General features: G+C 62.4%; 90 protein-coding genes, 1 tRNA gene and 4 pseudogenes (1 of these 95 running past the window's edge). 47 read left to right on the top strand and 48 right to left on the bottom strand.

The window, feature by feature from the left end; genetic code table 11:
* Window positions 1-13: 13 nt before the first annotated feature.
* Together rpsU and IB267_RS31325 are read right to left on the bottom strand one after the other, a co-directional pair.
* Window positions 14-250 (bottom strand): 30S ribosomal protein S21, encoded by a 237-nt coding sequence (gene rpsU / locus IB267_RS31330; RefSeq protein WP_192451281.1) that lies wholly within the window; start codon window positions 248-250, stop codon window positions 14-16.
* 428 nt (window positions 251-678) lie between these two features.
* Window positions 679-885: pseudogene (locus IB267_RS31325) on the bottom strand (cold-shock protein).
* Between the two features lie 1,766 nt (window positions 886-2,651).
* Here IB267_RS31325 and IB267_RS31320 point away from each other — a divergent pair.
* Together IB267_RS31320 and IB267_RS31315 are read left to right on the top strand one after the other, a co-directional pair.
* Entirely contained in the window at window positions 2,652-3,611 is a 960-nt protein-coding gene (locus IB267_RS31320; RefSeq protein WP_192451280.1) for a helix-turn-helix domain-containing protein, read from the top strand.
* 183 nt (window positions 3,612-3,794) lie between these two features.
* Window positions 3,795-9,863: a putative Ig domain-containing protein gene (locus IB267_RS31315; RefSeq protein WP_192451279.1), complete on the top strand. Its 6,069-nt coding sequence runs from the start codon at window positions 3,795-3,797 to the stop codon at window positions 9,861-9,863.
* On the opposite strand, the gene IB267_RS34040 is transcribed toward IB267_RS31315, so the two are convergent.
* From IB267_RS34040 to IB267_RS31275, 9 genes are all read right to left on the bottom strand, one after another.
* Window positions 9,795-10,208: a transposase gene (locus tag IB267_RS34040; protein ID WP_371742670.1), complete on the bottom strand. Its 414-nt coding sequence runs from the start codon at window positions 10,206-10,208 to the stop codon at window positions 9,795-9,797. The two genes, IB267_RS31315 and IB267_RS34040, sit on opposite strands and share 69 nt — an antisense overlap.
* A complete protein-coding gene (locus tag IB267_RS33580; RefSeq protein WP_246810903.1) occupies window positions 10,187-10,381 on the bottom strand; it encodes a hypothetical protein in 195 nt (64 codons plus the stop codon). Before IB267_RS33580 ends, IB267_RS34040 begins: the two co-directional genes overlap by 22 nt.
* 46 nt (window positions 10,382-10,427) lie before the next feature.
* On the bottom strand, window positions 10,428-12,092 hold the full coding sequence (locus IB267_RS31305) for an arylsulfatase (protein WP_192451278.1): 1,665 nt from the start codon (window positions 12,090-12,092) through the stop codon (window positions 10,428-10,430).
* Window positions 12,093-12,158: 66 nt separating this feature from the next.
* Entirely contained in the window at window positions 12,159-12,947 is a 789-nt protein-coding gene (locus IB267_RS31300; RefSeq protein WP_192451277.1) for a hypothetical protein, read from the bottom strand.
* Between the two features lie 368 nt (window positions 12,948-13,315).
* Window positions 13,316-13,699, bottom strand: coding sequence for a hypothetical protein (locus tag IB267_RS31295; protein ID WP_192451276.1), 384 nt, complete (start codon window positions 13,697-13,699; stop codon window positions 13,316-13,318).
* A gap of 86 nt (window positions 13,700-13,785) precedes the next feature.
* On the bottom strand, window positions 13,786-15,297 hold the full coding sequence (locus tag IB267_RS31290) for a phosphatase PAP2 family protein (protein WP_210336058.1): 1,512 nt from the start codon (window positions 15,295-15,297) through the stop codon (window positions 13,786-13,788).
* A gap of 218 nt (window positions 15,298-15,515) precedes the next feature.
* Window positions 15,516-15,899 (bottom strand): hypothetical protein, encoded by a 384-nt coding sequence (locus IB267_RS31285; protein ID WP_192451275.1) that lies wholly within the window; start codon window positions 15,897-15,899, stop codon window positions 15,516-15,518.
* Window positions 15,900-16,467: 568 nt separating this feature from the next.
* Window positions 16,468-18,075: an arylsulfatase gene (locus tag IB267_RS31280; RefSeq protein ID WP_192451274.1), complete on the bottom strand. Its 1,608-nt coding sequence runs from the start codon at window positions 18,073-18,075 to the stop codon at window positions 16,468-16,470.
* Window positions 18,076-18,420: 345 nt separating this feature from the next.
* The gene (locus tag IB267_RS31275) at window positions 18,421-18,735 is read right to left on the bottom strand and encodes a c-type cytochrome (protein ID WP_192451273.1); all 315 of its coding nucleotides are present in this window, start codon (window positions 18,733-18,735) and stop codon (window positions 18,421-18,423) included.
* A gap of 419 nt (window positions 18,736-19,154) precedes the next feature.
* On the opposite strand from IB267_RS31275, the gene IB267_RS31270 reads away from it, so the two are divergent.
* Complete coding sequence (locus IB267_RS31270; RefSeq protein WP_192451272.1) at window positions 19,155-19,331, top strand: hypothetical protein; 177 nt, start codon at window positions 19,155-19,157, stop codon at window positions 19,329-19,331.
* A 117-nt stretch (window positions 19,332-19,448) separates the two neighbouring features.
* Here the strand turns inward: IB267_RS31270 and IB267_RS31265 are convergent.
* Window positions 19,449-19,770, bottom strand: a pseudogene (locus IB267_RS31265) (integrase core domain-containing protein); the annotation flags it as partial.
* A 450-nt stretch (window positions 19,771-20,220) separates the two neighbouring features.
* Here IB267_RS31265 and IB267_RS31260 point away from each other — a divergent pair.
* A complete protein-coding gene (locus IB267_RS31260; protein ID WP_192451271.1) occupies window positions 20,221-20,664 on the top strand; it encodes a hypothetical protein in 444 nt (147 codons plus the stop codon).
* A gap of 50 nt (window positions 20,665-20,714) precedes the next feature.
* Here the strand turns inward: IB267_RS31260 and IB267_RS31255 are convergent.
* Window positions 20,715-21,092: pseudogene (locus tag IB267_RS31255) on the bottom strand (winged helix-turn-helix domain-containing protein); the annotation flags it as partial.
* A gap of 101 nt (window positions 21,093-21,193) precedes the next feature.
* Between IB267_RS31255 and IB267_RS31250 the strand changes: the two are divergent.
* The 8 genes and pseudogenes from IB267_RS31250 (at window position 21,194) to IB267_RS31215 (ending at window position 30,905) form a co-directional block, all read left to right on the top strand.
* Window positions 21,194-21,937 carry a Crp/Fnr family transcriptional regulator gene (locus tag IB267_RS31250; RefSeq protein ID WP_192451270.1) on the top strand — a complete coding sequence of 248 codons (744 nt, stop codon included), beginning with the start codon at window positions 21,194-21,196 and terminating at the stop codon, window positions 21,935-21,937.
* Window positions 21,938-21,951: 14 nt separating this feature from the next.
* Entirely contained in the window at window positions 21,952-23,841 is a 1,890-nt protein-coding gene (locus tag IB267_RS31245; RefSeq protein ID WP_192451269.1) for a PAS domain-containing sensor histidine kinase, read from the top strand.
* 1,034 nt (window positions 23,842-24,875) lie between these two features.
* Window positions 24,876-25,133: a hypothetical protein gene (locus IB267_RS31240; RefSeq protein WP_192451268.1), complete on the top strand. Its 258-nt coding sequence runs from the start codon at window positions 24,876-24,878 to the stop codon at window positions 25,131-25,133.
* Between the two features lie 131 nt (window positions 25,134-25,264).
* Window positions 25,265-25,735 (top strand): annotated as a pseudogene (locus IB267_RS31235) (tyrosine-type recombinase/integrase); the annotation flags it as partial.
* A gap of 595 nt (window positions 25,736-26,330) precedes the next feature.
* Window positions 26,331-26,564, top strand: a complete 234-nt coding sequence (locus IB267_RS31230) for a hypothetical protein (RefSeq protein ID WP_192451267.1) — start codon at window positions 26,331-26,333, stop codon at window positions 26,562-26,564.
* Between the two features lie 733 nt (window positions 26,565-27,297).
* Window positions 27,298-28,770, top strand: coding sequence for a DUF2252 domain-containing protein (locus IB267_RS31225; RefSeq protein ID WP_192451266.1), 1,473 nt, complete (start codon window positions 27,298-27,300; stop codon window positions 28,768-28,770).
* 64 nt (window positions 28,771-28,834) lie between these two features.
* Entirely contained in the window at window positions 28,835-30,553 is a 1,719-nt protein-coding gene (locus tag IB267_RS31220) for a SulP family inorganic anion transporter (protein ID WP_192451265.1), read from the top strand.
* 28 nt (window positions 30,554-30,581) lie between these two features.
* Entirely contained in the window at window positions 30,582-30,905 is a 324-nt protein-coding gene (locus IB267_RS31215) for a DUF3302 domain-containing protein (protein WP_192451264.1), read from the top strand.
* Between the two features lie 109 nt (window positions 30,906-31,014).
* Here the strand turns inward: IB267_RS31215 and IB267_RS31210 are convergent, their stop codons facing one another.
* A complete protein-coding gene (locus IB267_RS31210) occupies window positions 31,015-31,815 on the bottom strand; it encodes a hypothetical protein (RefSeq protein WP_192451263.1) in 801 nt (266 codons plus the stop codon).
* A gap of 212 nt (window positions 31,816-32,027) precedes the next feature.
* Here IB267_RS31210 and IB267_RS31205 point away from each other — a divergent pair, with 212 nt between their 5' ends.
* The gene (locus tag IB267_RS31205; protein ID WP_192451262.1) at window positions 32,028-40,409 is read left to right on the top strand and encodes an autotransporter-associated beta strand repeat-containing protein; all 8,382 of its coding nucleotides are present in this window, start codon (window positions 32,028-32,030) and stop codon (window positions 40,407-40,409) included.
* A gap of 1 nt (window position 40,410) precedes the next feature.
* Window positions 40,411-40,965 (top strand): invasion associated locus B family protein, encoded by a 555-nt coding sequence (locus tag IB267_RS31200; RefSeq protein ID WP_192451261.1) that lies wholly within the window; start codon window positions 40,411-40,413, stop codon window positions 40,963-40,965.
* A gap of 735 nt (window positions 40,966-41,700) precedes the next feature.
* Here the strand turns inward: IB267_RS31200 and IB267_RS31195 are convergent.
* Together IB267_RS31195 and IB267_RS31190 are read right to left on the bottom strand one after the other, a co-directional pair.
* A complete protein-coding gene (locus tag IB267_RS31195; RefSeq protein ID WP_192451260.1) occupies window positions 41,701-43,053 on the bottom strand; it encodes a GAF domain-containing protein in 1,353 nt (450 codons plus the stop codon).
* Window positions 43,050-43,490 carry a pyridoxamine 5'-phosphate oxidase family protein gene (locus tag IB267_RS31190; protein ID WP_246764795.1) on the bottom strand — a complete coding sequence of 147 codons (441 nt, stop codon included), beginning with the start codon at window positions 43,488-43,490 and terminating at the stop codon, window positions 43,050-43,052. Before IB267_RS31190 ends, IB267_RS31195 begins: the two co-directional genes overlap by 4 nt.
* 330 nt (window positions 43,491-43,820) lie before the next feature.
* Here IB267_RS31190 and IB267_RS31185 point away from each other — a divergent pair, with 330 nt between their 5' ends.
* The 8 genes from IB267_RS31185 (at window position 43,821) to IB267_RS31150 (ending at window position 49,109) form a co-directional block, all read left to right on the top strand.
* On the top strand, window positions 43,821-44,282 hold the full coding sequence (locus IB267_RS31185) for a cupin domain-containing protein (RefSeq protein ID WP_192451258.1): 462 nt from the start codon (window positions 43,821-43,823) through the stop codon (window positions 44,280-44,282).
* An 88-nt stretch (window positions 44,283-44,370) separates the two neighbouring features.
* Window positions 44,371-45,186 carry an arylamine N-acetyltransferase gene (locus IB267_RS31180; RefSeq protein WP_246810902.1) on the top strand — a complete coding sequence of 272 codons (816 nt, stop codon included), beginning with the start codon at window positions 44,371-44,373 and terminating at the stop codon, window positions 45,184-45,186.
* A 38-nt stretch (window positions 45,187-45,224) separates the two neighbouring features.
* A complete protein-coding gene (locus tag IB267_RS31175; RefSeq protein ID WP_192451256.1) occupies window positions 45,225-45,842 on the top strand; it encodes a YceI family protein in 618 nt (205 codons plus the stop codon).
* 269 nt (window positions 45,843-46,111) lie between these two features.
* Entirely contained in the window at window positions 46,112-47,059 is a 948-nt protein-coding gene (locus IB267_RS31170; protein WP_192451255.1) for a LysR family transcriptional regulator, read from the top strand.
* Window positions 47,060-47,224: 165 nt separating this feature from the next.
* Window positions 47,225-47,980: an SDR family NAD(P)-dependent oxidoreductase gene (locus tag IB267_RS31165; protein WP_192451254.1), complete on the top strand. Its 756-nt coding sequence runs from the start codon at window positions 47,225-47,227 to the stop codon at window positions 47,978-47,980.
* A gap of 56 nt (window positions 47,981-48,036) precedes the next feature.
* Window positions 48,037-48,357, top strand: a complete 321-nt coding sequence (locus tag IB267_RS31160) for a hypothetical protein (protein ID WP_246810901.1) — start codon at window positions 48,037-48,039, stop codon at window positions 48,355-48,357.
* Between the two features lie 163 nt (window positions 48,358-48,520).
* On the top strand, window positions 48,521-48,946 hold the full coding sequence (locus tag IB267_RS33575) for a site-specific integrase (RefSeq protein WP_246810900.1): 426 nt from the start codon (window positions 48,521-48,523) through the stop codon (window positions 48,944-48,946).
* Window positions 48,947-49,013: 67 nt separating this feature from the next.
* Window positions 49,014-49,109: transfer RNA gene (locus tag IB267_RS31150), tRNA-Sec, on the top strand.
* Window positions 49,110-49,286: 177 nt separating this feature from the next.
* On the opposite strand, the gene IB267_RS31145 is transcribed toward IB267_RS31150, so the two are convergent.
* The 3 genes from IB267_RS31145 to IB267_RS31135 all read right to left on the bottom strand — a co-directional run bounded on the left by IB267_RS31145 (window position 49,287) and on the right by IB267_RS31135 (window position 53,118).
* Window positions 49,287-49,796, bottom strand: coding sequence for a gluconokinase (locus IB267_RS31145; protein WP_192451253.1), 510 nt, complete (start codon window positions 49,794-49,796; stop codon window positions 49,287-49,289).
* Window positions 49,793-51,169 carry a GntP family permease gene (locus tag IB267_RS31140; protein ID WP_192451252.1) on the bottom strand — a complete coding sequence of 459 codons (1,377 nt, stop codon included), beginning with the start codon at window positions 51,167-51,169 and terminating at the stop codon, window positions 49,793-49,795. The genes IB267_RS31145 and IB267_RS31140 overlap by 4 nt, the downstream gene beginning before the upstream one ends.
* Window positions 51,170-51,774: 605 nt before the next feature.
* Window positions 51,775-53,118 carry a PLP-dependent aminotransferase family protein gene (locus IB267_RS31135; protein WP_192451251.1) on the bottom strand — a complete coding sequence of 448 codons (1,344 nt, stop codon included), beginning with the start codon at window positions 53,116-53,118 and terminating at the stop codon, window positions 51,775-51,777.
* Window positions 53,119-53,245: 127 nt separating this feature from the next.
* On the opposite strand from IB267_RS31135, the gene IB267_RS31130 reads away from it, so the two are divergent.
* Window positions 53,246-54,004 carry a sulfite exporter TauE/SafE family protein gene (locus tag IB267_RS31130; RefSeq protein ID WP_192451250.1) on the top strand — a complete coding sequence of 253 codons (759 nt, stop codon included), beginning with the start codon at window positions 53,246-53,248 and terminating at the stop codon, window positions 54,002-54,004.
* 32 nt (window positions 54,005-54,036) lie between these two features.
* On the opposite strand, the gene IB267_RS31125 is transcribed toward IB267_RS31130, so the two are convergent.
* The gene (locus tag IB267_RS31125) at window positions 54,037-54,519 is read right to left on the bottom strand and encodes an isoprenylcysteine carboxylmethyltransferase family protein (protein ID WP_192451249.1); all 483 of its coding nucleotides are present in this window, start codon (window positions 54,517-54,519) and stop codon (window positions 54,037-54,039) included.
* 173 nt (window positions 54,520-54,692) lie between these two features.
* Here IB267_RS31125 and IB267_RS31120 point away from each other — a divergent pair, with 173 nt between their 5' ends.
* The gene (locus IB267_RS31120) at window positions 54,693-55,118 is read left to right on the top strand and encodes an OsmC family protein (protein ID WP_060604512.1); all 426 of its coding nucleotides are present in this window, start codon (window positions 54,693-54,695) and stop codon (window positions 55,116-55,118) included.
* A gap of 45 nt (window positions 55,119-55,163) precedes the next feature.
* On the opposite strand, the gene IB267_RS31115 is transcribed toward IB267_RS31120, so the two are convergent.
* From IB267_RS31115 to IB267_RS31085, 7 genes are all read right to left on the bottom strand, one after another.
* Complete coding sequence (locus IB267_RS31115) at window positions 55,164-55,544, bottom strand: VOC family protein (RefSeq protein ID WP_192451248.1); 381 nt, start codon at window positions 55,542-55,544, stop codon at window positions 55,164-55,166.
* A 98-nt stretch (window positions 55,545-55,642) separates the two neighbouring features.
* On the bottom strand, window positions 55,643-56,614 hold the full coding sequence (locus IB267_RS31110; protein ID WP_043623464.1) for an aldo/keto reductase: 972 nt from the start codon (window positions 56,612-56,614) through the stop codon (window positions 55,643-55,645).
* A 106-nt stretch (window positions 56,615-56,720) separates the two neighbouring features.
* The gene (locus tag IB267_RS31105) at window positions 56,721-57,131 is read right to left on the bottom strand and encodes a hypothetical protein (protein WP_192451247.1); all 411 of its coding nucleotides are present in this window, start codon (window positions 57,129-57,131) and stop codon (window positions 56,721-56,723) included.
* A 524-nt stretch (window positions 57,132-57,655) separates the two neighbouring features.
* Window positions 57,656-58,996: an HlyD family type I secretion periplasmic adaptor subunit gene (locus IB267_RS31100; protein ID WP_192451246.1), complete on the bottom strand. Its 1,341-nt coding sequence runs from the start codon at window positions 58,994-58,996 to the stop codon at window positions 57,656-57,658.
* Between the two features lie 6 nt (window positions 58,997-59,002).
* The gene (locus IB267_RS31095; RefSeq protein WP_192451245.1) at window positions 59,003-61,471 is read right to left on the bottom strand and encodes a type I secretion system permease/ATPase; all 2,469 of its coding nucleotides are present in this window, start codon (window positions 61,469-61,471) and stop codon (window positions 59,003-59,005) included.
* 21 nt (window positions 61,472-61,492) lie between these two features.
* Window positions 61,493-63,529, bottom strand: coding sequence for a type I secretion protein (locus IB267_RS31090; RefSeq protein ID WP_246810899.1), 2,037 nt, complete (start codon window positions 63,527-63,529; stop codon window positions 61,493-61,495).
* Between the two features lie 132 nt (window positions 63,530-63,661).
* The gene (locus tag IB267_RS31085; protein WP_192451244.1) at window positions 63,662-65,404 is read right to left on the bottom strand and encodes a hypothetical protein; all 1,743 of its coding nucleotides are present in this window, start codon (window positions 65,402-65,404) and stop codon (window positions 63,662-63,664) included.
* Between the two features lie 531 nt (window positions 65,405-65,935).
* On the opposite strand from IB267_RS31085, the gene IB267_RS31080 reads away from it, so the two are divergent.
* The 4 genes from IB267_RS31080 to IB267_RS31065 all read left to right on the top strand — a co-directional run bounded on the left by IB267_RS31080 (window position 65,936) and on the right by IB267_RS31065 (window position 72,060).
* On the top strand, window positions 65,936-66,418 hold the full coding sequence (locus IB267_RS31080) for a hypothetical protein (protein WP_052202028.1): 483 nt from the start codon (window positions 65,936-65,938) through the stop codon (window positions 66,416-66,418).
* A 158-nt stretch (window positions 66,419-66,576) separates the two neighbouring features.
* A complete protein-coding gene (locus tag IB267_RS31075; protein WP_192451243.1) occupies window positions 66,577-67,521 on the top strand; it encodes a DUF817 domain-containing protein in 945 nt (314 codons plus the stop codon).
* Between the two features lie 97 nt (window positions 67,522-67,618).
* Window positions 67,619-70,672: an AsmA family protein gene (locus IB267_RS31070; RefSeq protein WP_192451242.1), complete on the top strand. Its 3,054-nt coding sequence runs from the start codon at window positions 67,619-67,621 to the stop codon at window positions 70,670-70,672.
* 122 nt (window positions 70,673-70,794) lie between these two features.
* Complete coding sequence (locus IB267_RS31065; protein WP_192451241.1) at window positions 70,795-72,060, top strand: alkyl sulfatase dimerization domain-containing protein; 1,266 nt, start codon at window positions 70,795-70,797, stop codon at window positions 72,058-72,060.
* Window positions 72,061-72,159: 99 nt separating this feature from the next.
* On the opposite strand, the gene IB267_RS31060 is transcribed toward IB267_RS31065, so the two are convergent.
* On the bottom strand, window positions 72,160-72,729 hold the full coding sequence (locus tag IB267_RS31060) for a methylated-DNA--[protein]-cysteine S-methyltransferase (protein WP_192451240.1): 570 nt from the start codon (window positions 72,727-72,729) through the stop codon (window positions 72,160-72,162).
* A 187-nt stretch (window positions 72,730-72,916) separates the two neighbouring features.
* Between IB267_RS31060 and IB267_RS31055 the strand changes: the two genes are divergently transcribed.
* Window positions 72,917-74,191, top strand: coding sequence for a GGDEF domain-containing protein (locus IB267_RS31055; RefSeq protein WP_192451239.1), 1,275 nt, complete (start codon window positions 72,917-72,919; stop codon window positions 74,189-74,191).
* Window positions 74,192-74,250: 59 nt separating this feature from the next.
* Here IB267_RS31055 and IB267_RS31050 read toward each other — a convergent pair whose 3' ends face one another.
* On the bottom strand, window positions 74,251-74,895 hold the full coding sequence (locus IB267_RS31050; RefSeq protein WP_192451238.1) for a LysE family translocator: 645 nt from the start codon (window positions 74,893-74,895) through the stop codon (window positions 74,251-74,253).
* Between the two features lie 85 nt (window positions 74,896-74,980).
* Complete coding sequence (locus IB267_RS31045) at window positions 74,981-75,883, bottom strand: M23 family metallopeptidase (RefSeq protein ID WP_192451237.1); 903 nt, start codon at window positions 75,881-75,883, stop codon at window positions 74,981-74,983.
* A 114-nt stretch (window positions 75,884-75,997) separates the two neighbouring features.
* Between IB267_RS31045 and IB267_RS31040 the strand changes: the two genes are divergently transcribed.
* Window positions 75,998-76,486: an Rrf2 family transcriptional regulator gene (locus IB267_RS31040; RefSeq protein WP_192451236.1), complete on the top strand. Its 489-nt coding sequence runs from the start codon at window positions 75,998-76,000 to the stop codon at window positions 76,484-76,486.
* Here IB267_RS31040 and IB267_RS31035 read toward each other — a convergent pair.
* The 4 genes from IB267_RS31035 to IB267_RS31020 form a co-directional block, all read right to left on the bottom strand.
* Window positions 76,469-77,473: a mechanosensitive ion channel family protein gene (locus IB267_RS31035; protein WP_192451235.1), complete on the bottom strand. Its 1,005-nt coding sequence runs from the start codon at window positions 77,471-77,473 to the stop codon at window positions 76,469-76,471. The two genes, IB267_RS31040 and IB267_RS31035, sit on opposite strands and share 18 nt — an antisense overlap.
* A 68-nt stretch (window positions 77,474-77,541) precedes the next feature.
* The gene (locus IB267_RS31030) at window positions 77,542-77,949 is read right to left on the bottom strand and encodes a cupin domain-containing protein (RefSeq protein ID WP_192451234.1); all 408 of its coding nucleotides are present in this window, start codon (window positions 77,947-77,949) and stop codon (window positions 77,542-77,544) included.
* Window positions 77,950-78,002: 53 nt separating this feature from the next.
* On the bottom strand, window positions 78,003-78,755 hold the full coding sequence (locus tag IB267_RS31025) for an SDR family oxidoreductase (protein ID WP_192451233.1): 753 nt from the start codon (window positions 78,753-78,755) through the stop codon (window positions 78,003-78,005).
* A gap of 59 nt (window positions 78,756-78,814) precedes the next feature.
* Entirely contained in the window at window positions 78,815-79,294 is a 480-nt protein-coding gene (locus tag IB267_RS31020) for a carboxymuconolactone decarboxylase family protein (RefSeq protein ID WP_034787548.1), read from the bottom strand.
* Window positions 79,295-79,424: 130 nt separating this feature from the next.
* Here IB267_RS31020 and IB267_RS31015 point away from each other — a divergent pair, with 130 nt between their 5' ends.
* Window positions 79,425-80,330: a LysR family transcriptional regulator gene (locus tag IB267_RS31015; RefSeq protein WP_192451232.1), complete on the top strand. Its 906-nt coding sequence runs from the start codon at window positions 79,425-79,427 to the stop codon at window positions 80,328-80,330.
* Between the two features lie 12 nt (window positions 80,331-80,342).
* Here the strand turns inward: IB267_RS31015 and IB267_RS31010 are convergent, their stop codons facing one another.
* Complete coding sequence (locus tag IB267_RS31010; protein WP_192451231.1) at window positions 80,343-80,828, bottom strand: Lrp/AsnC family transcriptional regulator; 486 nt, start codon at window positions 80,826-80,828, stop codon at window positions 80,343-80,345.
* 141 nt (window positions 80,829-80,969) lie between these two features.
* Here IB267_RS31010 and IB267_RS31005 point away from each other — a divergent pair, with 141 nt between their 5' ends.
* A complete protein-coding gene (locus IB267_RS31005) occupies window positions 80,970-81,386 on the top strand; it encodes a DUF2000 domain-containing protein (RefSeq protein ID WP_192451230.1) in 417 nt (138 codons plus the stop codon).
* Window positions 81,387-81,696: 310 nt separating this feature from the next.
* Window positions 81,697-82,875, top strand: coding sequence for an MFS transporter (locus IB267_RS31000; protein ID WP_192451229.1), 1,179 nt, complete (start codon window positions 81,697-81,699; stop codon window positions 82,873-82,875).
* Between the two features lie 78 nt (window positions 82,876-82,953).
* Here the strand turns inward: IB267_RS31000 and ycaC are convergent, their stop codons facing one another.
* Window positions 82,954-83,580, bottom strand: a complete 627-nt coding sequence (ycaC, locus tag IB267_RS30995; RefSeq protein ID WP_034787558.1) for an isochorismate family cysteine hydrolase YcaC — start codon at window positions 83,578-83,580, stop codon at window positions 82,954-82,956.
* Between the two features lie 144 nt (window positions 83,581-83,724).
* Between ycaC and IB267_RS30990 the strand changes: the two genes are divergently transcribed.
* Both IB267_RS30990 and IB267_RS30985 read left to right on the top strand, forming a co-directional pair.
* Complete coding sequence (locus IB267_RS30990; RefSeq protein WP_192451228.1) at window positions 83,725-84,672, top strand: LysR substrate-binding domain-containing protein; 948 nt, start codon at window positions 83,725-83,727, stop codon at window positions 84,670-84,672.
* Between the two features lie 234 nt (window positions 84,673-84,906).
* On the top strand, window positions 84,907-85,200 hold the full coding sequence (locus IB267_RS30985) for a hypothetical protein (protein WP_192451227.1): 294 nt from the start codon (window positions 84,907-84,909) through the stop codon (window positions 85,198-85,200).
* Window positions 85,201-85,236: 36 nt separating this feature from the next.
* On the opposite strand, the gene IB267_RS30980 is transcribed toward IB267_RS30985, so the two are convergent.
* Entirely contained in the window at window positions 85,237-85,935 is a 699-nt protein-coding gene (locus IB267_RS30980; RefSeq protein ID WP_043615363.1) for an aspartate/glutamate racemase family protein, read from the bottom strand.
* A 221-nt stretch (window positions 85,936-86,156) separates the two neighbouring features.
* Between IB267_RS30980 and IB267_RS30975 the strand changes: the two genes are divergently transcribed.
* From IB267_RS30975 to IB267_RS30955, 5 genes are all read left to right on the top strand, one after another.
* Complete coding sequence (locus IB267_RS30975; protein WP_192451226.1) at window positions 86,157-87,686, top strand: ABC transporter substrate-binding protein; 1,530 nt, start codon at window positions 86,157-86,159, stop codon at window positions 87,684-87,686.
* Window positions 87,687-87,806: 120 nt separating this feature from the next.
* Window positions 87,807-88,748 (top strand): ABC transporter permease, encoded by a 942-nt coding sequence (locus IB267_RS30970; RefSeq protein ID WP_192451225.1) that lies wholly within the window; start codon window positions 87,807-87,809, stop codon window positions 88,746-88,748.
* Entirely contained in the window at window positions 88,748-89,617 is an 870-nt protein-coding gene (locus tag IB267_RS30965; protein WP_192451224.1) for an ABC transporter permease, read from the top strand. The genes IB267_RS30970 and IB267_RS30965 overlap by 1 nt, the downstream gene beginning before the upstream one ends.
* Before the next feature lie 3 nt (window positions 89,618-89,620).
* Window positions 89,621-90,832 carry an amidohydrolase/deacetylase family metallohydrolase gene (locus IB267_RS30960; protein WP_192451223.1) on the top strand — a complete coding sequence of 404 codons (1,212 nt, stop codon included), beginning with the start codon at window positions 89,621-89,623 and terminating at the stop codon, window positions 90,830-90,832.
* A 22-nt stretch (window positions 90,833-90,854) separates the two neighbouring features.
* The gene (locus IB267_RS30955) at window positions 90,855-91,370 is read left to right on the top strand and encodes a RidA family protein (protein WP_052201747.1); all 516 of its coding nucleotides are present in this window, start codon (window positions 90,855-90,857) and stop codon (window positions 91,368-91,370) included.
* Window positions 91,371-91,385: 15 nt separating this feature from the next.
* Here the strand turns inward: IB267_RS30955 and IB267_RS30950 are convergent, their stop codons facing one another.
* The gene (locus tag IB267_RS30950; protein WP_192451317.1) at window positions 91,386-92,192 is read right to left on the bottom strand and encodes an IclR family transcriptional regulator; all 807 of its coding nucleotides are present in this window, start codon (window positions 92,190-92,192) and stop codon (window positions 91,386-91,388) included.
* Between the two features lie 217 nt (window positions 92,193-92,409).
* Here IB267_RS30950 and IB267_RS30945 point away from each other — a divergent pair, with 217 nt between their 5' ends.
* The 6 genes from IB267_RS30945 (at window position 92,410) to IB267_RS34035 (ending at window position 101,631) form a co-directional block, all read left to right on the top strand.
* Window positions 92,410-93,609: an aminotransferase class V-fold PLP-dependent enzyme gene (locus IB267_RS30945; protein ID WP_192451222.1), complete on the top strand. Its 1,200-nt coding sequence runs from the start codon at window positions 92,410-92,412 to the stop codon at window positions 93,607-93,609.
* Between the two features lie 47 nt (window positions 93,610-93,656).
* Entirely contained in the window at window positions 93,657-95,492 is a 1,836-nt protein-coding gene (locus IB267_RS30940; RefSeq protein ID WP_192451221.1) for an ABC transporter ATP-binding protein, read from the top strand.
* Between the two features lie 347 nt (window positions 95,493-95,839).
* On the top strand, window positions 95,840-97,549 hold the full coding sequence (locus IB267_RS30935) for an ABC transporter ATP-binding protein (protein ID WP_192451220.1): 1,710 nt from the start codon (window positions 95,840-95,842) through the stop codon (window positions 97,547-97,549).
* Between the two features lie 143 nt (window positions 97,550-97,692).
* On the top strand, window positions 97,693-98,388 hold the full coding sequence (locus IB267_RS30930) for a hypothetical protein (RefSeq protein ID WP_192451219.1): 696 nt from the start codon (window positions 97,693-97,695) through the stop codon (window positions 98,386-98,388).
* Window positions 98,389-98,505: 117 nt separating this feature from the next.
* On the top strand, window positions 98,506-99,690 hold the full coding sequence (locus IB267_RS30925) for a glycoside hydrolase family 5 protein (RefSeq protein ID WP_192451218.1): 1,185 nt from the start codon (window positions 98,506-98,508) through the stop codon (window positions 99,688-99,690).
* A gap of 117 nt (window positions 99,691-99,807) precedes the next feature.
* Window positions 99,808-101,631, top strand: coding sequence for an adenylate/guanylate cyclase domain-containing protein (locus IB267_RS34035; protein ID WP_192451217.1), 1,824 nt, complete (start codon window positions 99,808-99,810; stop codon window positions 101,629-101,631).
* Between the two features lie 44 nt (window positions 101,632-101,675).
* Here the strand turns inward: IB267_RS34035 and IB267_RS30915 are convergent, their stop codons facing one another.
* The 10 genes from IB267_RS30915 to IB267_RS30870 all read right to left on the bottom strand — a co-directional run bounded on the left by IB267_RS30915 (window position 101,676) and on the right by IB267_RS30870 (window position 114,318).
* Complete coding sequence (locus IB267_RS30915) at window positions 101,676-102,521, bottom strand: sugar phosphate isomerase/epimerase (RefSeq protein ID WP_192451216.1); 846 nt, start codon at window positions 102,519-102,521, stop codon at window positions 101,676-101,678.
* Window positions 102,518-103,831: a DUF6005 family protein gene (locus IB267_RS30910; RefSeq protein ID WP_192451215.1), complete on the bottom strand. Its 1,314-nt coding sequence runs from the start codon at window positions 103,829-103,831 to the stop codon at window positions 102,518-102,520. The genes IB267_RS30915 and IB267_RS30910 overlap by 4 nt, the downstream gene beginning before the upstream one ends.
* The gene (locus tag IB267_RS30905; RefSeq protein ID WP_192451214.1) at window positions 103,828-105,108 is read right to left on the bottom strand and encodes an AMP-binding protein; all 1,281 of its coding nucleotides are present in this window, start codon (window positions 105,106-105,108) and stop codon (window positions 103,828-103,830) included. Before IB267_RS30905 ends, IB267_RS30910 begins: the two co-directional genes overlap by 4 nt.
* Complete coding sequence (locus tag IB267_RS30900; protein WP_192451213.1) at window positions 105,105-106,841, bottom strand: IucA/IucC family siderophore biosynthesis protein; 1,737 nt, start codon at window positions 106,839-106,841, stop codon at window positions 105,105-105,107. The genes IB267_RS30905 and IB267_RS30900 overlap by 4 nt, the downstream gene beginning before the upstream one ends.
* Window positions 106,825-108,609 carry an IucA/IucC family siderophore biosynthesis protein gene (locus tag IB267_RS30895; protein WP_192451212.1) on the bottom strand — a complete coding sequence of 595 codons (1,785 nt, stop codon included), beginning with the start codon at window positions 108,607-108,609 and terminating at the stop codon, window positions 106,825-106,827. Before IB267_RS30895 ends, IB267_RS30900 begins: the two co-directional genes overlap by 17 nt.
* A gap of 102 nt (window positions 108,610-108,711) precedes the next feature.
* Window positions 108,712-109,002 (bottom strand): DUF2218 domain-containing protein, encoded by a 291-nt coding sequence (locus IB267_RS30890; RefSeq protein WP_043615319.1) that lies wholly within the window; start codon window positions 109,000-109,002, stop codon window positions 108,712-108,714.
* Window positions 109,003-109,115: 113 nt separating this feature from the next.
* Window positions 109,116-111,425, bottom strand: a complete 2,310-nt coding sequence (locus IB267_RS30885; RefSeq protein WP_192451211.1) for a TonB-dependent receptor — start codon at window positions 111,423-111,425, stop codon at window positions 109,116-109,118.
* 117 nt (window positions 111,426-111,542) lie between these two features.
* Window positions 111,543-112,541: a FecR family protein gene (locus tag IB267_RS30880; RefSeq protein WP_192451210.1), complete on the bottom strand. Its 999-nt coding sequence runs from the start codon at window positions 112,539-112,541 to the stop codon at window positions 111,543-111,545.
* Between the two features lie 165 nt (window positions 112,542-112,706).
* Window positions 112,707-113,231 carry a sigma-70 family RNA polymerase sigma factor gene (locus tag IB267_RS30875; RefSeq protein WP_192451209.1) on the bottom strand — a complete coding sequence of 175 codons (525 nt, stop codon included), beginning with the start codon at window positions 113,229-113,231 and terminating at the stop codon, window positions 112,707-112,709.
* Window positions 113,232-113,373: 142 nt separating this feature from the next.
* Window positions 113,374-114,318, bottom strand: coding sequence for a LysR family transcriptional regulator (locus IB267_RS30870; RefSeq protein ID WP_192451208.1), 945 nt, complete (start codon window positions 114,316-114,318; stop codon window positions 113,374-113,376).
* A 96-nt stretch (window positions 114,319-114,414) separates the two neighbouring features.
* Here IB267_RS30870 and IB267_RS30865 point away from each other — a divergent pair, with 96 nt between their 5' ends.
* Window positions 114,415-115,343: the 5' portion of an aldehyde dehydrogenase family protein gene (locus tag IB267_RS30865; protein WP_192451207.1), read on the top strand. It continues 487 nt past the right edge of the window; only the first 929 of its 1,416 coding nucleotides appear in the window; its start codon is at window positions 114,415-114,417; the stop codon falls past the right edge of the window.

Here is a 115,343-nt window from a genome sequence, read left to right as displayed (position 1 = left end):
GCTGCCCGAAGGCTCAGCGCGTTCTCGCCGCTTTGTACGGTCCAGGCAGCAGGCCCTCACGCTGGAGCTTCTTGCGCTGCAGCTTCCGTTGCCGCCGCACCGCTTCTGCCTTTTCGCGCACACGCTTTTCCGAGGGCTTCTCATAGGAGCTGCGCGCCTTGAATTCGCGGAACAGACCTTCTTTCTGCATCTTCTTCTTCAGAACGCGCAAAGCCTGATCGATATTGTTGTCTCTGACGAGCACTTGCAAAAGATGTTCTCCTGTTTTGGTCGCCCGTGACTATCTGCCAGGCTTTGTGCTCAATGGCTTGAGCCATGGCCGGCTGGCGGCCGCCCCAGGGGCGTCCTCAGCCGAAGTTTCGGCGTGTTCGATGTCTGTGGCCAGTAGGCAGCGCTCGAACGTCTCGCCCTCCACCCGTACGCGATAGCGGGCCTCGTCACTATCGGTCGGCAACAGGCCGACAACCCGGCCAAAGCGGCTGACCAAGGCCTGTTGTGTGGCGCTCGCCCTCAGCACAACCTTGTTGCCAATTCCCAACCCGGCGCGGCTCATGGCGATCCCCCGAAAAAATGAAAGTCCCAAGACACAAAAAGGTCGGGTTACTTCCCCGACCTGTTCCCATCATTCAAATGCTTCCCTGTCAGTACATCCGTGGTCAGAGAAAGGCGAATGACAAACTATTCCGGCCTGAGATTGTCGTCCGAGCTCTTGCCCGATTTGCGGTCGCTAACCACGTCGAATGTTGCCTTCTGACCGTCGGCCGGCGAGCCCAGCGCATTCAACCGCCGAGATAGGCACGAACACATCGATACCCCGTCACCTTGTTGAATGAAGCCGAGGCCCTTGGTGCTGTTGAACCACTTTACCGCGCCTGAAGCGAGGATAATTTCCTTTCAATCGTCGATTCTTCCAGAAATATTTCTTTTTGAATTTGAGAGGATATCTGGTTGCGCAGAAGCGCAGATTCAAAATTCGCGATCAATTTTCTATGAAAAAACATATAAACGATACTTTTTAAAACTCAATTGAAATATTGAAATATTCACCTTATGCCGATGAAAACATCACGATAGCCTGACGTTCCGGTTCATTCGTCGATTTATTTTTCTTTTTATTGTACGCACGGAATGAGTCTAACAGGGTCGACCGGTTTTCCTATGCTCGAGCATCGGCGTCGATGGGGTATGCGCTGATCTCGCTCCCGAGCGCGCTTGCAACCAAGAAGCGGACACACCACGGTCGCCAAGCGCCTCGGCGACCGGTCCCGACGTCCTCTTCATCAACTGGACATCCAATAGAGCAGCATCGGGGTCGGTCGCTCTCAAGGCATAGCACGGCAGTCGCGGCATTGGCGCTTGACGCAAACACTCCCAGGCTACGCGACTTGACCCGCTTGGAAGGAGAGCTGGACTGAAGTCGCCATTCGCCCTGAAAGTTAGTCAGCGACATCTACTTCGCAACGCCAATTGAATTTCGTCGATGACAATTGGACCTGACGTTCCCGATATTCAACGCATGGACAAGCGAAACGCACCGCGTGGTCCCGCGGCCAGGACGCAAGGATTGCCCGATGGCAAAGACCAAGGGTGGCAAATTGAACAATGTCCATCGGCCGGTGGAAATTAGAGGTTGGCGGGCATTCAGAATGGCAGGGCCGTGAGCTAAAGCCCTTGCCTGTTCCTTGTTCGCCTCGACTTAGAAGAGACCCCTAAACGTCATGTAGGCAACAAATCCGATTGCCAGAGCAGGCGAAGCCTGTATTGCGAAATGGATTAGGGCTACGCGTTGTCGAGCTAAGTGAGCCATCGCCGCCTCCTACTTCTTGACGAACGAGGGGTACGTAACCCCTGCACGAAAGTTGCGGATGACGCGTGATGATCTCTTGTGGTCAGGGGACGTCTGGGAACCCTCTAAGGTGAGGAGTCCAGAGCTGGCCAGGAACTCCTTGATCTTCCGGAGATCGGCGGACAACGAGTATGGGGGTAAGGCGGAAGACATAGGTCCTCCTTTCTTTGGGGCCAGGCATCGCCTGAGCGGCGGCGCCCTTTAAATGGCCACCGAAGGATCGACACTGCGCTCTTTTACCTCGCTCCGCAATGCGGAAACTCGAATCTGAAAAATGGACTTGTTTTAAACGCAGTTCTCCCTTAGATCACATGCATCGGTTTCGCTGATGAGCGCTGGAAATCTTCTGCCGCTCGCGAACGCCGCCATCACCTGATGCCTTTGACCACGGATGTACTGGCACTGGTGAAAAGGTGATGATGAGGAAGGTCGGTGCGGTTTCGCCCCGGCCTTTTTTGTTTCTACAGCAGTGGCCCAGCGGACTGCCCGGCATGGATCCGCTCGGGGAAAGACTACGCGCCGCGAGTTGGCGGAGGTAGTGCGTCGGCCGCGTCTGGGATTCTCGGAGTTCGATTCGCGACTCCCGCTGATGGTTGCTTTGTCCGCAGTTTTCAATAACTTGCGCTTCCATTAGAAATCAATCGAAGCTTGCAGGTTCTCTGCAGGCGAGCCCACCCAATGAATGAAGTCTATGAACGCGTCATTTGAAGCAGCTGCACCTTCGGAAGTCGCAGATGCCGAGCACTTCGGATTGCCACGCTCTCGGTTCGACACGACAAGCATGCGGCAGCAGGATGCGCATCTGATGTGGCGAGAGTCGATTGGCGTGCTGTTCGACACACGTCTCCGCGGCCCGTCCGACGAACCGTTCTTTGCCAGCGTCGATGCGGCCCTGATTGGAGGTGTCGGGGTCGCGCGCACGCGATCAAGCGGTCAGGACTTCGATCGGTCCCGCTACAAGATCGCCCGCGACGGCATGGACGGGTATCTCGTGCAGTTTTATCTCAATGGTCAAAGCGGCAGCCGCGGCGGCTCCGACAGCATTGCCCGCCCCGGTGACCTCTACGTGATCGATATGGCGCAGCCGCTCGCCACATCGACAATCGATCATGAGCATCTCAGCCTCGTCATTCCGCGCCAGATGCTGGCCCCGCGTCTCAAGCGCCCGGACGACAATCATGAACTAGTCCTACCGGCGAACATGCCGCTCGTTTCGCTGTTGAGGGACACGCTCGGCAGCCTGCACAAACAGCTGGATCATATCTCCGTCGGCGACGCGGAGGCGGTACTGTCTCCGTTGCTTGATCTTGCCGGCGCAGCGATCAATAGCCAGACGAGCGAGGGCAACGCAGCAAGCGTCGGCCATGCGCTGTCGATCGAGGTCCGGCGCTACATAACCGACCACCTGCTCGAACCCGATCTGACAGTGGAGCGTGTCATGGCCGCATTCGGCCTTTCGCGCCGAACGGTCTACCGTCTTCTGGAACTGGTTGGGGGATTCTCGGTTTTCCTGGCGCAACAGCGCCTGCGGCGCGCCTTCACAAATCTGCGAGCGCCGGAATACAGGCACGTTGCAATCGCAGATCTCGCCTCAGCGCATGGCTTTACCAACGCGGCAAATTTCAGCCGCGCGTTTCGTCGGGAATTCGGCATGTCGCCGCGGGAGCTGCGGCATCTTTCGGCGCATCATCCCGCCCTGCTCAAATCCGCGCCTGGCCTGTCGGCGACCGACTGGTCGCAATGGATCGGCCTGATCGGGCGATAAGAGCTTCAGCGGCAAACGGTCGGTGCGTCGTCGAGGCCGCCCATTTGGCCGCAAATGCAGGGTCGTTGGCACGGAGTGCGCATTTCCACGCCTGACAGCCTGCATCAATTGAAGACGGCACTTTCTCCGAGCTAACACGAAGCGCGCCTGCCATGGCGCGGTTCTTGTTGCGAGAAATCCGTCATGACACGCTATCGATCGGCCACGGCCGCACGCTCCCGCAGCACAGCCGTTCGCAGTGCAAGCGGCGGCAGCACTTCGGCGATGCTGTGTGACGACATCGTCGAACGAATGTGCGTCGCCACGCCGGTGGAGGCGTTGCCGAAGGCTGAAAGGTTGCGCCGGTTCTGGCGCAATCAGATCCGGCTGCTCACGGTCCTGGTCTTCCTTCTTTCCAGCCTCGTGACCGTGGCGGGAGAAGCGTTCGCTGCGTCGAAAGGGTGTGAGGATATCGTTGCCGACCTGGACGGGAAGGACGTCGGAGCCTTCTCGAAGACCTACCCCAAGGGTGACTTTCTAACGACGGACAGGCTTCACATAGACCTGATCCGCAATCCATTCTACTGGGAAACCGCGTACTTCTATGCGATCTCTGGAACTGGCGTCGAATACTTCGCGACCGGTTATGAAGCCGGTGTTGTAACTGGCAACGAATCCGCATCGATTTCCGGGCAAAACCTCGTTGACGGTGGAATCTATGTCGAATTCATAAACCAAAGCTCGACAACCGTTCCCTGGCGAATGGACGTCGTCTGCGTCACGAAGAGCAACCCGCTGGACGCCGCACTTTCCGGTCTCGCCCTGTCGAGCGGCAACCTCGAGCCGGCCTTCGACACCAATACCCTGACCTATACGGCCACGGTGGCCAACGGCGTCTCCACCCTCGGCGTGACACCGTCAACGCCCGGAACCACCGCCACGGTGAAGATCAACGGGTTCAGCGCCGTATCGGGCACATCGACCGCCGTGCCACTCAATGTTGGCGACAACACACTCACCATTGCCGTGACGACCGAGGACCGCACGGTCACGCGGACCTATCGGGTGGTCGTCACGCGCAGCGCACCTCCCACGATCACCGGTCTCACCCCTTCCACCGGAAGTACGGCCGGTGGACAGTCCGTGACCATCACCGGCACCAACTTCATCGGTGTGAGTGCTGTTACCTTCGGCGGCACGCCTGCCACCACGTTCACCGTCGACAGCACCACCCAGATTACCGCCACCGTGCCGCCACGAACTGCCGGACCGGCCGATGTGACCGTGACGACCGTCGACAACACCTCCGTGACGCGCGCGAACGGTTATACCTACGGCTCCACGCCGGTCGTCACCGCCGTCAAGCCAGTCAACACGCCCGCACGAACCTACGCGATCGGCGCCTCGCTGATGTTCGACGTGGATTTCGATCAGAGGATCGCCATCAGCAACGGGGTCCCGCACCTCAAGGCTGTCCTTGGCGCCGTCGAGCGAAGGATGAACTTGATCGGATACGGCTGGAGCACAATGAGGTTCGCCTACACGGTTGTCGAAAACGATCTCGACGAAGACGGAATCGCGATCGGGTCGATGTCGCTCGAAGGCGCCACAATCAAGGATTACTACCACGTAGCGGACGCAGACGTAACACTGCGCAACATTGCTGACATGTCAGGCATCAGGATCGATGGCGTCCGGCCCACCGTCGCGTCAATCAAACCCGCTGGGACCGGCACGATCTTCGACGTTGAATTTTCCGAACCGGTCATGGCGGTGGACATCGGCAAGTTCACCCTGGTGAAAACAGGAACGGCGCAAGGCACGATCGACAGTGTGTCGGGATCGGGATCGGCCTATCAGGTGCATGTGGCGAATGTTTCTGGAGACGGCACCTTGGCTCTCAGCTTGTCCGCGGGCACGGGCATAAAGGATATCGCTGGCAACGAGATGGCCAGTGCGTTCACCGGCGGAACGCCCATGATCGTCACGCCGCCCTCAATCGACGCCAGTCTCTCGGGCATCGGCATGTCCAACGGCACGCTCACGCCGGCCTTCGACGCCGCCACCACCAGCTACAGTCTCTCGGTAGCCAATAGCGTTACCAGCATCGCCGTCACGCCGGCCAGCACACATCCCGGCGCCACCGTCTCGGTCAACGGAGCCGTCGTCTCGGCGCCGGGCAGCGTTCCCGTCAGCCTCCAGGTCGGCGACAACGCCATAAGGATCGTGGTTACGGCGCAGGACGCCGTCACGAAGAAGACCTATGACATCGTCGTCAATCGCGCGGGCGCAGTTCCGGATGCACCGACTGATGTCAGCGCTGTGTCGGGTGACGGCGAGGCGACGGTCAGCTTCACCGCCCCTGTGAATGCGGGCACCACGCCGATCAGCAGCTACACCGTGACGTCTGATCCAGGTGGTGCCGTGGCAACCGGCGGATCGAGTCCCATCACCGTGAAGGGCCTTGCCAACGGAACGGCCTACACCTTCACAGTGACGGCCGCCAACAGCATCGGCCCCGGTCCGGCCTCCGATCCGTCCGGTTCGGTCACACCAAAGCCTGCTCCGGTCGCCAACGCTGTGAGTGCGACGGTTGCCGCAAACTCCACGGCCAATCTGATGACGCTCAGCCTCAGTGGCGGCGCGGCGGACACGCTGGCCATTGGCACCCAGCCGACGCACGGTGCGGCTTCGGTTTCGGGACTGGCTATCACCTACACCCCGACAGCTGGCTACTCCGGTTCCGACAGCTTCACCTATACCGCCACCAACACCAGCGGTACGTCGAATGCCGCGACCGTGACGATCACCGTTTCCGCGCCGACCCTCAGTTTCTCGCCGCCGGCTGGCGCGCTACCGGGTGGAACGGCCGCGACCGCATATGGCGGCGTCACCGTTACGGCCGCAGCCGGCACCGCGCCCTATACCTACGCCGTCAACGGCACGCTGCCGGACGGGCTGACGCTCGATCCAGCGTCCGGTCTTATCTCGGGAACGCCGACGACCGCCGGTGCCTACACCTTCACGGTCACGGCCACCGACGCCAACAACGCAACGGGGATGGCGGCCTACTCGATCACGATCGCGGTCGAAGCGCCGACCGCCGGCGATGTGAGCGCAACCGTCGCGGCAAACTCCACGGCGAACGCCGTCACACCAGATCTCGGAGGCGGAGTTGCCGATACGCTGGCCATCGGCACGCAGGCAACGCACGGCACGGCTTCGGTTTCGGGACTTGCGATCAGCTATACACCGACACCAGGCTATTCCGGCTCCGACAGCTTCACCTACACCGCCACCAACACCAGCGGTACGTCGAATGCGGCGACCGTGACCATCACCGTTTCTGCGCCGACCCTCACCTTCTCGCCGCCGGCTGGCGCGCTACCGGGTGGAACGGCCGCGACCGCTTATGGCGGCGTCACCGTTACGGCCGCAGCCGGCACCGCGCCCTATACCTACGCCGTCAACGGCACGCTGCCGGACGGGCTGACGCTCGATCCAGCGTCCGGTCTTATCTCGGGAACGCCGACGACCGCCGGTGCCTACACCTTCACGGTCACGGCCACCGACGCCAACAACGCTACGGGGACGGCAGCATACTCGATCGCAATTGCGGTCGAGGCGCCGACCGTCGGCGATGTGAGCGCAACCGTCGCGGCAAACTCCGCGGCGAACGCCGTCACACCAGATCTCGGCGGCGGAGTTGCCGATACGCTGGCCATCGGCACGCAGGCAACGCACGGCACAGCTTCGGTTTCGGGACTTGCGATAAGCTATACACCGACACCAGGCTATTCCGGCTCCGACAGCTTCACCTACACCGCCACCAACGCCAGCGGTACGTCGAATGCGGCGACCGTGACCATCACCGTCACGGCACCCACGCTCACCTTCGCGCCCTCAGCCGGCACGTTGACCGGGGGTATCGTCGGGACGGCCTATGACGTCATAGTCGTCGCGTCGGCCGGCACCGCGCCCTATCGCTATGCCGTGACTTCAGGCGAACTGCCTGCAGGCCTCGCGCTCGATGGCATCACCGGTCGCATCTCGGGGATGCCGACGACCGCCGGAAGCTACAATTTCACCGTGACGGCAACCGACGCCAACAACGCAACGGGAACCGCAAGCTACTCGATCGCCATCGTCATGCAGGCTCCGACAGCCAACAATGTGCGTGCGACTGTCGCAGCAAACTCCGCTGTCAACCCGATCACGCTTGATCTCACCGGCGGCGCAGCGAATTCCGTGGCCATCGGCGCCCAGCCGGCGCACGGCACGGCCGCCGTGTCGGGACTCGCGATCACCTATACCCCGACACCGGGCTATTCCGGTTCCGACAGCTTCACCTATGTGGCCACCAACGCCACCGGCACCTCGCCTGCCGCAACGGTGGCGATCACAGTGACAGCGCCGACACTCGCCTTCTCGCCGACGACTGGCGCGCTGGCGAGCGGAACCGCCGGAAGCGCCTATGGCGGCGCCACCGTCATCGCCTCGGGCGGAACCGCGCCCTATCGATATGCGGTCACATCGGGCCAGCTTCCTGCGGGCCTCGCGCTCGACGGCGCCACCGGCGCGATCGGCGGCACCCCGACCCGGGCCGGAAACCACGATTTTACCGTGACGGCAACCGATGCCAACAATGCTGCCGGAACCGCACGCTATTCGATCGCGATTGTAGCGGCCCCAGTCGATTTCGCCTTCCAGCCACCCGCTGGAGCGCTCACGGACGCCATGGCCGGCGAGGATTATAGCCAGCCAATTGCCGCCAAAGGCGGAACCGGGCCGATGCTCTATCGCCTGGCATCCGGCGCCTTGCCCAAGGGCATGGCCCTCAACATCTCGACGGGTGAACTGACCGGCCCACTGGCCGCGGATGCCGGCGGGAATTACACGTTCACAATCGAGGCTCGCGACGGCAACGGCGCAACGGGAACGGCGAGCTATACCGTCAAGGTCCAAGCCCGCACGATCACGGTCAGCGACAAGGTGGTCGATGTCCCGGCCGGGTCCGCACCGCCCGATGTCTATCTCAATCGCGGCGCCACCGGCGGTCCGTTCATTGGGGCCGAGACCACCTTTGTCGAACCGGCCCAAGCCGGAACGGCGTCGATCATCCAGGGCGAGTTGGCACAGGTCGGTCCGGTCGCCGCCCCGGTTGGCTGGTATCTGAAGTTCACGCCCAGCAGGGCCTACTCCGGCCAGGTGCGCGTCGGCTTCCGCATGATCAGTGCGCTCGGTACTTCCAACACCGGGACCGTGACCTACAATCTCGCCTTCGATGCGTCCGGGCACGCTGCGGAGATCGACGCGCTCGTGCGCGACTTCGTGCGGACGCGGCAGAACCTGATCGCCTCGACCCTCAAGGTGCCGGGGCTGATCGACCGGCGGCGGATGGGGGCGGGAACGGATGCGGTTACCACCCGTATGACACCTTCAACCGATGCCGTTACACTTGGCTTTTCCACCAGTCTTGCCCAGATCGAGGCTGCGCGCGACAGCGCCGATGGCATTGACCAGGCAGAAGCCTCGCCGTTCAACATCTGGCTCGACAGCACGTTCCTGATGCACCGCCGTAAGGACGACGATGACAAGTGGGGCAACTTCGGCATGGTCTCGCTTGGCGCAGACTATCTGCTGTCGGAGAAGGCGCTGCTCGGCCTGTCCTTCCACTATGACCGAATGACCGACCCGACCGACGAGGATGCGGAGCTGTCCGGCAATGGCTGGCTCGCTGGCCCCTATGCCTCATTCGAACTCGGCAAGAGTATCTTCTGGGATACGAGCGTGCTTTATGGCGGCTCGTCCAACACCATCGATATGAACGCCTTTGACGGCACGTTCGACACGCGCCGCTTGCTCATGGACACCTCCGTCAAGGGGCAATGGCAGCTGGACGATGCAACCGTGTTTACGCCGGCGCTGCGGGCCGTCTACTTCTCCGAGACGGTTGACGACTATGGAGTGAAGAACGGCGCCGGCGACCTCATCGACCTCAAGGGCTTCACCGAGGAGCAATTGCGGGTCAGTCTGAGGGCGGAGATTGCCCGGCAGTTCAGCCTTGAGAACGAGATGACGCTGACGCCCAAGCTCGCCGGCACGCTCGGCTACTCCGGGCTTGACGGCGCGGGCATGTTCGGCTCGCTTTCGGCCGGACTGTCACTAAAAACCGCGGAGAGCTGGTCGATCGACACCGGTCTGCTATTCAACATCGAAGGCGACGGTGAGACATCTGCGGGCGCAAAGGTTGGGGTCAGTGGACGTTTTTGAATAAGCATGCCAGGCGGTACCGACTTTACAGGAGTGTCGCAACGCAAGCTCATTCAGCTTGCTCGCCGGCTCAACGACCAGCCGAGAAAGTGCCTCAACTACAAGGCGTCGGCCGAAGAGCTTGCGGGCCAGCGCGCCACGCGCCTTTCTGGGACCGGCCCGTCTTGCGACCGCCAGCGCCCGGCACTTCAGCTCTGCCCCTTTGACCGGTCGCGTCCCGATGACATTGGCCGACTCGTGGAGCGCGGTGCGCACACTGCCATCACTGATCTTTGAGATGCGACCACCATGATCGGTCACGCCCGATTGATATTTCTTCGGCGTCAATCCGAAGTGCGGCGCCACCGCGCATGATGAGCGGAATCGCTCCGCGCGTCGATGGCCGCCACAAATGTCAGCGCCACCAGGACGCCAACGCCGGGCGTCGTCATGAGCCGCTGTGCGTAGTCATCCCGGTGGGGGATGGCACGCAGATTGCGTTCAAAACCTGCAATTTCTTGCTCAAGCGCGTCGCGCATCTTCCGTAGTGCCGTGCGATCGCCTGCAGGGTCGAATGGCCTTCCATCAGTTCGCGGATGCGGCACATACGGGCGAACTCTCGGGCAAAATAACATTGTTTGTTTCGACGTATTCAGCCCAGTGCTGAATTAGCCGCTCTCTAGTCATTGGTTGGCTCGAAGAAAGATCGACTGTCTCGGCTGGATCGGCGGCCAAATTGTATAGCTGCCAGGAACCGGTGCCATAGGGTTCGCATAACCAGAGCAACTTCCAGTCGCCCTGCCGAATGGCTCGACTGCCGAAAAGTTCCCAGCCGAGCCAATCGGATGAATCGCGAACCGAGGCGCGCGAAGCATTCAAGATCGGGACAAGAGCCTTGCCTTGCAATTGAGCAACTGCTTTGCCGTCGTACTCGTCCGGGTGTGGTACGTTCGCTGCGGCCAATATCGTCACCGGAATGTCCATTATGTGCGCGAGCGCGTTGGATATCCTCCCGCTTCCCCGGACGGCGGGCCCAGCTATGATCAAAGGCGCTCGTATGCCGCCTTCGGACAGAAAACCCTTGAAGAGACGAAACGGACCGGCACTGACCTGGGCCCAAGCTGCGCCGTACTGAATGAAGGTTCCCTTCTTGCCCCAGTCCTCGAAGCGACTGTTGTCCCACGGCTTCCCCATGTTCATCATCGTGCCTTCGGGGCCATTGTCCGAAAGGAAAATGATCAAAGTATCGTCATAAAGGTTGTTTGACTTGAGATACCTGATCAGTTTGCCGATGTTGGCATCCATATGCTCGACCATGGCTGCGTAGAGTTCCATTCTCCGCGAGGACTGGCGTCGATCGTTATCGGATAGCTCGGTACATGCGGGGACGCTCGGGAGCCGCGGAAACGTGGTCGCAGTTGCATCGACGATGCCAAGCTTCTTCATACGCTCTATACGGGTTGCGCGCGTAGCGTCGTAACCTTGATCGTAACGACCTTTGTATTTGTCGAGCCATTCAGCGGGTAATTGAAAGGGGTCATGTGGGGCCTGTAATGCCAGATAGGCAAAAAACGGCTTTCCGTCGCCGCGGTCCTTCTCGATGTCGTCAATGATTGACGACGAATAATCCTCGCTCGAATGAAAGCCCGGACGTAAGGATTGGATCGCTTGCCCATTATGCGTATAGAGTTGCTTTTGCCCCTTTGCCCCCCACATATCATCGAGATGGCTTCCGCCACCGGGGATCAAGGTCAAGTCGCGTATGAAGCCTCGAGCCGCAGGCCAATGGGCAGGGTCCTCGCCCATGTGCCACTTGCCCGCCATGTAGGTATTGTAACCCGCGTCTTTCAGCAACGATGCCACTGTCACGACTCGGTCATTGAGATATCCTTCGTAACCACGATTTCCCTTCTGATTTGGAGCCATGAATTCGGCCATGTTGCCCAGACCGGCGATGTGGTTGTCGACGCCCGTCAACATCATCGCCCGCGACGGCGAGCATGTCGCGCTCACCCCGAAATTCGTAAATCTGAGCCCGACCGATGCCAGCGCATCGAGATTTGGAGTACTGATCTCGCCACCGAAGCTGCCGATATCCGCGTACCCCAGATCGTCGGCAACGATGAGGGCGATATTTGGTCGCCGTTCCTGTGCGAGGCTTAGGCTGGATGAAGCCGATAGAAGGAACAGTGCTGCCGCGGTGCTCGGTACTGCATGGGCCATGACGCGGCGGACGAGAGACAACGCCATACTACATCTCCAAATATCGACTGAGCTGTAGGGCGGGCGTCACGTGCGCCCTCTATCGCGCAGCTGCTAAAATCGAACTTCCAGAGTCAGTATTGGCCCCTGCTGTACGGCGTCAAAAACGAACCCGTCTTTGCTGTAGTCGACCCCTAGTGCCCGGTAGCCAGCCAAAGCTGAAATAGTCTCGTTGAAACGGTATCCGATCGCGGCGGCAACATCCCAGTCGACATCAGCTCCTCCGGCGCCGACAAGGCCCCAGCCCGTGAGATAGATTTCAGGTGTGATCGAATAGGTGCCTCGAAGACCGGCGACCGCATCGACCCATGTCGCATCGTCGGTTGCGGAACGTCCATCGAGAATGCCCCCGCTGAAAGAGACTTCGTTCTTAGCGGACCAAATGCGCGCGCCGCCGGCGACATCAAACCGGGCCGCGGAATCTTCGAAAATCGTGTAACCTACACCCAGCAATCCCGCGAAGGTCTCGGCAGATACCGAGACATCAGACGCAACAACGCCCCGCGGCGTCGCACCTTGACCTGAAATCTTCGTGTAGATCACGTCACCGAAAACACTATAGGGACCATAGCGCGCTTCACCCATCGCCATCGCCGCGAACTCTAGGTGATCGAATATATCGCCGAAGCTCGCGTCGATATGCGCCTCGGGCAAACCAAAGGATGCGACGTCCCCTTTCAGGCCTGCGGCCCAAAAGTAAGGTGCAAACGAGAAGGTCCAACCGCCAGCAGTCTCAGTCTCTTGGACTTCGGGCGTCATCGGTGATTTGAGGTCGGCAGCCAAGGCACCGCCAACCACCAGAAAACATGTCATGGTTGCGATGGAAAAGAGATGTGCTTGCATTGTTCCCCCAAGTGGTTCCCACCACGAACTGGTTTCTGACAGCATACTTCAGAATAAACTCAAACATGTCCAAGCAAATTACGGCACTACGTTCGACGATGGCACCATTTTTGCGCCGGTGTGACGAACTTTGGTCCCGCGCATGGGCCGCAGTCCGGCCAAAGGCGTCCAGCCCCTCCCCTGTCACGCCGCCATGACTCGACACGATCGAGGCTTCGAAAAATGCCGAGGCGCCGATGTCTCGCCTCGCGGACTGTTGCGCGCTGGCCTTTCTTGTGGTGACGCTTCTTCTGGCGGCGATCGCATGGGTACTTTCAGGACAAGCCGCAAGGGCACTGGCGGCGCTGGTGATTGCCACCGTTGAATGGTCAGCGCGTCCGCGTGGACAAGTCATCCCTGCAGGCCTCGCTGAACTCTGTGAGCAGGTTCAAGTCGCCCTTCCTGACAGTCTCCGTGACATCATGAAGGCTGCGATTCGGGCCGAGGTAGGCTTCGAGAATGCGCCCCTCGATCCGTTCGGCAGCGCTGATCACCGGGCGGGCCGACATCACACGCATGTGTCCGATCAAGGCGTAAAGCCTTATCATGTTGGTGACGTCTTCCGTCTGATGAGTCAGCGCGTCTCCATAGAGTCGCGCGGCCTCATCAATGAAATCGCTGTAGAGCGCCTCCAGCTTCTCCCTTTCTTTTTGGCGTACTGCATTGTGAAACTGTGCTCGTTGCGTGAGCCAAGTGGTGCTCAGCGCGGTCATACTGCCGATGATAGCACCCGCGAGGGCGGAAAATGCCGGGCTGGATTCAAGGCTGCCTCCGCGACACAGGTGAAATCGGGATGGAACTAGCGATTCACATCGACCGCGTTGAGTTTCCTTGCCGCCGTCCCGAACTGCCCCAGTTGATAAACGGCGGCGCCGGCAGGCGAAAACGTGAACCGTTCGAACGGCTCGGCGATCATGTCTTCGAGGTATTTTCGGGCGGCGACACCCGTCGTGATATGCGGGTTGAAATGCTCACCGGAAGCCTCCGGAACAAACGTCGAAACATATCCAATCAATAGGGGATCGATGAGCGGATCGTCAGGCGTGGTAACGAAGGCCGCGGAGCTTCCGGTCGCCACTGCGAACGGTCGAACGGCGTCAATCAGGTCTGCCTGCAGCTTGACCAATTCCGGCGTTCTTTCGATCACAATGCCCGCAACGCCGAGGTCATTGGTCGGGATGTAGTAGTATTTGATCGCCGCAAGCTTCATATCCGCCACCTTGGCGCTGGTAAAAACTTGGTCGATCCTGGCGTACATCTTGTCGAGGTCGGCGGTCCGCACGAAGCGTTGGATGAGCGTGATGTGGGGATTATGGGCCGCATCGAGTGGGAAGCCCGCGGGATAGGCCTTCAGCAGACGAGCGTTGTTGGCTTTAGCATGCTGGAGCATGGTTGTGTCCGGCTCCAGAAGAATATCAATCGCTGTCACATCGCTGGCCTGGAACCCCAAGGCAAGCGCCGCCGCTTCCGCCTTGCAATCCCCTGCCGGAGCGAGGCCCTTAGCAAGCACTACGGCAACTTCGGCCCTGGCAGCCTCCAAATCCGCACGAAAGGTCGGGCTTGCGTGCAAGCGCGCGACAGTGGCCGCCCCCATGAAACGGCCCCAGACCACGTCGCTATACCAGTGATGATTAACCACCATGCGGCTTTCTCCGAAGGCGCGGCCGCGCGCAAGAATTTCGTCCGCACGGTCAGGCACGATCTCTGTCAGAAGGAGTGCGAGACCCCAACCGATCGCCGTGTGTCCCGACGGGTAGGAGGGGTCCTTCGCCAGCTCCGCCCGATACTTCGGAACTCCGATGGGTTCGTTGTTCTGCTGGAACGGCCGGGTTCGGTGGTAGTAGTTCTTTGCAGTGTAGGTCGAAAGACCCAGATCACTGACTGATCGACGCAGCAACGTCGATAGATACGGAGCATTTTCCTCCGTGATTTGGGTGTTCAATGCGCATGAGAAGTCGCTGATCAGGCTTGAAAACTTCAGGTCGAAGTCATTTTCTGCCAAGGCGAACCGCGGCGTGGTGCGTAGAGCAAGGGTGTTTCGTGCGACCTCATCGTCCAGCAATTGCGCCGTGGACCCAGCTTCTGGAGGTCTGGGAATGAGCAGGAGGCTGTTCGGCAGCGCTTTCTGATCAAGGTATCCTTCCAGCCACCCCATCCCGAGTTCGGGATGAAATTCCGGAACCGTGCCAAGCTCGGTCCCCCCAAAGGAGGAGATATCCTTGGCTTCCGCAATGCTGGCGAACAGGCTGACCGCCAGCATTGCGGAGACTGCCATTCTGGGCAACGTCAAACGGAGTACCGTGAAGTCCATTGCCCGTTCCTCCTCGTTGGTCTCTATAGTCGGCGTAGTTCACCGCTCTTGTGCCGCTGAAAGCGCGGAACCCTGAAGCGATCTTGAGCTGTCGCGACTTTGATATGTCATGCAACACCTCGTGCTGCGAAGTTTCGCATCGCTCGGCCTGGTTGGGAGTCCCTGCGACTATGTGACAGGTGGGCCGATTGCTCCTGCGCAATTGCCGTTGCCCGCTGTCAATGCGGAACAGGTTGCATGTCATAGACCTGGCCAGCCGATCTCAGCTGATCAAGTGTTTTTCCAGAACAGGTTCCTGCTACTTCGTCCAAAATTCGCTTGGCTGTTCCATCGATGGATATGGTCCCTGCCTGACGATCTGGCGTCATATAGACGGCAACGCCATCCGGACCAATCTTGGACAGATAGAAAAACCGATGGATGCGATCCCCCTCACAATGAACCACAAAGGGAAAGGCGCCAAAGGAACCATCACCAGCATTTGCAGGAGACGTGTAAAAAGCCATGGGATCCAACAACAAGACAAGCGCGGCGAAAGTCACTTTCATAACTGTTTCGCGGCGCTCTGATCGAAACCACTTACCCGACACGATATCTCTCATTGAATAAACCCTCATAATTCGCCCTCCTGTCGGGTGTGCACTGGAATATTCAACGCAATTTGACTCGTTGCCTCCGTGTTGGCATTGATCTAGCGCAACATTGATACCGACCAGTATCGCCACCTGGAATTTGATCGGAGCCGATCACTCATCCGCTTCCAAGTTTAGGCGCTTTCGGTGTTGAGGGTGGACGTCACGCGTCTTTTGTTGTGTGCGCGACGAAAGGCTCCAGGAGGGTTGAACTGAAATCGCTGCGGTCGTCGTCTCCGGCAAACGACCAGATTGGCCAGCATTCCGATCGTCCAGGGGACGCTCAGCGTGACAGCGACGGCAGTCGAACCCGGTCCCAGTTCTGTCCGCCAAGCAAGTCGTCCGACGCCGTCGGTATAGGGAATACCGGGCCTACGCCCCAGGTAGTCCCACCTTCAGTAGGCCTGGCTGGTTGAGAAGAACAGGCTGTGGGTGTGTTACCGATCCCGAATTGTGTGACGACATCACGTGCCGAGTATTTAGTCTAGACTTGGGGCCGCATGGGCAAAGACTGCCGCGGCCCCCGTTAGTAGCGGCCTCAGTTGCTGCCTTTGGACGTTGCGGTCACTGCCTCCATCACGCGGTCCAGGCTGAAGCTGCCGGGCTTCTGGCGCGGCGGGAATTCACGGAAGCTAGATATCCATTGACCGACGTAGGCCGCGGCGGGGGCCAACGCGAACATTCGTTCCGCCGCCCATTGCGGATGACCGGTGGATTCATCGGAAGCGCGCTCGAACGGGTCCATTCGCAGATTGGTCAGCATCGGCCAACGCAGTTCCTCGAAGGGGGTCTCCCAGACCTTGATGCCGACGGAGTTCTGCCGAAGGAAGGATAGTTTCCAGTTGTCGTAGCGCAATGCAGCGACGCTGCCCCCGTCGGTCCAGTAGAGGAATTCGCGACGTGGCGACTCCTTTACATCGCCTTTCAGGAAGGGCAACAGGTTGTACCCGTCGAGGTGAACCTTGTAGGTCGTATCGCCGATTTTGCGACCCTTCAGCAAGTCCTCCTTGACGGTGCTGTCGCCCGCCGCCGCGAGCAAGGTCGGTATCATATCCTCGTGCGCGCCCATCTCGTTGATCGTGGTTCCGGGTTTGATGACTCCGGGCCAGCGGATGAAGGTGGGAACACGGAAGCCGCCCTCCCATTGGGTGTTCTTCTCGCCCCGGAACATCGTCGTTCCACCATCGGGCCAGTTGAAGAACTCCGCGCCGTTGTCGCTGGAATACATGACAATGGTATTATCCTCGATGCCGAGTTCCTTGAGCTTGGCCAGCAGCTGACCGACGTGGCCATCGTGTTCAACCATGCCGTCGGCATAGACACCAAGGCCGGTTTTGCCTTCACTTTCCTTCTTCAGGTGCGTGAACACGTGCATTCGGGAAGAGTTCCACCAGACGAAGAACGGCTTGTTGTTCTTTGCCGCCTTGTCGATGAAATCGATTGCCCCCTCTGTGACTTCCTCGTCCACGGTCTCCATGCGCTTCCTGGTCAGCGGGCCGGTGTCCTCGCACTTCTGCTTTCCAACCGCTCCGAAGCGCGGATCGACCGTCGGATCGTCCTTGTCCGTCGCGAAGCAATGCAGCACGCCGCGCGGACCGAACTGCGCCCTGAAGGCCGGGTTTTTAGGATAGTCGACGTTCTCCGGTTCTTCCTCCGCGTTAAGGTGGTAGAGATTGCCAAACCACTCATCAAAGCCGTGCACGGTGGGCAGCATGTCATTGCGGTCGCCCAGATGATTCTTGCCAAACTGGCCGGTGGTATAACCGAGTGGTTTGAGCAACTCGGCAAGCGTGGGATCTTCTTTCTTCAAACCTTCCGGTGCGCCGGGCAAACCGACCTTGGTAAGGCCTGTGCGAATAGGCGATTGGCCTGTGATAAAAGCCGCGCGCCCGGCGGTACAGCTTTGCTGTCCATACCAGTCTGTAAACATCCCACCCTGCTGGGCGATGCTGTCAATGTTCGGCGTCCGGTAACCCATCATCCCATGGTTGAAAGCGCTGATGTTGAACTGCCCAATATCATCGCCCCAAATGATGAGGATGTTGGGTTTCGCATTCTGCGCCCACGTCGGAGCGGTCGTCAGGGCGCATCCGACAAGAAGCGCTGAACTGAGGGTACTCAGACGGGTTAGAATATTCGTCCTCATAGGAATTTCCTCCCTTGCCAACAGCGGCAGAGAAAATATATTGCAATAAAAACAATATATCTTTGATATTCCTCAAAATTGATCGCCGTATAATTTAATATATATCAGGTTTTGATTTTGCGACTCGGCGAGTGACTATTACGAACGGATTAGAAACTTGAGGGTCAACCGTAGGAGACGGTTCGCTATGCGCAGCAAGATGTTCAGTCGATCCAATTAAGGCCTCCGGCGGGCCCCGCATCCGTTATCGGATCACAGACATGCGGCAACGGTATTTTTCGCTTATCGGTCAGCGGCTGCTGGCTCTCCGCTTCGCAGTTTCGGTTCGATCAATTGGACAGGTGTCTATTTCCTCAAACTGAGAATATAGGCCGAGAGGTCCTCGACATCTGTCTGCGAGAGCACGATGTTCGGCATGGTCGGATGGTGCTGAGCCGTCAGCCAAACGTTGAGTGCTGCCGCGGTCATTCCCGGTGTCGCAGCAACCGTTTCGAAGCTGGGCGCTTCTGCAATGGGCGACCGAGCCTGACCAGCGAGGACGGCGTGGCAGGCAGCGCAGGCCTCGGTCGCGAGCTGGCGCCCCTGCGGGATGTCCTGTGCCTGTACTGCCTGAATCGCTGCAAGTGTGGCGGCGATCATTGATACGAACGTTGCGCGCATTCGCTAACTCCTCACCCGCTGGACAGACCGTCTATTACCACGTCGACTGCCCTCGGCCCCGACGGCTGGTAAAACATCACTGTACTCACCGGCAGGACGAACGACAATCTGTCGAGAGGGCAGATGGGGTAGGCCTGCGGAAAACCGGCGTGCCCAAAAGCCAAGGCTAGATAGTTCCTCAGACTACCGGGTGCCGGGTTGCACAGTCGAGACGTCGAGCGCAAGATAGCGAGTTGACAGTGAATGAATGCGGACGCTGTCGCAGCGGACTTTCAAGTCTGCGGCCCCCTGAAGGACAAGCTACCGTCCGAGAATCCGAAGCCATACGTCAAATCAACCGGCTAAAAGCTTCCATGAATTGCCAACCGGATCGCTGCAGATGCCGTTTCCGCCTCCAAAATGAAAAGTGAGGCACTCCAATGTTCGAGATCTTCATAGCGAAAGCGAACATCGAGAACTTCAGAGGCTTGATCTCCAGGGAGAATGACCCTGCAAAGAAAGAAATACTCAAGGAACTGCTAACAATAGAAGAAGACAAATTGGCTGCCGCTCATGTTGCAAGTTCGATTCAGTCATTCCCAAAACGGGACCACTGATTCATGTACCTCGCGCTGCAGCAGACGGCACCTCGCCTTCGACGATCATAGTCGCACTGGTCGGCCCCACAACCAGCGGAGACGGGCCGACGTGAAGCCTGATCGGGTGGGTCATGACTACAACCTTAGCCGCCGGATGAACCGCGCCAGGGTTGCCGGAAGCCGCTTGGTTAAATTATGAAGCCATGGTTCGTCCAGCATGGCGTAATACTGCTCCTCGGCTTCGGCAGGCCGGATCTTGCCGATTGGCTCCAGAAGTCGTCGATGGTTGAACCATTCCAACCATTCGAGGGTGGCGAATTCGACCGCTTCGAAGCTGCGCCATGGTCCGCGCCGACGGATGACCTCGGCCTTGTAGAGGCCGTTGATCGTTTCGGCGAGGGCGTTGTCATGAGTCGCCGACGCTTCCGACGGAAGGCTCGATGCCTGCCTCGGCCACGTCCACTTCCGCCTTCTTCACACATTCCTTGAACGGCTGCGCCGTGCAGCCGATCTTGGCGGCGATCGAGGAAACCGCTACCCATCGCGAGGAATATTCGCCTTGGTGATCCAAAACCATCCGCACTGCTCGGGCCCGGACGTCCGGTGAAATTTGTTTGTTGTCTTGCTCCATCGGCTCCCCTTTCTGAGAAGATGGAGCCTCCGGCAAATCCGGCGCGGTTCACAGCAAGAAGCTAAGTTCAACCGAACTCAACTCATCAAGGGTGAGCACGCTGCAGCCGCGTAGATCAATCGGCATGGCGCATACTCCTGCTCGCACCACTGTTAAGTCAAATAAAATCCAGATCACCGACGCTGGCATTGACGCTCGTCAATGACGGGATTGAGGCAGTGGGAAAACTCTTGAGGAAAGGATGGCCCGTTTCACCAACTGGCAGGGTAGATCATCATGGCTTCTGCTTACGTCGTCGGCCCAATTGACGCTTCCCAGATCGAGCGGGCATATTGCCTGGTCTCTGCCGTCGGCTACGACATCGATGTCGATGGGTGGCGACAGGTGTGCGCAACAAATCTCCTGCGGAATTATCCCTCTCCTTATGTCGAAGACATTGTGGTTGTCGAGGACCCGCGCGGTTATGTCAGGGGGATTGCGATACTTCGCGCCAGGCATAGTGAGCGGCTTGGCCGATACCTCTCCGTTCCAGTTTTCGCAAGCATCACTGCCGCTGATGCGCGCGGGGTGTGCGAGACACTGCTTCGATACATAAGAACCGCAGCCCGCAAGAAACAATGTAACGCCATTCACATCGCCAGTCTGCGAACCAACCGGTGGCCGGTTGGGGCGGGAGAAACTGAAATGGAGTTCGACGGTATCCTTATCCCGCTTCGTTAGGTATATCCCAGCATTCCAAAGGATATTTGTGCGGCGACTTGTCAAACTTTTTATCTGACCGCCCGCGCACTGAACGCGTAGCCGACCCGCCTTACAGATTTGATGAGGTCGGGCTGACGAGGGTCCTTCTCGATCTTTCGGCGAAGCCTGGCAATCTGAGCGTCAATCACGCGATCGAAAGCTTCACGTGATCGGCCCCGCGTCAGGTCGATCAAAATCTCGCGGTTGAGAACGCGGCCTGCATGTCTCACCAAGGTGCAGAGCATTTCGAACTCGCCCGTCGTCAGCGCGATCTCCCGGCCGTCTTTCGACGTCAAACGACGGCAAGCTACGTCGAGACGGAATTCTTCAAAGAAGAAGGGCTCTTCGGCTTGGGCTTCATGAACGGTTCCGGTTGCAGGTCGGCGGCGGCGAAGAAATGCCGTTACAATCTGTTACACTATAGCACGATTTGTAGCAGGCACGTCGATATCGCTTCACGCAAAGATGTTGAAATCCTCCCCACTCAGCGTCAGGTGGAGGATGCGCGATGTCCCTTCAATCAGTTGCCACGCAAGGCGGCCCTAGAGCATTGGAGTACTCCTTTGTACCTCCTGACTTGTCTTCCGTCTTCAACCTGCAGCCTGTCATTGAGGCTGTGCCAGGTCAGGCGCTTTTTTGGGAAGGGGACGATGCCCAATACGTCTTCCAAGTCGAAGATGGCCTTCTGCGCGCGTTGCGCCTGCTTGCAGATGGCCGCAGGGTTATCGTGGGTTTCTTGCGACCCGGTGATCTCCTGGGCGTCTCCCACAAAGACCGCTACCTCTACACGGTTGAAGCAATAACGGAGGCAAGACTGCGTCGATACCCCCGCAGCCGCTTCGAAGACGATGTCGCGCGCCAACCGCACTTGCGCGGGCAGCTTTTTTCCAAGCTCTGCGACGAAATGACGGCAGCCCAGGACCAGGCAGTGCTGTTGTCTCGTCGGAGCGCCGACGGAAAAGTTGCGAACTTCCTGCTTCTTATGGCCAGAGACGGCGAGGGTGAGCGGACCGCCTTTATCAATCTTCCAATGACGCGGCTCGATATCGCCGACTACTTGAACATGACGATAGAGACGGTATCTCGAACGATAACCAAATTTGCGAGCAAGGGAATTATCATTGCCCCCGACAGGCGCTCGATCATGGTCTTGAAGTGGCATGGGCTCCAATCGATTGCGGACGGTGACGATACTGATCTCGGTTTGGCTCAGGTGAATTCCAAGGTAGCACGAGCCGGGCTCGCTCGATAACGTGGCGGTTGATTATGACGCAAACGAAGGTCAGGAAAGTCGTCAGTCTCCTGGAAGGGGCAAACCTGATCGTGAGAGAGGCTGACGGGACGATTAGACATTGGAGCCGCGGTTGCGAGCAACTGTACGGCTGGTCACGGGAAGAGGCCGAGGGTGAAGTGGTCCACGATCTACTTGCGACCGCATTTCCCGAGCCGGCCGACGATATCCACGCGCATGTCACCGGAAAGGGGTCATGGTCCGGGGAACTGACCCAGAAGTGCAAGGATGGCAGCACAGTGTTTGTTGCAAGCCATTGGGCCAGCCTTCCAAACGGTCAAAGCAGTTCCATTGCTCAGTTTGACAGTGACATCACTAACTTGAAGCACGCACAGGCCGATCTCGTGTCGAGAGAACTTCATCTCAAGTCTATCCTGGACACTGTCCCCGAAGCGATGGTGGTGATCGACGAGAAGGGGCTGATAGCATCCTTCAGCGCGGCGGCTGAACGGCTTTTTGGATACTCGGAAACCGAGGTGCGTGGGTCGAACGTCAAGATGCTCATGCCGACACCCGATCGCGAGGCGCATGACCGTTACCTGGAGAACTACCTGCGCACCGGCGAGCGACGAATTATCGGCATCGGCAGGGTGGTCACCGGCAAGCGCAAAGACGGCACCACCTTCCCTATGGAATTGTCGGTTGGCGAGGCCCGTTCCCCCGGCGGCCGTATTTTCACCGGCTTCATACGGGATCTGACCAGCCGTCAACGCATCGACGAAGAGTTGCGACAGGCACAGAAAATGGAAGCCGTCGGACAACTTACCGGCGGCCTTGCACACGACTTCAACAATCTGCTTACGGTCATCATCGGTAACCTGGAGATGATTGAAGCTCGCCTTACCGATCAAAACCTGGCCCCTCTATTACGGGAAGCTCAGGCGGCAGCCGACGACGGCGCAAAGCTCACGGCGCAACTTCTGGCCTTTGGCCGACGCCAGCCGCTTGCTCCGAAGCTGGTTGACGTTGGTGAGCTTATCAGCGGCTTTGCCAACCTCTTGGGGCGAACGCTCGGTGAGACGGTCGAGTTGTCCACAATGATCCAAGGCTCTGACAACGTCGTGCTTGTCGACGTCTCGCAACTTCAGAATGCGTTGTTAAACTTGGCATTGAACGCGCGCGATGCAATGCGGTCGGGCGGCCGTCTCTTAATCGAGATCTGCAAGGCGAGCCTGGATCAAGACTACGTCCTCATGTATCCGGACGTCCGCATGGGACAATATGTCCTGATCACCGTCAGCGATACGGGCGTGGGCATGTCGGAGGATGTCCGACGGCGTGCGTTTGAGCCATTCTTTACGACCAAGGTCACTGGAGCCGGTACGGGACTCGGCCTTAGCATGGTGTATGGTTTCGTCAAACAGTCTGGGGGGCACGTTCAACTCTACAGCGAGCCGGGCAGAGGCACGAGCGTGCGGCTCTTCTTGCCTGCTGAGACGGGAAAGTCTCAGGATGAGAGGCCCGCAACGGTGCCGGATCAACCAGCCGCCGAGCTGCCTCGCGGGCACGAAACCATTCTCGTCGTCGAGGACGATGTCCGAGTTAGACGCATCGTCGTGGCGCGGCTCTTGGACGCTGGCTATAGCGTTTTGGAAGCCGAAACCGGCACGCAGGCGCTCCAGCTTCTCGCGGATAACATGGAGGTTTCGCTGGTGTTCACGGATATGGTTATGCCGGGCGGCATGACCGGCGCTGAACTCGCCCACCATGTTCGCAAATTCCGCCCGGGGATAAAGATCCTTCTCACTTCGGGATATGCCGCGGCGAATGTCACCGAAACGGACCTTCCCGACGGCTCGGCATGGTTGCTGAAACCTTATACCGCCGCTGAACTTGCCCGGCAGCTTCGGCAATTACTCGACTGATCGGCTTCGCGTCGCGATGCTGTCATCTACCACCTTGCGTCGGAAATCTCAGCGGTTTGACAAGGTCCAATCCTGAGGCGATCGGCGCCTGCGCGCCGCTTGGGATTTTGTTCTTTGACGACCGTCAATGCCATGGGCGGCCCGTTGCGTGGCGCGGTCGCATGTCGTTGGCTAAGCAGCGCTCGCCCTACGCTTCCGAGCCCGCCCGCCGTATGCCCGCATTTCCGGACTTCCAATACTACGATGCTATGATGGTATCGTTTCGAATTGGAGACAGCCATATCCGAGCCGAACAAGCTCTAGCAAAGCGACATCATTACCTGCAGAAGCTGCCGCTCATCGACACTGCGACGATGGCCCGATCGAAGTGGCCTTGAAACCGAACGGCTGCCGTGACCTTGCAAAAGGTGCTCATCCGGTTCCTTGCCCAAACCTCATGTTTCCCGACCGCAATGGTCTCATGTGAAGGAGCGGCGCAATGACCTCCCGCTTGATCTTCTGCCTGCTTTTGGTCGCCCTATCGGCCGTTCTTGTCTGGGCGTTCAGGCCCCCTCAAGGCGACGCCGGGACCCGCCCGCCGTGTCGCATCTGATCACCCGCACGGTCAAATGCTCCCGATAAGGGCTTGGCTCCATCCAGCCCAACAAGACCGACGCCGAGGCGTCTGCGCGCATATCCGCCGGCAATGGCGCTGAAATAAGCTATTTCATCCAGACCGAAAGGTGCTTTCGAATTTGAGCGAGATGCCAGCCCCAAATTTCCCGGGCTGCCGCCATCCGTCCTCCGTCCCAAGGGGCTGCTGAAAATCACTGCAGAAATCAGGGACTGGCGGCGGAAGATTACAGTCAGACCCTGGTGCACGGCGGCGATCAAAGGTGAACGTCTGATCCTGATCGCCGCCGAGCATCTTTCTTTCGCTATTGGCGCAGCGCTGAAATGGTCGAGCCGGTCCGGGCGTACACGATGAATTCGTTATTGCTGACAGTCAACATATAGAGGACAATGACAGTCTTCGAACAGAGAGGCGGCAGCCATTGGACTTCGAGAGAATCGGCCGAGCGCGTCTGATGATGCGGCTGCCACGGCACCGCAAGCAACTCTTAGAACTGCGGTTTCTGGCGCTGAGCACACTGATCGAAGCCTATGGCGTAGCCGTGGTCACTCGCGACGAGTTGAGCGAGCATGCCATGTCGAATGAACCGCTAACGGCCGAATACGCCGATAAATGCCAGGCGATCGAAGACAAGGTCGTGATGTTGCTTACCAATATCAGTCCTCGTTTCATCAACTAAAGCATGTCGCGGGTTTTGAGATTCAGGATTGAACTAAGCCGCTATCGCGGCGAATGGGGCCGACTTTGACCGGAGCCTCCTGACTGATTGAATGGTGGTGTTGCAACCCACCCTTCAGGCAGGAGGTCCAGATGGCTGAGCTTAGCCCTCTACGCCGCCGGATGATCGAGGACATGACGGTCCGCAATCTGTCTCCGGCAACCCAGCGATCCTGCATCAACGCCGTTCAGAAGTTCAGCCGCTATTTCGGTCGGTCACCGGATCAGCTTGATCTTGAGGATTTTCACGCCTTCCAGGTTCATCTGGTCGCGACGGGGATATCCTGGGCGTCACTGAACCAGATCGTTTGCGCCCTCAGGTTTTTCTATGGCATCACGCTGGGCCAGAATGATGTGCCCGAGCGGATCCCGTATGGGCGTAAGCCGCGCACGCTCCCGGTTGTTCTGTCGGCTGATGAGGTCGTTCAATTCCTCGAGGCCGTTTCCAGCCTGAAGGCGCGGGTGGCGCTGACGTGCGCCTATGCGGCGGGTTTGCGGGTCGGGGAAGTCTGCGGGTTGAAGGTGGAGGATATCGACAGTTACCGGATGGTGATCCATGTCCGTCAGGCGCTCGCGCACCCATGCGCCATGCGAATTCAGATTGCCGCCACCACCCTGTTCACTCTCGGGGGCCAGCCTGCCGCCTGGATTCACGATTACACCCCGAAGACGGTAGTGACCACTTTCGAGTTTAAATCGGAGCAGCCGCTTTAGTGTTTCAACATAGCTCATGGCAGTCCGCCTCAGTGGCTGCAGGTCATTCCCCGGTCGATCGGTCCAAGATTGCCTCCGCCGTCGTTCGGCGGCTTGTTGCCGGGCGCGATCTCGTTTGTGATGATGATGAAGACGATGCCGATATGCGGCAACGCTACGAAACGGCGATCTAAGCAGGAAACGGCGGGCATCCGCAAGAAGCCAAGCAGGCTTAAATCAATTCAAATTGCATGCCAGACAATTAGGGTTATTCAAGGTCACTCAAGGTAGAGGTCTAGAGATTGAGGCCGACCGTTGACGGCCAACCGGTCGCGACCGATTGAATCTCGCTGGCTCGTGAGCGAAGCTCAATTAGCGGCGGGGAGGCAATACCAACTCTTGCCTACCGTCCTCATTTTCTGACGCCATTAACAATCTTCCTGCCGTAACAGCTCGGAGGCTTCCCATGACGGACATACAACCCTCAACCCTTGACCAAGTCCTGGCCGAACTGATCAGTGGCCAGATTGAGCAGCGCCACATAAACGAGCTTCGGGCCATCCTCTCAACGGGTAATGAAATCACTATGCACGGAACGTTCACCGTTGGGCGCGACTTCATCATTTACAAAACCGCTAAGGATAACAGTGGAAAGTGGGCAATGACGCCCTTTTCCCACATAGTGCAACTGGTAATTTGACTGGACTCTGGCGCTTGCCTAATCGCGACGACGTAGCGAAAAACCGTGGTACACTTGGCGGGTTGCCATGCGGCGACCGGACATACCGGACCCTCCCTCACCGCACGGACCGCGAGGCCAAAAAGGGCGCTTGCGCGTCTAATTGCCAGAAGTTCCGGCTCAGTTCCGCGGACGAAGCTTGCGATCGCTGTATTGCTGCTCGGCGTGCGTGGTCGTGGCGCTGCCGTGACGTATTTGGCCCATAGTGCTTCCTCTCATTCATCGGAAAAGATCGCACCATCAAAACCTGGGAACACCCAGACCCCGGCTGAGCGACGGCGCCTCGCATATCGGCCGCGCACATGTTGTCTTCGACGGATGAGAAAGTCTCAGCCCCTGCGATCTGATCATTATCGTGGGTCACTCCCATGCCCCACATGATTGCTGTGTACGCTTCGCCGTGGCCGTCACCGTCCACGCCGCAACACTCAATATCGGGCGGGAACTCCCTTTCCTGGAGCCGGACTTTCAATAGCTGGACGCACCAGCTTGTCCTAGCGCACCTCATCCTTATCGCCGCGCTATAGGTTCTCTACATTCGACCTCATTGACGCGGATCAATGCACAACTGCAGCGAATGCGGCAAATAGGTAAACCTGCGGATATCGCATGCTCGCCCTGTAAGCCAGGTCTACGCAGAAATGGGCTAGATTTCTTGGCGATGGCTGGATCGTGTGGAAGATGGGAAGTCGCTATGCATTCACGCGGGAAGAATTTAGAACATCTGGCCGATGCAGGTAGCCCCGCCCCACTAATCTCGTTGCGGAGTACTGGGGGTGTCGACAACGACTTAGTGAATGGCTCGAATGTTTTGAGCAAGCTTAACGCTCGGGAAGTGCGAGAGCAGGCCGGCAGAGCGCTTAGAGAGAAGGTCGGTCGAGCAGCACACAGCTTCTGGAAGCATCCCGAAGGTCGCCAGGACCCCATAACAACCCTTCAGGCTGCTGATATTGATCGTATTCCCGAGCTTGTTCCGATCCGATACGGACGAATGCTGCAATCACCCTTCGCGTTTTATCGTGGTACGGCCGCAATCATGGCCGCAGATCTTGTCGCAACGCCATCAACTGGGATCCCAGTACAAGCCTGTGGTGACTGCCATTTGGCGAACTTCGGAGGCTTTGCCACTCCCGAACGAAACATCATTTTCGACATCAATGATTTCGACGAAACCTTGGTCGGCCCCTGGGAGTGGGATGTGAAGCGGTTGGCGACGTCATTTGTACTTGCGGCGCGCGTGAACGGCCACACGGAATCGGCTGCCAGGGAAACCGCCATTGCTTGCGCACACGCCTATCGAAAGCATCTCGCCAGATATTCCAAGATGCACCCGATCGATGTTTGGTATTCGCACATCACGGCGGAAAACCTCTTCGACTTGGCCCATGAACGGGGTCGTATGAAGAAGCGCGTCAAAGAAGCAAACCGTCAACACGGCTCCGAAGTCGAGATGTTGAAAATCACAAATGTCGTCGGTGGAAAATTGCGGATCCACGACATGCCTCCGCTGATCTTCCATCCAAAAGCAGCGAGTGCGTCCGAGTTTGACGAGACTGTAAGAGAGACGTTCCGCGCGTACAGTGCCTCACTTTCGGACGAGCGCAAGACGTTGCTTGAATGGTACGAACTGGTCGACGCTGCGATGAAGGTCGTTGGCGTAGGCAGTGTGGGCCGACACTGCTGGATCGTGTTACTGATGTCCGCATCGAACGATCCTTTATTCCTACAATTCAAAGAAGCCGCCCCATCATGTCTCGAAGCATATATCGGCAAAAGCGGCTTTTCTCATCATGGTCAGCGCGTCGTAATGGGTCAGCGCCTCATACAGCCGGCATCCGACATGTTCCTAGGCTGGGTCACCGCTTCGGTGTCCGGTAGGCAATACTATGTTCGACAGTTGCGGGACGTGAAAATAAAGCCGCTTGTCGAACAATTCGACACTGAACTACTGCTCAGTTACGCAGAGGCTTGCGGATGGGCGCTGGCGCTGGCCCACGCCAGATCCGGAGACCCGGCAGCAATCAGCGGATACCTCGGCTCGAGCGACGAGTTTGATGAAGCAATTGGCAAATTCTCCGCTTTCTATGCCGATCAGACCGAGAAGGACTTCGCAGCTTTGAAGACCGCGGTCCATCGGGGTCGCATCCCAGCCGATCTGGAGAACTGAGATCAACAACTGGCGCGCATTCTGAAACGCCAGGCAAGCCCGACCGTGGGAAGAGGGCACGACAATGACAGGCGACTCCAGAAATTTCAAAGGCGTCCCCGAGACCCTTCGCTTTGACATCGTCGCGGGGCTGACCGCAGCGGCGGTTGTTCTACCCAAAGCCATGGCTTACGCGGGGGTCGCTGGCCTTCCGGTCGAAGTCGGGCTCTATACGGCCCTCGTTCCCATGACCGTCTACGGCCTGCTTGGTTCGTCCTGCGTTCTTAGCGTCAGTTCCACTGCAACGCTCGCCATTCTGACGGGCACTGCAATCAGCGGGGTTGTTCCCGATGGAAACCCGGCACAGCTGCTGACCGCGACTGCCACCCTGGCAACGCTCGTGGGTGGCCTGTTGCTGCTAGCCCGGCTCCTTCGTCTCGGTTTTGTCGCCAACTTCATCTCAAGCCCGGTGCTGACGGGGTTCAAGGCCGGCATAGGTCTTGTCATACTTCTTGACCAAGCCCCCAAACTGCTTGGGCTTCATATCGCGAAGCAATCCTTCTTCTCCGATTTGCTGACACTCATCCACCATCTGCCTGAAACTTCTCTCCCGACGCTCGCGGTCGCGCTCACCACCGGCGCGTTGCTTATCGGCATGGATCTCTTGAAGCCACATTCACCGGCGCCGCTTATTGCTGTCGGGCTGGCAATAGCAGCGTCGGCAATGCTGGGACTTTCCGAGTTTGGCGTGTCCATCGTCGGGCATATCCCGCGCGGCCTTCCTTCCATTAGGGTTCCCGATGCGAACATGGTGGGAGCTCTGCTCCCTCCTGCGTTGGGCATCGCCTTGATGAGTTTCACGGAAACCATTGCGGCGGGCCGGGCCTTCGTTGGGCCCAAGGACCCGCCGATCAATGCCAATCGCGAGCTCGTCGCGACCGGTGCGGCAAATATCGCCGGCGCGCTCATCGGTGCCATGCCGGCCGGCGGTGGCACATCGCAGACCGGCGTGGTGCGCGCGGTTGGAGGACGGACACAGCGTACATCCCTTGTCACGGCAGCTGCCGCGCTCGCCACCATGGTCGCCCTTGCGCCACTGCTTGGCTTGCTTCCGAACGCGACATTGGCGGCAATTGTGATTGTCTATTCCGCGCCACTCATCAAACCAGGCGAGTTCGTCGCGATCCGACAGATACGTCGAATGGAGTTTCGTTGGGCAATCGTGGCCACGATAGGTGTACTCGCTTTTGGGACGCTGCAGGGCATTGTCATCGCGATCATAATGTCGCTGATCGGACTAGCCAGCCAGACCGCCTATCCACCAGTCTACGTGATCGGACGAAAGCGTGGCACGAATGTGCTGCGGCCACTCTCGAGCGAGCACCCTGACGACGAAACTTTCCCTGGACTGTTGATCCTGCGCCCTGAAGGGAGGCTGTTCTTCGTGAATGCGCAGAACGTTGCTGACCATATCACGAGCCTCGTGGCGCAATACAGGCCGCGCGTGCTCGTACTGGACTTCAGCAGGGTGCCGGACGTCGAGTACTCGGCGCTCCAGATGATCCTCGAGGGGGAAAGGCGGGCAAAAGAGCAGAATGCCACGGTCTGGCTTGCTGGTCTGAACCCCAGCGTACTGGACGCCGTGCGACGAGCAAAACTGGACGTTCTGCTCGGAAAGGAGCGTATGCTCTTCAACGCCGAGACGGCAATCGAGAAGTATCTGACAATATTCGCAACGACGTCTGATATTATGACCGATGCATCGAACTTTATTGCGCCGGCAGAACAAAGTAACAAACCTTGAATGATGAAGGCCAAGCAGGGAGACGACGATGATAGACAGGATCGGCGACCCGTTTCTGAATAACGTGGCCTTGGTTCTGCTCCTTTTTATTGGGGTTATGATTTTTTATGGGATAATTGCAATCCACGATATTCCCTACAAGTTCGCGGAAAAGAGGGAGCATCCCCATCAAGATGCGATTCACGCCGCCGGCTGGGTCAGCTTATTCACTCTCCATGCTCTCTGGCCCTTTCTTTGGATTTGGGCGATGGCTTACAAGCCGGAGCGCGGATGGGGATCGGCTGGGGTCAACCTTCGACGCCTGGGGTGGGTCAAAGCGAGGCGTCGCCCCCTGTGCAGAACGATTGCCTAAGTTCACCGACAAGCGACTTTACGGCCGTTGATCAAACAACGCGACATCGCTGCTTACGCTATTGGGATTATGCAGGGCGCGTCGTCAAGGGTGAGGAACCAGTGCCGGTTCAGGCATTCAGAGCACCACAAGCCCCGTGGTCGCTAGTAAGACGTGCCGCGAGAAGGGCATAATGGTTCATCTCGGCAACGCTCCAGCGCTCGAATTCCTCTACTAGCGCCGGCCTTACGCCGCGTCCGGCATCGATGAGGCCGACGCTGCTGAGGTACGAAAACACGTTGCCCACATGGGATTTCGACACCTGGAACCGTTCGGCGAGCGGCTCGAGCGTCAGCAGTGGCACCGGGCGTCGCGCCTCGCTTGCGTAATGCGCCGCCATCAGGGCGACCAGCACGGGATAGCCACAGTCATAATTCGCCATGGCGGCGATCGTCGGAAAGGGCGAGATAACCGTCCCGCCCGCAAGGATCTGCCGGGCAGACAGATGGATGATCGCACCGATCCGTTCCACCGAACCAGACAGGAAGGCGGCATGCGCAGTGCCGGCAATCCGGTCATGGGCCGCAAGAAAGGCGAGGATGGAGCGACCGATTTCCTCGACTAGCACCGGTTCGGGTCGAAGGAGCGTCTGACGCCGGTCGACTGCCACGGGCTCGGAGGTGACGAAGCCCGCCGTTTTCAGCACGCCGACGAAATGGGTGGTGTGGCGGGGGCTGAGGCTCGACAGCCTCTTTAGCCGAGAGAGGGTCGGAAGCGCCGGGTCGTCGCCAAGCCAGCCGTAGTAGTTATGGATCAGCATGTAGGCCGCGTAGTAGCGGCCGAACTGGTTCAGCAGCTTGCGCACTGGCCAGCGGGAGGGCGAAATGGCGATAATCGCCTCACAATATTCGGCAAGCGCGATGGAGAGCATGGGCGAAGTTTCATCCGTAACTGCGTCTATTAATACGCGAATAAAAATAGGTGCAAACTTTGGATTGGTAGGACCATGGCCGCTGCGCGATAAGGCACGAGAGACGGAGCAGGCGTCGCGTTTTGCGTATGCCGAGCGGGGTGCAAGCATTGATGGGAAAGAAGCGGCCTGGAAATATAAACTTCATAGTTGATTATATGGGTGACTGCACCTTGTTTAATCGTACCGCCTGGCTGTCCAATGTCTCGCTTCTGGCGCTGGTGACCACGGGGATGCCTGCCACCGCAGCCGACGTGACGCTCGACGGCGGAATGACGACGGTCAACGGTGCCGGCGGCGGTACCTATCCCTCGCCATGGGTCATCAAGGGCGACCTGACCATCGGAGCGACCGTCTCCACCCAGTTCAAGGTCGAGAACGGCGGAAGCGTCACTTCGGGATATGCGACCCTCGGGCTCGGTCCGGATCAGACACAGTCCGGCAATTTCGGGGTGGGCATGACCGTTACGGGCGCCGGTTCAACATTCACCAGTGCGCTGCTCACCGTCGCAAAATCCGGCCGTGCCACCGTCAATATCGAGGACGGCGCGGTCGTCGATAGCAGCTGGCAGGCAGTGATTGCCGACGACTACCGATCCTATGGGTTCGTCAATGTCGACGGCCAGGGAAGCGAGTGGCGCGTGGGCAACGTGCTGACGCTCGGCAATTACGGGACCGGCCAGCTGAGGATCGGACAGGGCGGGCTGGTGCGCGCCCAGGCCGTCCAGCTCGGCTGGGGCTTCGACGGCATGCGTTATGGGGGTGGCAGTGTTGCGCTTCAGGGCACTGCCGGCAACCGCGGCGTGCTGGAGACCATGTTCGTGTTTCCCGGCCCGGGCAATGCGAGCCTGCTCTTCGACGGCGGCATCCTGCGCGCAACGTATTCGGGTATCAACTTCATGCAGGGCAGCATGGAGCCGTCGATTGGCGCGGGCGGGGCCTTCATCGACAGCAACGGCTATGACGTGACCATCGGAAGTGCCTTCCGGGGCTCGGGCGACCTGCACAAGATCGGTGCCGGCACGCTGACGCTCACCGGCGCCAACTATTTCCGCGGCAAGGCGGTGGTCGAGGCGGGAACTCTGCAGCTCGATGGCAGCTATGGCGATTTCGATCCCGTAACCACGCCGGCGCAGGTCTTCGTCCACGCCGCGGCCACCTTCGGCGGCGCGGGCACGCTCGATGGCACCGCCACCATCGCCGATGGCGCCAGCTTGACGGGGCAGAGCGGCCGCCGGCTGACCGTCAACGGCGATCTCCTCCTCTCGCCGGGCTCAACCATTAATGTCGCGCTCGCTGGCGCCTCCGCCGGACCACTCTTTTCCGTCGGCGGCGATCTCAGGCTCGACGGCACGCTCAACATTTCCGCCTCGCCCTTCGGACCCGGCCAGTATGGCCCCGGCATCTACAGGCTCTTTACCTATGGCGGATCGCTGATCGACGGCGGCGTGACGATAGGCGCGCTTCCGCCAGGCTCGACGCCCGACCAGTTCAGCGTCCAGACTGGGATCGCCGGTCAGGTGAACATGATCCGCACGACCATGGGCCTCGGCTACCAATTCTGGGACGGACCGAACCTCGCGCTCTACCAGAACGGCCAGGTCAACGGCGGCAGCGGCACCTGGACCGCGAATGGGGCCGGCTGGTCCGATCAGAACGACCTCCTTACGGGCGCTTATGACAATCCGAGCTTTGCGGTTTTCCAGGGAACCGCCGGCACCGTGACCGTCGACAATTCCGCCGGCGCCACCGGCGTCACGGGCCTGCAATTTGCCGTCAACGGCTATGGGCTGACGGGCGATCCAGTCAATCTGAGGGGCAGCGGCGAAACCGTGGTCCGCGTCGGCGACGGTACCTTCATGGGCCAGCTAATGACGGCCACAGTCGGCTCGGCGCTGACGGGCAGTTCGGGCCTCACCAAGACAGATATGGGCACGCTCCTCCTCACCGGCACGAACAGCTATGCGGGCGGCACCCGCATCGAGGGCGGCACGGTTAGGGTGGATGGCGCGGGAACCCTGGGCGCCGCCACGGGCGCGCTTGCAATCGCGGCGGGCGCCAGGCTCGATCTCTACGGCACGACGCAGCGCGTCGGCGGTCTTTCCGGCGCAGGCACGGTCTCCGATACCAAGAGCGGCTCCACCCTGCTCGGCATTCTGTTGTCCGATCAGGCGGCCGATACCACCTTTAGCGGACGCCTCCAGAACGGTGGCAAGGGGCTCTATCTCCGGAAGGAAGGGACCGGCCGGCTGACGATGACCGGCGCCAATACGCTCTACACCCTCAGTGCGGACGGCGGGGAGGTGGTGCTGTCGGGTGCGGGTGCAAGCCTCGCAGCCTCCTATTCCATTGATGCGGGTTCGCGCGGCCCCGGCACGATCCGGATCGACCAGGGGGCCACCGCCTCTTCCGACTTCCTCCAGATCGCCAACAACACGGGCGGCACGGCGACGGTGACAGTTGCCGGCTCCGGCTCCTCGCTCACCTCCCGCATCGCCGTGGTCGGCCTGCTTGCCGAAGGCAATGTACGGGTCGAGGACGGCGGCCAGCTGACCACGACCGGCAATGCCTTCTTCGGTGCCAACAGCGGGTTCATCGGCCGCACTACTGTCACGGGCGCCGGCGCGCTCTGGAAAAGCACTGGCAACATCATCCTCGGCCTGTCCGGCGAGGGCCAGTTGGTGATCGAGAATGGCGGCGAGGTGGATGCAAGCCTTCTCACCCTCGGCTACGGATCCGATGGCTTCGGACAAGCGACTGTTCGCGGCACCGCCGCATCCCGCGGCATCCTGACGGCGGGGGTGATCACTACCGATTCCGGCACATCGAAGCTGCTCTTTGATGGCGGCATCCTGCGCCCGCAGGGAGATCAGACGGATTTGATCCGCGGCCTTGCGCCCGGCGAGGTGGAGATTGGCGCGGGCGGACTCTACTACGAGGACCGCGGCTATGACGTGACCATCTCGCAAAGGCTCAGCGGAATGGGAACGCTGGTGAAGCGCGGCTCCGGCACGCTGAATCTCACCGCCAACAACACCCAGACGGGCGGCACGATCATCGAAGAGGGAACGCTGCAGCTTTCCGGCCTCTCCGGTGGCCTCAACACCATGGGCGGTGCGCTCACCATCGCGAGCGGCGCGACGCTGGCGCTCGGCGGCTCGAACCCGGTTTCGGTCGGGTCGCTCAGCGGCGGTGGCACCATCACCAATCTGGCAGCCGGCACGCGCCGCTACGTGGCCGTCACGCAATCGGGCAACACCACATTTTCCGGCAGGATTGTGAATGGTCCGGGTGAGGCGGACCTGATGGTCTTCGGCACGGGAACATTGACCATGACCGGCAACAGCAACTACCGATTGACTGTTGCGGATCAGGGCAACATCGCGATGGCAGGCGGTGCCGATATCGTCAATGACACGGTCTATGCCCGTTTCGGCTCGATGATCACGGTCGGCGGACTGAATACCCAGCTTGAAACCAGCCGGCTGGAGCTCGGTGATGCCGGAAGCGGCACGCTCCGCGTCGAAAACTATGGCCGGGTAATTTCGGACACCCCCGTTCGCCTGAGCGGCAGCCTCAGTCCCTCGGGTCTCGGCATCGTCGAGCTCAACGGCACGGGCGGCGCGCGCGGATCGCTCGTCGCACCCGGCCTCGTGCGCGGCATCGGACAGGCATCGCTTCGCTTTGACGGGGGCACGCTGGTGGCAAGTGCCCACGAGGCGGATTTCCTGAAAGGTTTCGCCGCAGGCGACATCTCGATCGGCGCGGGCGGCGCCTTCATCGCCACCAATGGCTATTCGATCGGGGTTTTGACGCCCTTCACCGGCGGCGGGGAGATCATCAAGCAGGGCAACGGCACGCTGACACTCTCGGGCCTCAACGATGCCAGCGCAGCCTATACCGGCGCGACGACCGTTTCCGCCGGCACGCTTGCCATAGCGGGCACGTTCGGCGATCCCGTCGGCCGGGCGGCAAGGGTGACCGCAGGCTTTTCCGGCACGCTGAAAGGCACCGGGCGGATCGCAGGCTCCGTGCTTGTCGATCATGGCGGCATGCTCCGGCAGGAGGAGGGCCAGACGCTGGCCGTAGACGGCGATCTCGCCTTCGCCTCGAGCGGCATCTTCTCCGTCGGTCTCGGTGCGCCGGGCAATGCGGCCCTCGTTGCTGTCGGGGGCGACGTGACGCTCGACGGGCGGCTCGACATTGTCGATAAGGGCGGCTTCGGCACGGGCATCTACCGGCTGATGACCTATGGCGGTGTGCTCATCGACCGTGGCATGAATATCGGCACGCTTCCGGCTGGCGCCCAGCCAGGCGCGCTTTCCGTGCAGACGGGCGCTGCGGGCACCGTCAACCTCGTCAATGCCGCCGGCCTCACCCTCGGCTTCTGGGACGGGGCTCAGCCCTCAGGGCGCTCCAACGGACGGATCGAGGGCGGTTCCGGCACCTGGAGCATGGATATGGCAAGCGCCGGGCCCAACTGGACAGACCAGAACGGCGCGATCAATGGCGGCTATAATCCGAACCCCACCTATGCCGTCTTCTCCGGCACGGGCGGGATGGTGAACGTTGACAACCCGGGCAGCGAGATCGGCATCACCGGCATGCAGTTCGCCGCCGATGGCTACGGACTAGCCGGGGATGGCCTCGTGCTTCTGGGCGCAAGCGGCGAGACCGTCATCCGCGTCGGCGACGGCACCGCGGCGGGAGCGGCCATGACCGCCACGCTCGGGGTTGCGCTCTCTGGCACGTCCAAGCTCATCAAGGACGATCTCGGCACGCTCGCGTTGTCTGGCCTCAACACCTATTCCGGCGGCACGGACATCCGGGGCGGCACGCTCCGCATCGCGGCAGACACGGCGCTCGGCGCGTCGAGCGGCAACCTGATCTTCTCCGGCGGCGCGCTCCAGATTGCCGGCAATCTGAATAGCCTCCGATCCGTGTCGATGCTGGGGCCGACGGGCGGTATCTTCGATGTGGCGGGGTCGGCGACCGCTTCCTTCCGCGGCGTGATTTCGGGCGGCGGGCTGACAAAACGCGGCGCGGGCACGCTCGCGCTCGGCGGGATCAACACCTATGCAGGTGGCACGCGGGTCGAGGCGGGGACTCTCCGCCTTCTGGACGCCGGCGCGCTCGGTCCGGGCGCAATCCGGATGGCTGGCGGCACGACGCTCGGCTTTGCCTCTTCGCCCTATTCCAATCTGGGCACGGTTGCGCTCGACGGCAATGTCACTTTCGCAGTCGATGCGGGCCAGGATGCCGGACTTTACCGCACGATCTCCGGCAATGCGGGCTTCGACAAGACCGGCGCCGGCACTCTCAGCCTTTACGGCGACAACAGCTTTACCGGCAATGTCAGGGTGCGCCAGGGCAGGCTCTGGCTCGACAACTGGAGCCGGACGGCCAACCGGTCGATTGCCGATACCGCCCGGCTGACGCTGGATGCAGGCGCGCGGATCGATTTCCAGCAGAGCGAAACCTTCGGCGAGTTGACGGGCGCAGGCCTTGCCGACATCACTTATGCTGGGCCGAACGGAATCACAGTCGGCACGACTGGCAGCGACTTCACCTTTGCCGGCAATCTCTCCGGCATGGCGCCGCTTGCCTCGGGCTACGGCCTGCAGAAGGTCGGCGCGGGCACATTCACCCTCACGGGCGCCAGCGATACCGACCACACGATCCGCGTCGGCGGCGGACGCCTGAGGGTCGACGGGTCCATCGACAGCCGGCGGATCGAGATCGCAGCCGGCGCTCTTGCCGGCACGGGCCGGATTACAGGCATCGTCACGGTCGAGAATGGCGGCAGGCTTGAGGGCCGCGCCGGCCAGACGCTGACGCTCGGCGGGCTCTCCCTGTCAAGTGGCTCCGTGCTCGATGTCGCCCTTGGAACGCCCTCTGCCACCGCGCTCTTCGACGTCGGCGGCAACGTAACGCTCGACGGGCGGTTGGATATTTCGGATGCGGGCGGCTTCAGTGCCGGCGTCTATCGCATCCTGTCCTATGGCGGCAGCCTGACCGACAACGGCCTCGAGATCGGCGCGATCCCCTCCTCGGGCGAACGCGACAGTCTGGCGGTGCAGACCGCGGTGTCCGGCCAGCTCAATCTGGTGTCCACCAAGGGCGCGGCCCTTGCCTTCTGGGACGGCGGGAATGCCGCTCTCCACGGCAACCAACGGATCGATGGCGGCGACGGCACCTGGAGTCTCGGCTCCCGCAACTGGACCGATGCGGCCGGCATCCGCAATGGCGGCTATGGCCCCTCCCCGCCCTTGGCGATCTTCGGCGGCACGGGCGGCACGGTTCGGGTGGACAATGCAGGCGGCGCGGTTGGCGTGAGCGGGATGCAGTTTGTCGCAGACGGCTACCGCCTCACCGGCGGCCCCCTCACCCTTGCCGGCACGGGAGGCGAGACCGTAATCCGCGTCGGCGACGGCACGACGGCGGGGGCTACCATGACCGCGAACATCTCGGCTTCCCTTCAGGGCGATACGGATCTCGTAAAGGAGGACCGCGGCACGCTTGTCCTTTCTGGCGCAAACAGCTTTGGCGGCGACACGCTCGTGCGGGCAGGAACGCTCATTGGCACTGCGACCTCGATCCGCGGCGACATCGGCAATGCCGGGACGGTTGTCTTCGACCAGACGGCCGACGGCCGCTTTGCCGGCGGGATCGGCAGCCTCGGCGGGGTGTCCGGCACCATGGTCAAGCGCGGCGCAGGCAGCCTCACGCTTACCGGCACGTCCAGCCTCGATTGGACGGTGGAGGCAGGCACTCTTCGCACCGCAACCGCCCACTTCACCGGCGATGTTGCGATTGGCGCCGGTGGCCGCTTCACCCTCGATCAGGCGGAAGTGGGCAGCTTTGCCGGTAATCTGACGGGCACCGGACGCTTTTCCGCCACCGGCGGCGGCAGGGTGACGCTTACCGGCGACACGACCGGTTTTGCCGGCCTGACCGACGTCACCGGCGCTACGCTCGTCGTCGACAGGGAGCTCGGCGGATCGGTGTTGATCGGAAAGGGCGGCCGTCTCTCAGGCAGCGGCACGCTCGGTTCCGGGGCGGGATCGGTGCTCACCATCGACGATGGCGGCACGATCGCCCCTGGCTATTCCCCGGGCATGCTGACGGTCGATGGCGATCTGGTGATGGAAAGGGGCGGACGCTACGAGGTGGAGGCCGCACCAGGCATCGGCGCGGCAGACATCATCCGCGTCACCGGCTCGGCCATGCTTCTCGGCGGCACCGCCGCCCATATCGGCGCTACCGGCGGCTACGATCCCGCCGCCGCCTATCGCATACTTACAGCCGATGGAGGAATTACCGGGCGTTTCGACCGGGTGACCTCCGACTTCGCCTTTCTGGACGTCGCGCTACTTTATGAGCCGAAGGACATTCGCCTGACGCTCAAGCGGAACGGCACCGCCTTCGAGGACGTAGGGATAAGCCGCAACCAGCGGGCCACCGCCCGGGCGCTTGACAGCCTTTCTCCCGGCAACCGGCTGCACGACCGGATCGCCCAGCTCGACGGCAGGACGGCGAGGATCGCCTTCGACCAGCTTTCGGGCGAAATCCACGCATCCACCGCGACCGGTCTCCTCGAGGACAGCCGCCATGTACGCGACGCCATCAACGACCGGCTACGCGCCGCTTTCGGCGAAACCACCGTGCGGAGCGATCCCGTCATTACCTATGGCCCGGACGGCTCGTTCACCAGCACCGCTGCCGACGATCAAGGGCCGGTGTTCTGGAGCATCGGCTTCGGTTCCTGGAGCGACACGGATAGCGACGGCAATGCCGCCGCGCTAGAGCGCTCGACCCGAGGCATCCTCTTCGGCGCGGATGCGCTCTTCCTGGACGAATGGCGGGTCGGCCTCCTCGGCGGGTACAGCCATTCCGGCTTCGAGGCGAAAGATCGCTTCTCGCGGGCGAGCACTGAGAGCTATCACGCGGGTGTCTATGCTGGCACGGTGCTGAGCGGGGTTTCGCTGCGCACTGGCCTTGCCTTTACCTGGCACGATATGGAGACCCGGCGCGGCATAGATCTCATCGGCCTTGCCGAAGCGCTTGCCGCGGACTACGGCGCCACAAACCTCCAGGCCTTCGGCGAAGTGGCCTATGCCATGGATATCGCGAACATCCGCCTCGAACCCTTCGCCAATCTCGCCCATGTGAGGCTGGATACCGGGAGCTGGCGAGAGACCAGCGGCATCGGCCCGCTTTCCGGCGAAAGGGGCGTCCAAGGGGTGACCTTCTCGACGCTCGGGCTTCGGGCAGAGCGTGAGATCGGGCTTGGCCAAGCCACCGGCGCGCTCCATGGCACGATCGGCTGGCGCCATGCGATGGGCGATACGATGCCTCACTCCACCCTTGGCTTTGCCGGTTCCGACCTCTTCACCGTAGGCGGTACGCCGGTGGCGAAGGACAGCCTTCTCCTCGAAGCCGGCCTCGGATTCGACTTCACGCCGGCGGCCACGCTGGAACTTTCCTATACCGGCCAGCTTTCAGACAGCGCACGCGACCATGGCGTGAAGGCCGAACTCAATCTGAGGTTCTGAAATGAAGAGAAAAACGTCCCTTACGATGATTTCCGCAACCGCTGCCCTTGTGCTCTTCGGCCTCTCGTTCATGCCCGCAAGGGCCGAGGATAAGTCGCCAGTGGCTGGGCTTCCAGGCGGAGCCTCTTCGTTGCAGGAAAGCTATGGCGACTGGAGCGTCGCCTGCCGGATCATCGATAACACCCGGCAATGCGCTGCATCCCAGCAGCAGATGCAGCAGAGCGGCCAGCGAGTGTTGGCGATCGAAGTCCGCGACGGAAAGGCGGGCGCGCTCGAGGCAACGCTCGTCCTGCCCTTCGGCCTGCTCCTCGATGCTGGGATCACGCTCGCCGTGGACGAGGAGAAGCCGGGCGAAGCGCTCCGCTTCAGCACCTGCATTCCGGCCGGCTGCCTCGTGCCCGCGACCTTCGACGCTGCCATGCTGGAGCGGCTGCGCACCGGCAAGGTGCTGAAGCTGGGCGGCACCAGCGCCGACGGGCAGATGACGCCCCTTTCCGTCTCCCTGAACGGCTTTGCCGCAGCTAGCGACCGATTGAAGGCGCTGATCGCCTCCTGAGGTGCCTGTTGCAAAAATTTCGTGCTTGAAGAGCTTTTGATTGGCTCGCAGACGCGCTCATCGCCGCGCGGATGCTTGGTGCCGATAGGGAGACGATCGATCCGTTCCAGTTTCGTGGTTGCAAACAAGCCGGAGTTCGATCTCTTCGCTCGTTTTCGCCTTCTTGAGAGGCGTGCCCTCGGTGGCCTCGCTTGGCTGTCCGTCATCGGGCATGCAAGCTCTCCAGGAAAGTGACAGGGAGAATGGTCGTTCTCGATCATCGCAACACCCAGGAAACCCTGCCATCAGGTGCTTTGAGACAGTTCAAGGACAGCCGTTCGATCCGCTGCATCTCTGGCAAGTGCCCGAGGAAAACTTGTCCGACACAGGAAAAATGATGAACCTCGTCACCGAGGCCGATCGTTCGAATCCTGGACGCAGCTGCTACTTGCAGTAGACTGTCGCCTTCATGGCGTCATCAGCCGCAGCCTTCGTCCTGTGCGCATCTCCGACCTGCATTTCCATTTTCCCACCGGGCCTCTCTTCGGTCACAGTGCATTTGCAACGCCGGACTGGTGCTGGACATAGTATTCAGTGGCCGCGTATGCGTGCCCGCCAATAAATGTCGGTTATGTCGAACCTGTCGTTTTCGTCGATGTGAGCCGAGGACCAAGCCGTCCAGGAGCGATCAGGCGACGTTTGCGGCGGCCCTCCGTTAGATGCCGATAGACGAAATGGGCGCTCTGTGACGCCAACTCACGGATAATCGCCTGCGGTCGCGTCGAGGATGAGCGGTCCTTCCGCCTCCAGCCGGACACGGCCCCTGCCAACGCGGACGAGGCGTATTGGCGCCTGCTTCTCTTCGAGCCGGCGACGCAACAGCAGCAGGCGTGTTTCGAGATTATCCTTGATCTCTGGCATGCGGGCACCGACCGCAAGCCGCATTTCCCGGTTCGTGAATTCGCTCCTCCCATCGCTCCGATGCCATTCGAGCATCAGGCGCAGCAGGGTGCCGGCTACGCCCTTCACTATGTAAGTACCGTCGACGAACACGCTGTCGTCGAAGCGGTGATGGACGACGCGGACATCTCGCCCGACAGCAATAGGCTCGGGCAGGCGGGCCGCTGGTCTCAACTCGGCGGCTGCCGCTTCCCGTTCGCTGGCTCTGAGGGCGCTGGCAGCCTGTCCCGCCAGAATTTCGAGAGCAGCCTCGTCCTCTTCACGGAAGGCGAGCCGTTCCGGGCTCTCGATGAAGAGCACGCCCAGCACCGTGCCTCCGGCGGTCATAGGAACGGCAATCTGGCTCATAGCCGTTGGCAATTGCGGGAAAGCGATGGTGCGCGTAGCATTTTCAGCCCCTTCCGACTCCAGCGCAATCGCTTCGCCGAACCGGCGCACGCGGCTCATGTCACTGACCTTGATCGTCTGGCCACTCGTTGCCGCAGCGCCGATCAATCCATCGCTGCCGGCGATTTCCGATCCGAGTCCCGAGCGCTCGTAGCCCATGCTGCCGGTTGTGATCAGGCAGCGGCGATGATTGTCGTGCATGAGCACGAGCACATTGACATATCCGAGAACGCGCTGAATGGCGCCGAGCAGGCTATCGATGATCTCGTCAGCTTCGGCCTGTTGCTCGATGGCCTTCATCGCCTCAGAAAGGGCGGGAAGGCTAACGGGTGCGCGGCTGGCCATGGCCGAGGCGGTTTCTGCCGGTGAGGGAACTTTTTCGATTCCGTGCACGCGGAAAATGTCTGCGCTCCTGAGCCGCATGACATCCGACATGCCCACCTGCGCACTGCTTGCCTTGAGTTGACGGGCAATCTTGTCGAACAGCGCGCCGGCGTCGATCGAACGCACGAAACTGATGTCAAGCAAGAACTGGTCGCCGGTAAATCCATCGACGAGGATGAGCGTGACCTTGGGATTAGCGCGCACATTCGCCGCTGTCTTGGCGAAAAACTGGTTCGAAAGCGCCACATGCTCCTCGTCGACCCGCACCACATGCGAGAGATAAGAGATGTTCGGCATGCCGTCGGCCGAGGCGGTGGCGATGATGGAGGGGATGACACCCTCGAAGCAAGCAGAAAGGTCGGAAAGCCGCAGGTTCATTGAGACCTCGCGCCAAAGCGCTCACCCACCAGCATGCCGGCAAGCGGGCCGGGCGTCTGGACGTAGATTTCACTAATAGCGAGCCGTGCGACCCGTGCCTCGCGTGCCGTCAACCATGGTGCGATGAGGCGCCGGGGAACGCCAAGGGATTCGAGTTCGTCAGTCGCTGCAGTCATGAAACAGTCGGCGCGATCAAAGTCGGGTGTCTCCGTCTCCCGCATCGCGGCGAAACCCTTCAGCTGATAGCTGACATAGTCCGAAGGGCTGACGAACGTCGCGGCGATCCGCCCGGTCTGCCGGATGCAGGGCTCGAGCCGCGGCCATTGCCAACCGGAAAAGATGACGTCGATCGTCTCGCTGTCTTTCAGGAGGTGGAAGCCAACGCCCCGCCCCGCCGACGGACGGCCGGTGTTGTCGACCACAGCGATGATGCACATCAGCGGCCGATTAAAAAAATCGTGGAGCCTATCATCTAGTCTCATTGCCATCCCCCATTGCGCATCCTTGGCCTTTTTAGCAAGGTTTTAGGATATTCGGCACGGCTTGCACATTCATTTAGGAACGCCGGTTTTCGCAGCGCGCTACAGATAACGCTGTGCCGGCTGGACGGCCTCGACAACATCATCCGCCACGTATTCGACGGTCCCGATGCCGCCTGAGCGGAAGACATCCTAACCCGCCTCGCATTCCGGGGCGAGGGGACGTCGGCGTCCGGCCGCATTAGCGGAAGCATCGATGACCGATGCGATCCGAACCTGGAGAGAGAGATGAACAAGTTCACCTACGCGGCGGTTTCGCCGCCGGGGCATGGGACGCCAGCGATGGCGTTCGGTAGGCATGTAATCCGCATGATGGCGGCCAATACTGGCGGTTCACTAGGCATGTTCGAGGCCTTTGTGCCAGCGGGCGAAGGCCCACCTCTGCATATGCACGAGCGCGAGGACGAGTTCCTCCGAGTCCTGGCCGGCCGCTTCGGTTTCTGGTGCGCAGGCGACTATGTCGAACTCACGGAAGGCGGCTGTATCGCGCTGCCGCGCGGCGTACCGCACCGCTTCCGCAATGTCGGGAAGACGGAGGGCCGCCTCTTGGTCGTCGTTACACCCGGCGGGTTCGAAAGCTTCTTTCCGATCGTCGAGCTCTGCAAGCCCGAAACGCCCGAGCAGATCGCCTCGGTCGCCAGGGACTTCGGCCTGACCTTCCCACCCGAGGCGGACCGCGAGGTCGCCTGAACTGCCCCAAACACATCACCGGAACCTTAACAACGGTCCATCGAAAGGATACCGAAGGATGACACATTTGCCTTCGAACGAAAACGGAATGACCCTGACAGCCACACAGCTCGAGGCCTATCTGGTCCGGGTCGGATTTGAGCGGCCGCCTCGCCTGGACATCCGCGGCCTGTCGCAGTTGCATCGCGCTCATCTCATGACCTTCACCTGGGAGGCGCTGGACGCCTTCATGGGATGGCCCTCCGAGATTACCCCGGCTGCTGCCTTCGCGAAGATGGTCAGGGGCCGGCGCGGCGGCTGGTGCTACGAGATGAATGGTCTCTTCGGCGCCGCGCTTGCCGGACTCGGCTTTCGCGTGACCCGTCTTTGCGGCGGCGTCGACCGAGAGAAGCTCGGCGACGGCGCCATCGGCAATCATCTGACGCTGCGTGTCGACCTCGATCGTCCTTATCTTGCCGAAGTCGGCGTGGCGGACGCCATCGTCGAGCCGGTGCCGCTCGCCACCGGCCCGATCAGCCAGCGCGGCTTCGACTTCTCGATCATGCAGGCGGACGGCGGTTGGCTGCGCTTCAACAACCATGCACGCGGCATCGCGAAAAGCTTCGATTTCCGGCCCGACCACAGCGACGAAGCGGCGATGGCTGCAACTCACGGCTGGCTCACGCAAGATCCCGGCTCCCCGTTTACCAACGCGCTCGCTGTCCTGCGACACACAACAGACGGCTATGTTGCTCTTCAGAACGACTGTCTGCGCCGTGTGACGGCGAACAGCCTCAGCGAGCAGCGCATCACGAGCGCCGACCATCTAGCCGACACGCTCGAGACCGTATTCGACCTCGACATTCCCCGGCCCGGCCGCGTCTGGGAGCGGCTCCTTGCCGTCGGCCACAACAAGGCCGCCTGAGCCGACATCCGCCTTATTCCACGTCCGAGGAAACATCCATGCTTCGCATTACAGCATCCGCCCTTGCTCTTGTCTTGAGCACGACCCTCGCCCTTGCCGCGGCCCCTGATCCGGCTCCGGGCGGGGCCTACAAGATCGACCCCTCGCATTCGAGTTTCAACTGGTCGTTCAACCATTCCGGTCTCTCGCGCTACACCGCGCGCTTCACCAAAGTCGATGCACGGCTCGACTGGAAGCCGGAGAAGCCGGAGGCGTCCACGCTCTCGGTCACGATTGATCCGCTTTCGGTTCGCACCGACTATCCTTGGCCGGAAAAGGTCGACTTCGATGCAGAAATCGGCGGCGAAGAAACCTTCCTAGCAGCCAAGCCGATCATCTTCGTTTCCAAGACGATCCACGTGACCGGCGAGAAGACCGGCATCGTCGAAGGTCTCCTCACCTTCCGCGGTGAGACGCACCCGGCAGCGCTCGACGTCACTTTCAACGGCTCGATGGCAGAGCACCCTATAATGGGCGTCCCGAAGATCGGCTTCTCGGCGACCGGCAGGATCCGGCGGAGCGAATGGGGATTGGACTTCGCAATCCCAGAACTTGGTGACGTAGTAACCTTCTTCATAGAAACGCAGATGGTGCCCGCTGATTACTCCTTCCAGTGAAAACGGAATAAGATTGCAGGTCCCGCGGGACCTGCGTCTTAAGCCACATTGCCTTGAAGGGATACGAACCGCCGAGCCGGTTATGCTGCCATAGGGAATAGATAGGATGTGGACCTTCGCTCATTGAACCAAAGGCGTCGGCTTGCGTCGTTTCCATTCGCAACCGGCAGAACGACGCAACTTTATCCACTTTTCGCAAGACCCTACGTGGCTCTTCACGCCGAGGGGGTTATAGATTGCAATCATCATCACCTTTCAGCGGACGTTTCGTGGACCAGATACTCGCAATCCGTACATTCGTGCGCGTCGCCGAAGCCGGTTCTTTCGCCAAGGCGGCGGATACGATGAACCTGCCCCGGTCTTCCGTTAGTAAACTAGTGCAGGATCTTGAGGCGCATCTCGGGACAAAGCTTGTGGAGCGCACCACGCGGTCGGTCACGATCACCACCGAGGGCGTTGCCTATCGCGAGCGCGCGGTGAAGCTCCTTGCCGATCTCGATGACATGGACGGCGCTGTCGCCGGTTCTCGCAGTGCACCCAAGGGAAAGCTACGCGTCGACATCGGCTCCGTGCTCGCAAACCAAATCCTCATCCCTGCGCTCTCCGACTTTCAACACCAATATCCCGATATCGACCTCATGCTCGGGGTCAGCGATCGCCCCGCCGACCTTATCAGTGAAGGGATTGATTGTGTCATTCGCGGCGGAGTGCTCAGTGACTCGTCAATGAAGGCACGAAAGCTGTGCGAGCTGGATTACGTCATTTGCGCGTCGCCCAGCTATCTGAATGGCTTTCCGGTGCCGGAGCGGCCTGATGAAATCGAGAAGCATCGGATCGTCAGCTACTTCTCCGCGTCATCTGGAAAACGGTTTCCATTGCGGTTTCAGCGCGGCAAAGAGCGAAGCGAGTATCTTCCGGCCTCCAGTGGCATTTCTGTCAACGAAAGCACCGCGCACTTGAACGCGCTTCTCGCGGGACTGGGGATTGGTCAGAGCTTCGGTTTCCTCGCAAGACCGCATTTCGCGAGCGGTGCGCTGGTCGAACTGCTGGCCGAATGGAAACCGGAAAATCATTCCCTTCATCTAGTCTATCCGGCCGATCGATTTTTAAACCCGCGTCTGCGCGCCTTTACAGAATGGGCAGCGAAGGCATTCGAAGCCGTCGATGCTCGACGTCGACGCAATGAGACGACGGAGACCATCCATACCCATGGATAATGTCTCCATCCCGAGCGGCTTCTCGCCGCCAGCCTGACGAACTAACTTCTCCTCATCGGACGGCGACGAGGCCAACGGCCACCCCCTCCCGAACAGTTTAAAGAACGTCAACAGGCCGCGCATCCGGGCTGAACCCTTTCGCGCGCCCAGCATCAGGAGAGTAAAATGACCAAGAGACTTGAAAACAAGATCGCCGTCGTCACCGGAGCAACCAGTGGTATCGGCCTTTCGACCGCCAAGCTATTCGCCGCCGAGGGCGCGCGCGTCTACATAACCGGTCGCCGCAAGGATGCGCTCGACGAGGCAGTGACCGAGATCGGTGATGGCGCGGTGGGCGTACAGGCCGACTCCTCGAGCAACGCTGATCTCGACAAGCTATTCGCCCAGGTAAAGGCGGAACAGGGCCGCCTTGACATCCTCGTTGTGAACGCAGGTGGCGGCAGCATGCTGCCGCTCGGCCAGATCACCGAGGAGCAGATCGACGACACCTTCGGTCGCAATGTGAAGGCCGTCATCTTCACTGTACAAAAAGCGCTTCCGCTTTTGAGCAAGGGCTCGTCGGTGGTGCTGACCGGTTCGACCGCCGGCACTGAAGGTACAGCTGCCTTCTCCGTCTACTCCGCTTCGAAGGCCGCGGTCCGCAACCTGGCACGCTCCTGGGCGCTTGACCTGAAGGGCACCGGCATCCGCGTCAACGTGGTCTCGCCCGGCGCCACACGCACCCCCGGCCTGGTCGAGCTTGCCGGCGAGGACAAGGAACAGCAGCAGGGCCTGCTCGACTATCTCGCCGCGCGCATCCCGCTCGGCCGCGTCGGCGAATCCGAGGAGATCGCCAAGGCGACCCTATTCCTAGCTTCCGACGATGCAAGCTTCGTCAACGGCGCCGAACTCTTTGCCGACGGCGGCCAGGCCCAGGTCTAACCCGAAACCAGGAGCGGCTAACCGCCGCTCCACCTCTCAAGGAGAGACAGCTATGCGTGCCGCAGTCCGGCGGCGGACTGCTCGCTCAAGGCGGAAGCCTTGTGTCTTACGGCGATCTTTCCGGGCAGCCGATCTCGGTCCCAGCACTTTACTTTTCTACACGCGACATTCGGCTGTCTGGCGTGACGGTCGGGCGGTGGGTGGGCCTTCCCATGAAAATTCGTAAGGTCGATCTCAAGCTGGCTCTCGAACTCGCGGCCAGCAAACCGGAGCTCTTTCCGGTCGAGCAGACGTTCGACCTCGCGGATGTCGGCCAAGCTGTGGCCCTTGTCGAAAAGCCCGGCAAATCCGGCACGGTTCTAATCGCTTCGCGCTAGTCTAGACTAGTAAGGCGCCAAAACTGGAGCGCAAGCCTATGCTCGCCTACAACGCGACGCAGACGGCAGCGCGGCTTCAAGCGGTTGAAGGCAAGCGATTGCACATCCCGGTTTTACTGGCGGTGATGTGTGGGCTAAGACGCGGCGAGATCGCGGCGCTCCGATGGAAGCATATACCATCGTCGAAAGTGTCGAACAGACGGCCGAGGGCGTCAACTACAAAGAACCTAAGTCAGGGAGGAGTAGAGTAGTTGATCTCCCCTCATCTGTTGTAAAGGCGCTAAAGACGCACAGGGCGCGTCAGGCCGACATGTTGCTGGCACTGCTGACAGACGGATGGATGCGGCACCTAGAGGGGCTGGATCTGCCGCGCATTCGCTTCCACGATTTGCGTCATACTCACGAAACGCAGTTGCTGGCCGCCGGCGTTCATCCAAAAATCGCTAGTGAACGTCTTGGACACTCGACGATTGGCATTACCCTCGACCTTTACTCACATGTGATGCCCGGGATGCAGGCCAATGCAGCCGCGCAGATTGACGACATGATAAGTCGTGCCGCGGTTGAAAAAGGTGATGGCAAAGGGTAGCAAAGCGGTAGCAATGCGTGAGCATGCCGGAGTTTCTAGCGGCGAAATAATAATAAAATCAATGACTGGAAGGGAATCATGCCCGGTGGCATGGCCGGACTTCAAATCCGGTTGGGGCAGCGAGCCTGTCCCGGGTGGGTTCGACCCCCACTCCCCTCCGCCAGCACGCGCGGGTTCGAGCTCGGCTCCCGCATGTGCGGACGTTCAGGGATCGCTTCGGCTTCGATACTCGATTGCGCGCCTCGTTCCGGCCGCGCAGCTGCAAAAGCCGCTCGCCGATGCCGGCTACAATCGCGTGGCGCGACCGCCTGCCGACGCGAAAAGCGCAAGCGGGGCTGGGCTAGTTGCCCAACCCCTGCATGGCGAGATCGACCTGCTCAGCTGTTGGGAGCGCCACGTCGACGACGACGCCATCTTCGTCCGGACCGAGCAGCTCGAGGGTTGCTAGCTGGGTGTCGAGCAGGGAAGCAGGGAAGAAATGTCCCGCCCGATGGGAGAGCCGATCGGCCAGCACGGCGCGGTCGCCGTGCACATGCACGAAGCGGACGCGCGGCGCGCCCGTGCGCAGGATATCGCGATAGGACCGCTTCAGGGCCGAGCACCCCACAACCGAGGGACGGCCGGCCGCCTCGTCCTTGGCAATTTCTGCCGCCAGCGCCCGCAACCAAGGTTCGCGATCATTGTCATCAAGCGGAATGCCGGCGGACATCTTGGCAACGTTCTCCGGCGGGTGAAAGCTGTCGCCCTCGACGAAGCGCCAGCCGAGCCTTTCGGCCAGAGCCTCGCCGACAGTGGTTTTCCCGCTGCCGGACACGCCCATCACCACGATATGCTGCAGATCTTCGCTCATAGCAGCCACCATCCGACGAGCGCGAAGCCGAAGCCGATCACCCCGAGCAGGGTTTCCATCACCGTCCAGGTCTTGAGCGTCGTCCGTTCATCCATCTGCAGGAAGCGGCCGACGAGCCAGAAGCCGGAATCGTTCACGTGGCTCAACACTGTCGCGCCGCAGGCAATGGCGATCACGAGGAAGCACAGGTCGAAGGGGCTGAGGCCCGTCGTCGCCGCGACGGTGGGCGCGAGCAGGCCGGCCGTCGTCGTCAATGCCACGGTGGCCGAACCCTGCGCCACGCGCAGGGCCGTGGAGATGAGGAAGGCGGCGACGATCAAGGGCATGCCGATCGCCTCGAGGCTGCCGGCAAGCGCCTGACCGATGCCGCTTGCACGCAGCACGCCACCGAACATGCCGCCGGCTCCGGTGACGAGAATGATGCCGCAGATCGGGCCCAGCGCCCCGTCCATCAGCTTCTCCATGTCCTTGAGCGTGCGCTCGCCGCTGAGGACCCGCATGCCGACGAGCACCGTGATCAGCAGGGCGACGGGCGTCTGCCCGGCCATGCGCAGGATGCTGACCCACAATGCGCCACCGTCGATCATCTTCGCGGCGGCCAGTGTCGAAAGGCCGGTATTGAGGAAGATCAGCACGAGCGGCAGCAGCAGCACCAGCATGACGGTGCCGAAAGACGGAGGCACCTTGTCGCGCGCCGCCTCGCTCGGCGATCCTAGAAGGGTTGGCACCGGCAGTTCGAAGCGCTTGCCCGCCCAGAGCCCGAAGAGGTAACTGCCGAGATACCACGTGGGCAATGCGACGACGAGACCGACGAGCACCAGCAGGCCGATATCCGCCCCCAGCAATTCGCTGGCCGCGACCGGGCCCGGATGGGGCGGGAGAAATGCGTGCATCACCGCGAAAGCGCCCGCCGAAGGCAGCGCATAAAGCAGGACCGAACCGCCGAAGCGGCTCGCGACGCTGAAAATGATCGGTAGCATGACCACGAGGCCGGCGTCGAAGAAGATCGGAAAGCCGAAGAGGAGCGAGGCGATGCCGAGCGCCAAAGGCGCGCGCTCAGGCCCGAACTGGCCGATCAGCCGGTCCGCGAGCACCTGTGCCCCTCCGGAGACCTCCAGCATCCGCCCGATCATCGCGCCGAAGCCGACGAGAAGCGCCACCGAGGCGAGCGTCGAGCCGAACCCCTGCAACAGCGTCGGGACCACATCCTTGAACGAGATGCCGGTCACCAGCGCGGTCAAGAGGCTGACCAGCACCAGGGCGACAAAGGCGTGCAGACGCAACCGGAGGATAAGAAAAAGAAGCAGGCCGACGGCTGCCGCCGCAATCAGCAGCAGCGTCGCGGTTCCATAGACGGGTTCGATCGAAGTCATGTGTCCTCCTTGTTCCGGAAGTGAGGTCAAGGGCCATATAGTCTATGGCCCTTCTCAGCAACCTACCTGAAAGAGGTGGACACAGGAGATACGACCGCATCAATAAGGGCCCGTAGCCGGGCGGTCGCGATCGCCTTCGACAGGCGATCACACCACGTTTGAGGCGCGTCGCATTGCCATAGGCACGGATCGCCACACGCACTCGATCAGACCCCATCGGGCGTGTTAGGTATGCCAACATGGCAGACCTGTCGTGATCAGTTCAACTGAAAGGTAGAATAAATGCGCGCTACAATCCTGTTGGCAATGGTTCTAGCCCTCGCCGGATGCTCCCAGACCGGCGGTGGCGGCTACACTGCTGACTATGAGGCTGGCGACGGCGACTATTATCACGGGATTGTCGCGCCGAGATAAGGTCCGCCCTTCCCACACGAAAGACCGGCTTTCGTGTTCCAGCGGGATGGGCGCTCGCTCAAGTCCATCCCGGCAACCCCTCCCAAGCCGAGCGGCAGCTGCCTTGGGATCAGTCGTTGGTCTGCTGGCTCATCCACCCGAAATCGCAAATGCCGCGACCATTCCGGACCGGTTTCATCGCCGCACACCACTCATTCCGTGGAATAGAGATCCTCCTCCCGCGCATTCAGCATCCCCGCGAGCGTGCGCAAGCCGCTGTCGAGCTGGTCCATCGTCGGGGTCGCCAGCGCCAGCCTGACCGCATTGGGCGCATGGCCGGGCATCACCGCGAAGGTGGTGGAGGGCGTCAAGGCGATATCGCGCCTCGCCGCGGCAACGACGAAACTCTGCGAACGCCAGTGGGGCGGCAGCGTCAGCCAGAGGTGGAAGCCGTTCTCGTTCGACTGGATATCGAAGCCGGAGAGACGGTCGGCCGCAAGCTTCTGCCGGGCGCGCGCGTCGAGGCGCTTCCGCCTGACCAGTTCGGCAACGGTGCCATCCGCCATGATCCGCTGGGCCGCGGCGAAGGTAAGACCGGAGGCCGACCAGCCGCCGGAACGCACCGAGGCCATCATGCTTTCCCGCAAGCGCAGGGGCGGGACGATGAAGCCGAGCGACAGGCCCGGCGCGACCCGCTTGGACAGGCTGTCGATGACGATGCAGGTTTCGGGCGCGAGTGTCGCAAGCGGCAGATCGTCCTCGAGAAAGCCGTAGACGCGATCCTCGATGATCGGGAGGTCGAGCGCCTCGAGGACCCGGATCAGATCGCTCCGCCGCGCCGCAGACATCGTCGTGCCAAGCGGGTTCTGGACCGCCGGCTGAATGTAGATCGCGGACAGCCGGGCCTCCTGATGCGCCCTTAGCACCGCATCAGGCCGCACGCCGTCGCCGTCCATCGCAAGCGGCACCAGCGTGATGCCCAACCGGACGGCGATGCCCTTGATGTAGGGATAGGTCAGCGCCTCGACGCCGCATCGGCCACCGGTCGGAACGAGCGCGGCAAGTGCCGCGCCGATGGCCTGTCGACCGTTGCCGGCAAAAACGAGCTGCTCGGGCGTTGCGCACCATCCGTCCCGCGACAGAAAATCAGCGGCCACGCTGCGGGCAACGGCCGTTCCGGTGCTGGTGACTTGCCTCAAGGCGACATCCAGGGCGGCGGGCTTTTCGAGGCCCGCGAGGCTCCTGGCGATCAACGCGGTCTGTTCGGGCAGGATCGGATAGTTGAATTCCAGATCGGTCCGGATACCACGCGGTTCGCCAAGCGCTTCCGCGCCACGCCTGGTCTCGCCCGAAACGAAGGTGCCGCGACCGACTTCGCCAACGACAAGACCACGCCGCAGCAGTTCCGAAAAGACACGGCTCGCCGTCGAGGCGGCAATCTTGTGCTCATGGGCAAACCGGCGCTGCGGCGGCAGGCGGTCGCCGGGCTTCAGCGTGCCGTTTGCGATCTCAGCAGCGATCGCGTCGGCCAGCCTGATATATTCGGAGTTAGACATTATTGCTCCGAGTACAATGTTTAGATTGCACCGAGAAGTATCTGCGATCATTCTCCTTTCATCAACCCACTTTCATTGAGAACGCAGGCGCTTTGGCGTCGCGGGCGCGTCAACGCGGAGCCACGCCATGGAACTGACCCTTGCGACCGTCCTCGTCGCTTTTGCCGGCGTGTTTCTGATCAGCTTCATGCGCGGCGCATTCGGCGGCGGCTTCGCAATCATCGGCATTCCGCTACTGTCGACCGTGATGGATCCGGTTACGGCCGGCGGCCTGCTCGCACCACTGTTCATCGCGATGGACCTCTATGCGCTGCGCTACTGGAAGCCTTCGACCTGGTCGAAGCCGGACCTCGTGCTGCTCGTGCCCGGCCTGGTGATCGGGATCGGCATTGGCTACTTCGTGTTCCGTGCGCTCGACCATCGGGCGATCGCAATTCTGATGGCGGGCATCACGCTCGCCTTTGTCGGGCTCTGGTTTATCCGGGGCGCCGACGTGATCCCGCATCCCCGTTCGAGACCAAAGGCCGTTGCCGCCGGCTTCACCTCGGGCATCACCACCATGGTTGCCCATTCGGGCGGCCCGCCGCTCGCGATGTACCTGCTGCCGCTCGGTCTCAGCAAGGAAATCTATGCGGGAACCACGAGCCTGTTCTTCACCGTCGGCAACGCCACCAAGCTTGTGCCCTGGTTGCTATTGTCCCAGCCTTCGGGCGGAACCTGGACCCTGATGGCGCTTTGCCTCCTCACCATTCCGGTCGGCGTGTGGTCGGGCTGGCGGCTCCATGGGGTGTTGGACCAGCGCCAGGTCTATCGCGCCTGCTACGGGCTGCTGGTGGTAACCGCGTTGAAACTGCTGTGGGATGGTGTTTCCGGCTACATCGCCTGATCGTCGTTACGGGCGTGCGCCGACTTGGGCAATTAGAGCCAACGCCTGACACGCGCCTTGTAGGCCCGATAGACGTCGCCGAACTTGCGCTCGAGATAGGCCTCCTCGCGCGCCACGACGCCATAGCGGATGACGAGGTAAAAGGGGACCAGCAGGATCAGCAGCCACAGACTGTCGAAGAGAATGGAAAAGCCGATCAGGCCGAGGAACATGCCGCTATAGATCGGGTTGCGGGTGAAGCGGTAGGGACCGGCTTCGACGATCGTCGATGTCGGGCGGTGGATCTGGATTTCGGTTCCCGCGCGCCTGAAACTCACCGCCGCCCAGATCAAAAGCGCAAGACCGGCGAGAAAAATGATGCCTCCGGCGAGGGCGTCCGGCACGATCGCGGGCACGAACGGCAACGGGTGGAGCCGGTCGAGCACCAGGCCACCGCCCACCGACATCACCCAGGCGATCGGCGGATGGATCACCGCGCCGGAACGGTCAGGCGCATTTCCCGTCGTCTCGTTCATCAAAACACCTGTTGCCTGGTTTGCGCGTGGTCCGCTCCCGCACCAATGGCGCGGGTGGCCATTTTAGCGGACGCGGGCCATTTGCGAAAACCCTCCAAGACGCTATGTGAACGGAGGATCATCGGCTCTGTTTGGGACCATGATCACGCCATGGCTACAACAGGACGAGACACATGAAAGCACGCGTCAAATGGGTGGAAGACCGGACCTTCGTCGGAGAGTCCGGTAGCGGCCACAAAGTCGTTTTGGGAACCGCCTTCGGAGAGGAAGGTCGCACCCCGGGACCGAGCCCGATGGAACTGGTGCTGATCGGCACCGGCGGCTGCTCGGCCTATGACGTGGTGCACATCCTGGAGAAGGGCCGCGAGCCGGTCGAAGACTGCGTCGTCGAACTCGACGCCGACCGCGCCGAGACGGAGCCGCGCGTCTTTACCCGCATCCACATGCACTTCATCGTCAAAGGCCGCGGGCTCGCAGTCAACAAGGTCGAGCGCGCCGTTTCGCTGTCGATCGAGAAATACTGCTCGGCTTCGGCCATGCTCGCCAAGACCGCAACGATTACCCACGATTTCGAAGTGGTCGATACCAGCGCCGGCTGAGCCCCCACCCGGAGCTCGCATCAACGACCAGCGGGCGCGCGGTCCCTATCGTCGCGCCGGTTGAAACAGTTCGACGACATTTCCGGAGGGGTCGATCAAAAGGATCTGCGCCCCTCCGGGACCGGTGACGATGTCGTTGCGGAACATGACGCCGGCGCGGCGCAGCCGCTCGACCTCGCCGTTGAGATCATCGACGAGGAGATGGATGCGGTTCCAGCCGCCCGGCCCCGGCTTCTCGCCGTCCGGCATCGGCCTGCCGGCCGAACTCGTCGGTCCGCTGAGCAGCAGCCGCAGCGCGCCGCGCTGCACATCCGCGAAAGCCGGTGGATAGCTCGACAGAAGCGAAAAACCGAGGTGGGTCGTGTACCAGGCGATCGCCGCCTCGACGTCATCGACCATATAGCGGACATTGACCGTTTCAGACATTGGCCTTTCCTCCGAAGCGAACGTCTGCCCGCAAACAGAAGCCGGCGGGCACCCACGCCTCGGCAACGCCCCGTCTTCAAAAGAGACGTCGCCGATCTTCAATCCCGATAGAAGTTGCGCCGCCAGCGGTGGGCGGTCAGTTTCGCCCGCTGCGTATCCGGCAGGCCGGCACCGTCGCCGATGGCGCAGTTGCGCTCGACGTTGCGCACCGAGCGCATGCCGGGAATGACCGTCGATACCGCCGGGTGGCTGAGAACGAAGCGCAGCGCCGTTTCGGCCAGCGCGTCGGGCTTGATTTCCAGGTCTTCGACGATCTTCTGCGTCCGCTCCTCGACCTCGCGCTTGCGCTCGCCGCGGAAGTAGGTCTCGCGGAAGTCGCCCTCGGGAAAGACGGTATCGGCGCGGATCTGGCCGGTGAGACCGCCTTCGTCCAGCGCCACGCGGACGATGACGCCGACATTGTGCTTCAGGCACGCCGGCAGCAGCTTTTCTTCCGGCGCCTGTTCGAAGATGTTGTAGATCACCTGCACGCTATCGACGACGCCGGTCTCGATCAGCCGGAGTGCATTGTCCGGCTCGTAGTCGTTGATCGAAACGCCGAAGAAGCGGATCTTGCCGTCGCGCTTCAACCGCTCGACCGCTTCCAGCCAGTCGCCGCGGCCGACCCACTCGTCCGACCAGACATGAAACTGCTGCACGTCGATTGTCTCGACGCCGAGATTGCGCAGGCTCGTCTCGGTGCAGGCGATCACGTGATCGGCCGGGAAGGTCTGCTCGGCAGGCGTGCCGGCATGCGCTGGCCATTGCATGTTCTTCGGCGGGATCTTGGTGGCGACGTGGATCGTCTCCGACCGCTCGCGCAGCAAAGCGCCGATCAGCTTCTCGCTGTGACCCTGACCGTAGCCGAGTGCGGTGTCGATGAAGTTGAGGCCGAGATCGACCGCGCGGTTGAGGGCGCGCGCAGACTCGTCATCGCTTGCGCCCTGCCACTGACTCTTGCCGATGCCCCAGGCACCGTAACCGATTTCGGAAATGCGCAGGCCCGTGCGGCCGAGGGTTCTGTAGTGCATGGTGCTCTCGCTGGCATTGGAGGGAGGACGGGATGTCGCCGGTTATCTAGGCCTCGGCGATCCACGGTCAACGTGGAAAATGCCCGGGCCAGCTGCCCTATGTCTTCTAGGCAAGGAACCAGAAGAAAACAGCCGACAGGAAGATGAAGGCGAGCACGAGCCCGATGAACTGCCGCATGCCCTCGCTCGTATTGTCGCCGAGCAAGGCGGCCCAGATCGGCCCGCCGCTGCAGTCTTCGTCGCGCAGGTCGCGAATGGAGGCCAGAGCCTCGCGACCCACCGTCCGGCGGCTATAGTCGTGCGTCGGCGGCTGCCGGTTGCGATGAGAGGCAAGCGATCCCGAAAGATCCGGCGCGACGAGGCCACCATCGCCGGCATCGACCACCGGGGCCGGCCGGCCCTCCGTCGTGGCCTGGTTGCGGATCGCGTCGCCTGCCCGCAGGCGCCCCGCGCCATGGTGAAACGCCCAGCGCTGGGGTTTCGACTGCAGATCGGATTTCACGTGCCGGATAGACATCACGCACCTCCACAGGCGTAACCGCCAACTGGGCACTTTGGTTCCGTGGGCGGGAGTGCATTGTTGATCGTGGGGGGGGGGGCGGGGCGTCGCCGATACGTGGCTTGAGGGACGCAGTTGCCGGCAGCATCAGCCGAAAAATAAAAGAGCCCGCCGCGGGAGGAGCGGCAGGCTCTCAAAAATCGATCAGCAGCCTGGGAGGAGGAGTGGCGCTGATCTCGTGAACGATCCATGGGAGGAGGAGATCGTTCACCCGTCGAAGCTCTGCGGGAGGAGATGCATTGCTTCGATGAGGTGAATATACAGTGTTTCTGCCCAAATCGTAGGCGGATTTTGTGCAGGCCAGCTATGCGCTATGCGCGCAGCGCAACACCGGCGCACCGGTCCAGGCCCATAGAAAATGCGATCGAACGGCCGGCGACGTAGATGATACGCGAGCATGTCAGGCGACGCGCAGGCGGGCGGAAACGGGTTTCACGCCGCCCCCACTCCGACGCAGCAGGTGCTGCCGCCGGGCGAAACGATCAGTTTTCCATGAAGGCGCGTGCCATGCTGTCGCGGATCGGCTTGGTGAGATAGTCGAAGAAGGTCCGCTCCGCCGTCTGGATCAGGATTTCCGCCGGCATGCCGGGGGTCACGACGAAATTGTGAACCCTCGCAAGCTCGCTTGCCGGCAGGTTGACGCGCGCCAGATAGACCTCGCGCGTGCCCTCCTGCGTCTGTACCGGCAATGCGTCCGCCGAGACGTAAAAAACCTGCCCGTTGAGAACCGGCGTCGTGCGCTGGTTGAGCGCGGTCAGGCGCACCGTCGCCTTTTCGCCCACCCGGATATTGTCGACGTCGGTGCGCAGCACTTGCGCCTCGATGATGAGCGGCACGTCGGCCGGCAGGATTTCCATGATCGGCTTGCCGCTCTCTATGACGCCGCCGGAGGTGTGGAAATGCATCCTGATAACGGTGCCGGTCACCGGCGCATTGATCGTCGCGCGGCGCAGAACATTGGTGGCACCACGCAATTGCTCGCGCACCGTGTCCAACTCAGCTTCGGCCTTCTGTAACTCGTCGAGTGCTGCCTCGCGGTAGCTCTCCTCGGTCTGGTTGACCTGCTGCTGCTGTTTCAGGATCTGGGCGCCGGTTTCGGAGACTTCGGACATCAGCCGGCCGATCTGCCCCTCGGCATCGGCGATGGCGCGCTGGATGCTCTTGATTTCCGTCTTGCGGATCAGGTCCTTGGCGAGCAGCGTCTTCTTGCCGATATATTCCTCCTCGAGCAATGTCCGCTGCTCACGGACCGACTTCAATTGTTCCTCGAAGCCTTCGGACCGGAACTCGAGGCTCTCGATGTTTCGCTTCAAAAGACCGATGTCGCTGTCGAGCTTGCTTCTCCAGGTTTTAAAGTTGAGCTGCTGGCTCTGGACGATCGGCACGATCTCCGGATCGTCCTTCAGGTTCTCGGTGAGGACCGTCGGCAGCGCCACCTCCTTCAGGCCGTTGGCCTGTGCATTGAGCCGGGCGACGATCGCCTCGAGCCTTGCCCGTCTCAGAAAGAACTGCCGTTCGTTGGCGAGCGCCGCCGTCTCGTCCAGCCGGATCAACGGCTGGTCGGCGGTGACATGGTCGCCCTCGTTAACCAAGATTTCCTTGATGATCCCGCCCTCGAAATGCTGGATCACCTTGTTCTGCCCGGTCGCGACGAAGCTTCCCTGGGCGATGACGGCCGCCGCCAGCGGCGCGGTGAAGGCCCAAAGGCCGAAACCGCCGAAGGTGACGACGATCAGCACCATGCCGATCATCGTATGCCGCCAGATCGAACGCGGAACCTCCGCGTACCAGGTCAGATCCTGTACTTTGGCCATATCGCTCATGATCGCCTACGGAAGTTGGTTTTGTTCGAGCGGGTTGCCTTCGGTATTCACCCCGCGCGACGCGAGTGCCTTGAGCACGTCCTGGCGCATGCCGAAGAGCGCCACGGTGCCGTTGACGAGCAACAGGACCTTGTCGACGCTGTTGAGCAGTGCGGGCCGCTGGGTGATGGTGACGACGGTGATCTTCTCGCGCTTGGCATGACTCAGCGCCCGCGTCAGCGCCGCCTCGCCGGCAGTATCGAGATTGGAATTGGGTTCGTCGAGCACGACCATGCGCGGATTGCCGAAGAAGGCGCGAGCAAGTGCCACGCGCTGCTTCTGGCCGCCCGAAAGCGGCGAGCCGTCGGCCGCCACCACCGTTTCATACCCGTGCGGCAACGTGGCGATCATGTCGTGCACGTCGGCAAGTTTGGCGGCGGCATAAATGTCGGCGTCCGTGGCATCCTCGCGCATGCGCGCGATGTTTGCCTTGATCGTGCCGGGGAAAAGCTGCACGTCCTGCGGCAGGTAGCCGATGCTTTCGCCGAATTGCCGCTGGTCCCAGTTTCTGAGATCCATAAGATCGAGCCGCACGTTGCCCGACGTCGGCAGGATGGAGCCGACGAGCATCTTGCCGAGCGTCGTCTTGCCGGCACCCGAACTGCCGATGACCGCGAGCGAGTCGCCCGGCTCCAGCGCAAAGGTGATGCCGTTGAGCACGACGCGCTTTGTGCCCTGCGGAACGAAAAGCAGGCGCTCGACATCGAGGCGCCCTTCGGGTCGCGGCAGCTTCAGCCGCTCGAAGTTCAGCGGCGACGTCTGCAACAGCGAGGTGATGCGCCCATAGGCGGCGCGCGCCTGGATCACCTGGTGCCAGCCTTCGATCGCCGCCTCGATCGGGCCGAGCGCGCGGCCGGCGATGATCGAGGCCGAAATCACCATGCCGCCCGTCAGGTGGCCGTGAAGCGCGAGATTGGCGCCCCAGCCGAGCATCGTTACCTGCGTCAGCAACCGCACCGCCTTGGAAAGCGAGGCAAAGGCGATGTTACGATCCTGCGCCAGAACCTGGGCCTTGAGCGAGCCGGCCATGTCCTTGCCCCAAATGTGCACGGCCTCAGGGATCATCGCCAGCGCGTTGATGATCTGCGAATTGCGCGACATGGAATCGAGATGCAGGTTTGCCTTGGTCTGGTAGTTGGTGGCCTCGCCGAAGCCGGCGGCCGTCGCGCGTTGGTTGAGCAGCGTGACGATCAAAAGCAGGACGGCCGAGGTGACGACGATGGCGCCAAGATGCGGATGGATGAGGAAGACCGCCACCAGGAAGAACGGCGCGATCGGTGCATCGAGGAAGGAAAGCAGCGTTCCCGACACCAGGAACGAGCGCAATTGCTGCAGGTCGCCGAGCGTCTGGTATTCGCGCCCGTTGCTGTGGAGTGCTGCTCTTGCCGCCGCACTCAGGATCGGCGCGCCGAGCTGGGCGGCGACCTCTACCGCCGTTCGCATGAGGATCATGCGGCGAATGCCGTCAAACACCGTCTGCAGCACCACGGCGCCGACGATCAGCGCCGTCAGCATCATCAAGGTGTCGATCGAGCGGCTGGTCAGCACCCGGTCGGATATCTGGAACAGATAGACCGGTATCGCGAGCACGAGCACGTTTGTGGCGATCGTGAACACCATGACGATCATCAGGTTCTGCCGGATGGCCTTGATGCCGGCCCTGAGGCTGGCGGAGAAATCGACCGGTCCGAGGCGTTTGTGAAAGGCGCCCCCTCCTCCGCCACCGCCGCCGCCCTTGCCGTCGGACGATCCGCCACCCTTATCGGGCGAACGGGCCTCGACCTTGATCGGTCCGCGATCGGCTTCGATCACCACCATGCCCGAGGGAGAATATCGCTCCTTCATCTCCGCCGTCGGCCAGACGACCGGCTTCTCCGCCGGCTTTTCGATGCGCGGTTCCGGCCTCAGTTCCTCCTGCATCGGTCGGCGCTCGCCCGGCCCTTCGTCGCGCGGAGCGGACCGGATCTCGACGCGCGCCACCGGCTCGGTCTTCGGCGGCCAGGGCCGCTGCATGACGTTGCCTGTCTCCGCGGCGCCTGCCGGTGGCGTTGCCGTCTGTGGCGCCTGCGGCGTCACCGCCTCGGCGATCCCCATCGGCGCGGCCGCTGCAGCACGCACCGGCGCGACGCCGGATGCGGTGACCGCCGCCTGTATCGGCCTTGCAGCGACACCCGAGCCCGCGGGTGAAATGCTCCAATTGCCGTTGTCGCCGGCGTCGGTTGACGCCACTCTTCTTATCTGGTCCGCCACTCCGTCGATCTCCCTAACGGCACGATTGAGAACGTGTTCTTGATGATTGAGCTTGCGAAGAAACTGCCGCCGCGCGGCATCGGCGCGAGACGTTTCCGACCGTGTTTCCTTTTCCTCCACGCGCGAAGCGGCATCGCCGCCGGTTTCGGCGGGCGCCGGCCGAGACGGATTGGTGCGGTCGGTCATGATTATCCTCCCGCACTCCCATCAGGCGACCATGCTGTGCATGGGGTCGGCGCTGGCCGTGTCGATGCTGTGCTGGTTCGGCGAGATCTGGTCCTGCGGCTGGTGGCCGGAATCCGGCGTGAGCATGTCGTCGCCGAGAAAGATCACCGCCTCGCTGACGAGCGCATCCGGGTTCTGGCTTCCGAGATAGGGATCGTTCTTGACCAGCTCCGCCTGGATGAGCACCTCGTCCGAATAGGCGCCGCCGCCGGCATAGATCGTCTTGCCGGTATCGACATCGACGATGCCGGCATAGTTCAACAGGGCGTTCGAGCCGGTGGAAATGGTCCAGTCCGCATCCGGGCGCGCCTCGAGCGCGTTCATCGCCAGCGTCACCTGATCACTGTCGCCGAGGATGTTGGTCTGCTGGATATAGTTGAGGCTGATGAGGTCGCCGGAAATGGAGAGCACCCGCAGGCCATGGAGCCCGGCAAAGGCGGGATCATGCAGAAAGTCGTCGCCCGACGGCTTCTTGCCTTCCGACAGGTCCTCCAGCGCCGACAGGTAACCGTCCGACATCGGATTGACCGGGCCTGCACGACCGGCCTCGACGATGCCGGCATAGTTCCAAAGCAGGTTTCCACCGGTCGAGACCGAACCGGCCCCGCTGGTGTGGAATCCGCCGACGGCACCAATCAGATCATTGTCGAGCAGGATGTTCGTCTGCTGGATGATGTTGGCGTCGAAGACGCTTCCGCCAACAAAGATCAGGTCGAAGCGGTATCCGAGCTCGAGCAGCGAAACCTCGTTGGCGGCGGTGTTGTCGCCGGCGACGATCGAAAGCTTCGAGCCCGAAGCCGAAAGGATCGCCGTGTCCTGGTCCGACATGAAGCTAAACTGCTGCAACCAGTTCACCATCATCAGGTCGCCCTTGACCTCGGTGATGGCCCAGGCCTTGGGGAAGTCCCCGGTTTCCGCATGGGCTGGTTCCTGCGCCGGCTGGACATGCTTGAACATCGCGATGTTGAGCGCCTGGGTGGCGGCCTGCTCCGGACTGCCGCCGCTGAGCGCCGAACTGACGAGGTCGCTGTCGTAATAGGCGTTGACCTGCACGATCGCGTTGACCGCGACATGGTCGCCGGCCACAGCCAGTACGTCCGCCTGCAGCCAGTTGCTGGTGATCACGACGGAGTTGACCAGCGTGTTGCTGCCGGTTTCCAGTTCGACCGAACTGTTGATCGAAACGGCGCCTTCCCCGTACGCGACGCCGCCGCTGACCTCGACCGGCCCGTTCGTAAGTGCAGGCTCGTCCGGTGTCTCGGTGGCCTCGTCCGCGCCCGGCAGATGATCCTTCAGAACTGGCGCTTCCTCGACGATCACGCCATTCACATAGATGCCTTCGAGCGCGCTTGCCTTGGCGACGAAATGGCTGACGGTCATCCCCTCAGCCTCTGCCTCGCCGCTGGCCGCATAGGCATCGAGCCTTTCAGCCGCGTTCGTTACGAGGCTGGCGATCGCATCGCTGGAGCCAGCGACATCGGTGTCGCCGAACAGCGAAATCTGCTGTGCCGCATCGATGAGTTCGGCCATCGTGGCGCTGTTGTCGATCTGCAGGCTGGACGTCAGTCCATGCCCGCCGACGCTGACGAAGTCGTTGTCCGAGAGTTCGGCGATCTGGTTGCTGTAGACCACGACCGAACCCGGCGGGTTGATGTGCGGCTCGACCACCTGGGCCGCCGATCTCGGCGATCCGCCCTGCAGGAAGGCTTCTGTGCTGGCGCGACCAAAGGAACCGCCAAAAATGGGATACTCCGGCAAAGACACTCCGGCATAGCCGTCCGGAATCGGCATGAAGATGTCCGGTCCGACCGGCTTGTACGGGACGTCGGGGTTGAAATCGTCGAGATCGTAGGGTGCGTGCACCTTGACCGGCGCAGACGAGAGTTCCTTCGGGTCCTTGTGGACCTCTCGATCCGGATCGAATTTCTCGTGGATTTCACGCAGACGGGCCTCTTCGGCCGAGAGCTCGAAAAGACCGATGAAATGGGCAATGGCCTCGGTGATCTTTGCGGAATACAAGGTCAGGGCCTCCTTCTTGTAACCGGCAGTCCCCTCTGGCATGGCGGGTCATGCCGGACTGCGCGAGAGGCTCCCCGCGCAGTCCAATTCAATGCCGATGTCCGCGGCATGCGGTTCGGCATCACCTTATGATCAGGTGTTGTCGTCGTCGCCGACCGCGGTGGTCGTGAAGTCCCCACCAACAACCGTCATGTCGATCGTGTTGCCCTGCAGGTTCGCACCAAGCACGATCTGCTGGTTGAAGGCGTTGGTGTCGATGACGGCATCGGCCGACGCCGAGGAGAGCCCTTCGACGAAGCTGTCGTCACCATTGTACGAGCCCCACATGCCGGCGCTGCCACCAGCGCCGCCGTCGCCATTCGTTGCGAAGCCACCGGCACCGCCGTCACCGGCCGCACCACCCAACGCGTGGCCACCATAGGCATCGCCACCGTCGCCACCCGCAGCCCACGAACCCGTGAGCGCGAGACCACCGAGGCCATGACCACCGGTTGCAGCACCACCGGTACCGTCGCCGCCAGTCGAGTCACCCGTGGAGCCGCCGCCGGCATAGGCGTCGCCACCACCGCCGCCGGCGCCACCGACGCCCGCACCGGCCCCATAGCCTGCACCGGCGCCGAACCCGGCACCGAAGCCACTGCCGCCGTCGCCGGCATCGCCAGCATCGCCACCGTCAGCACTGCCGGTATCGCCGACCGCTACGCTGTTGCCACCGTTGCTGTCGCCGCCGTCGCCGGCAAGGTTCAGGATCGGCAGGATGAAGCCGCCAGCGTCACCGCCGTCGCCTGCATCCGACGATCCGGCCGTGCCACTCGAGACGTCGCCGCTCGTACCACCGTTGCCGGCGCCATTGCTGCCACCGTCACCACCGGCTGCCGCACCGACACCAAGACCCACACCGAGACCGAGGCCGACGCCGAGACCGGCGCCACCAGCACCACCGGCACCGGCTGTCGCCGTACCGCCATTCGCATCACCGCTGGAGCTGCCGCCACCAACGCCGACACTGGCAGCAATGCCGCCAAGGCCTGCACCGCCGGTCGCATCGGCATTGTTGTCTGCGTCGCCGCCATCGCCGTCGCCAGCGCCCGCGAAGCCACCGATCGAATGGCCGCCGTCGCCGCCGTCGCCGCCGTTGGCATAGGCCTTGCTACCGCCCTCGCCACCGTCTGCCCCGGCCTGGATGCCGTCGCCCGAGTGGGCGTCCCCGGCATTGGCGTCGCCGTTCTGGTTCAGCGTGCCGCTGTTATTGATGTCCGACGCGCTGTCGTCATCCGACATGATGGCGTTCTGGCTGAACACGTTGGCAACGTTGCTGTTGCCGTTCATCGAGCCGTTCAGGATGTCCTTGAAGCTCGTGTTTGCCATGCCATGGATGGAGGAGTTGTCGATATCGGCGAAATCGTCATCGGACGGCTGGTAGCCGCTGAGGTCGAGATCGACGCTCACATCGACGGTCGTCTTGCTGTCGACGTCGACATGCGAGCTGTTTTCGTTGAGGTTGGCATTCAGGTTGGCGTTGCCATTGCCGTTGAGGTTGGCATTGCCGTTGCCATTGAGGTTGGCGTTGCCGTTACCGTTCAGGTTGCCGTTGCCGTTCGCATTGGCATTGCCGTTACCGTTCAGGTTGCCATTGCCGTTCAGGTTGCCGTTGTAGGATTCGCTGTATTGCGACTGTCCCTGGTCCTGGCCTTGGCCTTGATCCTGGCCCTGTCCCTGGTCTTGCCCCTGGCCCTGGCCTTGTCCCTGCCCCTGAAGCTGGCCCTGCAGCTCCGCCTGCAGTTGTCCTTGACCCTGGCCCTGTCCTTGGTCCTGGTCTTGATCTTGAGACTGGCTGTCATCCCATGGCCACAGGATATTCTTGTCCTTGCTCATAACGATCACCTCAAGTTGAGGCCGCGACAGCCGAGCCGCATTCTTCTCATACGCGGATTTGGGCCATGCGCGGGCTACATGTTGAACTTAATGAAAATGGTTCCTCCTGGACGCCGCAGCGTCCGCATGCCGATATTTCGATTGCTTTCTTCTGGCTGCCTCTCCCCTATTGGGTCGAGAGGACCGGATCAGGTTCCCTAAAGGGCATTTTGCCATTCGATGCAGTGCTAGCCCCATAAGGCCCGATGCGTCCTGCTCGCCGGTTGCGCTGGAGAGTCTGTCGAAAAGCGATACACATTGTAAGTTGTCAGTTCGGGCTAACCACCGCGGGCTAGCGGCGACGACCGGATGTCTTCACCCGTGGGTTAGGTAAAATGTGGCCATCAACCTTCCGCTGGCGCCAAGCCGACGACAGGGCTGGGCGTTGCGTTTCAGGCCCTGCAGGGCGCCTGCCGGAACAAATTTACTCGCCGCCAGAATGGGATATTCTAACGTTCGTCCATTGACGGACGAAAGCGTTGGCAGGGGCCCATGGCAAGATTTCATGAGATCCTACTTCTGATCGGACAACTCAACTATACGTGGACCAATACGGAGAGTTTGCTCATCTACCTCATCGCCGGCCTCGCCCGGGTCGACAAGGAAACCGCGATCGTCATCTTCCTGACGCTGAACACGACGCGGGCCCGCATCGAACTCGTCGAGCGGCTGACCAAGATGGGAAAGACGCCTGCCGCCCAGCGGCAGGAAATTCTCGCGATTACCCAACAGCTTGGCCGGCAGGCGAAGCTCCGCAACAAGTACAGCCACTGCATCTATTCCTTCGACGAAACCGGCGACCAGGCGAGCACGCAGCTGATGGCGATCTTCGACAGCAAGGACACGATCAAGTACGGCAAGATCGAGCAGATCAACGAAGCGGAGATCGCTCGGATCAACGAGGTGATCGAGCAGCTGCAGGAGGTCAACCGGGAAATCTGGGCGATCGTCGACCGCTACGCCTTCCCGCGCTGATCGACCGCCACGAACGCTGATTGCGGCCCGTCGCCATCCTGCCGCCTGCGGGCGGTGACGGACGCGCGGCGGCCCCACACGGCCCGGTTTCCACCCATCCACAATTCAACCGCATTGTCAGGCCATCGCACGAGCGATGGCAACGGGAGGCGATGCGGATGGTTGGAGAGCCCGAAGAGAGGCGGTTTACGAGCCTTGAGGCGCGCATCGACGCTGCGGCCCATGGCGTGCTCGACCGGCTTCCGGCAAGCGGCCCCCTTGGCGGCCTGACCGAATTTCTGGTGTTCGGCATCAAGCAGGCCTTCGCCTGCCTCTTCGGCGGCGCCATGCTGGCCCTGATGCTGGCAACGAAATTCTACTGGCCCGAAGGCAGTGGTCTCGCGCGCTACGACTTCCTGTTCCTGAGCGCCATCGCCATCCAGGTCTCGCTGCTCGTCTTCAAGCTCGAGACGATGGCCGAGGCCAAGGTCATCCTGATCTTTCACGTCGTCGGCACGCTGATGGAAATCTTCAAAACCTCCGTCGGCTCCTGGATCTATCCGGAGCCGAGCTTCTTTCGCATCGGCGGCGTGCCTTTGTTTTCGGGCTTCATGTATGCAGCGGTCGGCTCCTACCTGGCGCGCGTGACCCGCATTCTCGACATGCGCTACAGCAACTACCCGCCACTCCTTGCCACCCTGCTCTTGGCTTTTGCCATCTACGTCAACTTCTTCAGCCACCACTACATCATCGACCTGCGCTACGCGCTCTTCGGGTTGACCGCGATCCTCTTCCTTCGCACCACGGTGCACTATCGCGTTTTTCGCTTTCGCCACCGCATGCCGCTGCTTCTCGGCTTCCTGCTGGTCGCCCTCTTCATCTGGTTCGCCGAAAACATCGGCACATGGTCGCGGGCCTGGATCTATCCCTCGCAGCATGCCGGCTGGACGCTGGTCTCCGTGCAAAAACTCGGCGCCTGGTATCTGTTGATGATCCTGTCCTTCGTACTCGTCACGCTCGTGCATCGTCCACGCGCGGTTGTCGCTTCGGCCGCCGGGGCCGAGAGGAAGGCCGCCGAGATGGGCGATTCAGCCGCCGCCGCAAAGGGTGTCGTCGCGCGATAGCGCAACCCTAGAGATGGGCCGGATCTCCCCGGGAGTTGCAAAACGGCGCGCGCTGGAAAACGATACCGAATCAATCGCTTTCGCAACGAGGGGAAACATGCGGCGTTTCTTTCTTTGCCTGCTGGCGCTCGGCGTGCTCGCTGTCGTTTCAGTCATGATCCTGCCCAGCTTCGTTTCGAGCGACTGGATGCGCGCCGAACTGGGGCGGCAACTCTCGAACGCGACCGGCAGCGCAATCGCGCTCAACGGCCCGGTCAGGCTTTCCGTCGTCCCGCACCTGGCGGTGGTGGCCGAAAACGTTTCGCTCGATGCCGATGGCATGGCCGCAGAGATCGGCGAAGTCGCGGGCTCGGTGACGCTCTCCTCGCTCTGGTCCGACCGCCTGCACGTTAGGGAAGTAAGGCTTGTGCGCCCTGTCGTGGCGCTGCGGCCGAAGGCCGAGGCCGCCGCGGCCGCCCAAGACGGGGGGGAGGCGGGACAGGCGAACACGGGCGAAACACGCGATCCGCTCGCCGCTCTCGTGGCGTTCCTCGAAAAAAGCGCCATCGACAAGATCTCGATCAGCGAGGGAACGCTGCGGCAGGAGGACGCCGGCGGTTCGGTCGATGTCGTCAAGGATCTCGACCTCACGCTCGCCGTTCCGGATATCGATGGCGAATTGTCGCTCTCGGCCGGCGCCGGCGTCGAGGGCCGGCGCTACGAGGTGACGCTTGCCGTCTCGCCGTTGCGTCCGTTGCTCGAGCACAAGCCCGCCGAACTCAGCCTCTCGCTGCAGGCCGAGCCTCAGCTCGCGGCCGGGCTCACCGAACTGACCGCCAGCGGCCAGGTGGCGCTGAATGCCAATGGCGGTTACCAGATCCGCGGCGGCAAGCTTACGATCGGCGACGAAGCGCTCGGGCTCGACGCGCTGTTCGTGCCGGGCAGCCGCCCGCGGTTCCTCGCCGACCTCAATGCCGAGCGGCTGGATCTGAGCGCGTTCCTCGGGGGCGGCGAGACCGCCGCATCCTCCTCGCAGCCCGAGGAACCGGCAGGCCGGACGGACAAGGCCAAGGCGGCAGCGGGCCTGCAGGCGCTGGCCGGCTTTGACGCCGATATCAGCGTCAATGTCGGCGCCCTTGCCGTCGGCGACATTGACGCATCCGACGTCACGCTGACGGCGACGCTCAAGGACGGACAACTGACCGGGCGGCTCGAGCATCTCGGCATCGACGCCGGTAGTGTTGCCGCCGATCTCGCCGCCGACGTCAGCGCCGCCGAGCCGATTTTCCAGGGCCGCGTCGTCAGCAACGGGCTCGACGTTTCCAAACTCGCGGCTCTGGCCGGCCAAGCGGTGCCGCTGACGGGGACCGTGACGATGGACACGGCCTTCGCGTTTCGCGGACTGAGCGCAAGCTCCGTGCGCAAGACGATCAACGTGACCGGTGGCGCAAGCCTGCGCGACGCGACCATCGTCATTCCCGGCATCGCCGATCCGGCGATGGCCGAGGTGAAGGCAAAGAAGCTCGCCCTCAAGATCGAGGGCCTTGCCAAGCCGATGCGCCTTGCGGGCAGCCTCGTGTGGCGCGGCAATCCGGCCGAGATCGACCTCACGCTGCCGGTCCGCGACCTGCTGATGGATGCCAACGCCCGCGCGGGTGACATCCCGCTGAAGCTCGATGTGCGCACGAAAGAAGCGACGCTTGCGCTGGACGGCAAGGCGGCGCTTGCGGGCAGCTACGCCGGCAAGGTCAACTTCGCGGCCGCAGACCTGCAGACGCTCCTTGCCTGGATCGGGCAGGCAGACGCGGGCGGCATCGGGCAATTCGCCTTCAATGGCGACGTACAGGCAAGCGCTGCCGGCGTCGCGTTCCAGAAGGCCACGCTCTCGGTCAACGGGGTCGAGGGAAGCGGCAACGGCGCGGTCGAACTTGGAACCCCGCTCAAAATTTCAAGCGCGCTCCATTTCAAGGAACTGGATCTCGCGCGGCTCGCCGGCGCACCGTCGGCAGCGCCGCAGGCGAAGGCCAAGGGCAAAGGGGGCGGAGGCCCTGCCCCGGATGCGCCGCTGGATCTGTCCGCACTTCGCTCGATCGATGCCTCCATCAAGGTCGATGCCGAGAAGCTCGGTTACGGCCGCGTCGTCGCCGGGCCGGTCGCAACTTCCCTGAGGATCTCCGAGGGCATTGCGAACCTCGACATTCCCGAAAGCCCCTTCTATGGCGGCCAGGTGGCCGCAAGCCTCACCGCAGACGGCTCCGGCACGGAGCCGTCGATCGCGGTGAAGGCCTCGATTTCGGGCGCTTCGGCCGCGCCGCTGCTCACCGACCTTGCGAACTTCAAGCACCTTGAAGGCGCGCTGCAGACGACGTTCGACATTGCAGGCGCCGGCGGCACGACGGGCGCGCTCAAGCGAGCGCTCAAGGGCACGGCGCAAGTGCGTTTCTCCGACGGCGCCATTCGCGGGATCGACGTTGCCGACGTCTACAACAATCTCGTCGGCCTGATGTCGTCCGGCTTCAAGCAGAACGACAACAAGGCGACTGGCTTTACCGAGCTCGGGGCGTCCTTTGCGATCGAGAACGGCGTTGCGCGCACCGACGACATCAAGCTCGTCGGCCCGCTGGTGCGGATGAGCGGCAAGGGCGAGGCAAACCTGCCGGAGGACCAGTTGAACTTCCGGCTTGATCCACGCGTCGTCGCATCCTTGCAGGGCCAGGGCGCCGATATCGCGACGGAAGGCATCGGCGTGCCCGTCATCATCGAAGGCTCGTTTGCCGCTCCGCACATCTATCCCGACCTATCGGGCCTTCTGAAGAATCCCGATGCCGCGCTTTCGACCTTGAAGAAGCTCGGATTGCCGACCGGCAAGCTGGGGCTCGACGAACTCCTGTCCGGCGAAGGCAAGGGAGGGAAGCTCCGCGACATCCTCAGCGGCGCGATCGGCAAGCAGCAGAAAGATGAAGGCCGAGAACTCTCCATCGAGCAGATCATCGGCGGTGGCAGCGCCGAGCCCGAGGCGGCACCGCCTGTCGAAGGGCAAATTCCGCCCGACACGGCTGCGGAACAGCCATCGCCGGAAACGCCGCAGCCCGAGCAGCAACCCGCCGCAGAAGCCGAGCAGCCGGCACAGGACAAGAGCACCTTGGGAAAGCTGTTCAAGCTTCTTCAGTGAGCAAGCGGCTTCGGTGATGGAGCCCGAAGCCTGAAACATGCTCGTAAGACCGCACGTGCCGGCTTCCAACTGCGGCCGGCGGTGCTAAAGCTGTCTGCGATTGCTGCAAGGACAGAAAGATCATGAGACACGACCCGTTGTTCGAGCGTCTGTGGGACGGCACGGCTCAGATGGAAGAATGGACCGCCGCGGTCTCGCATGGTGCCATCACGCACGTCGCCGACGATATCATCACCGTCCATACGACCTATTTCTGCGGCAGCGTGACGGCCATCCGCACGCGCGAAGGTCTGGTCCTGATCGATACCGCGAAGCCGGAAACGGCAAAGCAGACCCTCGACGTCATACGCTCGTGGGACGACAGCCCCATACACACCGTCGTCTTCACCCATGGCCATATCGACCATACCAGCGGGATCACGGATATCGACCGGGAAGCGGATGCGCGCGGGCTGGCGCGGCCGCGGATCGTCGCCCACCGCAACGTGAAGCGGCGAATGGAGCGCTACGAAGTTTCGCATGGCTACAACAGCATCGCGCAGAGCCAGCAGTTCAACAATCCGGGCTACATCTACCCGATCGGCCAGCGGCGACCGGACGTGGTCTATGACGACACCCTGTCGCTCTCCATAGGCGGCGAGCGGATCGAACTCTTTCACGGCAGGGGCGAGACCGACGACGCAACATTCGTCTGGCTGCCGGAACGGCGCGTCCTTGCGAGCGGCGATTTCGTCATCTGGGTGTTTCCGAACGCCGGCAATCCGCGCAAGGTGCAGCGCTATGCTGCCGATTGGGCGACGGCACTCCGGCGGATGGAGGCGCTCGCCCCGTCGGTCCTCATTCCCGGTCACGGTCCGGTCGTCTTTGGCGACGAGCGCGCGGCCGAGATGCTGCGCGACGGGGCAGAGGCGCTCGAGCATCTTGTGCGCGAAACGCTCGCGCTCCTCAACAGGGGCGCAACACTCGACGAAGTCCTGCATGCGGTGAAGGTGCCGGATGCATATCTGGCCAAACCCTATCTGGCAGCCAAATACGACGACCCGGAATTCCTCGTGCGCGGCATTTATCACTTCTATGCCGGCTGGTTCGATGGCGATGCGGCCCACCTCAAGCCGCCGCGGACCGCCGACCTCGCATCGGAACTGGCCGCTCTTGCCGGCGGCGCCGTAAAGCTTGCAGAACGAGCCGTGCGCCTATCGGAGGAAGGGAGTTTCCGCCTTGCGGTGCAGCTCATAGAATTCGCCAGTGCAGCCGCACCCGACGACCGTGCCATTCAGGCAACCCGCGCGGCGGTCCTGCGACAGAGCATTGAGAACGAGAAGTCACTGATGGGCAAGGCCTTCCTCGCGGTCTACGAACGCGAGGCCGCGCAGCGGTCCAAAGGCTAACGCATGCCGCGCAACGATTTGCGACAACGCTGTAAAAACAAGAGCTTAATTCCTGTCGCGTGAAGCCTCTTCACCAGGCACGCGCTCGAACGAGTTTACTTAGAAGCCAAAGGACTGCTGTGCGGGCTTTGGCTGTTGCTCTTCCAGGTGGACGCCTTCCAGTTCGAGCATGCGCGTCTTGGTGGTCGATCCGCCGGGCGCCGAAAACCCGCCGATCTTGCCGCCGGCGGCCAGCACCCGATGACAGGGGATGATCAGCGATACCGGATTCTTCGCCATGGCCTGGCCAACATCGCGCGCTGCTTCCGGCCCGACGCCCAGTTCCTTGGCGAGCGCGCCATAGGTCGTGGTCTGGCCCCAGCGCAACGCCCGCGCGGCCGCATAGATGCGCAGGAAAAATTTATCCTGGCCTTGCAGATCAACCGCGAAGCCGGAGAAATCAACCTCCCTGCCTTCAAAGTAGCGCTGCACGGCTTCCACCGCCGCCTCTATTTCAGGTGTCGGCTCCGATGCCCCGCCAGAAGGCAGCCGCCGTAGCAACAGCCGTTCGGTCGCATCTCGCGTGCTGGTCGGCAATTGAAAGCGCGTGATGCCGACATCGTTCCAGGCGATGCCGCAGAACCCGGCTGCGGTCTCAAAGATGAAATATCGATGCATCGCCTGGCCCATCGACCTTGCCTCCACTTGTGCGCCTCCCTCAAAAATCGTGCAGGACGCCGCCGAATTCAACCCGTTTCCTGCCTATGCGACCGCCGTTTTGGCACAGATTGCCCGAAGCTCCGCACGCCGCCCCTCGCCGTCATTTGCGAAAGCTTTACGCTTGTCGGGCATGGTTTCGCGCGAACATCAGGAGACGATGGTGGACATCCTGCATACCCCGACGATCATGCTCAGTTCGTTCGCGACACTGGTGATCTTCGCCGCTTTCTTCGGACTTGCCTGGCGACAGGAGCGCAAAAGCCTCGAATTGCTTCTGTGGTCCTCGGCCTTCGCCATCGGCGCGCTCGGCTTTGTCCTGTTGACGCTGCGCGGCGACGGCTACAACTTCATCACCATCTCGCTCGGCAACGCGCTCGCGGTGCTGGGGCTGGCGATGATCTGGCTCGGCCTGCGCGCCTTTGACAATCAGCCGCTCAAGATCGCCTCCGCGCTCATCGGGCCGCTCCTGTGGATCGTCGTCACCTACTCCTCAGACTATGTTCGCGAGAGCGTCACCAGCCGGATCGTGCTCTATTCCATGCTGATCTTCGCCTATTCGGCACTGATCGCGCACGAGATCTTCCGGTCGGAGAATTTCCGCAAGCTCCCCAGCTCCTACATCGTCGCTTTCGTCTTCGCCACCCATGGCCTGCTCTACCTCGCCCGCATTCCGCTGATCCTGATCTGGCCGCTCGCCGGCAACACGGCGGCGGGAACGGCGCAGCCGCTCTGGTACCAGTTGCTGACCTTCGAGCTGTTTCTTCACAGCCTCGCCGGTGGTTTCGCCTTCTTCGCCATGGTCAAGGAGCGAACCCAGCAACGCTACAAGCTCGCCTCGGAGACCGATGCGCTGACGGGTGTGCCGAACCGCCGCTCGTTCCTTGCGCAGCTGGAGAGCCATCTCGCCACGCAACCGGCCAGGGGAGCGCTGCTCTATCTCGACATCGATCACTTCAAGGCGATCAACGATCGCTTCGGCCATACGGTGGGCGACCAGGTGCTCGTGGAATTTGCCGGGATCCTCTCGAAGGCCGTGCCGCGCAGCGCCGTGATCGCGCGCATCGGCGGGGAAGAATTCGCCGCCTGCCTGCCGCAGGCGGATCGCGCCGACGCGATCGCCATTGCCGACAGCATTCGCACCTCGCTCGAGGCGCGCCGGATGAGCACGGCCAAGGGCGTGCGGTCGGCAACGGTCAGCATCGGCATTGCCTTTGCCGACCGGCACGAGGATGTGCACGCGATCATTTCCGCCGCCGACGCCGCGCTTTACGCCGCCAAGGCCGCCGGCCGAAACAGCGTTTGGTCGGATGATCCGTCGGGCGTGCCGCAGTTTGCAGCGGGCTCGATCGCACCCGCCGAAACGGCGGCGACGCTTCTATCATTAAGCCCTGCCAGAAGCAGTGCTGCGACACGGCGGCCCACCGGCTCCTGAACCTTCCGCATCCCGAAAACGAACGATCGGCCGAGCACCCCGTTATCGCGACCCGCCGCCTATCCGTTGACGCGCTTTACCAGCGCGAGCGAGGCAGCCGAGACAAGCAAGGCGCCGCCGCAGCCTCTTTCCATCCAGCGCCGCATCGACAAGGCGGCAAACTGCGTCGTCTTGAAGCCGACAAGGGCGTAGCCGAACATGACGGCAAACTCGACGACGGTGAACACGGCCGTAAGCGCCAGGAACTGCGGCAATTGCGGCGCGCCCGGGTTGATGAACTGCGGCAGCAGCGCAGAGAAGAACAGGTAGGCCTTCGGGTTGGTGATGGCCACGATCATGCTGTGGCGGCAGATCGCAAGCGCGGATTCCGTGCGAACGAGATCGGCGTTTTCCGAGTTCTGTCCTTCGGCTTTTTCGGTTCTGCCGGGCCGAAGCATCTTGTAGCCGAGCCAGGCGAGATAGCCGGCGCCTACATATTTGACGACCGAGAACCAGAACTCCGAGGCGGCGAGGATGGCGCCGAGGCCGGCTGCCACGGCGGCGATCAGGAAGAAGTCGGAAAGGAGCACGCCGATCATCCCGGCAACCGCCTTTTTCATGCCGAAACGAGAGCCATTGGCCATCGCCAGGATCACGTCCGGGCCGGGCGTGACCACCGCGATGAAGGTGACGGCCGCAAAGGCAGCCATGGTGCTGATGTCCATGAACGAGCTCCTCCCGTGAGCGGCCTATCTTTGGCCGTTCAGATCGAACGTGTAAAGCACCGCCCGCTCAACCACGCATCGGTTCTCACCTGGCGAATTGCGCGTTGCGTGAAGGAACACGCCCGTCGAAGGACAGTTGAACCGCCTTTCCGGATCCGGCATCGACGGCATGAATGTGCAGATGCGGCTCCGTGCTGTTGCCGGAGTTGCCGACGGCGCCGATCGGGTCGCCGGCGAAAACCCGCGCCCCGACCGTCGCGGTCACGCTCCCCTCGCGCAGATGCGCCAGTTCCACCCGCATGCTGTCGCAGGCGACGATCACGTGGTTTCCGGCCGGGTTGTCCCGGTCCGCCTCGGGCGGCGGCAGGTCGGGAAGCCCGTCGACGACCGCAACGACCTCTCCCTCGCAAGGACTGACGACGGTCTTGCCGAAGATGGCGTAGTCGGCGGGATCCCTGGGCAGCAGTCCGAACGCCCGGAAGCCGGCGTCGCCGATCGCCGTGATGTCGAGAGCGTGGTGTTGCGCCGGGTGATCGCTGTGATGATTGAGCACGCCGATGCCGCCGCCCTGCGCGACGACGAAGCGACCGCCGGTCAGCGGAAAGGTCAGCGCGCGCGGATTGTGCCGTGCACCAATGCCCCAGGTGACATAGGCGAGTGCTGCACCGAAGACGACGAGAGAGGCTACGGTCGGCACCAGGCTGCGCGCCAAGGCGCCACGATCGAGCGACAGCCAGGGCCGGCGCCAATGTTGGGGCAACGAAACCAGAGCCGCTGCGACCGCGAGCGCGGCAAGCGCCGCCCGGCTCCAGAAGCCGGCGATATCCCAACGGTTGAGAAGCCCGATCAGGGCGAGCAGGACGACGGTTTCTGCAAGCGCCAGCAGCCAGCCAAGCCGGGTCGGCTCGTTCAGCCACCACAGTCGCCAGATGAAGGCAAGCGGCAACAGGATGCTGAGAGCAAGCAGAAAGCCGATGACAACGACCATGACCCCTCCTGTTGCACACGCCGGCGCTGTTTACACAGGGAAAAAATAGGGATATTTTTTGTCCTTAATAGATGCGAACGGCATCTGCCGGACGAAAAATGATCGTTAGAGCGTATGATCCTTAAGAGCCAAGTCGAATGGGCGTTGCACTGTTGCGCCATTCTCGCCGGCCTGCCCGAGGGCCGCTACCTATCGACCAAGGCGCTGGCCGAATTCCACGGACTTCCGAAGGAGTATCTGTCAAAGGCGCTGCAAAGCCTGTCACAGGCAGGCCTCGTCCACACGACCCTCGGCCCTTCGGGAGGCTACCGGCTGGCGAAAGCGCCAGCGGAACTGACCTTCCTCGAAATCGTCGAGGCGGTCGAAGGCAGGACGCGCACCTTCGTCTGCACCAACATCCGGGCCAACAATCCCTGCCGGGCGCCCGGTTCCTGCGACGAGACGCCCTGCGCGGTGGCGCGCATCATGTGGGAGGCGGACGAAGCCTGGCGCGACAAGCTGCGAAGCGTGCGCCTGTCCGATCTGATCGAGATCCTCTCGAAGGAACTCCCCGCCGATCTCTGGAAGCGAAGTTTCGCCTGGGTGCTAGAGCGCGCCGGATGAGCGGCGCCCTGCCGTGGTTTCAGCCGGCGAGATGTAGAGATACGCCGGCAGCGCGAGCGACAGGCCATCTTGCCGGCAATGCTCATGGACGCGTGCGATCACCTCGTTTCGCGCGGGCGTCCTTTCCGCCGGGCTTCTGACGCGAAACTGCAACTCGATCTCGATCGCCACGGCGTCGATCGCCTTGAGGGCCACGGCCGGCGGCGGATCGTGCACGATCCGGGTGCATGCCTGCAAGGCGATCCGCAAGACCTCTTCGGCCCGGCCGGGCGAGTGATACGCAGCAATGCGGATCAGCAACGAGATCTGATGGGTTTCGTCAGGGCGGCTGAAGTTGGTGAGCCCGACCTTGGCGAGCGCGCTGTTAGGCAGGACGACGACATTGTGGGCGCTGGTGAGCAGAAAGGTGGAGCGCCAGTTGTTTTCGATGACCCGTCCCTCGGTTCCGTCGCCGAGCGCCAGCCAATCGCCGATGGCGAACGGCCGCCCCAGCGTCAAGGCAATCCCGGAAAAGACGTCGCCGAGCGTGTTCTGAAGCGCAAGCCCGAAGATGATGGCGACGACGCCTGACGTGGCGACGAGCGTGCCGATCGGCGCTTTGAAGACGAACCCCAGGATCGACAGCGCCACGCCGAGATAGACGGCAGCGACGATGAGATCCTGCAGAAGGCGGGCTTCCTGTGGCCGCCGGTCAAGAACGATGTAGAGGCGAACGAAGCCGACGAGCGACCAGGCGAGGTGTGTCCACCAAAGTACCCGCGCCGAGGTCGCGAGGAACGCCGCTTCGCCTTGCAGATGCTGGTCGTCGCCGCGATGCGGCCTCATCCCGGCAAGGAGGAGAACCGCGGTCATGATGGAGAAGAACAGGATCTGGACGATCAGCCGCGCCATCGGACGGCGGCGACCCTGCAGGAGCCAGACGAGGATGCCGGCAGCCCCGAGAAGGTTGATCAGGATGAGCGGCAAGGGCAGGTGCTCGGCGAACATGGCAGGCTCCAACAATTGGGCCGAAAGAAGGGCCGGCTGCGCGATTGGCACCCAGCCTTGGCATCACGTTATTTCGTCATCGGAAAGGTCAGTTCCTTTTCGGTGGTGTCGACGACGAACACCGCCAGCAGCTTGGCCGGCGCGGTCTTGCTGCCGTTGGCGCTGACGCCGTGACGGTCGCCCGGCATTTCGGAGAAGCTCTCACCGGCCTTGTATTCCTTCACCGGGCCGTCATTGACCTGGCTGAGGATCGAGCCTTCGAGCACGGTCGCATAGATGAACGCCGTGCTCGCATGGGTATGCGCCTCGGACGAGCCGCCAGGCCCGTATTCCACCAGGACACCCTTGATGCTCTTGCCGGGAACGTTCGGCAATTCATGCTCATAGACGAGCGTCACCTTGGCAGCATCACCGGCGACGGCGGTGCCGAACAGGGTTGCGGTAACGGCAACAGCGGCGAGGAGAGACTTGATCACGTCGAAAAATCCTTTCAGATGAGGGAGACGCGCGGCGCGCACCTCCGGCTCGGTTACTTGCGGGGCGTCGTTGCGAACCACTCTTCGAAGGTGATGCGGCCGAGGCGAGGATTGTCGTCGGAGACAAGCGAGCCGTCCTCAAGCAGAGCGCCGAAATAACGCGCCTCCCGGTCGGGCTCGACCTTGCGATTGTCGCCCATCGCCTTGAGATAGCGGGCGACGAGATCGCTGAGGCGCGAGCGTTCGGGACCGGCAATCTCGATCGTGCCATTGACGGGAGCGGCGAGCGCCACGTCGGTCATGGCATCGGCAACGTCGTTAGACGCGATCGGCTGCACATAGGCCGGCGACAGGCGCACGACGTCGCCGACTGTTCCCGATTGCGCGATCCCGCTCAGGAGCTCCATGAACTGGGTCGAGTGCACGATCGTGAAGGGCACGCCACCGGCCTTGATCAGCTTTTCCTGGGCAAGCTTGCCGCGGAAGTAGCCGCTCTCCTGCAGCCGCTCGGTACCGACCACGGAAAGCGCGATATGGTGTTTGACACCGGCAGCTTGTTCGGCGGCAAGCAGGTTGCGGCCGGACGTCTCGAAGAATTCGAGCACCGCCTTGTCCTCGAACGAAGGGGAGTTGGCGAGGTCGACGACGACATCGCAGCCGCTGAGCGCTTCGGCGAGCCCCTCGCCCGTGATCGTATTGACGCCGGTGTTCGGCGAGGCGGCGATCACCTCGTGTCCACGCTTGCGCAGGCGTTCGACCGTCTTTGAACCGATGAGGCCGGTTCCGCCGATGATGACGATTTTCATGGGATCCTCCATCGGCGGCGCCCATCGCGCCGCCTTGCATGACGGTTGCCGAGGCGCGCTCAGTTGAGCCCGGCTTTGTCGAGCCCATAGAGCTTGTCGGCCGAGCCGGGCACGGACTTGAAGGCGACGCTGACGCGGTTCCAGGCGTTGATGGCCATGATGGAGAAGGTCAGATCGGAGATTTCCTTCTCCGAGAGCTGGCCGCGCACGCGCTCGTAGAGTTCGTCCGGAACGCCGCCCTCGGGCAATTTCGTCAGCACCTCGGTCCAGGCAAGTGCTGCGCGTTCGCGCGGCGCAAACAGATTCGATTCCCGCCAGATTGCCACGTGGTAGAGGCGCAATTCGCTCTCGCCGTGGATCTTCGCCTCCTTCACATGCATGTCGACGCAGAACGCGCAGCCATTGATCTGCGAAGCCCGCAGATTGACGAGATCGCGGATTGTCTGCTCGATGACGCTGTCCTTCAGGCTGAGGCTGAAGTCGGAGATTTTCTTGAAAAACTCGGGTGACTGCTGGGCGTAGTTGAGGCGCTGGGTCATGGCTTTGCTCCTAATTAAGGACATCTGTTATCCTTATGGATATAAGATATCCTTAATCGATGGACAGTAAAGCGCGCCGGGGGTAAACTCGGCGCATAAGGCTTATGTCGAAACGTTTGGGGGAAGCCGGATGGACATCGTTTCTGCGCTCAGAGCCTTCCTGCGGGTGGCAGAGACCGGGTCGTTCTCCGCCGCCGCCAACGACCTCGGCCTGACCCAGCCGGCCGTATCACGCCAGGTCTCGGCACTCGAGGAGCACCTGAGCACGCGCCTTCTGCATCGGACGACAAATGCGCTGGCGCTGACCGCCGAGGGCGAGCATATGATCCCGATGGCGATTAAAGTGGTCGAAGCGGTCGACGCTCTAACCGAAGCCTCCTGCGGCGAGACCGGCCTCGTAGCGGGCCGCGTGCGGCTTACCGTGCCCGCGCCGCTCGGCCTCTATCTCAGCGACCGCCTGGCCGCCCTGCTCGCCCGTCATCCGGGCCTGTCGGTCGAGCTGCTGTTTCGCGAGGAACCCTCGGATCTGGTCGGAGAGGGCATCGATCTGGAAGTGCGCTTGGGCCCGGTGTCGGAGAGCGGCCTGATCTGTCGGCGGATCGGCTGGACGACCGCGTTTCTGGTGGCGACACCCGACTATCTGGACCGGCGCCCCGCGCCCACGTTACCCGACGACGTCGGGACGCATGAATGCATTTGCTACAGCCGCGCCGGCGACGGCCGCCAGTGGACGTTTTCCGACGGCTCCGACGACGTTTTCGTGCGCATCGCGCCCCGCCTCGTCGCCAACAATGCCTTGGCCGTGCATCGCGCGGTGCTCGCCGGCAACGGCCTTGCGATCCTCTCCCATATCCTGGCCTGCCCCGACATCGACGCAGGCCGCCTGGTCAACGTCATGCCGGCATTCCCACCGGCGCGCCTGCCGATCAGCCTCGTCTACCCTTCGCGCAGAAACGTGCCGCTGCGCGTGCGCACCGTCCTCGATTTCCTGGTGGAGGTGGTCCGGGAAGACCCGCTAATGGCGTCCGCCTCCTGACCGCCGCTTGGGTCAGCGCTGGCCGGCCGAGGCACGAAGGGGCAGCCCGCCATAGGCCTTGATCTCCTTCAGCACGAAGGTCGTCTGCATCTCCTTGATGCACGGCAGGCGCCGCACGACCTTCATTGCGAAGTCAGAATAGGAATCGAGGTCGGCAGAGACGACCTGGAGCAGAAAGTCAGCATCGCCGGCGATGCTGTAGCAGGCAACGACGCTGTCGAGCTTCATCACCTCGTCGGCGAAGGCGTCCGCTTCCGCCTCCGTGTGGCTGTCGATCTTCACGCGGATGAAGGCAAGCACCCCAAGGCCGATTTCCCGCCGATTGAGAACGGCCATGTAGCCCTGGATGACGCCGTCGTCCTCCAGTTGCCGCACGCGCCGCCAGCAGGGCGAGGTCGACATGCCCACTTCCTCCGAAAGCGCCTGGTTGCTCAGGCGCCCGTCACTTTGCAGCGCGTTCAGGATCTTTACATCGGCGGGCGTTAGGGTCGCGGGCATCTTCTATCTCAATTCGAGGTATTATCGGTAAAATCTACCTCATATTTTCTATTTTGCGCAACGTCAGAAAGAAATTTCCTCGCCACACGGTCTATTCTCCCGTCCACCAGCCGCCTTGAGATAGAGAGAGGAACAGACCACGTGCTTCAGGACACCCGCCTCGCCATCATCGTCAATCCCGAACTGGCACCCGGCCATCTCGCCAACACGATCGCGGCGATCTCCATCGGCATCGGCTCGGCGATGCCCGGTCTCGGTAACCAGAAGCTGACGGACAGCAGGCAGAACACCATCGATATCAGCTCCAACCGGCCGGTGCCGATCCTCCAGGCCGATGGCGCGACGATCCGTGCGCTGCTCCTGAAGGCGCTGCAGAAAGACAACGACCGTGTCGTCGTGCCGTTTCCCGCCTTCGCGCGCTCGCTGCACAGCTACGCGGACTACGAGACGCAATTTCCGGAACGCGACCTTTCGCAGGAGATGATCGACGGAATCGGCCTTGCCGGCGACGGAAAGTGGGTCAGATCGCTGACGGGATCGCTGAAATTGCTGCGATAGGGCAAAAGCCTCGCAACGGCGCGGTGGGTCGGGGGCCCGCCCCTGCCCGGCATGTACATTTTTTTCACCTGAACCATACCAATGCGCGGATTGGTGGCGACACATTCGCAACACCGATAGCCATTCGCTCGGAAAGGCAGCGCTTTCCGACTTGCCGGCCTCTTCGCGCCTTGACGGGGCCCGGTCTGCGCGACAAGCTCTGAAAACAATTTTCAGAATATCAGAATTCCTTCACATACCGCATCGGCTCGACGGCTCCCGCCGTTGCCGAGGGTGCATCGCGCGACACGCTATCCGGGGAACAAAACGCATGACCAATCAACGGCTCATCATGCTGATCTTCTTCCTGCAACCGATCGCCTTCGGCGCCTGGTTGCCGCGCATTCCCGACGTGCAGCAAAGGCTCGGACTCGGCCCGGCGGAACTGGCGATCGCGCTGCTCGGCATGCCCGTCGGCATTCTGCTGACGCTGCCCTTTGCCGGTCGTTTCGTCGCCTGGATCGGCGGACGTGCAACCATCCTCTACGGCTTCGTCGTCTTTCTGGCGCTCGTCTGGCTGCCGACATGGGCTCCGAACATCGAGGTGCTCTTCGTGGCGCTCGCCATCGTCGGCGCGGCGCTGACGACGCTTGAACTCGGCCTCAACGTCGAGGCCGACGCGATCGAAAAGCACTCCGGGAAGCTGATCATGAGCACCTGCCACGGCTTCTGGAGCCTCGGCATCATGACCGGCAGCCTGGTTGGCGTCGGCTTCGCGGCGCTGCATGTGGCGCCGGAATGGGCGGTGCCGCTGACGGCTGCCGGTATGCTTCCGATCAGCGTCTATTTCGCCCGGAAGCTGCCGCTCCTGAAGACCGGCGAGGCCGCGGCTGCCGAGGCGGCACCATCCAGGCGCAAGCTGCCGGGCTGGGCATTGCTCGGGGTTTGCTTCTTCGTCTTCGGCATCACCATGACCGAGGGCGCCGTCGCCGACTGGTCGGCAGTCTTCCTGCGCGACATCTTCGGGCTTTCCAGCGCCAGCGCCGGTTTCGGCTACTCGATCTTCGCGTTCATGGTGGCGGCCGGGCGCTTTGCCGGCGACCGGCTGAAGGCGAGCTACGGCCCGGTTGCGGTGGCGCGCGCCTGCGGCATCGCCAGCATTACCGGGCTCATTCTGGTGGTGGTAAGCCCCGCTGCCTGGGCAGCGCTTCTCGGCTTTGCCGCCATGGGCTTCGGCGTATCGGTCGGCTTTCCGTTCGCCGTCACCGCCGCCGCCGACCAGAAGGACCGGCCGGCGGCCGCAAGCGTCGCCATTCTGTCCTTCATTGCGCTGCTCGGCTTCCTGCTCGGGCCGCCACTGATCGGCCTGATCGCCGAATACAGCGACATGCGTTTCGGCCTTGGCGTGCTCGTGCCCTTCCTCGCCGTCAGCTTGCTCTTGACCGGCCGGCTCAAGCCCGCCGCCCGTGTGGGCGTGCAGGACGCCCAGCAAGCCGCCAGCCGCGCGTAACGGCTACGGCAAGACGAGAACGCAAAAAGCCCCGGCCATGCCAGGCCGGGGCTTTCGTCATTCCTCGTCTGGCGTGTCCTACTTGCGTGCCGCCATGGTGTTGTAGCTGGTGATGAGGTTGCGGTAGTCCGGGATGTGGTTCGAAAACAGCGTGCCGAGGCCTTCGATGTCGTTGCGCCAGTCGCGGTGCAGTTCACAGGCAACGCCAAACCAGGTCATCAGCTGAACGCCGGCGGCGGTCATGCGCGACCAGGCGGAATCGCGGGTCACCTCGTTGAAGGTGCCGGAAGCATCCGTGACCACGAAGACCTCGAAGCCTTCCTCGATCGCCGAAAGCGCCGGGAAGGCCACGCAGACCTCGGTCACCACGCCGGCGATCAGCAACTGCTTCTTGCCGGTGGCCTTCACGGCCTTGACGAAGTCCTCGTTGTCCCAGGCGTTGATCTGGCCCGGGCGGGGAATGAAGGGCGCATCGGGAAACTGTTCCTTCAACTCCGGCACCAGCGGGCCGTTCGGGCCGTCCTCGAAGCTGGTGGTCAGAACCGTCGGCAGCTTGAAGTACTTGGCGAGATCACCGAGCGCCAGCACGTTGTTCTTGAACTTGTCCGGGTCGAAGTCGCGCACCAGCGACAACAGGCCGGTCTGATGGTCGACGAGCAGGACGGCAACATCATCCTTGTTGAGGCGTACGTAGGGCTTGGTCATCGGAAGTCCTTTCCTTCGGTTGGTTTTCATCACCGCCAGCGACCTTCGTTGCCGCTTGAACCGCTGTGATTGAACTTAGGCTACTGCAGCACCATCACCGCAAAAAGATTGTGAATTTCGACGCAGCGTCCTATTGATAGAACGATGCAGGACCTGAACGACCTCTATTATTTCGTCCAAGTCGTGGAGCACGGCGGCTTTGCAGCTGCGGCGCGGGCCATCGGCACGCAGAAATCGCGGCTGAGCCGGCGCATTGCTGTCCTGGAAGACCGGATCGGCGTTCGGCTGATCCAGCGTTCGCCGCGCCGGTTCTTCGTTACCGATGTCGGCCGCGAATATTACCAGCGCTGCGTTGCGGTGTTAATCGAGGCGGAAGCGGCCGATGCCTTCATCGCGCAGCATCAGGGAGAGCCGCAGGGCATCATCCGGGTTAGCTGCCCGACCGCGTTGATCTCGTTCCAGTTCGGCCGGCTCTTTGCCCGGTTCATGACCGCTCATCCCCGGATCGGCCTGCATCTGGAAAGCACCAACCGGCGTGTGGACGTGATCGCCGAAGGCTTCGACGTTTCGATCCGTGTCCGGTTCCCGCCTCTGGAAAGGAGCGAACTGGTGATGCGCAAGCTTGACGACAGTTCGCAATATCTCGTCGCCAGGCCCGGATTTCTGAAGGCGCCGATTGGCGAGCCCGCACAACTGACGGGATTGCCGAGCCTTGCCTGGACCTCGGCCACGCACACCTATGAATGGCGGCTGGAAAGCGCCGATGGAGATCGCGCCGTCGTCCGCCACGAGCCCCGCTTCCTGACCGACGACATGGCTGCATTGCGCGAAGCGGCACTCGACGGCGCGGGTATCGTGCAACTGCCGACGATGATGATCTGGAAGGACCTGGCAGCTGGTACGCTGGTGCCCGTCCTGCCGCAGTGGCGCCCCGCGTCCGGCGTCGTGCACGCCGTCTTCCCTTCGCGGCGGGGGCTGCTGCCCTCCGTCCGCACCTTCATCGACTTTCTTGCCCAGGAATGCGCCGCCGATCGCCTGACGATCGACGAGAGCCTGGCATGGCCGGCAACGCCACCCCATATCACTGCCTAGCGCATCCGGCGGTCAAGCGGGCTCACGTCAAAGTGCCGTCCTCGGCGGGCCTCCCGCGGACCCATGCGCCGGCCGCATGGGTGCCATTCCTTGCATATCCGGCCGCAACGCACGATCTTGATGGAGAAGCCGCGTTCGACGCCGGCTCCCCTCCTGGACCCACCCCAGTCGTAGACTTTTCCCCCGGCTTCGGCCGGCGCGGCCATTTCGGCTTGAACAATAGGGAAGGTAATCATGCAGACAACTGCCAAGACTCCCGACGCCAAGACACTGGATTCCATGACGCTGGATGAACGCTCGAACATGATGGCGCTGGTAGCAGAAGCGCTCGAGGCAACGGCCGAGAAGGCCTACGAGATCGGCGACGACCGGTTCGCGGAGAACTCGATCAGCCTCGCCAACATCATCATCGGCTGTGCGGACGACCTGGTCGTCGGCGACTTGCCAGCCGCCGAACTGCTTTTGCAACAGGGCATCGCACTTCTCAGCCTGTTTCCGGGCGAGCCCCGGGAATTCACCCTGCACTAGCCCGTGCGACCACGGCCGACGGCCAGTCGGCCGTGGTCAGGCGTCCCCGAGCGCGAGATCGACCGCGGCAAGCGCGTGGATCTCAGTCGTGTCGAACACCGGGACCGGGCTATCGGCCTGCGAAATCAACAGCATGATCTCGGTGCAGCCCATGATGATCGCTTCGGCGCCAGCATCCACGAGCCGTGCGATGATGGCGCGGTAGGCGTCACGTGAACTGTCCTTGACGATACCGGCCACGAGTTCGCGATAGATGATCTCGTGCACCTTCGCGCGGTCTTCCGCCTCCGGCACCAGCACATCGAGACCGAATTTTTCCGCCAAGCGACCCTTGTAGAAGTCCTGCTCCATGGTGAAGGCCGTTCCGAGCAGGCCGACTTTGCGAAGGCCTGCCGCCTTGATCTTCTCTGCCGTCGGGTCGGCGATATGCAAGAGCGGAATGGAGACGGCGGCCGAAACGTCCGCTGCCATCTTGTGCATGGTGTTGGTGCAGATCATCAGGAAATCGGCGCCGCCGGCCTCAAGACGCCGCGCCGCGGCGATCATCTCTCCCGTCAAAGCCGGCCAGTCGCCGTGATGCTGCAGGCGTTCGATCTCGCCGAAGTCCATCGACCACATCAGCGATTTCGCCGAGTGCACGCCGCCAAGGCGCTCGCGAACTGTCTCGTTGATGATGCGGTAATACTCCGCCGAGCTCTCCCAGCTCATGCCGCCGATCAGGCCGATGACCTTCATTTTCTTCTCCCTTTTCAATCCGGACTCCGGGCTAACAAATCCCGCGCCGTCGCGATAGCGCCCACCCGTTTATGCACTTCCAGGACAAGGGGTCCTGCTTGCCGCTGCCGGCGGTTGTGACACGACGACGACAGCCGGTTGACATTTGCAGCTTTGTGCCGTTTTATATTCCAAAATAAAGAACGACATAGCATAACTATGGAATATGAGGAGGAGCAAATATGAAATCGACTAAACTCGCATTGCTTATTGGAACCGCATTGGTGGCATCGGCAACCCTCGCCTTTGCACAGGAAAGGGGCGGCGTGATCACCGTCGCAACCGTCGGCGAACCGCCGACCCTTGACCCGATGGCATCGACGGCCGACCTCGTCGGCATCGTCTCGCAACACATTTTCGAAACGCTCTACACCTTCGACAAGGACTGGAAGCCGACGCCGCTGCTCGCCGCCAGCCTGCCGGAGATCAGCGCCGACGGCAAAATCTACACGATCAAGCTGCGTTCGGGCGTCAAGTTCCACGACGGCACCGATCTCGACTCGAAGGACGTCGTCGCCTCGCTCGAGCGTTGGACCAAGGTCGCCTCGCGCGGCAAGCAGACGGCAACGACGATTTCCGGCATCGAAGCGGTCGACCCGCTGACGGTAAAGATCTCGCTGGCCACCCCTTACGCACCGCTCGTCTCGCTGCTCGCCTTCAACAACTCCGCGGCAATCGTGCTTCCGTCCGAAAAGCAGGCCGAGCCGATGACCGATTTCGTCGGCACCGGCCCCTACCAGCTGAAGGAGCGCAAGGCGGACCAGTATATCCAGCTGACCCGCTACGACGCCTACAAAACGCCGGAAGGCGAGGCCAACGGCTATGGCGGCGCCCGCCACCAATATGCCGACGAAATCCGTTTCGTGCCGGTTCCGGATCCGAACACCCGCGTCGAGGCCGCCGTTTCCGGCCAGTACGACTATGTCGATAGTCTGCCGGTCGAATCCTTCGAACGCGTCAAGGGTTCGAGCGCTTCCGAACCCGTCATGCTGCAGCCGTTCGGCTGGCCGGTCTTCGTCTTGAACTCCGGCAACGGCATGACCAAGAACCTCGACCTGCGCAAGGCGATCCGCGCTTCGCTCAGCATGGAAGACATGATGGCCGCCGCCTTCGGCACCACCGACTTCTATGCGCTCGACGCCGCTCTCTACCCGTCGCAGTTTACCTGGCGGACCGATGCTGGCACCGAGGGCGCCTACAACATCGCCGATGCGGAAAAGGCCGGCGAACTCCTGAAGGCCGCCGGCTACAAGGGCGAGCCGCTGCGCATCCTGACCAGCCGCCAGTACGAGTTCCACTACAAGATGGCGCAGGTCGCCGCCGAGTACCTGAAACTCGCCGGTTTCACCGTCGATCTGCAGGTGGTCGACTGGGCAACGCTGACCCAGCGCCGCGCCGACCCGACGCTCTGGGACATCTACATCACCCACAGCCCCTTCCTGCCGGAACCGGCGCTGATCGGCATGATGTCGACGAAGGCGCCCGGCAACTGGGATACGCCGGCGCGTGCCAAGGCGGTCGATGCCTTCAACGCCGAATCCGACCCGGTCAAGCGCGTCGCCCTTTGGGCCGACGTGCAGAAGGTGATCTTCGAAGAAGTGCCGTTCATCAAGATCGGCGACTTCAACGCGCTCTCGGCCAAGTCAAAGACGCTTGAGGGCGTCTCACCGGCCCCGTGGCCGTACTTCTGGAACGCTTCGATCAAGAAGTAAGCTCCCCCCTCCCAAGGGACTTCGGCGGATGTTCGGGCAAAAGCCCGGCGTCCGCCTGAAGGGGCGCGTCGCTCCGCCTCCACCTTTCGGCGGGGCGCACAGGAAAGGTTCGAGGCCACCATGTTACGCTACATCTTCCAACGGCTGATGGGCATGATCGTCGTCATGGCGATCGTCGTCACGATCGTCTTCGTCATCGTCCGCGTGACGCCTGGGGACCCGGCCGCCGTCATGCTCGGTCCGGAAGCGACCCAGGAGGACATTTCGGCGCTGCGCACGCGGCTTGGCCTCGACCAGTCGCTCGGCCTGCAATATGTCTACTATATCGGACAGCTGCTGCAGGGCGATCTCGGCCAGTCGATCTTCCTCAACCAGCCGGTCACGTCGGCACTTGCCGAACGGGCCGAACCCACCTTCTTCCTCACCTTGTTCTCTATCCTGATCGCCTGCGCCATCGCGCTGCCGATCGGCATCTACGCCGCCTACAGGCGCGGCTCCTTCGTCGACCAGGCGGCAACGACGCTGGCCATGCTGGCGGCGAGCATTCCGAGCTTCTGGCTCGGCCTGATCCTGATCCAGGTGCTGGCCGTGCGTTTCGGCTGGTTCCCGGTCTCAGGCTATGGCGGCCCTGGCTCCTCCTTTGCCGAGCGCATGTACCACCTGGCACTGCCGGCGATCGCGCTCGGCGTGGTCTCCTCGGCACTGATCCTGCGCTTCACCCGCGCCTCGATGCTCGACGTGCTCGGCGACGACTTCATTCGCACCGCCCGGGCCAAGGGCCTTGGCGAACGCAAGGTGGTTATGAAACACGCGCTGAAAAACGCGCTGATCCCGATCCTGACGATCATCGGCCTCACCGCCGCCGTGCTGATTTCCGGCGCCGTCGTCACCGAAACCGTCTTCGGCCTGCCCGGCGTCGGCAATCTCGTCGTCTCCGCCGTGCTTCGCCGCGATTATCCGGTCATCCAGGGCGCGCTGCTCGTGATTGCAGCACTCTACGTGCTGATCAATTTCGCGATCGACATGCTCTATCTCCTCGTTGATCCAAGGGTGCGCTACTGATGGCTATCACCGTATCCGCCCCCTCCGAGAGCGAGGGCCGCAAGTTCATCCGCCGGCTGCTGAAGCGCAAGACCGTTGCCTTCGGCCTGATCGTTCTCACCGTCTTCGTGCTGCTCGCCGCCTTCGCGCCGCTGATTGCGCCTTACGCACCCGGAAAGCTCTCGATCGTCAACCGCCTGCAGCCGCCGAGCCTGCAATGGTTCTTCGGCACGGACGAGTTCGGTCGCGACGTCTTTTCCCGCACCATCTACGCGGGACGCCTGTCGCTGTTTGTCGGCGCCGCCGTCGTCACGCTCGCAACCGTGATCGGCGTGGTGCTCGGCCTTCTTGCCGGCTTCTTCCAGAAGCTCGACACGCCGATCGCCCGCGTCATCGACGCGATGATGGCTTTTCCGGACATCCTGCTGGCAATCGCGCTGGTCGCCGCCCTCGGCCCGTCGCTGACGACCGTCATCATCGCGCTCAGCATCGTCTATGCCCCGCGGCTTGCCCGCGTCGTGCGCGCCTCGACGCTGGTCATCCGCGAGCTTCCCTATGTCGAGGCCGCCCGCGCGCTCGGCATTTCGACACCGCACATCATGACCCGGCACGTGCTGCGCAATCTGCTGTCGCCGGTCCTGGTCCAGGGGACCTTCCTCTTTGCCCATGCAATGCTCGCCGAAGCCGGCCTTTCCTTCCTCGGCGTCGGCGTCAGCCCGGAAATCCCCACATGGGGCACGATGATCGCCTCGGGCCGGCAATATATCGGCCAGGCCGACTGGGTGACGCTCTTTCCCGGCATCGCCATCGTGCTTTCGGTGCTGTCGCTACAGATGGTCGGGGACGGCCTGCGCGACATGCTCGACCCCCGCCTCAGAAAGGATCTGTAAGTCATGGCTAACGATACCAGCAGCAAGGGCCCGGTCCTGCTCCGCCAGGTGAAGCCCGTCGCCTTCGGCATGGCCGCACCGGCAGAAACCATCGACATCCTCGTCGACGGCGAAGGTCGCATCGCCGCACTCGACCGGAACCTTCAGGCCCCGGACGGCGCACGCCGTATCGAAGGCAATGGCGCCTGGATCTCGCCCGGCTGGATCGACCTGCACGCCCATGTCTGGCATGGCGGCACCGATATCTCCGTTCGCCCGCAGCTTTGCGGCATGGAGCGCGGCGTCACCACCATCGTGGACGCGGGCTCGGCGGGTGAAGCCAATTTCCACGGTTTCCGCGAATACATCATCGAGCCGTCGCGCGAACGCATCAAGGCGTTCCTCAATCTCGGCTCGATCGGCCTTGTCGCCTGCAACCGCGTCAGCGAACTCTCCGACATCCGCTCGATCGACATCGACCGTATCATCGCCTGCTACCAGGAAAACCGCGAACACATCGTCGGCCTGAAGGTGCGCGCCAGCCATGTGATCACCGGTTCCTGGGGTGTCACGCCGGTGAAGCTCGGCAAGAAGATCGCCAAGATCCTGAAGATCCCGATGATGGTGCATGTCGGCGAACCGCCGGCGCTTTACGACGAAGTACTCGAAATCCTCGGACCCGGCGACATCGTCACCCATTGCTTCAACGGCAAGGCGGGCTCCAGCATCATCGAGGACGAGGACCTGTTCGAGCTTGCCGAACGCTGCGCCGGCGAAGGCATCCGTCTCGACATCGGCCATGGCGGCGCCTCGTTCTCCTTCCGCGTCGCGGAAGTGGCGATCGCCCGCGGTCTGCTGCCCTTCTCGATCTCGACCGACGTGCACCTGCGCAGCATGAACCAGTCCGTCTGGGACCTCGGCACCACCATGTCGAAGCTGCTCAGCGTCGGCATGCCCTTCGAAAAGGTGGTCGAGGCCGTGACCCAGGCGCCGGCTTCGGTCATCCGCCTGCCAATGGACAATCTGCTTACCGTCGGCGCCCGCGCCGAATTCACCCTCTTCGACCTCGTCGATAGCGAGCTCCGGGTCTTCGATTCCCTCGGCGCCGAAGCCCATCTCAACCGCCTCTTCGAGCCCCGCTACGCGGTGATGGGCACCGAGGTGGTTGCCGCCAACCGTTACCAGCCGCAGCATGTCGAATGCCCCGACCACAGCCACGGCTTCAGCTACCGCTGAGGCAAGGCACCAGAATTCAGAAATGACAGGATATCGCGTGAACAGTCTGGATCAGAAGAAGACCACCTCTGCTGCCGTCTCACCCTATGAGCGGCTGCAAGCCCTCGGCATCGATCTACCACCGGCGCCACCGCCGATCGCCAACTTCGTCACCCATGTGCAGGAAGGCAATATTCTCTACCTCTCCGGCCAGGGCCCGCGCGAAGTCGACGGCCACCTGCATGCCGGTAAGGTCGGCGCAGAGGTTGACGTCGACAGTGCCTACCAGCACGCGCGACTGACGGGCATAAACCTCTTGGCCGTCATGCATGACGCGCTCGGTGATCTCGGGCGGGTCAAGCGGATCGTCAAGCTGCTCGGCATGGTCAACGCCGTGCCCGATTTCGAGGAACATCCGCGCGTCATCAACGGCTGCTCGGATCTGCTGATGGATGTTTTCGGAGAGGCCGGCAGCCATGCCCGCTCGGCGGTGGGTTTCGGGTCGCTACCCGGAAACATCACCGTCGAGATCGAGGCGATCGTCGCTCTGCACGACTAACGACAGGAGTTTGGATCAGTGGCTGCGCCAGCCCATCATCTTTTCGATCCGCTCGGCGGAAACCCTGACGTGATCGGCGTAGAACGCCCGGTCGTCGAGGATTTTCTGCTCGGGCAGCACGATCGAGATCGTGGCGGCGCAATTGCCCTTGTCGTCGAGGATCGGGGCGGCGACGCAGGCGACCGCATAGTCGGATTCACCCGCCTGGATCGACAGCCGTGCCGCAAGCGCGCTCTCGGCCTGGTCGGAAAGGGCGGCCGGATCGATATCGGCGCGGCCGGTCGGCGAGGTACGGGCGCAGCGGCGGAACAGCTCGAGCCGTTCATCGGCTGGAAGATGCCCGACGAGCAGGCGGCCGGATGCCGTCCAGTTGAGCGGCACGCGGGTGCCGACGCGCGAGGTCACCTGGAAATGGCCCGGACCGTCGGCCATGGCGAGCACCTGCATGTAGTCACCGTCGCGGCCGCAAAGCTGGATCGTCTCTGCGACTTCGCGGCCGAGGTCGTGCATTTCGCGGGTCGCAACGCCGAGGAAATCGAGCGAGCGGGCATAGGCAAGGCCATAGTGATAGAGCCGGTCCCCGAGCCAGACGAGCCCGTCGGCGTCACGGCTGAGCAGGTTCTTCTCGACCATGTCGTCGACGATGACGTAAGCGGTCGACAGCGGCGCACCGACGGCCTTCGCAATGGCGTAGACGCCGCTCGGAGAACCCGTCTCATAAAGGAAATCAAGCACCTGCAGAGCGCGATCCATGCCGCTCACGCGCGAGCGGCGCGGCTTGCCGGTCGTTTCGATATCGTCGGTCGGCTCGACGCCGGTCATCGTCTTGTCCACTGCTTCACTCCTGCACCGCTCGAAGGGCGTGCTGCCGGTAAAATCTCGGCTTCCGCTTTCGCCGCGCCGCCGATGGCGGCCGCGCCAGGTGGCGGAAAGCCTCACTCATACTTCATTACTATGGTAGATATTCCGCGAAAACGGAATAGTCTACCCGTTTCGACCGCCAGAAAATCGCCTGCCAGAAAATCATATGGAGACCACTATGCCTGACCGTGACATTCGCGAAGCTCTCGGACTTCGCCCCGTTATCAACGTCTCCGGCACGATGACGGGCCTCGGCGCATCGATCGTGGTCCCGGAAGCGATCGCGGCCATGACAGGCATACTGCCGCAGTTCGTCGAGATCAACGACCTGCAGCGCAAGGTGAGCCCGGTGATTTCGCGGCTGACGGGTGCCGAAGCCGGCTTCATCACGGCGTCGTGCTCCGCCGGCATCAGCCTCGCCGTTGCCGGCACCATGACCGGAAGCGATCTTGCCGCCATCGAGCGCCTGCCCGACACGACCGGCCTCAAGAACGAGGTCATCCTGCAGATGGGCCATGTGGTCAGCTACGGCGCGCCCGTCGACCAGGCGATCCGGCTCGCCGGCGCCAAGCCAGTAATCGTCGGCCAGGCCACGTCCGCCTATCGCTACCATATCGAAGGCGCCATCAACGAGCGCACCGCCTGCGCCGTCTATGTCGTCTCGCACCATGTCGTGCAGTACGGCCTCGTGGGCCTCAGGGAATTTGCCGAGGTCTGTCATTCCAAGGGCGTACCGGTCATCGTCGACGCAGCCTCGGAATACGACCTGCGCATCTTCCTCGACGAGGGCGCCGACATCGTGCTCTATTCCGGCCACAAGTTCCTGGGCGGCCCGACCTCGGGCATCGTCGCCGGCAAAAAGGAAATGGTGCGCAACACCTTCCTGCAGAACCTCGGCATCGGCCGCGGCATGAAAGTCGGCAAGGAAAGCATGCTCGGCGTGATGGCGGCGCTTCAGGCCTGGGAAACCCGCGACCATGCCGGCATCCGCGAGCGCGAAACCGGTTACCTGAACCTCTGGCGCGAGACGCTCGACGGCCGTCCCGGCATCAAGCCGGTGATCGAGGCCGACCCGACCAACAACCCGCTCGACCGGCTGCGCGTCAACATCGACCCGCAGGAAGCCCATATCACCGCCTGGGATCTCGCCGATGCGCTGGCGCGCGGCGCGCCGCCGATCATCGTTCGCGACCACGAGGCCGAGCACAACTACTTCTACCTCGATCCCTGCAACCTGCATCCGGGCCAGGAAAAGATCGTCGCCAGCCGTCTCGCCGAGGAACTCGACAAGGCGAGAGCCTCGAACGAGATCATCGCCACGTCGCTCGCCGAACGCAACGCACGCCGCTTCGCCGGCCTGCTGCGCTGGCCCGACTGACCCGACGACCAACGACGACACGCGCAGCATCTGACGGAGGAAACGAGATGACCGAGACCAAAGCCCAGCCGGAGCGTTCGACGGCACCCGTTCTCTCCGTCGAAAACCTGACGACATCCTTCCTGGTCGACCGTGCCTGGAAGCCTGTCGTCCGGGATATCTCGTTTTCCGTTGCGCCTGGCGAAACCGTCGCGATCGTCGGCGAGTCCGGCTCAGGCAAGAGCGTCACGTCGCTGTCGATCATGCGGCTCCTGCAGAAGGAGACGAGCCGCGTCGAAGGACGGGTGATGATGGGCGGACGCAACATCCTCGACCTGCCGGAATCTGAGATGCGCCGCGTGCGCGGCAACGATGTCGCGATGATCTTCCAGGAACCGATGACCAGCCTCAATCCGCTGTTCACCATCGGCGACCAGATCTCCGAGGCCCTTCTCTGCCACCGCCCGATGTCGAAGGCAGAGGCGAAAGCCGAGACCATCCGGCTGCTCGAAAAGGTCCGCATTCCCTCGGCCGCCTCGCGCTTCGACGAATACCCGCACCGCTTCTCCGGCGGCATGCGCCAGCGCGTGATGATCGCGATGGCGCTCGCGAGCCGTCCGAAGCTGCTCATCGCCGACGAGCCGACGACGGCGCTCGACGTCACCATCCAGGGCCAGATCCTCGACCTGATCAAGGTGCTGCAGGAGGAGGAAGGTACCTCGGTGCTCTTCATCACCCACGACATGGGCGTGGTCGCCGAGATCGCCGACCGCACGGTCGTGATGTTCCGCGGCGATGCCGTCGAGACCGGCAACACCGAGGACATCTTCCTTCGAGCGAAACATCCCTATACCCGCGCGTTGCTTTCGGCCGTGCCAATGCTCGGCTCGATGAAGGGCGAAAGCCAGCCGATGCGCTTTCCGGTGATCGATGCGTCAACGGGCCTGCCCAACGCCGCCGCTGAAGCCACCGATACGGTGCAGTCCGGCCGCAAGCCGATCCTCGAGGTCAAGAACCTCGTCAAGCGCTTCGACATCCACGCCGGCCTGCTCGGCAAGCTGAAGGGCCGTGTGCACGCGATCGAGAACGTCTCCTTCAGCCTGCAGCCGGGCGAGACGCTGTCGCTCGTCGGCGAATCCGGCTGCGGCAAGTCGACGACCGGCCGCGCCATCATGCGGCTGATCGAACCGGAAAGCGGCGCGGTGACGCTCGACGGCCAGGACGTACTCAAGATGGATCGCAAGCAGTTGCGCGAAATGCGCCGCACCATGCAGATGATCTTCCAGGATCCCTTCGCCAGCCTCAATCCACGCATGACGGTAGGGGCGGCGATTGCCGAGCCCTATATCGAGCACAAGCTCGGCACCGCACGACAGGCCCGCGAGAAGGTCGCCGATCTCTTGGAACGCGTCGGGCTGCAGGCCGACATGGCGGCGCGCTATCCGCACGAGTTCTCCGGCGGCCAGCGCCAGCGCGTCTGCATCGCTCGTGCGCTTGCGCTCGACCCGAAGGTGATCGTCGCCGACGAATCCGTCTCGGCGCTCGACGTCTCGATCAAGGCACAGGTCATCAACCTCTTGCTCGACCTGCAGGCAAGCCTCGGCCTTGCCTATCTGTTCATCTCGCACGACATGGCCGTCGTCGAGCGCGTCAGCCACCGCGTCGCCGTCATGCATCTCGGCGAGATCGTCGAGATCGGCTCGCGCGCGCAGGTCTTCGAGAACCCGCAGCATCCCTATACGAAGAAGCTGATGGCTGCCGTGCCGATCGCCGACCCGACCCGTCGCCATACACGCCGCAATGTCGCGAGCGACGAGCTGAAGAGCCCCTTGCGCGCGCCCGACTATGTGCCGGCCGAACGGCGTTACCAGCAGGTCGCCGACGATCACTTCGTCCAGGTCTGACAGCGCACCATACCGACCGAACAACCGTGGCATCAACCGCGGGCCGACGCGCGTCCATATCGTGGGCGCGCGATCGCCGTTGCTGTCAGCGCTTCGAGATTGACGCACTTCGACGGACGCGGCCAACTTCCGCGCGCCAGGGGTGTGGCTTGAGCCACGCCGTAAACATCTCCGCTCGACGAAGTTTTAGGAAACAGTCCCCCACGCGACGCGGCCCAGGCCGAGTTCGACATTCGATCAAACCATAGGTCGAATACAGACATAGTATTCATCCTTTCGTTGCGATTCCGTTGCAAAAGACCTATAGGGGCAGCGGGCGGGTTTCAGACTGAGTCGAGGATGAAACAATGTTTCGAAACACCAAGCCCGATCTCCTGCGGCCGATCTCCGAAGTGCTGCGCGCCTATTGGCGCGCCGATCGCTGGATGCTCCTGGCCGTGGCGACGATCGTGCTCGTTTCGAGCGTCTGCAGCGTTGCCGCTCCCTATGTCTTTTCCAGGCTGATCGACACGCTGTCGCAGGAAATCGTCGTACCCGGTCTGCTATGGGGCTTCGTGATCTATGCGACGCTTCTCGGCCTGTCGGCGGCCCTGCAGCACATGGTGCAGTATCTGTCGTTCATGACCGCGGAGAACCTCGGCTTCATCGCCAGCACCCGCTTCTTCGAACGCATCCTCAAGAAGACGACCGCCTTCTTCGTCGAGCACAATCCGGCGCAGATCCAGAACGCCAATGCGCGCGGGCGTAGCGCGCTGATCACATTGGTCGAGCTGGGGCTCGTCGCCTTCATCCCCGGTGCCGTCCAGATCCTGCTGACGCTTGCAACCCTCGGCGCCCTCATCAACGCCGAAGTGGTCGCGATCACGGTGATCTATGGCATGGCAGCGATAACGGTCACGCTGCTTTGCGCCCGCCGCGCCCGCGTCTATCTCGACAGGGCTGTGGAGGCCGGGCAGGAAAACGCCCGCTTTGTCGGCAACGCCATGAATGCCATGGAAACGTTGCGCCATTTCGGCAGCCACGCCTGGATGAGCCACCGCTTTTCGACCAAGGCGCGCGAGGTGCGCGACAATTGGCGCGCCTACGTGCTGCAGCGCATCGGTTCGATCGCCCTCATCGGTCTTGGGCTGGCGATCCAGTTTGCGGTGACGTTCTGGCTGCTGCTGCCGCGCTACGAGGCCGGCGCTCTGTCGATCGGCCAGATCGTCTTGTTCAATACGCTGCTGCTCCAGCTCAACATGCCGTTCGAGATGATCGCCCACGCCATCGACGACGTCGCGCGCTCGTGCGCCGACCTGGGGCCAATGGCGAGAATGTGGAGCGCGCCGGAAGAGCGGCAGGTGTCGCACGCATCGGGCTTCGCACCACGTGAAGGGCGCGTCGTTTTCGACGATGTCGGCTACGCTTACGACAATGGCCGCGGGCTGAGCGCGGTCAGCTTTGCCGCCAGCCGCGGCGGCATCACCTTTCTTACCGGCGAGACCGGCTCCGGCAAGTCGACGATCTTCAAGCTGGCGCTGAAATCGATGGAGCCGGACAGCGGACGCATCCTTGTCGATGGCATCGATCTTGCGACCATCGACCGGGCCGACTGGTACGGCGCGATCGCCGTCGTACCGCAGGACGTCGTGCTGCTGAATGAGAGCCTGGAAGACAATATCCTGCTCGGTCGCCCGCGCGACGAGGCCAGATTGCGCGAGGCCGCCGAGAAAGCGGCGATTCTCCCGTTCATCGCGGCGCTGCCCGCCGGCTTCGACACCGCCGTCGGCGAACGGGGCCTGAAGCTTTCCGGCGGCGAACGCCAAAGGATCGCCATCGCCCGTGCGCTCTACGGCAACCCCGCCATCCTGTTTCTCGACGAAGCGAGTTCGGCGCTCGACGAGGCGACCGAGCGCGACATCATGGAACATATTCGCCTGCTTGCCCGCGATGTGACGGTGCTGGCGATCACGCACAGGCGATCGGTGATCACTGAGGCCGACACGGTTATCGCACTCGGCGACACCAAGACCGTCCCGAAAGAAGCCCTCGCCCCGTCCGCTGAGCGCGCGTTCTGACCGACAGATCAGCGCCAATAGATTGCAAGGCGGAGCCATATTCGCCTTTCATTAACGAACACCCTCTAACGTTGCTCATAATTAACAACACAACCTTAAGATCACTCGATGTTCGGGGCGGTGGAGGTTTAGAGGAACAGCCGATGATATCCATCTCCTCCACGAGTTCCGCCGCACTCATCGTCTTGCAGCAGGTGCAGGCGCCTGCGGATCGGGGCAACGACACCAAGCCGAATGCGGTCGACAAGATCGCCGCCATCGTCAACGGCGGTACGGGCGGCGACAGCCCGGAGAAGACCAGAGCGGCGGCCCGGATCAACAGCGGACTGCTGGATGCCCAGCAAGCCAAGGGCGATGCCTCTGCCGCGTTGACCTATCTGGAATCCGGAAAGTTCAAATCAAGCGATCCCAGCGTCAAGCAGACGCTCAAGATGTTGATAAGCGAAGACAGCGAGCGCTTCGCGGCGTTGGTCGAGGAAGAAAAGGCAACGAAACCCGGCATTACGAACGACAACGCGATCGCTAATGCAATCTACAGCCTCATCGAGAGCAATCGCGAACAATTCCCGGCCGGAGAATTTGTCATTGGCTTCCGCTTCGCAAACGGCGGATCGAACCTCATCAACATGCCGGATGCTAACGGCAACAGCACCAGCAGAGCCCTGTCTGCCCGCCACTCCGCCAACATAGCTGCGCTGATCACCGCGAGCGAGACGGGCACCCCCGAAGGATCCGCCTCCGACGGCGGCAAGATGAAGGATGCCGTCCGGTCGCTGCAGGCCAGCATGTCCGATCAAGCCGCGTGGAGCAAACGTTGGCGGGACGCATTCGGCTTCTGACGCCGACCGTTCGCTTTTTCGAGCCGGGATAAGCGCGGCCGTGTTCCCCAGGGAACATCGCTGAAACGATCCGCCAGTAGGTTGCAGCGCCAACCCGAAACCTGCAGGATCGAACACATGCGCGTCGTAGCCTCCGCCCTTCTTGCCCTGAGCCTCGCATCACCAGCCGGCGCCGCTGACCTCATCGGCTTCTGGGACAAGCCCCAGCATGGCGGCAACAGCTTCAATCGGCTGCCGCCGGACGACGCCTATTTCAAGGCCCTCGCGGGCTACGGCGCCACCTGGGTGCGCCTCTCCTATGACAAGTGGAGACCGGCCAAGCGCGACTATCTGATCGGCGATGCCGACAAGTACGCGGGCATTCCGGCCGCCGACCTCAAGACGCTCAAGGAGACGCTCGATCGTGCCGACAAGGCGGGGCTCAAGGTCGTCATCGCGCCGCTGTCGCTGCCTGGCATGCGCTGGGCGCAGAACAACGGCAACCGGTTCGACGGCCGCCTCTGGCAGGACAAGGTCTGGTGGGACCAGGCAGCAGCCTTCTGGCGGGATCTGGCCCGCGAACTGAAGGACCATCCGGCCGTCGCCGCCTACAACATCGTCAACGAGCCGGCGCCCGAAAAGAAGAACGGCCTTGCCGAACATGCCGACAAAAAGTCGATGCAGGCATGGTACGGCGACAAGGCGGGCAGTGCCTCGGACCTCAAGGCCTTCTACGAGACGGTGATCGCCGCCATCCGGACGGTCGATCCGGCAACGCCCGTCATGGCGGATGCCGGCTGGTATGCGGCCGCCGACGCCTTTTCCTATTGGCCAGCCGCGCTCACGGATCAAAAGGTGCTCTACAGCTTCCATATGTACGAACCCTATGCCGCGACGAGCGCACCGAACATGAAGCGCGACAAGCCCTATGCCTATCCCGGCAAGGTGCCTTTCGGCGATGGGGAAGAGACGTGGGACAAGGCGCGCGTTGAAGCCTATCTGGCAGAGCCGGTGCAGTGGGCAAGAGACAAGGGCGTGCCGCTCAATCGCCTGGTTGCGGGCGAGTTCGGCTGCATGCGCCTCTGGTCCGGTTGCAAGGCCTATCTTGAGGATGTGCTGACAGCTTTCGACAAGGAGGATCTGCATTGGGCCTTCTACAGCTTCCGCGAGGATGCCTGGGACGGCATGGATTACGAACTGGGATCGAAGAAGGTCGGATGGAAATACTGGCAGCAGATGGAGGCCAACGAGCGCGACACGACGCCACGCAAGGCGACGCCCGAGTTCGCGCCGATCAGCAAACGGCTGCAAAAGGCAGATTGACGCAGGGCCGGAAAGGTCGGCACGCGCTTGGAAAAAAGCCCAAAACAGCTAGAAGACGGTGCACTCCCGGCAGAGCGACGCGAATTGCGAGCCCCTGCTGCAACATGAGGCATGCGCGTGCAGATCACCAAGCCGGCTGACGCCGAAAAACGGACCCGAACCATTCGCCTGTCGCGCACGCTGGCGATCGTGATGGCGGCGCTCGTCGCCTTGACCGCGGCCGTCATCCTGTCAGTCGTGTGGTTCATGTCGGCCGGGACGACGCGTGATCTGCTGGTGCAATCGGCGCATCTCGGGCTGGAGGCGGTGCAGACGCAAATCGGCAGCCGCTTTTCACCCGTGGAGGACCAGCTCGCATTTCTGGCACGGGAGGTCGGCGCAGGTCGTCTCGATCCAACGGATACGCTCGAACTCGAACGTGTGATGACCGGTGCCCTGGCGGCAACGCCGCAGGTTCGCGTGCTCTCCTTTGTCCGGCCAAACGGCGAGATCCTCGGCGTGACGCAGGGGCCCAAGGGTGTCTTTTCCTTCGCCGACAAGGTGACGAGCGATAACGAGCGTTCGGAGATCGAGGAAGCGCGACGCAGCGGCACTGCCCACTGGGGGCCTGTCTACTTCGTGCCCGATCCGGCGATCCGCACCTCGGTCGCGAACCTACAGCAGCCGGCGAACCTCGGGGGCGAATTTGCCGGCATGTTCCGAGCGACCATCACGGTCGATGCCATGTCCGATTTCCTGCGCCAGATAGCGCTCTCGAACCCTGGGACGACGCCCTTCGTTCTCTACGGCCGCGACCAGGTGCTGGCCCATCCGCTGATGGCCGCGGGCCATCCGCTGCTGTCGGCAGAACACCGGTTGCCGACGCTTGACGAACTGGGCGATCCGTATCTCGCCGAACTGTGGAAAGGACCACCCGAGACTTTCGACGACACCGACATGGAGGTGCGGGCGGTCAAGCTTGGAAGAGATGACGGGCGGGTCATCCTGACGCGCGAAATCCGCGGCTACGCATCGGCCCCGCTCATCATCGGCGTCGAGGTTCCGATCGAATCGGTGGAGAAGCCGGTCTGGGATCTGCTGCGGGCCGGTCTTGCCGGTCTCGCCGTCCTGTTCGTCGCGATCGTCATCGCGTGGATTGTCGGGCGGCTGATCGTTCGTCCCGTCACCAGCATGGCACGTGAGGTCCGTGCCGTCGGCATGCTCGATTTTGCGGCGCTCCGTCCGCTTCCCGGCAGCCTGTTCACCGAGCTCAACGAACAGGCCAAGGCCTACAACACGATGCTGACTGGCCTTCGCTGGCTCGAGACCTACGTGCCGAAGAAACTCGTGCGCCACCTGATCGGCAGCGAAGACCTGGCCTCGACCCAACGCGTCGTCACCATCATGTTCACCGACGTGGTCGACTTCACCGCCACCGCCGAGAAGACCAGCGCCGGCGACGTCGCTGCGCTCTTGAACAGCCACTTCGACCTGCTCGGCCACTGCATCGAGAGCGAAGGCGGAACCATCGACAAGTTCATCGGCGATTGCGTCATGGCCTTCTGGGGCGCGCCCGATGCGCAAAAGGACCACGCCGATCGCGCCGTCCGCGCGGCGCGCGGCATTGCCCGGGCGATCGCCAAGGACAATGCGGAGCGACAACGACAGGGCCTGCCACCACTCCGCCTGCGCATCGGCATCCATTCCGGCCCCGTCGTTGCCGGCAATATCGGAATGACCGGACGCTCGGCCTACACGATCGTCGGCGACACCGTGAATGCCTGCAACCGGCTGGAGCAGCTCGGCAAGGCGGTCGCGCCCGGCGAGGAGGTGGTGATGCTGCTGAGTGGAGAGACCTTCGACCTGGTGGCCGAGGATCGCTCCGATCTCATCCCGCTCGGCAAGCATTGCCTTGCCGGACGGACGGAGCTTACGGAAATCTACAGACTTCCTACGGTGTAGCGGCCGGCCAGGGGCCAGGCCGCCGGACGATGTCGATCACCGCGTCAGACGCCTGCCGTTCTGCGGGCAGGCGCGCGCGCTTCGACCATGTGGTTGATCTGCTGGCGGTCGCCACGCAGGGTCTCGAAGCAATTATTTCCGAACCATTCCAGCGACGCATCGGCCTGCGGGTCGCCTGTGATTTCTGAGAGGAAGCGGTCGTAGTCGACGGCGCCCTCAAACAGCGGCGTCATGCCCCGCCGGCTGCCGGCGGCGGCATAGACATTGGCGGGCTCGAACACGGTCAGGTCGGCGCGGTCGACAATGTTCTTCAGGTGATAGTGCCGGATATGCGGCTTCATCGATCGGTGCACCGCGACCGGATCGTCGCCGCCCTCCCACACATGCAGCGTATCGAAGTTGATCGCAAAGGCGGGGTGGTCGACCTCCTCGATCAGCCGCACGGTCGACGCCGCCGTGTCGGCCAGCGTTTTCGGATGGGTCTCGGCAAGCAACTGGATGCCGTAGCCGGCGGTGATCGCGCAGATGTCCTTCAGCCGCGAAACGATCCCCTGCCGCTCTTCGGCACTGACCTCGGCGCTGCCGCGGTTGCCGGCAAAAGTCCGGATCTTGCGCGTCCGCCACCGGCGCGCCAGCCGGCAAAGCTCGACCGTCTTGGTGCGCAGCGTTTCCGTGTCGCCGTCGAGCGGCAGGTAGTCGCTGATCATCGGCACCGAGAGGCCGTAGCCATCCAGCCATTCCGCATTGCGATCCGGACGCGGCGCGAGATTTCGCGCATGCGCACCCCAGAGCTCGATGCCCTGGAAATCATTGGCTTCGGCCCAGGCGGCGATCTCGTCCAGCGATATCAGGTGGTGCCGGAAGGTGATGGTGCAAAGCGAAACTCTCATCGCGCAACTCTCTTCAAGGGGGTGTGGCTTTCCGCGGGGATGGCAAGGTCGCACCAGAGTTCGAAGACCTCGGCGAGCTTGGTTTTCAGTCTCGTTTCGAGCCGGTCCGCCTCGTCGAGGCGCTCGAAGACCGGCGCGGCCAGAGCGCGGTCGCCGGTCTGGGCGAGCTTCATGCAGGCGTAGTGCAGGGTCTTCAGCGCCTGAACGAGCGCCTCGATCTCCTCGCACCACCCTTCGAACTCGCCCGACGGCAGCTTCAGCGCCCGCCAGTAGAAGGCGAAACCGTGCTCATAGGCATATTTTCGGATGGTGATGACCGGCAGCTCACGCACCGCCGCGCCAAGATCTGCAAGCATCACCCCGTTCGTGCCATCGAGATGCGCGGCAACGATCGCTCTGACGGCATCGACGAGCGGATTGCGGTCCCGGACGAAGCAGGCCTCGAAATAGGCTTTCAGATCTTCGGCAAACGGCGCGCGTGCCTCGGCATCGTCGAAGACATAACCGCCACCGACGGTCGGCTGCATGATGGCGTGAATGACCTTCTCGCGGGCGATCTCGCCCTCCCAGCGATAGTCGGGATCGTGCACGAACCATGTGTCGGGATCGGCCGTCTCCTGCAGCATCAGATAGTGCGGGAAGGGGTTCTGGTTGAACTTGTTCTCGCGTTCCGGCAGGTGGAACATGTCGAGCATGACCATGACCGAGCCGGTCTCGCCGCGCTGCTTCAACAGCCCGAGGAGCACCGCGAGGTTGTCGAGCTTGGTGCGCTGCGGGTCGTACCACTCGACGACGGAGACGCCGTAAAGCCGCTCGAACCAGCCGCGGAAGAATTCCTGAGTGATGTCGGGCGCATGATAGAGAAGCTCGAAACGCTCGCTGACCGCGAATTTCGCGTCCCAGACGCCGAAATAGAATGGCCGCTGGTCCAGCCCGTTTCGCTTCAGGCCATCCGAAACGCAGCTGACGAAGCAATGGACCTTGATGTCGTAATAGGCCTCGCCGTGCACGCCTTCGTCGGTCGTCCCGCCGGTGAGCGGAAAGGCCGGCACGATGGTCGCGGTGGGCTTGGGCACATAGAGCGTGACGAGATCGGCGACCGTTTCGATCTCCTGTTTCGCGATCGCCTCTTCCGGCACCGACAGCCCGTATTCGAGCTCGAGATTGAGGAAAATTTCGAGGATCAGGACGGAGTCGAGATAGAGATCTTCGTTGAGGCGGGCATCGAGGCCGAAGCCATCCATATGTCCATGCGCCATCTTGTCGGTCAGCACGGCCTCGATCGCCGCCAGAACTTCGCTTTCGGTCATGATGCGGCTCCCGCAATCGGTTTGTTGAATTCGCCTGCCAGATGACGGGCCGCGACGTCGCGGCGGCTGATCTTGCCGTTCGCCTGGCGCGGAACCGCGTCGATCTGCAGGATTTCCATCGGCAACTGGTGAGATGCGAGGTGGCGGCTGCACCATTCGCGCACGGCCTGCGGCGCCACCGGCGCCTCGGCGCTGAAGAGCAGCGCGACGCGCTCCCCGGCAAACCGGTCGGCCTTGCGGAAGGCCACCGCATCGGTAACCGCCGGCATCGCCATGACCGCATCCTCCACGTCCTTCGGATAGACGTTGAGGCCGGAGACGTTGATCATGTCGTCCAGGCGGGAAACGAAGATGAGCATGCCGTCGGCGCGGCGGTAGCCGAGGTCGCGCGTGTGGATCGGCGCGCCGTCGCCGTTGCTGACGACGATCTCGCCCGTATCCTCGGCGCTGTCGCCGGTGGCGGCGATCAGATGCGGCAGGACGAAGCCCATGTCGCCGGCAGACGTCACATCGGGATTGATGGCGATGCAGCCGGATTCCGAGCAGCCATATTGCTGGAACATGAAACGGCTCTTGGCGCGGATATCGGCAAACCACGGCTCGGGCAGCAGCGTGCCCGAGGTCATCGTCGCGTGGATCTGCTCGCCCGCGGGCATCAGCCGCGCTAGCGTATGCAGGATCGCCGGCGACGAATAGAGCAGTGGCCGTTCGGTCTCGCGCAGCACCTTCAGGAGATATTTCGGGTTCGCGGTATTGACGATGACGGGTGTCTGCCCGCGCTTCAGTGCCACCAGGATACCGCAGATCAGCCCGTAGGAATGGGTGGTCGGGCAGGCGATGACCGGCGTCATGTCCTCCGGTTCGTGGAAGGTGCCGACATAGCTTTCGATCTCGGCATCGATTTCGGCCCAGCTGCGCGCCACGCATTTCGGCGCGCCAGTCGTGCCGGAGCTCATCTGCAACAGCGTGCCTTCAGGCGAAAGCTGGCCGGATGGTTCGAGAACTTCGGCCGTCAGGCTGTTGTAGAACAGCCGGTCGCAGCTAGCACCGATCGCGAGCTTGCGCGCGGCCGGATAGGGTGTGCCCGGATGGATCGGCAGCACGCTCGCGCCGGTCTTTCGGATGGCAAAGAACAGCGCCAGCCAATCGGCCGTTTCCGAGAAGCAGACGGCGTAGCGGCCGGTGTCTTGCGCGCTCAGGCCGATCTCGGCTGCGAGCTCTGCCGATCTGGTGCTGAAATAGGCCTCGTCATAGAGCCTGTCGTCGATACGGATCATGGCTTTCTCCTTCGTTGGAGCGTTCTTGCGGCCAAGGCGTTCGCCACCTCGTGGTGGTATTCCGGCTTGAGCGCGAGCAGCTTCCTCGTCATCAGGGATTCGGTCAGGATGCGGGGCTGGTTGCAGCCGAGCTGCGCCAGCCGCTCCGTCGCGCCGTGCTCCGCCTCGTAGGCGGCAAGCACGGTCTGGACGCGCTGCCAGAAGAGCGTTTCCGGCAGGTCGTAGCAGTGGTCGAGAAGGTGGGAGATCTCACTCAGATTGTAGACGAACAGCGTGTCCATCACCAATTCGCGCAGCGAATCCAGGTTGTCCGTCCAATAGAACTGGTCAGGCTCCGCCTCCCGGTAAGCTGGATGGAGCGACAGGAAATCCGGCGCCTTTTCCGGCGCGCGCAGGAAGCCCGGCGAAAACTCGATGCTCTCGTGAAAATCGCGAAGGATCAGCCGCACCGGCCAGCCATCGCGATGGACCAGAAGCATGTTCTGCCCATGCGCTTCAACCGCCAGCCCATGGTGCACCAGGAGGTGCCAGACGGGTAGGACGGCGACTTCAATCAGGCGGTTGATCCAGGGCATCAGACCGAAGCGCTGGATCCAGTCGTCGGCGAAGGCACGCCCGTCCGCTTCGACCATCATCAGCGCGTTGAAGGGAATGACGGCCTCGCCGGAGCCAAGCGTCGCTTCCGCACTCTCGCGCCAGATGGCTGCGACCTGTCCGGCCAAAGGGCCGTCGCTGTCGGCGATGATGCCGGCATATTCCTGCAGGACGGTGAGCGGATAGCGGTCGCGAAAGGCCGGGTCACCAGCAACCATCCCGGCGATCCAGCGCGAGATCACCGGCGCCGTGCACACCGAATGCGCCTCAAGGATGCGGCGCGACGAGGTGTTGACCATGTTGAGCGGCAGCTTGATGCTCGCGGCCAGCGGCCGATCCTGGTTCAACAGGGAACGAACTGACTGCGTCGCCGTGTACCGGTCACCCGCCGGACCAAGGCAAAAGGCTTCACCCGCGGCGATCCAGCCGGAAAGCTCAGTCTCGCGGAGTTCGCGCCATTGCCACGGATGCAGCGGCAGAAGGCCGAACAGGTCAGGCGAAACATCGCACGCCTGCCGCTTCGCCCGGAGTTCGGACCAGGTTTCCTCCCCCAGTTCCGTTTCCCAGAAGGCATCCTCATCACCAGGGATCGCGCAGCGAAGATGCTTGCGCGCCACCAGCAACCAGACGAGCTGGAACGCGCCCCCCATTTCGGGTCCATAGGCTGCATGGTCGGCGACGGAAAAGCCGGTACGTGCCTTATAGCAGGGGTGGTAGGGATGGCCCTCGTCCAGCGCTCCCTCCAACTCGGCAAATGACAAGGCGCGGCGCAGCCGCGTCGGTACCTGACGCTCGTTCCAGGCGCTGAAGGCAATCGTCTGCGTCAGTTCGTTGAGCAGCTTTCCGCGTGTCGGTCCGCTGCCCGGCAGGACGGATACCAACTGCGCCAGCGGCGGCACGACCCAGCCGTCGGCGTCGTCGCGCATTTCTACCGATCTGGCAGCCAGCCGCAGCCGGCCAAAGGGACCGATGGCGCCGCAGCAGCGGAACTGCCGACCACCGAGCGACCAGTGGAAGGTGCTGATATCCCCGTCCGTGTGCTCGCTGGCCTCAACAATGCCTTCGAACAGCAGCGCGGCAACGAGCTGGCGGAGCACCCGCTCGTCCGGGCGGCCCTTGAGATCAAGAGGCAATGGCATGGTCGGTCCTCGGTGCGGTCAGAACAGCCGGCGCCCGGAGCGGGTTCGGCACGGGGCGATAAAGGGACGGCGCGTTGCTGGATTGCAGTTCGTCGACGTCGTAGAGACGCGTCGTCAGGTTGGCCTTGGAGACGATCGTCGGCAGGTCGAGCACGTGACGGGCAAAGTCACGCCCGGCTCCACTCATTCGGGTGGCATAGCGCTCGAGATGTGCACGCAGTTCGCGCAGGAGCAGGCTCTCGTCACAGAGCCCGTCATGGCCCATGCGGCTGATCACCGAGAAAACCTGATTGACGATCAAGTAATAGGCGAAGCGATCGCGGATTTCGCTCTCGGCAAAATAGAGGGACGCGATCGTTTGCGTCTCGGGCACGTGGCTGGCAATCAGGCTGCGGTACCGCTCCGAGAGATAGAAGCCCTGATTGTCCCGGTAGTAGCTGACGGACGGATAGCCGGAGCCGACGTCGAGCAGGCTGTTTTGCTGGTGGGCTTCGAGCGCTATACCGTAATCGTCATATAGGCGGACCAGCGGTTCGACGGCGCAGTCGAGATAGCGGCGAAACCAGGCAAGCGCCGCCTCCGCCAGGTTTTCGCCGGCGCGCAGAGCAGCCGCCTGAACCAGCCTTGCCAGCCGGGATGGCGCACCCGGTAGCGGATCGGCGGTCAGGGCGGCGACGGTGACGACGCCCCGCCCGCCGCTCCCGACAAACGGGTTCTCCCGCAGGATGACTTCAAAGCCGCTCTCGCTGTGTCCCGGCACGTCGAGCGTGATGTAAGCGGGGTCCTGAATGATGCGGAAGTTTCGCGAGCGTTCGGCAAAACCGATCCGGTCTATCAGCTTTGCCATTGCGACGCCCGCTTCAAGCTCCTGGCGACGGTTCAGCCGCACGGAGTTGGTGATGCGCACGGGCAGGGAGAACTTGAGCATCCAGCCGGCATCGGCGCCGTAGACCGTGCGCACCGACGAGGTCGCGGTGAAGGCCGGACCGGCGGGACCGAGATGCCGCAGCCGCCCCTCCCCCAACAAGCCGCTGATATCGGGATCAAGCAGCAGCGCTTCGGCCTGGAGCGGATGCATCGGCAGCAGATATTCGTCGTCGCCGATCGCGAAGCCGTCAGTATCCGGTCCGACCAGCGACCGCACGATCTCGGGCGCTGCAACCGCGCGCGCGCAATCGTGCCTGATATCGCCGCGTTTTGCCGCGAAGTAGTGCAGCTTGAACTGGCCGCGCAGTTCCGGCGCGTAGCTCTCCTGCTGCCAATAGGTCATGCCCTGGCGGCTCTTCGGTGTCGGGTGCTGCCAATGGCCGAAAACGAGCGACTGCTCCGCTTCGATGAAATGTCCACCGTCCGTCGGTTCCGGCGCGGCCCTGTCGATATAGAGTGCGGTCTGCTGGTAGCTTTCGAGCACGCGCATCAGCAGTTCGAGTTCGAAGCCGCGCAGGGCGTCCGCCTGGGCCTCGTCGACCTGGCGGTAGCACTCGTGCACCAGGATATGGAGCGCCGAAATCAGTTCGATCTGGCGCCAGGTGGCGTCGGACACGCCTCTGCCCCATACCCGGCCGAAATGGTGGGGGCCGCAGAGCGACGGCGACGTCACCTCGGCGCGCAGGATCATCTGCTGCCTGGGAAGAGACCATTCCACGCAGTCGACGGCGCCGCCTGGGGCGCGATGCATGGCCCGGATGCCCGGATTGACTTCGCGCAGGTAGCAGTTTGCGAAGCTTTGAAAGGTGGCGATTTCTGCGATTTGCCTAGACGATTTCATCCTGATCCTCGGCACGCGACACGCATAGCCGCGCAATTGCGTTGGGCGCTTTCGACCAACACATTGAATTTTCTGATCGGAACTGTTTCTTGAGCGGGCCGCTTAGCCGCCGGCTTGCCAGGCAAGCGGACCGGGCTCTTCCCGGAACGCAAAGCGCAGAAGGTGGCTTTCGATCACCGATTTCGTGTCGGCGAGTTCGGCATCGTCGGGCGAGCGGGCACGGATGCTCAGGCCATCGGCGGTCGCCTGGAGATAGCCGGTGCCGCAGGAGAACCGGAGCTCGGCGCGATCGCCCGCCTGTTCAACGTCGATCTTGTGGGCGAAATGCTTGCAGAGTTGCGTCAGGTACTTCTGGCCGTCTTCCGTCGCAAAATGGGTGGTCGCTTCTTGCATCTGGAACTTCCTGTCTTTCGGCTTTCGCTGCTCTGGCGGCCGGGACTGACCGCCTGAGCGTCTTGGGCGGCTGCCGCCGGGAGGATCCGTCAGCCGCAGTCGGGACCGCCGACCTAGAAGGTCGCTCTGGCGGTCAGGATGAAGGAACGTCCGGGCTCGTAGAGCGGCGTGACTTGACCGAATTCCTGACCGTAGGTCGCGCGGTCCGAGTAGGTTTCATCGAAGATGTTCGTGAGTTCGGCGCGCAGCGTCAGGTTTGGCCGTTGCGGCGGCACATATTCGACGAAAGCGTTGAAGACCTCGTAACCTTCAAGGGGTTTGGAGCCGGCGGCCACGTCGTCGTAGTCGAGCGCGATTTCGGCATCGGCGCCCAGCGTGATGCCCCAGTCCGTCAATGTGTGCACCGCCTGCAGGGTAATGATCTGGCCGGCGGGGGTGGCGAGATAGGTGCCGAGGTCGGAATCGGCCGGCTTGCCATCGATCTCGACGTCGATATTGGCGTATTTCACCTTGAAATAGCCGTCGCCCCAGTTGTAGCCGCCGCCGATCTCGAACCCGCGTGAGCGGACGTCATGGGCCTCGATCCCGCGCGCAACGGCAAACCGTGGCGTGCGGGCGTCATCGAGATCTGTCTGGAAAACGCTGCCTTCCACGGTAAAGCCGTTGTAGTTTGCCTCCAGCCCGAGGATGTAGTTGTCTGCCGTCACCGGCTTCGGGCCGTTGCCATAATCCCAGTTGGGATTGATGATGAAATTCTCGGCGAGCGGAATTCCGGCCCACACATGCGAGTAGCCGGCTTTGGCCGTCAACAGGTCTTCGACGAGGTCGTATTCGCCCGAGACGTTTCCGCTGAAACCGGAGTTGTTCCACGTCTGGCCGGTGGTGCCGGTAAAGCGCTGATTGTCGCCGCGCGCACCGAAGGAGAGGCGCGTGCGCTCGAAGGGCTCCAGCCGCGCCTGGGCGTAGAGACCGATATTGTGCGCCCTCTCCGAGCCCGGATCGAAGAGATCCCTGAGCTTTGCCTCGTCATCGTAGAAATCGATGCCGGCGACGACGTTGCCGATATCGAAGGAGAACTTGTTCTCGAACTTGCCGTTGAAGCTGTCCGACGCGCCGACACCCTGGTAGCTCACGGGAATGCCCGGCGTCGGCTTCGGATAAACAGGCACCTCGACTTCGGTCTTGCTGTAGGCGAGCAGCAATGTCGGATCCCACCAGCCCTCGGGCGTGCTGTCGGTATAGGTGAAGACCGTGTTGCCCCGTTCGAGCGTGTAGTCGCGGATGCGTGGCTCCCAGGGCTTGCTGCCCGTCGTCGATCCCATATTGGCGCGGAACGGTCGCGGTGCATCGTCGCGTATGCTGTCGTGGCTGATCTCGAAGCGGTCACCGCTGTCGAACTCGTAGGCGAGTTTTCCAAGCCCGCTCAAGAGGTCGGTGGAGGTTCCCTGCACTTCCTGGCCGTTGCCGGCGGTGAAATCGTTGCCGGTTCCGAAGTTGAAGTACCCCAGGAACTCCAATCCGTCTCGCATGCCGTAGGCCGAGAGCCCGGTTGTCACCGTGTTGCTGTTGAAATTGTAGCTGGACGTGACGGAGCCGCCAAAGCCGTCGCCGTCCAGCAGATCGCGCGCATCGATCGTTTCATAGGAAATCGCGCCGGCGAGCGCCCCCGGACCGGCATCGGCCGGCGCGACGCCGGCATCGACGTTGACGGCCTTGAGCAGGCCCGGATCAATCAGGTTCGTGCCGTTGTGATGAAAGACCTTGTTGTTCTGCCGGCCGCCATCCATCGTCACCGCGAGGCTGGTTTCCTCGATGCCATGGACATAGACCTTCTGCGACATCGGCAGCGAACTGCCGACCGAAATGCCGGGCTCGCCGGAAAACACGTCGGCAATGTTGGCGGGGTTCTTGCGCTTCAGGTCTTCCGACGAGATGACGATCTCGCCAGCGCCGAGCGGCCCGGCGCCGAAGGCCGAAATCGGATCGAGCACCGTTGCGCCGTCCGCAGCGACAGTAGCGCTGCCACCCGCCGAAACGGCCGAACCGACCAGCGCGGTCCCGCCCGATATCCTGTAGGAAATGCCTGTGCCGGACAAAAGCCGGGCAAGCGCCTGGTCCGCCGTCATCGTTCCGCTGACCTTGGCCGAGCGAAGCCCCTGCGATGTTGAAGCCGCCAGGGTCACCTGCAGGCCGGACTGTCGCCCGAAGGCGTTGAGCGCGGTGGAAAGCGGCTGCGACGGGATGTCGAAGCTGCGGGCATTGCTGACGCGCGACGTGCTCTGCTGGGCGGAGACCGTGGAAACGGGCATCAGCGCGAGGGAGGAAAACGCGGCGATCGCCGTCGTCGTCAGCAGGCGCCGTCTTTCACGGCGACGCCCCGTATCGAATTTCAGATGTCCCTTGCAGCATTTCGGCGAACGCATCTTACCCCCGTCTCGGCATTCCACGCGGCCTTGCGGGCGCGCGTTTCCAACCAAAGACGACCGGCCCCGGATTTTTTTTCACCGGCGCGCGATTTTTTCCTGATTTTTTTACTCCAATTAAAACCGCGTCAGGATGCGGCCATAGCGGGTCACTTCGCGCACTTTGCCGCCGAAGGGCTGCACCAGCGCCTGGAGCGCACGATCCGGATCCTTTAGGTCGTAGACGCCGGTCACGCGCCGTGCCGCGAGATCGGGCTGCGGAATGGAGATCCAGGCGGAATGGTAGCGCTGCAGCCGCTCGGCGGCTGCGGCGACCGTCACATCATTGACGAACATCCTGCCGCTTCGCCAGGCGCCGATCTCGTCTTCCGCGATCGCACTCCACACGACCGCGCCGGTCGCATGGCTCACCGTCACCATTTCTCCCGGCGCCAGTTCGAAATTCTGCTTGTGCGCGTCGGCGCTGTAGGAGACGGCGACCGTGCCGTGCGCCAGCTCGACGGTCGTCTCCGTGCTCGCCAGCTGCACATCGAACGCGGTCCCGAGCACGGACACCTCGACGCCCCCCGCCTCGACGACGAAAGGACGCGAGGGATCGCGGGCAACGTTGAAATAGGCTTCCCCCTTCAGAAGCCTGACATGGCGGGTCCCGGCGCTGATGTCGGTGGCGATGGCGCTGCCGCCGCCCATTTCGATGATCGTCCCGTCCACGAGCGTAACCGTCCTGTTTTGCGCCGTCTCGGTCACATGATCGGCCTGCCACCACACGAAAAGCGACGGCACGGAGACGAAAAGCGCGAGGCAGGCAGCAAGCGCCAGCGCCACGCCGGCGGCCAAGCCGCTCGTCCCCATCCGGCGGCGTTGGCGGATCGGTGTTTCGACGGCAACGGACGGTCTTGCCCCGCGCCAAAGATGCTCGTTCACCGGCGGCACCTCGCCGAGCAGCTGCCAGGTCCGCAAAGCCGTCTCCCAGGCCTGGGCATGCAGATCCGACTGGCCCAGCCACGCACGGAACCCGGCCTCCGTCTCGCGACAGTTCGGGCGCGCCTTCAACTCGAGGAACCAGTCCATGGCCTCCTCGAGCAGAGCCTCCGATATGTGGTTGTCCTTGGTCAAAGCCTTGCCTGCCGCTTGGATGATCGACGCCCTAGCACCTTGTTTCTGTAGCCCCCTACCCCGTCAAGCGGCGTCACCGGCAAGCGGGACGCTTCCGTGGTTCCTTCGCACTGTCTTAAAGACGATCAGCACCGGAATTTTTTTCACACGGGGACCCCTGAAATTCTAGGAGGCGCCGCCGGCAAGCGTTGTCGCAACCCGCATCATGGCGGAGCGCACGTGGCGGTGTGCCGTCGCGACGGAGATGTCGAGGTGGGCTGCGATCTCTTCCAGGGTATAGCCGCCGAAACGGTGCATCTCGAGTGCAACCCGCACGTCCTCGGGTAGGTCTTCGAGAATACCGGAGATGCGTCTTATTTCATCGCTGACGAGGATGATGTCTTCGGGCGTCGGCATCTCGATCGGCATCGACCAGAACGGCGGCTCGCTCTGCTCCTCCCGCGCTTCGATCTTGCGGCGTTTCAGGAGGTCGAGGGACAGGTTGCGGACGATCTTGTAGAGATACGCGAGCGACAGGCCGGATGGCCCCGCCGAGGGCGGACTGCCGGTATTTGCCGGCGCGAATCGGATGAAGGCCTCCTGCACGATATCTTCGGCCGTTTCTCGCGATCCGACGATCCGCGTGGCATAGGCGACCAGGGCAGTGCGGTTGGCGAAATAGACCTGATGGCGCGTATCCGTGTCGACCACTGTGTCTGATCCGATCAAATAATTTCGATTCGGCGCGCCGAGCACGCCCCTGCCAGGAGGCGATCGATGGCCAGGGACCGACCGAGCGCGGTGTCTCTTAGCACGCAGAAATAAACTTGTCTGTAATACTCATGTTAAAATTTCAAGGCACGGACGAAGGCGTGGAGAGAGCGTGCGCCTCGGGGGAGCGGGCGTTCCCGGAGCGAAGCTCCCGAACCAGATCGATCAAGGCACGCAGTTTCGACGGCACGTGTCGGCGGCCAGGAAAATAGAGGCAGAGTCCGTCATATGGCGGCGTCCACTCCTCCAGCACCGGAAGCAGGCGCCCGGCCTTGACGTGGTCGCGCACGTGGTCATCGGAGAGATAGGCCAATCCCACCCCGCAAAGGGCCGCCTGAAGCATGAGCTCGCTGTCGTCGAGAGTGAGCGGTCCCGGCACATCGATTTCGATGCTTTCTCCACGCCGGGAAAACTCCCAGTGGTAGATCCTGCCGCTCGCCATGCGCGCCCGGATGCAGGCATGTTGCATCAGATCGCCCGGCCGCAGCGGCACCGTTCTTTCACGAAAATACTCCGGCGACCCCACGACGATCATGCGTGACTGAGGCGCCACCGGAACGGCGATCATATCTGGCGGAACCGCTTCGGCGAGGCGAAACCCGGCATCGAAACCGAGTGCCACGATATCCACCAGCGCATTGTCGGTCGCAACCTCCAGCGCCATGTCCGGGTAGCGCCGCAGATACTCGATCAGCAGCGGCCGCAGAACCATCTTCGCCGCTCCCGGCGACGTGTTGAGCCGCAGCATTCCGCTCGGCCGCGCCTGGGATTCCGTCGCCCGCTCGACCGCGTTGTCGATGGCGGCAAGCGCCGGCAGGATCTCGGCAACGAAAGCCTCGCCGGCCGTCGTCAGCGCCACCGATCGCGTCGTGCGGTTGAACAGGCGCACGTTGAGCCGCGCCTCCAGGGCCAGGACGGCATGGCTCAACGACGAGGACGAAACCCCGAGTTCCCGGGCAGCGGCCCGAAAGCCGCCGAGCCGCGCGATCGCCGCCACGGCCTCCAGTTCGGGCAAGCTCGCCTTCATTGCACTATCTACCTCATCAGAGTGTCTTCGATTGATGATCTTATCCTGACGATCGTTCGGATGCATATCCCTGTCATCGCAACAGGAAATCGGACGATGAAGATCATTGAGCAGATGTATGTCGATGGCGCTTTCGTTGCGCCTCACGGCGACGAGCGCTTCGCGCTTTTCAATCCCGCCACGGAGGAAAAGATCGGCGAGGTTCGGCTGGGCGACGCGCAGGATGCACGCGCGGCGATTGCTGCCGCGAAACGTGCTTTCCCTGCCATGCGACGAACGACACCGGCCGAACGGATCGCCATGCTGCATGCGTTGAGGCAGGCTGTCGCTGCCAGCGCCGATACCCTTCGCGCGGCCATGGCCACCGAGTACGGCGCGCCGCAGTCCTTCCTCGCCTTCTCCGTGCCGCACGCGGCAAACGTGTTCGACGTCGCGGCAAAGACCGTGGCCGACTACGCCTTCACCCGACGCGTCGGTAATGCGGAGGTGGTGATGGAACCGGTTGGCGTGGCTGCGGCAATCACGCCCTGGAACAGCAATATCGGCTTCATCTGCACCAAGCTTGCAACCGCGATCGCCGCCGGCACGACCATCGTGATCAAGCCGTCGGAAATGAGCGCCATCCAGACCCAGATCCTCCTCGAAGCCTTGCACGAAGCGGGACTACCCGATGGCGTCCTCAACGTCGTCAACGGCTACGGCCATTTGGTTGGCGCGGAACTCAGCCGGCATCCGGACATCGCCAAGGTGACCTTCACCGGCTCGACGACGACCGGTCGGGAGATCCTGCGCAGTGCGGTGGAAAGCTTCAAGCGCGTGACGCTCGAACTCGGCGGCAAAGGCCCTCAGATCCTGCTGGATGACGCGGATCTCGACCGCGCGATCCCGCATATTCTGGCATCTGCCTTCCGCAACAGCGGACAGGCCTGCATCGCCGGAACCCGGCTGCTCGTCTCAAGGCAGAGCCATGCGGAAGTGATGTCGCGCCTTGCGCAAGCCGTTTCCGCGTTGCGCACCGGCCCTTC

It is taken from the genome of Ensifer sp. ENS09, from assembly GCF_014852425.1.
In the GTDB taxonomy this organism is placed as follows: Bacteria; Pseudomonadota; Alphaproteobacteria; order Rhizobiales; family Rhizobiaceae; genus Ensifer.
Note: the sequence above shows the minus strand (reverse complement) of the source record. Positions and strands in the feature narration are given on the sequence as shown.

What these genes read in the sequence shown, in the direction of transcription:
- IB267_RS30940 (WP_192451221.1), top strand. Translation starts at nt 93,657, where the DNA reads ATGACCGAGACCAAAGCCCAGCCGGAGCGTTCGACGGCACCCGTTCTC.
- IB267_RS31085 (WP_192451244.1), bottom strand. Translation starts at nt 65,404, where the DNA reads ATGAGCAAGGACAAGAATATCCTGTGGCCATGGGATGACAGCCAGTCT.
- IB267_RS31190 (WP_246764795.1), bottom strand. Translation starts at nt 43,490, where the DNA reads ATGTGCATCATCGCTGTGGTCGACAACACCGGCCGTCCGTCGGCGGGG.
- IB267_RS31220 (WP_192451265.1), top strand. Translation starts at nt 28,835, where the DNA reads ATGACAGGCGACTCCAGAAATTTCAAAGGCGTCCCCGAGACCCTTCGC.
- IB267_RS30955 (WP_052201747.1), top strand. Translation starts at nt 90,855, where the DNA reads ATGACAGGATATCGCGTGAACAGTCTGGATCAGAAGAAGACCACCTCT.
- IB267_RS30925 (WP_192451218.1), top strand. Translation starts at nt 98,506, where the DNA reads ATGCGCGTCGTAGCCTCCGCCCTTCTTGCCCTGAGCCTCGCATCACCA.
- IB267_RS31040 (WP_192451236.1), top strand. Translation starts at nt 75,998, where the DNA reads ATGATCCTTAAGAGCCAAGTCGAATGGGCGTTGCACTGTTGCGCCATT.
- IB267_RS31080 (WP_052202028.1), top strand. Translation starts at nt 65,936, where the DNA reads ATGGCAAGATTTCATGAGATCCTACTTCTGATCGGACAACTCAACTAT.
- IB267_RS30915 (WP_192451216.1), bottom strand. Translation starts at nt 102,521, where the DNA reads ATGAGAGTTTCGCTTTGCACCATCACCTTCCGGCACCACCTGATATCG.
- IB267_RS31120 (WP_060604512.1), top strand. Translation starts at nt 54,693, where the DNA reads ATGAAAGCACGCGTCAAATGGGTGGAAGACCGGACCTTCGTCGGAGAG.
- IB267_RS31180 (WP_246810902.1), top strand. Translation starts at nt 44,371, where the DNA reads ATGACCCTGACAGCCACACAGCTCGAGGCCTATCTGGTCCGGGTCGGA.
- IB267_RS31185 (WP_192451258.1), top strand. Translation starts at nt 43,821, where the DNA reads ATGAACAAGTTCACCTACGCGGCGGTTTCGCCGCCGGGGCATGGGACG.
- IB267_RS31115 (WP_192451248.1), bottom strand. Translation starts at nt 55,544, where the DNA reads ATGTCTGAAACGGTCAATGTCCGCTATATGGTCGATGACGTCGAGGCG.
- IB267_RS31290 (WP_210336058.1), bottom strand. Translation starts at nt 15,297, where the DNA reads ATGGACTTCACGGTACTCCGTTTGACGTTGCCCAGAATGGCAGTCTCC.
- IB267_RS31165 (WP_192451254.1), top strand. Translation starts at nt 47,225, where the DNA reads ATGACCAAGAGACTTGAAAACAAGATCGCCGTCGTCACCGGAGCAACC.
- IB267_RS30890 (WP_043615319.1), bottom strand. Translation starts at nt 109,002, where the DNA reads ATGCAAGAAGCGACCACCCATTTTGCGACGGAAGACGGCCAGAAGTAC.
- IB267_RS31250 (WP_192451270.1), top strand. Translation starts at nt 21,194, where the DNA reads ATGTCCCTTCAATCAGTTGCCACGCAAGGCGGCCCTAGAGCATTGGAG.
- IB267_RS31060 (WP_192451240.1), bottom strand. Translation starts at nt 72,729, where the DNA reads ATGGGCCAGGCGATGCATCGATATTTCATCTTTGAGACCGCAGCCGGG.
- IB267_RS31285 (WP_192451275.1), bottom strand. Translation starts at nt 15,899, where the DNA reads ATGAGAGATATCGTGTCGGGTAAGTGGTTTCGATCAGAGCGCCGCGAA.
- IB267_RS31025 (WP_192451233.1), bottom strand. Translation starts at nt 78,755, where the DNA reads ATGAAAATCGTCATCATCGGCGGAACCGGCCTCATCGGTTCAAAGACG.
- IB267_RS31065 (WP_192451241.1), top strand. Translation starts at nt 70,795, where the DNA reads ATGAGACACGACCCGTTGTTCGAGCGTCTGTGGGACGGCACGGCTCAG.
- IB267_RS30975 (WP_192451226.1), top strand. Translation starts at nt 86,157, where the DNA reads ATGAAATCGACTAAACTCGCATTGCTTATTGGAACCGCATTGGTGGCA.
- IB267_RS31015 (WP_192451232.1), top strand. Translation starts at nt 79,425, where the DNA reads ATGGACATCGTTTCTGCGCTCAGAGCCTTCCTGCGGGTGGCAGAGACC.
- IB267_RS31275 (WP_192451273.1), bottom strand. Translation starts at nt 18,735, where the DNA reads ATGCGCGCAACGTTCGTATCAATGATCGCCGCCACACTTGCAGCGATT.
- IB267_RS31105 (WP_192451247.1), bottom strand. Translation starts at nt 57,131, where the DNA reads ATGTCTATCCGGCACGTGAAATCCGATCTGCAGTCGAAACCCCAGCGC.
- IB267_RS31010 (WP_192451231.1), bottom strand. Translation starts at nt 80,828, where the DNA reads ATGCCCGCGACCCTAACGCCCGCCGATGTAAAGATCCTGAACGCGCTG.
- IB267_RS31100 (WP_192451246.1), bottom strand. Translation starts at nt 58,996, where the DNA reads ATGAGCGATATGGCCAAAGTACAGGATCTGACCTGGTACGCGGAGGTT.
- IB267_RS31260 (WP_192451271.1), top strand. Translation starts at nt 20,221, where the DNA reads ATGGCTTCTGCTTACGTCGTCGGCCCAATTGACGCTTCCCAGATCGAG.
- IB267_RS31035 (WP_192451235.1), bottom strand. Translation starts at nt 77,473, where the DNA reads ATGTTCGCCGAGCACCTGCCCTTGCCGCTCATCCTGATCAACCTTCTC.
- IB267_RS31095 (WP_192451245.1), bottom strand. Translation starts at nt 61,471, where the DNA reads ATGACCGACCGCACCAATCCGTCTCGGCCGGCGCCCGCCGAAACCGGC.
- IB267_RS30985 (WP_192451227.1), top strand. Translation starts at nt 84,907, where the DNA reads ATGCAGACAACTGCCAAGACTCCCGACGCCAAGACACTGGATTCCATG.
- IB267_RS31020 (WP_034787548.1), bottom strand. Translation starts at nt 79,294, where the DNA reads ATGACCCAGCGCCTCAACTACGCCCAGCAGTCACCCGAGTTTTTCAAG.
- IB267_RS30980 (WP_043615363.1), bottom strand. Translation starts at nt 85,935, where the DNA reads ATGAAGGTCATCGGCCTGATCGGCGGCATGAGCTGGGAGAGCTCGGCG.
- IB267_RS30930 (WP_192451219.1), top strand. Translation starts at nt 97,693, where the DNA reads ATGATATCCATCTCCTCCACGAGTTCCGCCGCACTCATCGTCTTGCAG.
- IB267_RS31305 (WP_192451278.1), bottom strand. Translation starts at nt 12,092, where the DNA reads ATGGCGTTGTCTCTCGTCCGCCGCGTCATGGCCCATGCAGTACCGAGC.
- IB267_RS31300 (WP_192451277.1), bottom strand. Translation starts at nt 12,947, where the DNA reads ATGCAAGCACATCTCTTTTCCATCGCAACCATGACATGTTTTCTGGTG.
- IB267_RS30870 (WP_192451208.1), bottom strand. Translation starts at nt 114,318, where the DNA reads ATGAAGGCGAGCTTGCCCGAACTGGAGGCCGTGGCGGCGATCGCGCGG.
- IB267_RS31280 (WP_192451274.1), bottom strand. Translation starts at nt 18,075, where the DNA reads ATGAGGACGAATATTCTAACCCGTCTGAGTACCCTCAGTTCAGCGCTT.
- IB267_RS30965 (WP_192451224.1), top strand. Translation starts at nt 88,748, where the DNA reads ATGGCTATCACCGTATCCGCCCCCTCCGAGAGCGAGGGCCGCAAGTTC.
- IB267_RS31075 (WP_192451243.1), top strand. Translation starts at nt 66,577, where the DNA reads ATGGTTGGAGAGCCCGAAGAGAGGCGGTTTACGAGCCTTGAGGCGCGC.
- IB267_RS33575 (WP_246810900.1), top strand. Translation starts at nt 48,521, where the DNA reads ATGGAAGCATATACCATCGTCGAAAGTGTCGAACAGACGGCCGAGGGC.
- IB267_RS31320 (WP_192451280.1), top strand. Translation starts at nt 2,652, where the DNA reads ATGTGGCGAGAGTCGATTGGCGTGCTGTTCGACACACGTCTCCGCGGC.
- IB267_RS30935 (WP_192451220.1), top strand. Translation starts at nt 95,840, where the DNA reads ATGTTTCGAAACACCAAGCCCGATCTCCTGCGGCCGATCTCCGAAGTG.
- IB267_RS33580 (WP_246810903.1), bottom strand. Translation starts at nt 10,381, where the DNA reads ATGCGCGACGCGCTTGAGCAAGAAATTGCAGGTTTTGAACGCAATCTG.
- IB267_RS31050 (WP_192451238.1), bottom strand. Translation starts at nt 74,895, where the DNA reads ATGGACATCAGCACCATGGCTGCCTTTGCGGCCGTCACCTTCATCGCG.
- IB267_RS31270 (WP_192451272.1), top strand. Translation starts at nt 19,155, where the DNA reads ATGTTCGAGATCTTCATAGCGAAAGCGAACATCGAGAACTTCAGAGGC.
- IB267_RS31245 (WP_192451269.1), top strand. Translation starts at nt 21,952, where the DNA reads ATGACGCAAACGAAGGTCAGGAAAGTCGTCAGTCTCCTGGAAGGGGCA.
- IB267_RS31130 (WP_192451250.1), top strand. Translation starts at nt 53,246, where the DNA reads ATGGAACTGACCCTTGCGACCGTCCTCGTCGCTTTTGCCGGCGTGTTT.
- IB267_RS31070 (WP_192451242.1), top strand. Translation starts at nt 67,619, where the DNA reads ATGCGGCGTTTCTTTCTTTGCCTGCTGGCGCTCGGCGTGCTCGCTGTC.
- IB267_RS31200 (WP_192451261.1), top strand. Translation starts at nt 40,411, where the DNA reads ATGAAGAGAAAAACGTCCCTTACGATGATTTCCGCAACCGCTGCCCTT.
- IB267_RS30895 (WP_192451212.1), bottom strand. Translation starts at nt 108,609, where the DNA reads ATGAAATCGTCTAGGCAAATCGCAGAAATCGCCACCTTTCAAAGCTTC.
- IB267_RS31045 (WP_192451237.1), bottom strand. Translation starts at nt 75,883, where the DNA reads ATGGTCGTTGTCATCGGCTTTCTGCTTGCTCTCAGCATCCTGTTGCCG.
- IB267_RS30970 (WP_192451225.1), top strand. Translation starts at nt 87,807, where the DNA reads ATGTTACGCTACATCTTCCAACGGCTGATGGGCATGATCGTCGTCATG.
- IB267_RS31140 (WP_192451252.1), bottom strand. Translation starts at nt 51,169, where the DNA reads ATGACTTCGATCGAACCCGTCTATGGAACCGCGACGCTGCTGCTGATT.
- ycaC (WP_034787558.1), bottom strand. Translation starts at nt 83,580, where the DNA reads ATGACCAAGCCCTACGTACGCCTCAACAAGGATGATGTTGCCGTCCTG.
- IB267_RS31215 (WP_192451264.1), top strand. Translation starts at nt 30,582, where the DNA reads ATGATAGACAGGATCGGCGACCCGTTTCTGAATAACGTGGCCTTGGTT.
- IB267_RS30885 (WP_192451211.1), bottom strand. Translation starts at nt 111,425, where the DNA reads ATGCGTTCGCCGAAATGCTGCAAGGGACATCTGAAATTCGATACGGGG.
- IB267_RS31125 (WP_192451249.1), bottom strand. Translation starts at nt 54,519, where the DNA reads ATGAACGAGACGACGGGAAATGCGCCTGACCGTTCCGGCGCGGTGATC.
- IB267_RS30900 (WP_192451213.1), bottom strand. Translation starts at nt 106,841, where the DNA reads ATGCCATTGCCTCTTGATCTCAAGGGCCGCCCGGACGAGCGGGTGCTC.
- IB267_RS31195 (WP_192451260.1), bottom strand. Translation starts at nt 43,053, where the DNA reads ATGAACCTGCGGCTTTCCGACCTTTCTGCTTGCTTCGAGGGTGTCATC.
- IB267_RS30910 (WP_192451215.1), bottom strand. Translation starts at nt 103,831, where the DNA reads ATGACCGAAAGCGAAGTTCTGGCGGCGATCGAGGCCGTGCTGACCGAC.
- IB267_RS31295 (WP_192451276.1), bottom strand. Translation starts at nt 13,699, where the DNA reads ATGACCGCGCTGAGCACCACTTGGCTCACGCAACGAGCACAGTTTCAC.
- IB267_RS30945 (WP_192451222.1), top strand. Translation starts at nt 92,410, where the DNA reads ATGCCTGACCGTGACATTCGCGAAGCTCTCGGACTTCGCCCCGTTATC.
- IB267_RS31210 (WP_192451263.1), bottom strand. Translation starts at nt 31,815, where the DNA reads ATGCTCTCCATCGCGCTTGCCGAATATTGTGAGGCGATTATCGCCATT.
- IB267_RS31315 (WP_192451279.1), top strand. Translation starts at nt 3,795, where the DNA reads ATGACACGCTATCGATCGGCCACGGCCGCACGCTCCCGCAGCACAGCC.
- IB267_RS31000 (WP_192451229.1), top strand. Translation starts at nt 81,697, where the DNA reads ATGACCAATCAACGGCTCATCATGCTGATCTTCTTCCTGCAACCGATC.
- IB267_RS31110 (WP_043623464.1), bottom strand. Translation starts at nt 56,614, where the DNA reads ATGCACTACAGAACCCTCGGCCGCACGGGCCTGCGCATTTCCGAAATC.
- IB267_RS31055 (WP_192451239.1), top strand. Translation starts at nt 72,917, where the DNA reads ATGGTGGACATCCTGCATACCCCGACGATCATGCTCAGTTCGTTCGCG.
- IB267_RS31175 (WP_192451256.1), top strand. Translation starts at nt 45,225, where the DNA reads ATGCTTCGCATTACAGCATCCGCCCTTGCTCTTGTCTTGAGCACGACC.
- IB267_RS31225 (WP_192451266.1), top strand. Translation starts at nt 27,298, where the DNA reads ATGCATTCACGCGGGAAGAATTTAGAACATCTGGCCGATGCAGGTAGC.
- IB267_RS31135 (WP_192451251.1), bottom strand. Translation starts at nt 53,118, where the DNA reads ATGTCTAACTCCGAATATATCAGGCTGGCCGACGCGATCGCTGCTGAG.
- IB267_RS30960 (WP_192451223.1), top strand. Translation starts at nt 89,621, where the DNA reads ATGGCTAACGATACCAGCAGCAAGGGCCCGGTCCTGCTCCGCCAGGTG.
- IB267_RS30950 (WP_192451317.1), bottom strand. Translation starts at nt 92,192, where the DNA reads ATGACCGGCGTCGAGCCGACCGACGATATCGAAACGACCGGCAAGCCG.
- IB267_RS30905 (WP_192451214.1), bottom strand. Translation starts at nt 105,108, where the DNA reads ATGATCCGTATCGACGACAGGCTCTATGACGAGGCCTATTTCAGCACC.
- IB267_RS31145 (WP_192451253.1), bottom strand. Translation starts at nt 49,796, where the DNA reads ATGAGCGAAGATCTGCAGCATATCGTGGTGATGGGCGTGTCCGGCAGC.
- IB267_RS31230 (WP_192451267.1), top strand. Translation starts at nt 26,331, where the DNA reads ATGACGGACATACAACCCTCAACCCTTGACCAAGTCCTGGCCGAACTG.
- IB267_RS30990 (WP_192451228.1), top strand. Translation starts at nt 83,725, where the DNA reads ATGCAGGACCTGAACGACCTCTATTATTTCGTCCAAGTCGTGGAGCAC.